101 protein-coding genes, 1 other RNA gene and 2 pseudogenes (2 of these 104 running past the window's edge) are annotated in these 112181 nt (G+C 64.2%); 53 read left to right on the top strand and 51 right to left on the bottom strand.

The genetic code is table 11. The features are described 5' to 3' along the window. The 8 genes from rodA to NJG22_RS01470 form a co-directional block, all read left to right on the top strand. Positions 1-691, top strand: partial view of a rod shape-determining protein RodA gene (gene rodA / locus NJG22_RS01505; RefSeq protein ID WP_253092071.1) — the 3' portion only. Its footprint begins 413 nt before the window's first position; the window shows 691 of its 1104 coding nt (coding positions 414-1104); its start codon lies off the left edge, out of view; it ends in the stop codon at positions 689-691. A gap of 17 nt (positions 692-708) precedes the next feature. After that, positions 709-1719 carry a lytic murein transglycosylase B gene (gene mltB / locus NJG22_RS01500; protein ID WP_253091964.1) on the top strand — a complete coding sequence of 337 codons (1011 nt, stop codon included), beginning with the start codon at positions 709-711 and terminating at the stop codon, positions 1717-1719. Next, positions 1720-2724: a septal ring lytic transglycosylase RlpA family protein gene (locus NJG22_RS01495; protein WP_253091962.1), complete on the top strand. Its 1005-nt coding sequence runs from the start codon at positions 1720-1722 to the stop codon at positions 2722-2724. Positions 2725-2994: 270 nt separating this feature from the next. Continuing rightward, a complete protein-coding gene (locus NJG22_RS01490; protein ID WP_217850486.1) occupies positions 2995-4155 on the top strand; it encodes a D-alanyl-D-alanine carboxypeptidase family protein in 1161 nt (386 codons plus the stop codon). Between the two features lie 73 nt (positions 4156-4228). Then, complete coding sequence (locus tag NJG22_RS01485) at positions 4229-4504, top strand: DUF493 domain-containing protein (RefSeq protein WP_023630272.1); 276 nt, start codon at positions 4229-4231, stop codon at positions 4502-4504. Next, positions 4504-5151, top strand: coding sequence for a lipoyl(octanoyl) transferase LipB (gene lipB, locus NJG22_RS01480; RefSeq protein WP_253091960.1), 648 nt, complete (start codon positions 4504-4506; stop codon positions 5149-5151). The genes NJG22_RS01485 and lipB overlap by 1 nt, the downstream gene beginning before the upstream one ends. Before the next feature lie 2 nt (positions 5152-5153). Beyond that, positions 5154-6170, top strand: coding sequence for a lipoyl synthase (gene lipA / locus NJG22_RS01475; protein WP_225935547.1), 1017 nt, complete (start codon positions 5154-5156; stop codon positions 6168-6170). Between the two features lie 99 nt (positions 6171-6269). Next, the gene (locus NJG22_RS01470) at positions 6270-7208 is read left to right on the top strand and encodes an LD-carboxypeptidase (protein ID WP_253091958.1); all 939 of its coding nucleotides are present in this window, start codon (positions 6270-6272) and stop codon (positions 7206-7208) included. A 134-nt stretch (positions 7209-7342) separates the two neighbouring features. On the opposite strand, the gene NJG22_RS01465 is transcribed toward NJG22_RS01470, so the two are convergent. The 5 genes from NJG22_RS01465 to leuS form a co-directional block, all read right to left on the bottom strand. Continuing rightward, positions 7343-8659: a lytic murein transglycosylase gene (locus NJG22_RS01465; protein WP_253091956.1), complete on the bottom strand. Its 1317-nt coding sequence runs from the start codon at positions 8657-8659 to the stop codon at positions 7343-7345. A 62-nt stretch (positions 8660-8721) separates the two neighbouring features. Continuing rightward, positions 8722-8886 carry an alternative ribosome rescue factor ArfA gene (gene arfA, locus NJG22_RS01460; RefSeq protein ID WP_134692271.1) on the bottom strand — a complete coding sequence of 55 codons (165 nt, stop codon included), beginning with the start codon at positions 8884-8886 and terminating at the stop codon, positions 8722-8724. Positions 8887-9082: 196 nt separating this feature from the next. Next, the gene (holA, locus tag NJG22_RS01455) at positions 9083-10120 is read right to left on the bottom strand and encodes a DNA polymerase III subunit delta (RefSeq protein ID WP_253091954.1); all 1038 of its coding nucleotides are present in this window, start codon (positions 10118-10120) and stop codon (positions 9083-9085) included. Positions 10121-10157: 37 nt separating this feature from the next. After that, positions 10158-10763 carry an LPS assembly lipoprotein LptE gene (lptE, locus tag NJG22_RS01450; RefSeq protein ID WP_253091952.1) on the bottom strand — a complete coding sequence of 202 codons (606 nt, stop codon included), beginning with the start codon at positions 10761-10763 and terminating at the stop codon, positions 10158-10160. Between the two features lie 61 nt (positions 10764-10824). Continuing rightward, positions 10825-13431, bottom strand: coding sequence for a leucine--tRNA ligase (gene leuS, locus NJG22_RS01445; RefSeq protein WP_253091950.1), 2607 nt, complete (start codon positions 13429-13431; stop codon positions 10825-10827). A gap of 238 nt (positions 13432-13669) precedes the next feature. Between leuS and NJG22_RS01440 the strand changes: the two genes are divergently transcribed. Next, complete coding sequence (locus NJG22_RS01440) at positions 13670-13984, top strand: hypothetical protein (protein ID WP_134692278.1); 315 nt, start codon at positions 13670-13672, stop codon at positions 13982-13984. 115 nt (positions 13985-14099) lie between these two features. After that, positions 14100-14861: a YdcF family protein gene (locus tag NJG22_RS01435; protein ID WP_253091948.1), complete on the top strand. Its 762-nt coding sequence runs from the start codon at positions 14100-14102 to the stop codon at positions 14859-14861. A 26-nt stretch (positions 14862-14887) separates the two neighbouring features. Here the strand turns inward: NJG22_RS01435 and lnt are convergent, their stop codons facing one another. The 8 genes from lnt to NJG22_RS01395 all read right to left on the bottom strand — a co-directional run bounded on the left by lnt (position 14888) and on the right by NJG22_RS01395 (position 22499). Continuing rightward, positions 14888-16405, bottom strand: a complete 1518-nt coding sequence (gene lnt / locus NJG22_RS01430) for an apolipoprotein N-acyltransferase (protein WP_253091946.1) — start codon at positions 16403-16405, stop codon at positions 14888-14890. An 8-nt stretch (positions 16406-16413) separates the two neighbouring features. Beyond that, on the bottom strand, positions 16414-17253 hold the full coding sequence (locus tag NJG22_RS01425; RefSeq protein WP_134692284.1) for an HlyC/CorC family transporter: 840 nt from the start codon (positions 17251-17253) through the stop codon (positions 16414-16416). A gap of 27 nt (positions 17254-17280) precedes the next feature. After that, entirely contained in the window at positions 17281-17754 is a 474-nt protein-coding gene (gene ybeY / locus NJG22_RS01420) for an rRNA maturation RNase YbeY (protein ID WP_217850452.1), read from the bottom strand. Further along, positions 17747-18745: a PhoH family protein gene (locus NJG22_RS01415; RefSeq protein ID WP_217850458.1), complete on the bottom strand. Its 999-nt coding sequence runs from the start codon at positions 18743-18745 to the stop codon at positions 17747-17749. The genes ybeY and NJG22_RS01415 overlap by 8 nt, the downstream gene beginning before the upstream one ends. Before the next feature lie 183 nt (positions 18746-18928). Beyond that, positions 18929-19474 (bottom strand): tetratricopeptide repeat protein, encoded by a 546-nt coding sequence (locus NJG22_RS01410; RefSeq protein ID WP_253091943.1) that lies wholly within the window; start codon positions 19472-19474, stop codon positions 18929-18931. A 288-nt stretch (positions 19475-19762) separates the two neighbouring features. After that, positions 19763-21046, bottom strand: a complete 1284-nt coding sequence (hemL, locus tag NJG22_RS01405; RefSeq protein WP_253091942.1) for a glutamate-1-semialdehyde 2,1-aminomutase — start codon at positions 21044-21046, stop codon at positions 19763-19765. 17 nt (positions 21047-21063) lie between these two features. Continuing rightward, positions 21064-21687, bottom strand: coding sequence for a thiamine phosphate synthase (gene thiE / locus NJG22_RS01400; RefSeq protein WP_253091941.1), 624 nt, complete (start codon positions 21685-21687; stop codon positions 21064-21066). A 14-nt stretch (positions 21688-21701) separates the two neighbouring features. After that, positions 21702-22499 carry a hydroxymethylpyrimidine/phosphomethylpyrimidine kinase gene (locus NJG22_RS01395; RefSeq protein WP_253091939.1) on the bottom strand — a complete coding sequence of 266 codons (798 nt, stop codon included), beginning with the start codon at positions 22497-22499 and terminating at the stop codon, positions 21702-21704. 265 nt (positions 22500-22764) lie between these two features. Here NJG22_RS01395 and NJG22_RS01390 point away from each other — a divergent pair, with 265 nt between their 5' ends. After that, positions 22765-24756, top strand: a complete 1992-nt coding sequence (locus NJG22_RS01390) for a hybrid sensor histidine kinase/response regulator (protein WP_253091937.1) — start codon at positions 22765-22767, stop codon at positions 24754-24756. A gap of 92 nt (positions 24757-24848) precedes the next feature. On the opposite strand, the gene NJG22_RS01385 is transcribed toward NJG22_RS01390, so the two are convergent. Together NJG22_RS01385 and NJG22_RS01380 are read right to left on the bottom strand one after the other, a co-directional pair. Continuing rightward, positions 24849-25226 carry a hypothetical protein gene (locus tag NJG22_RS01385; RefSeq protein ID WP_253091935.1) on the bottom strand — a complete coding sequence of 126 codons (378 nt, stop codon included), beginning with the start codon at positions 25224-25226 and terminating at the stop codon, positions 24849-24851. After that, positions 25219-26622 (bottom strand): PAAR domain-containing protein, encoded by a 1404-nt coding sequence (locus tag NJG22_RS01380; RefSeq protein ID WP_253091933.1) that lies wholly within the window; start codon positions 26620-26622, stop codon positions 25219-25221. The genes NJG22_RS01385 and NJG22_RS01380 overlap by 8 nt, the downstream gene beginning before the upstream one ends. Before the next feature lie 293 nt (positions 26623-26915). Here NJG22_RS01380 and ycaC point away from each other — a divergent pair. The 4 genes and pseudogenes from ycaC to NJG22_RS01360 all read left to right on the top strand — a co-directional run bounded on the left by ycaC (position 26916) and on the right by NJG22_RS01360 (position 31668). Then, positions 26916-27541, top strand: a pseudogene (gene ycaC / locus NJG22_RS01375) (isochorismate family cysteine hydrolase YcaC). A gap of 268 nt (positions 27542-27809) precedes the next feature. Next, positions 27810-29462 (top strand): acyl-CoA dehydrogenase family protein, encoded by a 1653-nt coding sequence (locus tag NJG22_RS01370; RefSeq protein WP_253091931.1) that lies wholly within the window; start codon positions 27810-27812, stop codon positions 29460-29462. 106 nt (positions 29463-29568) lie between these two features. Next, the gene (gene amn, locus NJG22_RS01365; protein ID WP_253091928.1) at positions 29569-31032 is read left to right on the top strand and encodes an AMP nucleosidase; all 1464 of its coding nucleotides are present in this window, start codon (positions 29569-29571) and stop codon (positions 31030-31032) included. 6 nt (positions 31033-31038) lie between these two features. Continuing rightward, entirely contained in the window at positions 31039-31668 is a 630-nt protein-coding gene (locus NJG22_RS01360; protein WP_253091926.1) for a pseudouridine synthase, read from the top strand. 169 nt (positions 31669-31837) lie between these two features. On the opposite strand, the gene NJG22_RS01355 is transcribed toward NJG22_RS01360, so the two are convergent. From NJG22_RS01355 to NJG22_RS01345, 3 genes are all read right to left on the bottom strand, one after another. Beyond that, the gene (locus tag NJG22_RS01355; RefSeq protein WP_023631482.1) at positions 31838-32041 is read right to left on the bottom strand and encodes a DUF2788 domain-containing protein; all 204 of its coding nucleotides are present in this window, start codon (positions 32039-32041) and stop codon (positions 31838-31840) included. A 53-nt stretch (positions 32042-32094) separates the two neighbouring features. Then, positions 32095-32571 (bottom strand): Lrp/AsnC family transcriptional regulator, encoded by a 477-nt coding sequence (locus NJG22_RS01350; protein WP_011535815.1) that lies wholly within the window; start codon positions 32569-32571, stop codon positions 32095-32097. Between the two features lie 312 nt (positions 32572-32883). After that, positions 32884-34077 carry an MFS transporter gene (locus NJG22_RS01345; protein ID WP_253091924.1) on the bottom strand — a complete coding sequence of 398 codons (1194 nt, stop codon included), beginning with the start codon at positions 34075-34077 and terminating at the stop codon, positions 32884-32886. Between the two features lie 164 nt (positions 34078-34241). Here NJG22_RS01345 and NJG22_RS01340 point away from each other — a divergent pair, with 164 nt between their 5' ends. Next, on the top strand, positions 34242-35045 hold the full coding sequence (locus NJG22_RS01340; RefSeq protein ID WP_253091922.1) for a DUF6515 family protein: 804 nt from the start codon (positions 34242-34244) through the stop codon (positions 35043-35045). A gap of 8 nt (positions 35046-35053) precedes the next feature. Here the strand turns inward: NJG22_RS01340 and NJG22_RS01335 are convergent, their stop codons facing one another. Together NJG22_RS01335 and NJG22_RS01330 are read right to left on the bottom strand one after the other, a co-directional pair. After that, complete coding sequence (locus NJG22_RS01335) at positions 35054-35923, bottom strand: cation diffusion facilitator family transporter (RefSeq protein WP_253091920.1); 870 nt, start codon at positions 35921-35923, stop codon at positions 35054-35056. A gap of 25 nt (positions 35924-35948) precedes the next feature. Continuing rightward, the gene (locus NJG22_RS01330; RefSeq protein ID WP_253091918.1) at positions 35949-36368 is read right to left on the bottom strand and encodes a polyribonucleotide nucleotidyltransferase; all 420 of its coding nucleotides are present in this window, start codon (positions 36366-36368) and stop codon (positions 35949-35951) included. Positions 36369-36486: 118 nt separating this feature from the next. Between NJG22_RS01330 and hrpB the strand changes: the two genes are divergently transcribed. Next, positions 36487-39015 (top strand): ATP-dependent helicase HrpB, encoded by a 2529-nt coding sequence (gene hrpB, locus NJG22_RS01325; RefSeq protein ID WP_253091916.1) that lies wholly within the window; start codon positions 36487-36489, stop codon positions 39013-39015. Between the two features lie 13 nt (positions 39016-39028). On the opposite strand, the gene NJG22_RS01320 is transcribed toward hrpB, so the two are convergent. Further along, positions 39029-39685 (bottom strand): YciC family protein, encoded by a 657-nt coding sequence (locus NJG22_RS01320; RefSeq protein ID WP_253091914.1) that lies wholly within the window; start codon positions 39683-39685, stop codon positions 39029-39031. Between the two features lie 156 nt (positions 39686-39841). Between NJG22_RS01320 and NJG22_RS01315 the strand changes: the two genes are divergently transcribed. Both NJG22_RS01315 and NJG22_RS01310 read left to right on the top strand, forming a co-directional pair. Then, a complete protein-coding gene (locus NJG22_RS01315) occupies positions 39842-40585 on the top strand; it encodes a DUF2076 domain-containing protein (RefSeq protein WP_253091912.1) in 744 nt (247 codons plus the stop codon). Positions 40586-40666: 81 nt separating this feature from the next. After that, entirely contained in the window at positions 40667-41143 is a 477-nt protein-coding gene (locus tag NJG22_RS01310) for an NYN domain-containing protein (protein ID WP_134692319.1), read from the top strand. Positions 41144-41304: 161 nt separating this feature from the next. Here the strand turns inward: NJG22_RS01310 and NJG22_RS01305 are convergent, their stop codons facing one another. After that, positions 41305-41760, bottom strand: a complete 456-nt coding sequence (locus tag NJG22_RS01305; protein WP_253091911.1) for an Lrp/AsnC family transcriptional regulator — start codon at positions 41758-41760, stop codon at positions 41305-41307. Positions 41761-41914: 154 nt separating this feature from the next. Here NJG22_RS01305 and yedA point away from each other — a divergent pair, with 154 nt between their 5' ends. Beyond that, positions 41915-42835: a drug/metabolite exporter YedA gene (yedA, locus tag NJG22_RS01300; RefSeq protein ID WP_253091909.1), complete on the top strand. Its 921-nt coding sequence runs from the start codon at positions 41915-41917 to the stop codon at positions 42833-42835. A gap of 55 nt (positions 42836-42890) precedes the next feature. After that, on the top strand, positions 42891-44222 hold the full coding sequence (locus tag NJG22_RS01295; protein WP_253091907.1) for a DEAD/DEAH box helicase: 1332 nt from the start codon (positions 42891-42893) through the stop codon (positions 44220-44222). A 69-nt stretch (positions 44223-44291) separates the two neighbouring features. On the opposite strand, the gene NJG22_RS01290 is transcribed toward NJG22_RS01295, so the two are convergent. The 3 genes from NJG22_RS01290 to NJG22_RS01280 form a co-directional block, all read right to left on the bottom strand. Next, complete coding sequence (locus NJG22_RS01290) at positions 44292-45533, bottom strand: TIGR03862 family flavoprotein (RefSeq protein ID WP_253091905.1); 1242 nt, start codon at positions 45531-45533, stop codon at positions 44292-44294. A 149-nt stretch (positions 45534-45682) separates the two neighbouring features. Beyond that, positions 45683-46597: a histone deacetylase gene (locus NJG22_RS01285; protein ID WP_253091903.1), complete on the bottom strand. Its 915-nt coding sequence runs from the start codon at positions 46595-46597 to the stop codon at positions 45683-45685. Positions 46598-46721: 124 nt separating this feature from the next. Then, positions 46722-47408, bottom strand: a complete 687-nt coding sequence (locus tag NJG22_RS01280) for a histidine phosphatase family protein (protein ID WP_253091901.1) — start codon at positions 47406-47408, stop codon at positions 46722-46724. Positions 47409-47581: 173 nt separating this feature from the next. Here NJG22_RS01280 and NJG22_RS01275 point away from each other — a divergent pair, with 173 nt between their 5' ends. The 4 genes from NJG22_RS01275 (at position 47582) to NJG22_RS01260 (ending at position 51047) form a co-directional block, all read left to right on the top strand. Continuing rightward, entirely contained in the window at positions 47582-48151 is a 570-nt protein-coding gene (locus NJG22_RS01275; protein ID WP_253091898.1) for a GNAT family N-acetyltransferase, read from the top strand. Positions 48152-48241: 90 nt separating this feature from the next. Beyond that, positions 48242-49111 carry an acyl-CoA thioesterase II gene (gene tesB / locus NJG22_RS01270; protein ID WP_253091896.1) on the top strand — a complete coding sequence of 290 codons (870 nt, stop codon included), beginning with the start codon at positions 48242-48244 and terminating at the stop codon, positions 49109-49111. Beyond that, entirely contained in the window at positions 49108-49707 is a 600-nt protein-coding gene (locus tag NJG22_RS01265) for an HAD family hydrolase (protein ID WP_253091894.1), read from the top strand. The genes tesB and NJG22_RS01265 overlap by 4 nt, the downstream gene beginning before the upstream one ends. Positions 49708-50036: 329 nt before the next feature. Continuing rightward, on the top strand, positions 50037-51047 hold the full coding sequence (locus tag NJG22_RS01260) for an NAD(P)-dependent alcohol dehydrogenase (RefSeq protein WP_253091892.1): 1011 nt from the start codon (positions 50037-50039) through the stop codon (positions 51045-51047). A gap of 138 nt (positions 51048-51185) precedes the next feature. Here the strand turns inward: NJG22_RS01260 and NJG22_RS01255 are convergent, their stop codons facing one another. Next, a complete protein-coding gene (locus tag NJG22_RS01255; protein ID WP_253091890.1) occupies positions 51186-52079 on the bottom strand; it encodes a GNAT family N-acetyltransferase in 894 nt (297 codons plus the stop codon). A 426-nt stretch (positions 52080-52505) separates the two neighbouring features. Here NJG22_RS01255 and gabP point away from each other — a divergent pair, with 426 nt between their 5' ends. Next, entirely contained in the window at positions 52506-53891 is a 1386-nt protein-coding gene (gabP, locus tag NJG22_RS01250) for a GABA permease (protein WP_253091888.1), read from the top strand. 264 nt (positions 53892-54155) lie between these two features. Here gabP and NJG22_RS01245 read toward each other — a convergent pair whose 3' ends face one another. Then, positions 54156-55151 (bottom strand): alpha/beta fold hydrolase, encoded by a 996-nt coding sequence (locus NJG22_RS01245; protein WP_253091886.1) that lies wholly within the window; start codon positions 55149-55151, stop codon positions 54156-54158. Positions 55152-55807: 656 nt separating this feature from the next. On the opposite strand from NJG22_RS01245, the gene NJG22_RS01240 reads away from it, so the two are divergent. The 8 genes from NJG22_RS01240 to NJG22_RS01205 all read left to right on the top strand — a co-directional run bounded on the left by NJG22_RS01240 (position 55808) and on the right by NJG22_RS01205 (position 66009). Beyond that, positions 55808-56857 (top strand): hypothetical protein, encoded by a 1050-nt coding sequence (locus NJG22_RS01240; RefSeq protein WP_253092070.1) that lies wholly within the window; start codon positions 55808-55810, stop codon positions 56855-56857. A gap of 112 nt (positions 56858-56969) precedes the next feature. Then, the gene (locus NJG22_RS01235) at positions 56970-59075 is read left to right on the top strand and encodes an iron-containing redox enzyme family protein (protein WP_253091885.1); all 2106 of its coding nucleotides are present in this window, start codon (positions 56970-56972) and stop codon (positions 59073-59075) included. Beyond that, positions 59072-60910, top strand: a complete 1839-nt coding sequence (locus NJG22_RS01230; protein ID WP_253091884.1) for a carbamoyltransferase — start codon at positions 59072-59074, stop codon at positions 60908-60910. The genes NJG22_RS01235 and NJG22_RS01230 overlap by 4 nt, the downstream gene beginning before the upstream one ends. Before the next feature lie 141 nt (positions 60911-61051). Then, positions 61052-62008, top strand: a complete 957-nt coding sequence (locus NJG22_RS01225) for a TauD/TfdA family dioxygenase (protein WP_253091882.1) — start codon at positions 61052-61054, stop codon at positions 62006-62008. Positions 62009-62047: 39 nt separating this feature from the next. Beyond that, entirely contained in the window at positions 62048-63304 is a 1257-nt protein-coding gene (locus tag NJG22_RS01220) for an ATP-grasp domain-containing protein (protein ID WP_134692352.1), read from the top strand. Then, entirely contained in the window at positions 63301-64500 is a 1200-nt protein-coding gene (locus NJG22_RS01215; protein ID WP_253091880.1) for a biotin carboxylase, read from the top strand. Before NJG22_RS01220 ends, NJG22_RS01215 begins: the two co-directional genes overlap by 4 nt. Before the next feature lie 99 nt (positions 64501-64599). Then, positions 64600-65226 (top strand): LysE family translocator, encoded by a 627-nt coding sequence (locus tag NJG22_RS01210; RefSeq protein ID WP_134692356.1) that lies wholly within the window; start codon positions 64600-64602, stop codon positions 65224-65226. Between the two features lie 348 nt (positions 65227-65574). Further along, the gene (locus NJG22_RS01205) at positions 65575-66009 is read left to right on the top strand and encodes a hypothetical protein (RefSeq protein ID WP_253091878.1); all 435 of its coding nucleotides are present in this window, start codon (positions 65575-65577) and stop codon (positions 66007-66009) included. A gap of 184 nt (positions 66010-66193) precedes the next feature. Here NJG22_RS01205 and NJG22_RS01200 read toward each other — a convergent pair whose 3' ends face one another. From NJG22_RS01200 to NJG22_RS01180, 5 genes are all read right to left on the bottom strand, one after another. After that, positions 66194-66631, bottom strand: coding sequence for an EcoRII N-terminal effector-binding domain-containing protein (locus NJG22_RS01200; protein WP_253091876.1), 438 nt, complete (start codon positions 66629-66631; stop codon positions 66194-66196). After that, entirely contained in the window at positions 66628-68448 is a 1821-nt protein-coding gene (locus NJG22_RS01195; RefSeq protein WP_253091874.1) for a DEAD/DEAH box helicase, read from the bottom strand. Before NJG22_RS01195 ends, NJG22_RS01200 begins: the two co-directional genes overlap by 4 nt. Then, positions 68441-69265, bottom strand: a complete 825-nt coding sequence (locus tag NJG22_RS01190) for an HNH endonuclease (RefSeq protein WP_253091872.1) — start codon at positions 69263-69265, stop codon at positions 68441-68443. The genes NJG22_RS01195 and NJG22_RS01190 overlap by 8 nt, the downstream gene beginning before the upstream one ends. Position 69266: 1 nt before the next feature. After that, positions 69267-70895 (bottom strand): ATP-binding protein, encoded by a 1629-nt coding sequence (locus tag NJG22_RS01185; RefSeq protein WP_253091870.1) that lies wholly within the window; start codon positions 70893-70895, stop codon positions 69267-69269. Positions 70896-71071: 176 nt separating this feature from the next. Next, positions 71072-71494 carry a very short patch repair endonuclease gene (locus NJG22_RS01180; protein WP_253091868.1) on the bottom strand — a complete coding sequence of 141 codons (423 nt, stop codon included), beginning with the start codon at positions 71492-71494 and terminating at the stop codon, positions 71072-71074. A 233-nt stretch (positions 71495-71727) separates the two neighbouring features. Here NJG22_RS01180 and dcm point away from each other — a divergent pair, with 233 nt between their 5' ends. After that, complete coding sequence (gene dcm, locus NJG22_RS01175) at positions 71728-73122, top strand: DNA (cytosine-5-)-methyltransferase (RefSeq protein ID WP_253091866.1); 1395 nt, start codon at positions 71728-71730, stop codon at positions 73120-73122. Between the two features lie 111 nt (positions 73123-73233). On the opposite strand, the pseudogene NJG22_RS01170 reads toward dcm, so the two are convergent. Next, positions 73234-73470, bottom strand: a pseudogene (locus NJG22_RS01170) (hypothetical protein); the annotation flags it as partial. Between the two features lie 557 nt (positions 73471-74027). Here NJG22_RS01170 and NJG22_RS01165 point away from each other — a divergent pair. After that, positions 74028-74249: a hypothetical protein gene (locus tag NJG22_RS01165; RefSeq protein ID WP_217850384.1), complete on the top strand. Its 222-nt coding sequence runs from the start codon at positions 74028-74030 to the stop codon at positions 74247-74249. 146 nt (positions 74250-74395) lie between these two features. Here the strand turns inward: NJG22_RS01165 and ssrA are convergent. The 7 genes from ssrA to NJG22_RS01130 all read right to left on the bottom strand — a co-directional run bounded on the left by ssrA (position 74396) and on the right by NJG22_RS01130 (position 82051). Further along, positions 74396-74787, bottom strand: a transfer-messenger RNA (tmRNA) gene (ssrA, locus tag NJG22_RS01160). 96 nt (positions 74788-74883) lie between these two features. Further along, positions 74884-75177 (bottom strand): hypothetical protein, encoded by a 294-nt coding sequence (locus NJG22_RS01155; protein ID WP_253091864.1) that lies wholly within the window; start codon positions 75175-75177, stop codon positions 74884-74886. 156 nt (positions 75178-75333) lie between these two features. After that, positions 75334-75582 carry a hypothetical protein gene (locus tag NJG22_RS01150; RefSeq protein ID WP_253091862.1) on the bottom strand — a complete coding sequence of 83 codons (249 nt, stop codon included), beginning with the start codon at positions 75580-75582 and terminating at the stop codon, positions 75334-75336. A gap of 7 nt (positions 75583-75589) precedes the next feature. Further along, a complete protein-coding gene (locus NJG22_RS01145) occupies positions 75590-76087 on the bottom strand; it encodes a hypothetical protein (protein ID WP_253091860.1) in 498 nt (165 codons plus the stop codon). Positions 76088-76285: 198 nt separating this feature from the next. Then, positions 76286-79096: an FAD-binding and (Fe-S)-binding domain-containing protein gene (locus NJG22_RS01140; protein ID WP_253091858.1), complete on the bottom strand. Its 2811-nt coding sequence runs from the start codon at positions 79094-79096 to the stop codon at positions 76286-76288. 75 nt (positions 79097-79171) lie between these two features. Next, a complete protein-coding gene (gene lldD / locus NJG22_RS01135) occupies positions 79172-80317 on the bottom strand; it encodes an FMN-dependent L-lactate dehydrogenase LldD (protein WP_253091855.1) in 1146 nt (381 codons plus the stop codon). A gap of 63 nt (positions 80318-80380) precedes the next feature. After that, on the bottom strand, positions 80381-82051 hold the full coding sequence (locus NJG22_RS01130; protein ID WP_253091853.1) for a lactate permease LctP family transporter: 1671 nt from the start codon (positions 82049-82051) through the stop codon (positions 80381-80383). A gap of 258 nt (positions 82052-82309) precedes the next feature. Here NJG22_RS01130 and NJG22_RS01125 point away from each other — a divergent pair, with 258 nt between their 5' ends. Further along, positions 82310-83077, top strand: a complete 768-nt coding sequence (locus tag NJG22_RS01125; protein WP_253091852.1) for an FCD domain-containing protein — start codon at positions 82310-82312, stop codon at positions 83075-83077. Positions 83078-83515: 438 nt separating this feature from the next. On the opposite strand, the gene smpB is transcribed toward NJG22_RS01125, so the two are convergent. Further along, entirely contained in the window at positions 83516-83998 is a 483-nt protein-coding gene (smpB, locus tag NJG22_RS01120; RefSeq protein ID WP_011532120.1) for an SsrA-binding protein SmpB, read from the bottom strand. Between the two features lie 162 nt (positions 83999-84160). On the opposite strand from smpB, the gene NJG22_RS01115 reads away from it, so the two are divergent. Both NJG22_RS01115 and NJG22_RS01110 read left to right on the top strand, forming a co-directional pair. Further along, the gene (locus NJG22_RS01115) at positions 84161-84595 is read left to right on the top strand and encodes a type II toxin-antitoxin system RatA family toxin (protein WP_253091850.1); all 435 of its coding nucleotides are present in this window, start codon (positions 84161-84163) and stop codon (positions 84593-84595) included. Beyond that, positions 84588-84896: an RnfH family protein gene (locus NJG22_RS01110; protein ID WP_253091848.1), complete on the top strand. Its 309-nt coding sequence runs from the start codon at positions 84588-84590 to the stop codon at positions 84894-84896. Before NJG22_RS01115 ends, NJG22_RS01110 begins: the two co-directional genes overlap by 8 nt. A 58-nt stretch (positions 84897-84954) precedes the next feature. Here the strand turns inward: NJG22_RS01110 and bamE are convergent, their stop codons facing one another. Beyond that, positions 84955-85470, bottom strand: coding sequence for an outer membrane protein assembly factor BamE (bamE, locus tag NJG22_RS01105; RefSeq protein WP_134692392.1), 516 nt, complete (start codon positions 85468-85470; stop codon positions 84955-84957). A gap of 97 nt (positions 85471-85567) precedes the next feature. Between bamE and fur the strand changes: the two genes are divergently transcribed. Continuing rightward, entirely contained in the window at positions 85568-85972 is a 405-nt protein-coding gene (gene fur, locus NJG22_RS01100; protein WP_134692394.1) for a ferric iron uptake transcriptional regulator, read from the top strand. A gap of 87 nt (positions 85973-86059) precedes the next feature. Here fur and mscL read toward each other — a convergent pair whose 3' ends face one another. Beyond that, positions 86060-86473, bottom strand: a complete 414-nt coding sequence (gene mscL / locus NJG22_RS01095) for a large-conductance mechanosensitive channel protein MscL (protein ID WP_217850368.1) — start codon at positions 86471-86473, stop codon at positions 86060-86062. A gap of 178 nt (positions 86474-86651) precedes the next feature. Between mscL and radA the strand changes: the two genes are divergently transcribed. Next, complete coding sequence (radA, locus tag NJG22_RS01090; RefSeq protein ID WP_217850366.1) at positions 86652-88019, top strand: DNA repair protein RadA; 1368 nt, start codon at positions 86652-86654, stop codon at positions 88017-88019. A gap of 169 nt (positions 88020-88188) precedes the next feature. Here radA and NJG22_RS01085 read toward each other — a convergent pair whose 3' ends face one another. Continuing rightward, positions 88189-89706: a nucleobase:cation symporter-2 family protein gene (locus NJG22_RS01085; protein WP_253091846.1), complete on the bottom strand. Its 1518-nt coding sequence runs from the start codon at positions 89704-89706 to the stop codon at positions 88189-88191. A gap of 260 nt (positions 89707-89966) precedes the next feature. Then, complete coding sequence (locus NJG22_RS01080; protein ID WP_253091844.1) at positions 89967-90335, bottom strand: PilZ domain-containing protein; 369 nt, start codon at positions 90333-90335, stop codon at positions 89967-89969. 164 nt (positions 90336-90499) lie between these two features. On the opposite strand from NJG22_RS01080, the gene NJG22_RS01075 reads away from it, so the two are divergent. The 5 genes from NJG22_RS01075 to NJG22_RS01055 all read left to right on the top strand — a co-directional run bounded on the left by NJG22_RS01075 (position 90500) and on the right by NJG22_RS01055 (position 94707). Next, positions 90500-92566 carry a carbon starvation CstA family protein gene (locus NJG22_RS01075; RefSeq protein WP_134693628.1) on the top strand — a complete coding sequence of 689 codons (2067 nt, stop codon included), beginning with the start codon at positions 90500-90502 and terminating at the stop codon, positions 92564-92566. 13 nt (positions 92567-92579) lie between these two features. Continuing rightward, a complete protein-coding gene (locus NJG22_RS01070; protein WP_145188604.1) occupies positions 92580-92777 on the top strand; it encodes a YbdD/YjiX family protein in 198 nt (65 codons plus the stop codon). A gap of 185 nt (positions 92778-92962) precedes the next feature. Continuing rightward, positions 92963-93940: a GTPase gene (gene yjiA, locus NJG22_RS01065; RefSeq protein WP_253091842.1), complete on the top strand. Its 978-nt coding sequence runs from the start codon at positions 92963-92965 to the stop codon at positions 93938-93940. Between the two features lie 135 nt (positions 93941-94075). After that, the gene (locus NJG22_RS01060; protein WP_253092068.1) at positions 94076-94411 is read left to right on the top strand and encodes a type II toxin-antitoxin system RelE/ParE family toxin; all 336 of its coding nucleotides are present in this window, start codon (positions 94076-94078) and stop codon (positions 94409-94411) included. Further along, a complete protein-coding gene (locus NJG22_RS01055) occupies positions 94408-94707 on the top strand; it encodes a helix-turn-helix transcriptional regulator (RefSeq protein WP_253091840.1) in 300 nt (99 codons plus the stop codon). Before NJG22_RS01060 ends, NJG22_RS01055 begins: the two co-directional genes overlap by 4 nt. Positions 94708-94767: 60 nt before the next feature. Here NJG22_RS01055 and glyA read toward each other — a convergent pair whose 3' ends face one another. Together glyA and NJG22_RS01045 are read right to left on the bottom strand one after the other, a co-directional pair. Next, positions 94768-96021, bottom strand: coding sequence for a serine hydroxymethyltransferase (gene glyA, locus NJG22_RS01050; protein WP_217850338.1), 1254 nt, complete (start codon positions 96019-96021; stop codon positions 94768-94770). A 307-nt stretch (positions 96022-96328) separates the two neighbouring features. Further along, on the bottom strand, positions 96329-100159 hold the full coding sequence (locus tag NJG22_RS01045) for an EAL domain-containing protein (protein ID WP_253091838.1): 3831 nt from the start codon (positions 100157-100159) through the stop codon (positions 96329-96331). A 251-nt stretch (positions 100160-100410) separates the two neighbouring features. Here NJG22_RS01045 and NJG22_RS01040 point away from each other — a divergent pair, with 251 nt between their 5' ends. The 3 genes from NJG22_RS01040 to gdhA all read left to right on the top strand — a co-directional run bounded on the left by NJG22_RS01040 (position 100411) and on the right by gdhA (position 104312). Continuing rightward, a complete protein-coding gene (locus tag NJG22_RS01040; protein WP_253091836.1) occupies positions 100411-100803 on the top strand; it encodes a hypothetical protein in 393 nt (130 codons plus the stop codon). Positions 100804-101016: 213 nt separating this feature from the next. After that, positions 101017-102684, top strand: coding sequence for an energy-dependent translational throttle protein EttA (gene ettA / locus NJG22_RS01035; protein WP_253091835.1), 1668 nt, complete (start codon positions 101017-101019; stop codon positions 102682-102684). A 287-nt stretch (positions 102685-102971) separates the two neighbouring features. Next, positions 102972-104312 carry an NADP-specific glutamate dehydrogenase gene (gdhA, locus tag NJG22_RS01030; protein WP_253091833.1) on the top strand — a complete coding sequence of 447 codons (1341 nt, stop codon included), beginning with the start codon at positions 102972-102974 and terminating at the stop codon, positions 104310-104312. Between the two features lie 40 nt (positions 104313-104352). On the opposite strand, the gene NJG22_RS01025 is transcribed toward gdhA, so the two are convergent. The 4 genes from NJG22_RS01025 to NJG22_RS01010 form a co-directional block, all read right to left on the bottom strand. After that, entirely contained in the window at positions 104353-104850 is a 498-nt protein-coding gene (locus tag NJG22_RS01025; protein ID WP_253091831.1) for a GreA/GreB family elongation factor, read from the bottom strand. A 68-nt stretch (positions 104851-104918) separates the two neighbouring features. After that, the gene (locus NJG22_RS01020) at positions 104919-105275 is read right to left on the bottom strand and encodes a hypothetical protein (protein WP_217850323.1); all 357 of its coding nucleotides are present in this window, start codon (positions 105273-105275) and stop codon (positions 104919-104921) included. 297 nt (positions 105276-105572) lie between these two features. Then, positions 105573-107426, bottom strand: a complete 1854-nt coding sequence (locus tag NJG22_RS01015; RefSeq protein WP_253091829.1) for a DUF4105 domain-containing protein — start codon at positions 107424-107426, stop codon at positions 105573-105575. 77 nt (positions 107427-107503) lie between these two features. After that, positions 107504-107992, bottom strand: coding sequence for a DUF3015 domain-containing protein (locus NJG22_RS01010; protein WP_253091827.1), 489 nt, complete (start codon positions 107990-107992; stop codon positions 107504-107506). A 254-nt stretch (positions 107993-108246) separates the two neighbouring features. Here NJG22_RS01010 and NJG22_RS01005 point away from each other — a divergent pair, with 254 nt between their 5' ends. From NJG22_RS01005 to NJG22_RS00990, 4 genes are all read left to right on the top strand, one after another. Then, complete coding sequence (locus NJG22_RS01005) at positions 108247-110685, top strand: AAA family ATPase (protein ID WP_253091825.1); 2439 nt, start codon at positions 108247-108249, stop codon at positions 110683-110685. A gap of 163 nt (positions 110686-110848) precedes the next feature. Further along, a complete protein-coding gene (locus NJG22_RS01000) occupies positions 110849-111187 on the top strand; it encodes a hypothetical protein (RefSeq protein WP_253091823.1) in 339 nt (112 codons plus the stop codon). Between the two features lie 176 nt (positions 111188-111363). Beyond that, positions 111364-111852, top strand: a complete 489-nt coding sequence (locus NJG22_RS00995) for a TIGR00645 family protein (RefSeq protein WP_253091822.1) — start codon at positions 111364-111366, stop codon at positions 111850-111852. A gap of 102 nt (positions 111853-111954) precedes the next feature. Further along, on the top strand, positions 111955-112181 hold the 5' portion of the coding sequence (locus NJG22_RS00990; protein WP_253091820.1) for a DUF6482 family protein. Its footprint extends 79 nt past the window's final position; 227 of the gene's 306 nt are visible here — the first part of the coding sequence; the start codon lies at positions 111955-111957; the stop codon falls past the right edge of the window.

The raw sequence follows: 112181 nt of genomic DNA, 5'->3' as shown, positions 1-112181 counted from the left end.
GGCGATCAGCCTGGTGTTGATCGGCGTGCCGTTCATCCTCATCGTGCGCCAGCCCGACCTGGGCACCGCGCTGCTGATCCTCGCCTCCGGCGCCTTCGTGCTGTTCATGGGCGGCCTGCGCTGGCGCTGGATCGTCAGCGTGGTGGCGGCCGCGGTGCCGGTGGCGGTGGCGATGTGGTTCTTCGTCATGCACGACTACCAGAAGCAGCGCGTGCTGACCTTCCTCGACCCCGAGAGCGACCCGCTGGGCACCGGCTGGAACATCATCCAGTCCAAGGCGGCGATCGGCTCCGGCGGGGTGTTCGGCAAGGGCTGGCTGCTGGGCACCCAGTCGCACCTGGACTTCCTGCCCGAGAGCCACACCGACTTCATCATCGCCGTGCTCGGCGAGGAGTTCGGCCTGGTCGGCATCTGCCTGCTGCTGCTGATCTACGTCCTGCTGATCGGCCGCGGGCTGATGATCACCGCTCAGGCCCAGACCCTGTTCGGCAAGCTGCTCGCCGGCAGCCTGACCATGACCTTCTTCGTTTATGTGTTCGTCAATATCGGTATGGTCAGCGGCCTACTGCCCGTGGTAGGCGTGCCGCTGCCCTTCATCAGCTATGGCGGAACTTCGTTGGTGACGCTGCTGTCAGCGTTTGGCGTTCTGATGTCGATCCATACGCACCGCAAATGGATTGCACAGGTTTGAAAAAGGTGAAGAATTTCATGCAAGCAGTACGTGGCTGGGCGGCCCGTTGGGTACCGTGGATCGGCGCGATGAGCCTGTGCGGCGCGATCCAGCAGGCCAGTGCCGGTGACTACGACGGCTCGCCCCAGGTGGCCGAGTTCGTCGGCGAGATGACCCGCGACTACGGTTTTGCCAGTGAGCAACTGCTGGGCGTGTTCGCCGAGGTGCAGCGCAAGCAGTCGATCCTCGATGCGATCTCGCGGCCGGCCGAGCGGGTCAAGCCGTGGAAGGAGTACCGGCCAATGTTCATCACCGACGCGCGCATCGCCCGCGGGGTGGACTTCTGGCGCCAGCACGAGGCGGTGCTGGCCCGCGCCGAGCAGGCATACGGGGTGCCGGCGCAGTACATCGTGGCGATCATCGGCGTGGAGACGTTCTTCGGGCGCAATACCGGCAACTACCGGGTCATCGATGCCCTGTCGACCCTGGGCTTCGACTACCCGCCGCGCGCCGAATTCTTCCGCAAGGAGCTGCGCGAGTTCCTCCTGCTGGCGCGTGAGGAGCAGCTCGACCCGCTGACCCTCAAGGGTTCGTACGCCGGCGCCATGGGCCTGCCGCAATTCATGCCGAGCAGCTTTCGCAGCTATGCGGTGGACTTCGACGGCGACGGCCACATCAATATCTGGAACAACCCGGACGACGCCATCGGCAGCGTTGCCAGCTATTTCAAGCGCCATGGCTGGGTTGCCGGGGAGCCTGTGGTCAGCCGCGCCCAGGTGCGCGGCGAGCGGGCCGACGAAGGCCTGACCACAGGTATCGAGCCGGTCAGGACAGTGGCGCAGTTGCGGGCGCTGGGCTGGTCGGGCGATGATGCGCTGCGCGATGATCAAGCGGTCACCGCCTTCCGTCTGGAGGGCGAGAACGGCCCGGAATACTGGATGGGCCTGAAGAATTTCTACGCGATCACTCGCTACAACCGCAGCGTGATGTATGCCATGGCGGTGCATCAGCTATCCGAACAGCTGGTTCTGGCACGGGGCGTCAAGTAAATGCGCGAACTCTTTACAGCCAATGGCTTCAAACTGCTTGCCTGCGTCGCCGCCGGCCTGGTCCTGGCCAGCTGCTCGTCGAGCCGGCCCAGCAGCCCCCAGGGCGGCACTACCAATACCGTGCGCGCGCAACCGGGCCTGGACATCAACCGGGCGCACAAGGACGGCGCGCCCTGGTGGGACGTCGACGTCAACAAGATCCCCGACGCCACCCCGACGGTGCACACCGGCAACTACAAGGCCAACCCCTACACCGTGCTGGGCAAGACCTACTACCCGATGCAGGACTCGCGCAGCTATCGCGCCGAGGGCACCGCGTCGTGGTACGGCACCAAGTTCCACGGGCAGAACACCGCCAACGGCGAGCTCTACGACCTCTATGGCATGAGCGCGGCGCACAAGACCCTGCCACTGCCGGCCTATGTGCGGGTGACCAACCTGGCCAACGGCCGCAGCGTGATCCTGCGGGTCAACGACCGCGGCCCGTTCTATTCCGACCGCATCATCGACCTGTCCTACGCGGCGGCGAAGAAGCTCGGCTATGCCGAGATCGGTACCGCCCATGTACGCGTCGAAGGCATCGACCCGCAGCAATGGTGGGCCCAGCGCGGCCAGCAGCCACCGATGGTGCTCAAGGAGCCGCAGGTGGCCCAGGCGCAGCCGATCGCGGCCAGCAGCGGCCGGGTCGAGCAGTGGACCCCGCCACCCCAGCAGCACGCGGCGCCGGTGGTGCCGGTGCAGGTGGCGGGCAACAACGTGCCGGCCGGCAACGGCGGCAGCTTCCTGCAGGTCGGCGCCTTCGCCAACCCGGACGCCGCCGAGCTGTTGCGCTCGAAGTTGAGCAGCATGGTCAGTGCGCCGGTGTTCATCAGCTCCATCGTGCGCAACCAGCAGACCCTGCACCGCGTGCGCCTGGGGCCGATCAACAGCCAGGGCGAGATCCAGCAGGCCCAGGACAGCATTCGCCTGGCCAACCTCGGCCAGGCGAAAGTCGTCACCGACTAGCAGTTGCAAGCTGCAAGCTGCAAGCTTCAAGAAAAAGCCATGGTGTACGCCTGCTTTTTCTTGCAGCTAGCAGCTTGTAGCTAGCCGCTCTAACTGTCGGTTTGTTCATGAATTGCCGGGCAATGATATGTACAATGCCGCTTTTGCCCGCAGCGGCATTACGCCGCACTTTTCGGGCCAGGCCACGGGCCATAAAACTAGACTGACGGGGCGTTGGGCGCACGATGTGGCCCACGGAACATCAGACCATTAGCGATTTACGAGAGACGGATGAACATCACCAACCTTGCCAAACGACTTTGCCTGCCCGTTCTGCTGATGATCACGCCTGCTGCCTTCGCAGCGGAGCAGATGATGCCGGCACCACCGCAACTGGCCGCCAAGTCCTATGTACTCATGGACGCGTCCAGCGGCAACGTGCTGGTCGAGAACAACGGTGACGAGCGCCTGCCGCCAGCCAGCCTGACCAAGCTGATGACCGCCTACATCGCCACCCTGGACATCCGTCGTGGCCAGATCGGCGAGAACGACCCGGTCACCGTCAGCGAAAACGCCTGGCGCACCGGCGGTTCGCGGATGTTCATCAAGGTCGGCAGCCAGGTCACCGTCAGCGACCTGCTGCACGGCATCATCATCCAGTCGGGCAACGATGCCTCGGTCGCCCTGTCCGAGCACATCGCCGGCAGCGAAGACGCCTTCGCCGACATGATGAACAAGACTGCCGCCGACCTTGGCATGTCCAACAGCCACTTCATGAACCCGACCGGCCTGCCGAACCCGGAGCACTACTCCTCGGCCCACGACATGGCCACCCTGGCACGGGCGATCATCAACGAAGACCCGGCGCACTACGCCATCTACTCGCAGAAAGAGTTCTTCTGGAACAACATCAAGCAGCCCAACCGCAACCTGCTGCTGTGGCGTGACAAGACCGTCGACGGCCTGAAGACCGGCCACACCGACGAAGCCGGCTACTGCATGGTCGCCTCGGCCGTGCGTGACGGCCAGCGCCTGATCGCCGTGGTGTTCGGCACCAACAGCGAGCAGTCCCGCGCCGCCGAGACGCAAAAGCTGCTGACCTACGGTTTCCGTTTCTTCGAAACCCAGACCTTCTACCAGAAGGGCACCGAGCTGACTCAAGCCCAGGTATGGAAAGGCGCGACCAACCAGGTCAAGGCGGGTCTGGCCAACGACCTGACCATGACCATGCCTAAAGGCCAGCTTAAACGTCTGATGGCTTCGATGACCATGAACCCGCAACTGACCGCGCCGATCGCCAAAGGTGACGTGATCGGCAAAGTGGAAGTCAAACTGGACGAGAAAGTGGTTCACAGCGCTGACCTCATCGCCCTCGACGGCGTCGAGGAAGCGGGTTTCTTCGGCCGCATGTGGGACAGCATCCGTCTGTTCTTCTACGGTTTGTTCAACTGATACGTGACCGGCACGCCCCTGTGAACCAGGCGGGGGCGCTGTTGCTGCCACGGCTTACGAGGCCGTTACCGCCATGAGCGAAGAAGACGTCAAGTCGCACAAGATCGAATTCCCCTGCGAGGATTACCCGATCAAGGTGATCGGCGATACCGTTGTCGGCTTCAAGGACACCGTGATCGAGATCCTCAGCAAGTATGCCAAGGTCGACCTGTCGACCCTGGCCGAACGCCAGAGCAAGGAAGGCAAGTACACCACGGTGCAGCTGCATATCGTTGCCACCGGTGAGGACCAGTTGCACGACATCAACAGTGCCCTGCGCGCTACCGGCATCGTGAAAATGGTGCTGTGATGCCTGGCGTGCTCGGTTTCCGCGACCTTGGCCTGCAGCCCTATGAACCGGTGCTGGAGGCCATGCGCCGCTTTACCGAGCAGCGTGGCCCGGACAGCCTGGACGAAGTCTGGCTGGTCGAGCATCCCCCCGTGTTCACCCAGGGCCAGGCCGGCAAGGCCGAGCACTTGTTGGTGCCTGGCGAGATCCCGGTGGTGCAGACCGACCGCGGCGGCCAGGTCACCTACCATGGCCCCGGCCAGCTGGTGGCCTACCTGCTGCTGGATGTGCGGCGCCTGAGCATCGGCGTGCGCGAGCTGGTCAGCCGCATCGAGCTGACCCTCATCGACCTGCTCGCCAGCTACGGCGTGCAGGCGCTGGCAAAACCCGACGCCCCTGGCGTCTATGTCGATGGCGCGAAGATCGCGTCACTTGGCCTTCGAATTCGCAACGGCCGTTCGTTCCACGGCCTTGCCTTGAACGTGGACATGGACCTTGCGCCATTCCGCCGAATCAACCCCTGTGGGTATGCGGGGCTGGCCATGACCCAGCTGCGCGACCTGGCAGGCCCGATCGAACTCGACGAGGTCAGGACAAGGCTGCGCGGACAGCTGGTCAGGCACCTCGACTATGCTGAGCAGACGACCCTGACGGGCGGAATCGACTGATTATGACAACTGTGCAAGAAGCCGTGCCGAACCTGATCCCGACGCAAGACGTCACCCCGCGCCCCGCGCCGAAGAAAGTCGAGGCGGGCGTGAAGCTGCGTGGCGCCGAGAAGGTCGCGCGCATCCCGGTGAAGATCATCCCCACCGAAGAACTGCCGAAGAAACCCGACTGGATTCGCGTGCGCATCCCGGTTTCGCCGGAGGTCGACCGCATCAAGCAACTGCTGCGCAAGCACAAGCTGCACAGCGTCTGCGAAGAGGCTTCCTGCCCGAACTTGGGCGAGTGCTTCTCTGGCGGTACCGCCACCTTCATGATCATGGGCGATATCTGCACCCGTCGCTGCCCGTTCTGCGACGTCGGCCACGGCCGGCCGAAGCCGCTGGACCTCGACGAGCCGAAGAACCTGGCCGTGGCCATCGCCGACCTGCGCCTGAAGTACGTGGTGATCACCTCGGTGGACCGCGACGACCTGCGTGACGGCGGCGCCCAGCACTTCGCCGACTGTATCCGCGAGATTCGCGCGCTGTCGCCGGGCGTGCAGCTGGAAACCCTGGTGCCGGACTACCGTGGGCGCATGGACGTGGCGCTGGAGATCACCGCGCAGACCCCGCCAGATGTGTTCAACCACAACCTCGAGACCGTGCCGCGCCTGTACAAGGCCGCGCGCCCGGGTTCGGACTACGACTGGTCGCTGGACCTGCTGCAGAAGTTCAAGCAGATGGTCCCGCACGTGCCGACCAAGTCCGGCCTGATGCTCGGCCTGGGCGAGACCGACGAAGAGGTGATCGAGGTGATGCAGCGCATGCGCGAGCACGACATCGACATGCTGACCCTGGGCCAGTACCTGCAACCGTCGCGCAACCACCTGCCGGTGCAGCGCTTCGTGCACCCGGACACCTTCGCCTGGTTCGCCGAGGAAGGCTACAAGATGGGCTTCAAGAACGTCGCGTCCGGCCCGTTGGTGCGTTCGTCGTACCACGCCGACCAGCAGGCCCACGAAGCCAAGATCAAGCTCTGAAGCGAGCTTGAGCGAGACATGCCGATGCGCGCTGGAAGGCGGCATCGGCATTTTTTTTGAGCTAGAAGCTTGAAGCGACAAGCTGCAAGGAGTGGCGTGATGAATTGCCTGGAAACTGCCGAGTACCTGTTGCCCAAGGCCCTGCCTGACAACGCCCGCTTCGCCATCATCGCCCCGGCCGGGCCGGCGCGGCTGGATACTGACAAGGCGCGCCTGTGGTTCGAAAACCGTGGCCTGCGATGCCGTATCTACCCCGGCGTACTGCAAGCGGACGGGTACCTCGCCGGCAGCGACGAGCAGCGCCTGCGTGACCTGCACGATGCGTTCAGTGCCCCGGACATCGACGCCATCCTGTGCATGCGCGGCGGTTACGGCAGCATGCGCCTGCTGGACCGGGTCGACTTCGAACTGATCCGTCGCCATCCCAAGCCGCTGGTGGGCTACAGCGATATCACCGCCCTGCATTCGGCGCTCAACCGGCATGCCGGGCTGGTCACCTTCCATGGCGCCATGCTCAATGCCGACCTGCTGGGCGGCAAGCAGGAACCGACCGTTCGCTCACTGTTCGAGCAGCTTGGCGGGCAGTTGGCGGCGGGGGGCGAGATCGTTCATCCATCGGCTTATCCACTGACCTGCGTGGTGCCGGGCATGGCCAGTGGCAGGCTGGTCGGCGGCAATCTGTCGTTGCTTGGGGCGACGCTGGGGACGCTGGCGGAAATCGACACCCAGGACAGTATCCTGTTCATCGAGGACGTCAACGAGCCGCTGTACCGGGTCGACCGCCTGCTGACGCAGCTGCGCCTGGCCGGCAAGCTGGAGGGGGTGCGTGGCGTGCTGCTGGGGGATTTTGCCGGCATCACCGTGGCGGCGATGACGCCGCTGCTGCTGGATACCTTCGGCCCGCTTGGGGTGCCGGTGCTGGCCGGGTGGCGCAGCGGGCATTGTGATCCGAATGTGTGCCTGCCGCTGGGGGCTCGGGTAAGGTTGGAGAGTGTCGGGCAGGCACTGGTGCTGGAGCAGGATCTGTTCAGGGCTTGAGATGGCCGGGGCTGCTTTGCAGCCCGTCGCGACACAAGGCCGCTCCTACAGGGGATCGCGTTACCTCGAAATTCGCGATTGCTTGTAGGAGCGGCCTTGTGTCGCGAAAGGGCCGCGCAGCGGCCCCAAAATGCTCAGCGCTGACGCAGGCTGTCGAGCAGCTTGTGCGTCGGATAACCATCGGCCGGCCAGCCCTGGGCCTGCTGCGCATTGCGGATGGCCTTGCGGGTATTGGCGCCGATGATCCCATCGGGGTTGCCCGCCTCGTGGCCGCTGGCGTTGAGCAGGGTCTGCAGTTCGATCCGCTCGCTGCGGCTCAGCGGCAGGTCTTCCTTCGGCCAGCTGCCGGCGATGAAGCCCCAGCCCGAGAAGCGATCGCCCAGCAGGCTCACCGCCAGCGCATAGGACGACGAGTTGTTGTACTTGAGGATCGCGCGGAAGTTGTCCAGCACCAGGAACGCCGGGCCACGGGCACCGGCTGGCAGCAGCAGGGCGGCGGACAGCTGGTTGCTGCCGGCCGGCAGTTGCGTGCCTGCCGGCAGCTTCACGCCCAGTTGCAGCCATTCGCTGACGCTCTTGCGTTGGCTGCCGTCGGCCAGCCACCAGTCGAACCCGGCTGGCACCTGCACCTCGAAGCCCCACGGCTGGCCACGCTTCCAGCCGGACGCCTGCAGGTAGTGCGCGGTCGACGCCAGGGCGTCGGCGGTGCTGTTCCAGATATCGCGGCGCCCGTCGCCGTCGAAATCCACGGCGTGGGTGAGGTAGGTGGTGGGGATGAACTGGGTCTGGCCCATGGCACCGGCCCACGAGCCGCGCATGGCCTCGGGCTGGATGTCGCCGTTCTGCAGGATTTGCAGGGCGGCGATCAGCTGGTCCTGGGCGAACTGCGGGCGACGGCCCTCATAGGCCAGGGTGGCCAGCGAGCGGATCACCGACTTGCTGCCCTGGAACTGGCCAAAGTTGCTCTCCATGCCCCACACCGACACCAGCACCTGGCGATCGACCCCATAGCGCTGCTCGATGCGGCTGAGCAACTCGGCATTTTGCGCCAGCAGCTTCTTGCCGTTGCGCACGCGCAGAGGCGACAGGGCGCCGTCGAGGTATTCCCAGACCGGGCGAGTGAATTCGGGTTGGCTGCGGTCGGCCTTGATCACGTCCATGTCCGGGGTGACGCCGAGGAAGGCGCGATCGAACAGGCTGGGGCTGATGCCGGCTTGCAGGGCTTGCTGGCGGAAATTCGCCTGCCATTGGGCGAAGGTCTGCAAGGGCTGGATTTCGTTACTGGTATCGACGCTGGCGGACGGCAGCGTGACGACCGGGGCGGGCTGGGCGGGGGCCAGCGGCAAGGCGTCGGCGGCGGTGGGTTTCTCGGCGCAGGCGACGAGCAGGATGAAGCTGGTGGCCGCGATCAGCTGGCGAGGTTGCCAGCGTAGAGTGGGACGAGAGGGCATGCACAGATCCAGAATTGCAGGTCAGGTGCCGACCATACCATGCTTGCGCCTTTCATGCCTTTTCAGGCCGCCATAAAGCAGGAAGCCTCCCAATCTCTCGATTGGAAGGCTTCGCGGCGGTAGCTGCCCTTGCCTTTTTCGGCCCGTTCCTGGCGGCAGCGGAACAGGGGTTGGGCGATGATCGACTTGGCCTTGTTGGGGCCATGCTTTTTCGGCTTTTTGCTCATGGTGGGGTTCCCGGTTGGGTGGGTTTCGGGGCGGACTTTAGGCCGTGGGGCAATGTAGGGCCAATTGATTGTGTTTATGGCTGAGATCCTGGGGCCGCTTCGCGCCCCTTTCGCAACACAAGGCCGCTCCCACAGGGACGCACGCACTCCTGTGGGAGCGGCCTTGTGTCGCGAAAGGGGCGCGAAGCAGCCCCAGCTATTGCGAAGGAAGCACCAATCGCTGGCCAGCCATCAACAGCGACAGCCGCGCCAGGCTGGTCCAGGGCGAGCCTTCGGCCTGGCCCTTGATCTGGGCATCGATGCGCTGGGCATCCTGCAGCAGCATGGCCCAGCGCTGCGCCGAGAGGCGTTGCAGGGCCTTGCTGACCAGCGGCCGGCGTTTGTCCCACACCGGCGGCCGGGCCTGGCTGAACGCCTTGTCCAGCGGCACGCCCTGGCTGAACTGTTGCGCCAGCCCGGCCAGCAGGCGTAGTTCGCGGGCCAGCGCCCAGAGGATCACCGGCGGTTCGACCCCCTCGCCACGCAGCCCTTCGAGCATGCGCAAGGCATGCGCGGCCTCGCCGTTGAGGATGGCATCGACCAGGCCGAAGACATCGAAGCGGGCGCTATCGGCCACGGCTGCCTGCACCGTCTCGACGGTGATCTGGTTGCCTTCGGCGAGCAGCTTGAGCTTCTCGATCTCCTGGGCCGCCGCCAGTAGGTTGCCCTCGACCCGCGCGGCGATCAGGTCCACGGCGTCGCGCTGGGCCGACAGGCCAGCCTGGGACAGGCGCTGGTTGATCCATTGCGGCAACTGCTGGGCGTCCACTGGCCAGATCTGGATGAACTGGCACTGGCCACCCTCGATCAACGCCTTGCCCCACTTGGTCTTCTGCGCGCTGCCGTCGAGCTTGGGCAGGCTGATCAGCAGTAAGGTGTCTTCGGCGGGCTTGGCGCAGTATTCGATCAGCGCCGCTGCGCCCTTGTCACCGGGCTTGCCGGAGGGCAGGCGCAGTTCCAGCAGGCGGCGCTGGGCGAACAGCGAAAGGCTGGCGCCGGCCAGCAGCAGGTTGCCCCAGTCGAAGTTGGCGTCGGCGCTGAACACCTGGCGTTCATTGTAGCCTTGCAGGCGCGCCGCGGCGCGAATGGCGTCGGCGGCTTCCTGGCACAGCAGCGGGTCGTCGCCGCTGACGACATAGACAGGCGCAAGCGTGCCTTGCAGGTGCTTGTTGAGTTGGGCGGGGGCGAGCTTCATGGCGAAGGGCGGGGCACCTCAGGTGCCCCGTTCGGGCTCAGGGAGCCGGGATTTCCAGGGGCGATTGCTGCGGCGTCTCGTCCTGGATGCGCTGGGCCTCGCGCAGGGCGCGGGCTTCGGCTTCGGCACGCTCGTTGGCCTTGCGTTGCAAGTGCTCCAGGTGCTGCGGAGTCAGTTGTTGCAGGCGGGCCATCATGCTTTGCACCAGGTCGCGGCGGATCTCTTCGCGAACCTGGTTGGCTTCCTGGCCGGAGCCGTTGATGTTGTTGCCGTCGTAGACGTAGTACTTCTGCACTTGCAGCTTGTCTTCGAGCAGCAGGGTGTCGTTCTGGCCTTGCAGCGCGTAGTTCAGCACGGTGGTCAGCTCGTACTCCGCCGAGCGGCTACCACCGGTGTAGGTGGCGGCGCGCTGGGTTTCCTGCTCGTTGGTCAGCACCAGCTTGTAGGGGGCCGAGGCGTACACCTTGACGCCGCTGCTTTCCAGGGCGCGACGCAGTTGCATCACGGTGGCGCCGTACTGGTTGCGGGCGCTGAGGTCCAGCTCCTTGATGCTCAGTTCGTTGGTGCCGGTGCCGCGCAGCTGGAAACCGCAGGCGCTGAGCATGACGGCCAGGCCCATTACCAGCAGATTGCGTTTGATCATGTTGTTGCTCCCTCGTGGACCGATTACGCCCGCCTGCGCTTTGCGCCGACGGGCGTTGCCATCAGTTGGCGACGATATTGACCAGTTTGCCCGGTACGACGATGACCTTGCGGATGGTCAGGCCATCGATGAAGCGCAGGACATTCTCGTTGTTGCGGGCAGCGGCCTCGACTTCCTCACGGCTGGCGGCGGCGGGCATTTCCACCTGGCCGCGCAGCTTGCCGTTGACCTGGACCACCAGGGTGACGGTGTCCTGCACCAGCGCAGCGTCATCCACGGTCGGCCAGCCGGCGTCGATGACGGCCTGGTCGTGGCCCAGCTGCTTCCACAGCTCGTGGGAGATGTGCGGGGTGATCGGCGCCAGCAGCAGGGTCACGGCCTCGAGACCTTCCTGCAGCAGGGCGCGGTCCTGGGCGGTGGCCTGCGGGGCTTTTTCCAGCACGTTCATCACGGTCATCACCTGGGCGATGGCGGTGTTGAACTTGTGGAACTGGCCCACATCGGTGCTGGCCTGCTTGATCGCGGCGTGAATGGCGCGGCGGATGACTTTCTGCGCGTCGTCCAGCGCGGCGACGTCCAGCTGGCCTGGCAGGCCTTGGGCCACGTGGGCCTGGGCCAGGCGCCAGACACGGCGCAGGAAGCGGCTGGCGCCCTCGACGCCGGAGTCGGACCATTCCAGGCTCATGTCGGGCGGCGAGGCGAACATCATGAACAGGCGGCAGGTGTCGGCGCCGTACTGGTCGATCATCGATTGCGGGTCAACGCCGTTGTTCTTCGACTTCGACATTTTCTCGGTGCCGCCGATTTCCACCGGCAGGCCGTCGGTCTTCAGGCGCGCGCCGATGATCTTGGCCTTGGCGTCGCGCTCGACTTCGACATCGGCCGGGTTGAACCAGTCCTTGCCACCATTGCTGGCGACACGGTAGTAGGTTTCGGCGACGACCATGCCCTGGGTCAGCAGGTTCTTGAACGGCTCGTTGGAGGTCACCAGGCCTTCGTCGCGCATCAGCTTGTGGAAGAAGCGCGCGTACAGCAGGTGCAGGATCGCGTGTTCGATACCGCCGATGTACTGGTCCACCGGCAGCCAGTGGTTGGCCGCTTTCGGGTCGACCATGCCGCCTTCGTAGTTGGGCGAGGCGTAGCGGGCGAAGTACCAGGACGACTCGACGAAGGTGTCCATGGTGTCGGTTTCGCGCTTGGCCGCAGCGCCGCATTTCGGGCAGCTGCAGGCGTAGAACTCAGGCATGCGCGCCAGGGGCGAGCCGGCGCCGTCCGGCACCACGTTCTCTGGCAGCACGACCGGCAACTGGTCTTCGGGCACCGGCACGTCGCCGCAGGCTGGGCAGTGGATGATCGGGATCGGGCAGCCCCAGTAGCGCTGGCGGCTGATGCCCCAGTCGCGCAGGCGGAACTGGGTGCGCGACTTGCCGAGGTCCTTGCGGATCAGCGCAGCCTCGATGGCGTCGAAGGCGCCCTGGAAGTCCAGGCCGTCGAACTCGCCGGAGTTGATCAGCTGGCCGTGCTCGCCATAGGCGGCCTGCCATTCGCTGCCGACCTGGTCGCCGGCGCTGGTGCGCACCACGGCCTTGACCGGCAGGTTGTACTTGTGGGCGAACTCGAAGTCGCGCTCGTCGTGGGCCGGCACGGCCATTACGGCGCCATCGCCGTAGTGCATCAGCACGTAGTTGGCGACCCACACCGGGAGTTTCTCGCCGGTCAGCGGGTGCTCGACGTACAGGGAAGTGGGCATGCCCTTCTTCTCCTGGGTGGCCATGTCGGCCTCGGCGACGCTGCCGCCTTTGCATTCTTCGATGAACGCCTGCAGCGCCGGGTTGCCCTGGGCCGCCTGGGTGGCCAGCGGGTGCTCGGCGGCAACCGCGACGTAGGTGGCGCCCATCAGGGTGTCCGGACGGGTGGTGAAGACCTTGAGGGTGCCTTCATGGCCGATGCTGGCCTGGTCGAACGGGAACTGCACTTCCATGCCGCGCGACTTGCCGATCCAGTTGCGCTGCATGGTCTTGACCTGCTCAGGCCAGCCCGGCAACTCGTCGAGGCTTTCCAGCAGCTCGTCGGCGTAGTCGGTGATGCGGAAGTAGTACATCGGGATTTCGCGCTTCTCGATCAGCGCGCCCGAACGCCAGCCACGGCCGTCGATGACCTGTTCGTTGGCCAGGACCGTCTGGTCGGCCGGGTCCCAGTTGACGGTACCGTTCTTGCGGTAGATCACGCCTTTTTCGAACAGGCGGGTGAACAGCCACTGCTCCCAGCGGTAGTAGTCCGGCTTGCAGGTGGTGACTTCACGCGCCCAGTCGATGGCCAGGCCCAGGCTCTTGAGCTGGGTCTTCATGTAGTCGATGTTTTCGTACGTCCACTTGGCCGGTGCGACGTTGTTCTTCATCGCGGCGTTTTCCGCCGGCATGCCGAAGGCATCCCAGCCCATCGGCTGCAGCACGTTCTTGCCCAGCATGCGCTGGTAGCGGGCGATCACGTCACCGATGGTGTAGTTGCGCACGTGCCCCATGTGTAGCTTGCCGCTCGGGTACGGGAACATCGACAGGCAGTAGTAGGTGTCCTTGCCTGGCTGTTCGGTAACAGCGAACGATTGTTGCTCGTCCCAGTAGGTCTGGGCGGCGGCTTCGATATCACGGGGTGTGTATTGTTCGTGCATGGCTACTTTGCATTTAGGGATAAGAGACATGTTCCAGGCAGCGCAACCTCGCTGCGTCCGGCACTCCGGTGTCGTGTAAGAGTGAACGCCGTAGCATACATGAGCGTCGCGCGTCGTGGGAAACCCAGTTTGCATTGGCGCTCGCGCGGGCCGTTGGTCGCGGCGCCCGGTCGCTTTTGCGAGTGACGCTAAGCTCAGGTGTGGGGGGAGATATTCTTACCTTCAATGAGGTGAACGGATGGGAGAGTCGCAGCTAACCACGAGCAAACCGGAGCTTTACGAACGCCTGATCGACCGCCTGGGCCTGGCGCTGGAAGTGGCCAGGACCTCGGTCAGATTGCGCGACGAGATGCCCGCCGAACTGGAGTTGCGTGGCCTGAGCCATGCCGAGTTCGAAGTGATCAAGGCCTACCTGGAATCCCTCCCGGAGGGCCGTTTTGCCAGCGCCGGTGCTTATCCGCAGCCGCAACCGTCCTCGGCCAGAATCGTCTGGCTCAAGGACCGCAAGCGTTCCGCCGCCCCAGCAAGCGCGCGGACACTGCCGTCCCGATAGTCGATCAGGGTTGTAGCCGCTGGTACTTCACATTTGTCGCTATCGATCGGCGCCGGTTGCCCTTGAGGGCCGGTGCCGATCCTCTTAGGCTGCACGCCTTCCATGGAGGTGTGTGATGCCGTTTCGCTTTTTTCTCAAACAATGGCTGATGCCGCCCGGCGTCCTGTTGCTGTTGCTGCTGGCCGCCTGGTGGTGGCGCCGGCGTCGACCACGGCTGGCGGCGGCTTGCTTCGCCCTGGGCCTGGGCGGCTTGTGGCTGATGAGCTTGCCGTGGGTGGTGGAGCATGCCGCCCGCGCGCTCGAGACAGAACCGGCGTTGCGCGTCGATGACTGGGCGCAGCTGGCGTCCAGGGCCGATGCCATCGTGGTGCTCGGCGCCGGGCGTGATCGCGGTGACCCGGCCTGGGCCGATGCCGACCAGCCGAGCTACATGGCGCTGGAACGCCTGCGCTATGCGGCCCAACTGGCCAAGGCCTCGGGCTTGCCGGTGCTGACCAGCGGCGGCCTGCACTACGGCACGCCGCCTAGCGAAGCGCAGTTGATGGCCGAGCGCCTGCAGGCTGATTTCGGCGTGCAGGCTGCCTGGAAAGAGCAGGCCAGCCGGACCACCTGGGAAAATGCCGCGTTCAGCGCCAAGCTGCTGCAGCCCCTGGGCATCCGCCGCGTGGTGGTGGTGACCCAGGCCTGGCACATGCAGCGCTCGCGCTGGAGCTTCGAGCGGGCGGGGTTGGAAGTGGTGCCCGCGCCTGTCGGCTTCCTCGGCCGCGACCACGCCCGCCCATTCGCCGGCTTGCTTCCGGAAAGCCGGGCGATGTGGCAGAGCGGGCAGTTGCTCAACGAGGCGGTGGGGTTGCTGGGGTACCGGTTGTTCTATTGAGGTCCAGCGTACAGGGGCATCTTCGCTTAGACGGTCCTGGCGATTCGTCCGGCCAGCAGCGCCCAGCCCAGCAGCAGCGCGCAGACGATCGCCAGCGGCCACGAGCGCCATTGCAGGTAGGGCGTCAGCTGCTGCATCGGTACCACTTCGCCGTACAGCACCGCGCGCTGGAACTGCGGGACCTGCGTGGTGATCCTGCCGAACGGGTCGATCAATGCGGTCACGCCGTTGTTGGTGGCGCGGATCATCCAGCGTCCGGCCTCCAGGGCGCGCATCTGGGCCATCTGCAGGTGCTGCAGCGGGCCGATCGAGGTGCCGAACCAGGTGTCGTTGCTGATGGTCAGCAGCAGGTCGCTGCGTGCGGCAAGGCCGGCGGCGAACTCCGGGTAGACCACTTCGTAGCAAATGTACGGGGCAACCTGGTAACCCTTGGCCTGCAACAGTGGCTGGTCCTCGGGGCCGCGGGCGAAGTCCGACATCGGCAGGTTGAAGAACTCGATCAGCCCGCGCAGCATGTCCTGCAGCGGTACGTATTCGCCGAACGGCACCAGCTTCTGCTTGAGGTAGGTGCCGTCGCCTTCACCGCTGACGGTGACGCCGTTGTAGTAGCGGCGCTGCTGATGCACCACCTGGCGTACCGGCACCCCGGTGATCAGCGCCGAATGTCGTTCGGCGGCAAAGGCGCCCATCATGTCGATGTAGCCTTGGGCCTGGTCCTTGAGCACGGGCACGGCGGTTTCCGGCCATACCAGCAGGTCGACCGGTTTCGAGCTGAAGCTCATGTCGCGGTACAACGCCAGTTGCGCGTTGATGTGCGCCGGGTCCCATTTCAAATCCTGCTCGACGTTGCCTTGCAAGGCGGCGACCTTCAGCGGGTCACCGGCGGGGACGGTCCAGGCATGGTCCTTCAGGGCCAGGCCGACAGTCCAGGGCGTCAGCAACAGCAGCACGCCCACGGCCAGGAATGCGCGACGCTCGCGCAGGCGGTACAGGTTGCACAGCAGGGCGGCGCTCAGGGCCAGGGCGAACGACACCAGCCACACGCCGCCCAGCGGGGCAAGCCCGGCGAGCGGGCCATCGAGCTGGCTGTAGCCGGCGTAGAGCCACGGGAAACCGGTGAGGAACCAGCCGCGGAACGCCTCCTGCAGCAGCCACAGGGCGGCGAAACACAGGGCGTCGGCCAGCGGCGCTTCGTCGCGGCGCAGCCAGCGCGCCCAGAGCCAGGCGGGCAGGGCGAAGAACAGCGCCAGGCAGGCGAAGAACGCCAGCAGCAGCAGGATCGCCAACAGCGGCGAGGCGCCGCCGTAGGTGTTCATGCTGACGTAGATCCACCAGGTGCCGGCGCCATACAGGCCGAAACCGAAGCACCAGCCACGGCCCAGGGCCTGGCGTGGGGTCAGTGTGCGCAGGCCGGCGTAGAACAGGGCGATGGACAGCAGCGCCAGCGGCCAGATGTCGAACGGCGCCAGGGCCAGGAGGGTGGAGGCGCCGGCCGCCATGGCCAGCAGGTTACCGGGCCAGCCGGGGCGGGTGATCCAGCGCATGATGTTCCTTAACGGTTGATCGGGGTCAGACGCAGCAAGTGTATCCGCCGGCTGTCGGCGTTGAGAATACGGAAGCGATAGCCGCCGATCTCGGTGGTCTCGTTGCGCTTGGGCAGGTGGCCGAAGGCGCTCATCACCAGGCCGCCGACAGTGTCGAACTCGTCATCGGAGAACTCGCTGTCGAAGAACTCGTTGAAGTTCTCGATCGGGGTCAGCGCCTTGACCAGGAAGTCGCCACTGGGCAGCGGCTTGATGTAGCTGTCTTCCTCGACGTCGTGCTCGTCCTCGATGTCGCCGACGATCTGCTCGAGCACGTCTTCGATGGTCACCAGGCCCGCCACGCCGCCGTATTCGTCGATGACCACGGCCATGTGGTTGTGGTTGGCGCGAAACTCGCGCAGCAGCACGTTCAGGCGCTTGGACTCGGGCACGAAGGTGGCCGGGCGCAGCAGGTCCTTGATGTTGAAGCTGTCGCCGTTTTCCTTGAGGATCAGCGGCAGCAGGTCCTTGGCGAGCAGGATACCGAGCACATCGTCATGGCTCTCGCCGATCACCGGGTAGCGCGAGTGCGCGGCGTCGATCACCGCCGGCAGGAACTCGCGTGGCGACTGGCTGGCCTTGATGCTGATCATCTGCGAACGCGGCACCATGATGTCGCGCACCTGCAGGTCGGCGACCTGGATGGCGCCTTCGACGATGGTCAGCGCTTCGCTGTCGAGCAGCTTGTTCTGATGGGCTTCGCGCAGCAGCTCGAGGAGCTCCTGGCGGTTTTTCGGCTCATGGGCAAAAGCCTGGGTCAGTTTACCCAGCCAGGACTTTTGCCCGTTGCTCGATCGATCTTCGCTCATGGCGGTTACTCGTGATCCTTGCAATGTTCAGTGTGTGATTGAATCGGTTTCGTCGTCGGCGTACGGGTCCGGGTGACCCAGTTCCGCTAGCAATTGCCGTTCCAGCGCTTCCATTTCCTCGGCTTCCTCATCGTCGATGTGGTCGTAGCCGAGCAGGTGCAGGCAGCCATGGATGACCAGGTGCGCCCAGTGTGCCTCCAGGGTTTTTCCCTGTTCGGCGGCTTCGCGCTCGACTACCGGCACGCAGATGACCAGGTCGCCCAGCAGCGGGATGTCGAGCAGGTCGTCGGGTACATCGGCGGGGAAGGACAACACGTTGGTGGCGTAGTCCTTGTGCCGGTAGGTGTGGTTCAGCTCGCGGCCTTCGGCTTCGTCCACCAGGCGGATAGTCATTTCCGAGTCGGCGCTGCGCTGGCGCAGGGCCAGCTCGCACCAGCGGCGGAAGGCGGCGTCATCGGGGGCAGCGGCGTCGGTGGCCCGTTGCAGGTCGAGTTCAAGCATCTTTGCCGGGCGCCTCGGGCTTGGCCTGACGGGCGTCGAAGCGGTCGTAGGCTTCGACGATGCGCTGTACCAGCGGGTGGCGCACCACGTCCTTGGGCTGGAAATGGGTGAAGCTGATGCCCGGCACGTCCTTGAGCACCTCGATCACATGGGCCAGGCCCGACTTGGTGCCGCGTGGCAGGTCGACCTGGGTGATGTCGCCGGTGATCACTGCGGTCGAGCCGAAGCCGATGCGGGTGAGGAACATCTTCATCTGTTCCAGCGTGGTGTTCTGGCTTTCGTCGAGGATGATGAAACTGTTGTTCAGCGTGCGGCCACGCATGTAGGCCAGCGGGGCGATCTCGATCACCTGGCGCTCGATGAGCTTGGCCACGTGCTCGAAACCGAGCATTTCGTACAGTGCGTCATACAGCGGGCGCAGGTACGGGTCGATCTTCTGCGCCAGGTCGCCCGGCAAGAAGCCCAGTTTCTCGCCCGCCTCGACCGCCGGGCGCACCAGCAGGATGCGCCGCACCTGTTCGCGCTCCAGCGCGTCGACGGCGCAGGCCACGGCCAGGTAGGTCTTGCCGGTACCGGCCGGGCCGATGCCGAAGTTGATGTCGTTGGCCAGGATTTCCTTGACGTAGCGCTGCTGGTTGACGCCGCGCGGGCGGATATTGCCCTTGCGCGTGCGCAGCGAGACGCTGACTTCGTTGACGGCGGGGTTCTCGAGGGTCTCGACCGTCGATTCCTGGAGATACAGGTGCACGGTTTCCGGCGACAGGTCGGTGGCCTTGGTCTCGCGATAGAGGCGGCGCAGCAGCTGCTCGGCGGCGGAGGTGGTTTTCGGTTCGCCAATCAGTTCGAACTGATTGCCGCGGTTGCGGATTTCGATGGCCAGGCGTTGTTCGATCAGGCGCAGGTGCTCGTCGAACTGGCCGCACAAGTTGGCGAAACGGTGGGCCTCGAAGGGTTCGAGGATGAAACGATGGGGTTGTATGGGTGCGTTCAAGGTCGTTTTTAGCCGCTCGACGGCAATGAATGTGAACTCAAGAATAACCCTTGCGTGGCAGTGGCGAAAGCACTGAAACGATCAAGGGTTGCTGCGTGCCTGTCGCCGGCAAGCCGGCGACAGGGCCGCAACTGCCAGCATGCATGGTTTGCTTTACACGGATGTGTCGGTCGCTGAGGCAGGTCAGGGCAGGGGCGAGAACGGCGTGCGGCCTTCGGCGTTCTGCAGTTCCAGCAGGTATTTGCGGAAGATCTGGCCGAGCACCTGGGTGGCGTGCTCGAGCTCGTCGCGAGGCATCTGCTCGGTGACCTCGTCGGCCATGTCCAGGGCATCCTCGGCGCCGTTGACCGCGGCGATCTTCAGCAGGATATAGGCCTGCACATTGTTGGCCTTGACCCCTTCGCCATGGAAGAACATCGAGCCGAGTCGGTACTGGGCCTGGGCCTGGCCTTGCAGCGAGGCTTTTTCGAACCACTTGAGGGCGTTGTCCAGCTGCCGTGGCGTGGCGCTGTAGTAGAACTCGCCGAGTTCGTACTGGGCTTGGGCATCCCCGCTTTGCGCCGCTTGCTCACAGGCTTGCAGCGCGCTCTGCCGGTCCTCGGGCGCAGCGTCGAGGGTGCAGCGGCCCGCCGCCGGAATCAGCAACGAGTTACCGCCCTCCGCCAGGGCCAGCAGGGGCTGAAGAAGCAACAGGCAGCCCAGGGTCAGGGCGCGGCCGGTGCGGTTCATGGGGATCGACTTACCTCTGCAAAGCTGCGGCCAATGTCTCTGGTGGCACATTATGGGATAAGCAGCGCCAACCTTACAAAGTTTTACTCAGATTTCTACCTGGCTGGGGACATCAGCGGGTTGTGCATGGGTACTTATTGCCTGTACTGGCCCCTGTGGGCGCGGCCTTGCGCCGCGAAAGGGCGGCACAGCAGCCCCAGCAATCTCTGCGTTTTTGCTGAAATCCTGGGGCCGCTCTGCGGCCCTTTCGCGACGCAAGGCTGCTCCCACAAAGCGCGGTGCAGCGACTTACTTCAGGGCAGCAAAAGCCTTTTCGGCCGCCTCCAGGGTGATCTGCAGCTCCTTGTCGCCGTGGGCGATGGAGGTGAAACCGGCCTCGAACGCGCTTGGCGCCAGGTACACGCCACCGTCGAGCATCAGGTGGAAGAAGCGCTTGAAGCGCTCGGCATCGCTGGCCATCACGTCGTCGAAGGTGACGATGTCGTCGGCACCGCTGAAGTACAGGCCGAACATGGCGCCGGCTTGGGTGGTGACGAACGGCACGCCGGCGGCATCGGCACGCTGTTGCAGGCCGTCGAGCATGCGGCTGGTGAAGGCGCTCAGCTCGTCATGGAAGCCCGGGCGGCTGATCAGCTTCAGGGTGGTCAGGCCGGCGGCCATGGCCAGCGGGTTGCCCGACAGGGTTCCGGCCTGGTAGACCGGGCCGAGCGGGGCGATGCAGCCCATGATCTCGCGCTTGCCACCGAAGCAGCCGACGGGCATGCCGCCGCCGACGATCTTGCCGAAGGTCGACAGGTCCGGGGTGATGCCGTAGTGGCCCTGGGCGCCGCCCAGCGACACGCGGAAACCGGTCATCACCTCGTCGAAGATCAGCACCACGCCATGCTTGTCGCACAGGCTGCGCAGGCCTTCGAGGAAGCCCGGCGCCGGCGGCACGCAGTTCATGTTGCCGGCCACCGGCTCGACGATGATGCAGGCCACGGTCTGGCCAACCTCGGCCAAGGTCTTCTCGACCGCGGCGATGTCGTTGAACGGCAGGGTCAGGGTGTGCTTGGCGAAGTCCGCCGGCACCCCGGCCGAGCTCGGCACGCCCTGGGTCAGCAGGCCGGAGCCGGCCTTGACCAGCAGGCTGTCGGAGTGACCGTGATAGCAGCCTTCGAACTTGATGATCGCGTCACGGCCGGTGTAGCCACGGGCCAGGCGGATGGCGCTCATGGTGGCTTCGGTGCCGGAGCTGACCATGCGCACCATTTCCATCGACGGCACGATCGAGCAGACCAGGTTGGCCATCTCGGTTTCCATGGCGGTCGGCGCGCCGTAGGACAGGCCGTGCTCCAGCTGCTTGCGCACCGAATCCAGGACCTGTGGATGGGCATGGCCGAGGATCATCGGGCCCCAGGAGCCGACATAGTCGACATAGCGCTTGTCGTCTTCGTCGATGACATAGGCGCCTTCGGCGTGCTTGAAGAACAGCGGCGTGCCGCCGACGCTCTTGAAGGCGCGGACCGGCGAGTTGACGCCGCCGGGGATGTGTTTCTGGGCTTGGGCGAACAGGGCTTCGGAACGGGACATGGGATTTTCTCTCGAAATCAGCAAGCGAACAGGGCGTTGAAGGCGCGGGCGCGGCGGGTGACTTCCTGCGCGCTGTCGGCACCGAACAGGCCGTGGATCACCGCCAGCAGGTCAGCGCCATGGGCGACCAGCGGGGCGGCGTTGTCGAGGGTGATGCCGCCGATCACGGCGATCGGCAGCTTGACCTGGGCGCGGGCTTGCTCCAGCAAGTCGACGCTGGCAGCCGGGGCGCCCGGTTTGGTCACGGAATTGAAGAAGCGGCCGAAGGCAACGTAGCTGGCGCCTTCGCTGGCGGCCTGCTGCGCAAGCTCCAGGCTGGCATGGCAGGTGGCGCCGATGATCGCCTGGCGGCCGAGCAGGGTGCGGGCCGGCGTCAGCGGACCGTCGGTCTGGCCCAGGTGCACGCCGACGCCCAGGCGCGCGGCCAGCTCGGCGTCGTCGTTGATCAGCAGCTGGGTGCCGTAGCGCTCGCAGAGCTTGCGCAGCGCTTCGCCCTCACGCAGGCGGCGGGCCGCGTCGTCGCTCTTGTCGCGGTACTGCAGCAGGCAGACGCCGCCCTCCAGCGCCGCTTCGACATGGGAGAGGAAGCGGCCGGCAAGCAGCTGGCTGTCGGTGATCGCATACAGACCGCGGAGCGTCATGGGGTGGCCTCGTGTCAGGAGCAGAAATCCAGGGGCAGGCGGCGCGGCACGTACTGGCCCTTGCCCAACTGCTCGGCGTCACGCAGGGTGCGCCAGGTGTAGTCCAGGGCGCTGCGCACCGCGCTGCTCAGCGCTTCGCCCAGGGCCAGGCGGCCGGCCAGGGCGCTGGCCAGGGTGCAACCTGAGCCGTGGTAGCTGCCCGGCAGGCGCTGGCAGGTCCAGGTGTGCTGCTGGCCGTCGCGGCTGTACAGGCGGTTGTGGATTTCCACTTCGTCGCCGTGACCGCCGGTGATCAGCAGGTGTCTACAGAACGGCAGGAGCTTCTCGGCGCACTGGTCCGCGGTGCCTTCGGGCAAATCGGCGAGGATGCGCGCTTCCGGCAGGTTCGGCGTGGCAATGGTGGCCAGCGGCAACAGGCGTTCGCGCAGGGCGTAGCCAACCTCGTCCTTGCCCAGTCGACCACCGCCGCCGGCACGCAGCACAGGGTCGCAGACCAACGGCAGGTGCGGATGGGCGGCCAGCAGTTCGGCGACGGTGTCGACCATCTCGATCGAGCCGAGCATGCCCAGCTTGACCGCGGCCACCTTGGAGTCGGCCAGCACGGCGTTGGCCTGGGCCAGCACCCACTCGCGGTCGAGCACGCGGAAGTCGGAAACGTTGACGGTATCCTGCACGGTCAGGGCGGTCACGGCGGGAGCGGCGTGGCAACCTTGGGCGATCAGGGCTTCGATATCTGCCTGCAGCCCGGCGCCACCACTGGGGTCGTGGCCGGAGAGACAGAGGACAACGGGGCGGGAGCTGTAGGTATTCATGGTCGGCGAGCTTATCACCAAACCTTTTTGCGCGGATCAGCCGCGCGGGGTTAATTCCTGATCGAGTGGTCAAAAGGCGTTGGTTTTATGCTCTGTAATGCCTGTTCTAGAGCCTTTTAAGGCAAGAATGATGTGGCCTCTGGTCGGGCTGAAAAGCTATGCTAGAGTGCTCGGATAACTCGATGAACGGCACTGCCGGATCACGTCGTCTCAAATGGACAGGAGGCAACCGCGACGCGACCGTGACAGGCCATGCTGGGGCTGTATGCGCTATTTGCTGATTGTGCTGCTGGGCTGTGTGCCCCTGTTCGCTGGGGCGGTCGCTTTCGACGACAGCACCGGGCGTCTGCCGTTGGGCCGGTTCATGCAGGTCTATGAAGACCACGATGGTAGCGCCAGTATTGCCCAGGTCAGTTCGGCGGCGTTCGCCAACCGCTTTCAGGCCCATGAGCACGAGGTGCTCAATGCCGGCTATTCGACCTCGGTGTTCTGGCTGAAGGTCGACCTTGCCTACGCCGCGTCCCCCTCCGCCGCGCCGCGCCAATGGTTGCTGGAACTGGCCTACCCGCCGCTGGACCACCTCGAACTCTACCTGGCGGACGCCCAGGGTGTGTACCGCCTGGCCGGGCGCACCGGCGACGCGCTGCCCTATGCCAGCCGGCAGATCCAGCAGAACAACTACCTGTTCGAACTGCCCCTGCACCCAGGCCAGGCCACCACCGCCTACCTGCGCCTGCACAGCCAGGGCTCGATCCAGGCGCCGCTGACCCTGTGGTCGACCGAGGCCTACCTGCAAGACCAGCCCACCCGCCTGTACGTACTGGGCATGATCTACGGCGTGCTGCTGGTGATGCTGGTGTACAACCTGTTCATCTACCTCAGCGTGCGCGACACCAGCTACCTCTACTACATCCTCTATATCGGCGCGTTCGGGCTCTACCAGGTGTCGGTCAACGGCGCCGGCATCGCCTATTTCTGGCCCAACAGCCCCTGGTGGGCCAATGCCGCGACGCCGCTGTTCATCGGCGCCGCCGGCGTGTTCGGCTGCCAGTTCGCCCGCCATTTCCTGCAACTGGGGCGCCTGAGCCGCGGCTTCGATCGCCTGCTGATGCTGCTGATGGCGGCGGGCGCGCTGGTGATGCTGATGGCGCTGACCCTGCGCTACGGCGTGGCCTTGCGCATGGCCACGCTGCTGGCGCTGCTGTTCACCGTGAGCATCTTCAGCGCCGGGTTGTACGCCTGGTGGCGCGGGGTGCGGGTGGCGCGCTGGTTCATCATCGCCTGGACGGCGTTTTTGCTCGGCGGCCTGGTCAACACCTTGATGGTGTTGGGCTACCTGCCCAATGTGTTCATCACCATGTATGCCAGCCAACTGGGTTCGGCGCTGGAGGTGGCGCTGTTGTCGCTGGCCCTGGCCGACCGCATCAACAGCCTGCGCGAGCAACAGGCGCAGACCCTGCGCGACACTGGCCGCACCCTGGAGCAACTGAACCTGCAACTGGCCCGCAGCAATCGGCTCAAGGACGAGTTCCTCGCCACCGTGACCCACGAACTGCGCACGCCGATGAACGGCGTGATCGGTTCGCTGGAGCTGCTGCATACCCTGCCGATGAGCGCCGAGCAGGCGCAATACCATCGCACCGCCACCGGCTCAGCCCAGGACATGATGGCGATGGTCGACGATATTCTCGTGCTCACCGAACTGCAGGCCGGGCGGTTGCGTAGCCATGGGGGGCCGTTCAGCCTGCGCCGGTTGCTCCAGGAACTGCGCGCCGGCTATGCCGGGCAGGCCCTGGCCAAGGGCCTGTACCTGAGCCTGGACATCCCCGCTGACCTGCCCGACAGCCTGGTCGGCGATGCGCAGAAAGTCGCCCGCTGCCTGGGTTGCCTGGTGGACAATGGCCTGAAGTTCACTCACCACGGTGGGGTGATGATTCAGGTTCGTGGTCGCCGCCTTGGCCCTCACAGCCTGGCGTTGACGTTCACCATCAGTGACAGCGGCATTGGTTTCGATGACCTGGACCAGGCGATTCTCTATCAGCGTTTCTTCCAGGTGGATGGCTCGATGACCCGGCGTTATAGCGGGCTCGGTATTGGCTTGTCGATCTGTCGGCAATTGGCCGAACTACTCGACGCCAAGCTGTCCCATGAGTCGACGCGTGGGTTGGGGAGCCGCTTCGAGCTGGCCTTGAATGTGGCGGTTGCCCAGGTGCAGATGCCGCCTGGGCGAGCGGTTTCTGGCGCGACGCGACTCTGATTTGCACTCAGCTGCTGGCAAGTTCGCGGGCCGACTGAAGGATGGTTAGTGCAGTCCTTGTGAGGCGCTGCACTTTAGTTTCTGTGTGTTCTTCAAAACGCTAGTGCACCTATTATCAACCAGGCGAAGGATATCCAGCCCAGCCATGCAGATAAGGCCATGATTTGTCTGATGTTTTTCGGGAATTCGGCCACGTCTTTCTCATTGAGTAATCCTTTCCTTATAGATATTTTTGAGATCGCCATGGCCCCGCATAGCTGAAAGATAATTAATAGCTTGGTTGTTCTGCTGTGCTCACTCCATGTATGTCTGGCAGTGTCAAGGCACTGGCTTCTTTTTAGTGATGATGTTATTTCGTGAAAATTTTTCGATTTCGTTAGGTAGAGGTCTAATGCAAGCCCAGTTGCAATTAAAATTATGGGTGGGGTCAGTAGGGTCAGTGTAACGATTGGCCCTAATTTTTCATTCATTGTCGAATACCTCGTAAATCGCTTCCCCTATTATCTCCCCGAGCTTCGTGCCCCCAACGCTGCCAGCCAGCGCACCGATACCTGTTACAACCAATGAGCATACAGGAGTACCCGGTCCGGTTACCCAGCAGGCTGTAACAGCGATTGCGCCACCCGCTTTCGCTCCAGCTATCCCCCCGGCGAACCCGACCGAAAAATTTCCTATTTCAGTAAACTGCGTTTTTCTGCAAGTACCACTGCTGCCCGCTTGGCAGGCTTCGTAGATTTTAAGCGCTGAACCAGTGCCACCAACGGCAATTCCGACATTGCCGCCAGCCTTGAGGAATTTGGAGAGTCGTGCAAGCTTATTCAAATGTGTCGAGTAACCGGGTATCTGACCTGGTGCTCCCGCCTTACTCCAGTGGTGCATTAGGCTTTTCGAGGATATGCCTAAGTCACGCCGTAGCTTTTCATAATTGCCCAAGTTCATCCGCTTGTTGAGGAAAGTCGCTTTCAAATGTGTATCCAGTTGCTTGAACAATTTTTTTCGTTCAGCAAACAACTCAGGGCTGCGCAAATGCCTGTACTTGGCAAATTGCGTTTGATGCAAATCTTCGATCTTTCGCAGTATTGAGCTCAGCTCATCCAGTGATTTTGCCATCATCGCCTGGCTCACACCCATCGCCAGGCTCGCATCACTGAGCAACCCGGCGATCTCAGCTTGATGGCGCATCATGAAGTCGGCTTCTTCCTCCGTCAGATCTGCCAATGCTTCCCGAGCCTGTTGCGCCGCGCTCATTGCGATCAGCTCTTCACGGGTGCAGACCGGCCGGCTCAGGCCGTCGCCGATGACGAAGATCTCCCCCGCCTTGAACCCCTGCTGATAGGTCGGGTTCAGGCGCTCCAGGATAGATCTGGGGAGGTTGGCTTGCGGTGCACCAAGTTCAATCAGCACCTCCTGATACGTCATGCACCGCGGCACGATGTAGAAGCCAGGTTCCTGGCTTTGCTGTGTCACCGATGGCTGGACTGTCTGAGGCTGGTAGCCAGTCCTTTTCGGCGTGTCTGCGTAAGCCTGTACTGGCGCCTCTCTAGCCGCCGCTGCAGGTGCAAGGCGCGGGGCTGGGAGTCGATCCAGCGGTGCAACCACGCGATTGTCGCCCAAGGGGCAGCCACATTTGACCAGCGTGCCATCCACCGCTGTGGATACGCCGTTCTGCGTCCAGCACGGCTCTCCTTCGATGATGGTTCCGGCCTCACCACAGCGCGGGCAAGCAGTGGTCTTGTCCCCTTCAAATAGCCAGGCGATGCCGCTCGAAAAGCCCATGGACTGGTTGGCGATGCAGATGGCACCTGTGGTGGTTTCGTCTCCGTCCAGGCCCTGACCCCGGCCGAAGATGTTGATGCGCAAGCCCATGGCTCACCTCATGTTGAACATGGAAGCCTGGAACCTAGCAGTCTTGAGGCGCGCATTTTCAGGGCTAGAGCGGTTTGGGAAATGCCCTACAAGCAATAAAGATTTGAATGTCATTCACCTCAACGGCGTGGGTGTGGGCGATCGAATTGCCTGCTCAAGCATCGTTCATAAAACAGAACGATAGAACCAAATGCCACTATCTACCGCTCAAAAGGTGGTGGTTTTAATCTTCTTCCATCAACGCGAAACACCCAACTTACTGAAAATCAAAACCCTTAGGAGCTACCGCCATGATCAACTTCAAATACAACCGCCTGAACAAAGACGACGCCGCTGTCCTGCTGGTCGACCACCAGGCAGGCCTGCTGTCCCTGGTTCGCGACATCGAACCGGACGCGTTCAAGAACAACGTCCTGGCCCTGGCCGACCTGGCCAAGTTCCTCAACCTGCCGACCATCCTCACCACCAGCTTCGAGCAAGGCCCTAACGGCCCGCTGGTACTGAGCGGAAGGAACTGTTCCCGGGTGCGCCGTACATCGCCCGCCCAGGCCAGATCAACGCCTGGTACAACGAAGACTTCGTCAAGGCGGTGAAGGCCTCTGGCAAGAAGCAACTGATCATTGCCGGCGTGGTGACTGAAGTTTGCGTAGCCTTCCCGGCGCTGGCCGCCTTGGAAGAAGAGTTTGAAGTGTTCGTGGTGACCGATGCTTCCGGCACCTTCAACGAAATGACCCGTGATGCTGCTCATGACCGCATGAGCTGTGCCGGTGCCCAGCTGATGACCTCGTTCGGCGTGGCCTGTGAGCTGCACCGCGACTGGCGCAACGACATCGAAGGCCTGGCCGCGCTGTGCTCCAACCATATTCCGGATTATCGCAACCTGATGACCAGCAATAACGCGTTGACTGCAGGTAAGTAATAGCAGCAGATTTCTGGTTCAAGAGGCCGACCGCCGATGACGGGGTCGGCCTTTTTCGTTTGGCTGTGTGATGGCTGCGATGTGCCCGTCTTGAGGTCGTGTCAGGGCAGACAGGTGCATGCCTTGATGCTTGTGCTGTCTGCGAGACCTGTTGTGGTGAACCCTTGGCAGTCCTGAGCCACATGTTTAGTCATTATTGTCACTTTGACTGACCCGCTGGGAGTGCTTCACTGGGCCTTTCAGGCATGCCCGGATCCAGGAGCTCCCGATGAACCTGCACCAGTTCGCCGAAACCCACGAAGTCACCAACCAGCCGCCGCCCCTCGACGGCGCCAACCTGTATCGCCTCGACCTGCCGCTACAGGCGTGGTCGCGGCGTTTCGGCGCCGGTTGGGCCGAGGCGCGGATCGACGCCTATGGCGCGCTGGCTGGTGGCCCTTTGATGGCGGCGGGCTTCCTGGCCAATGCCCACAAGCCCGAGTTCAGCAGCCATGACCGCTATGGCCGGCGCATCGACCTGGTGGAGTTCCACCCCGCCTACCACCAGCTGATGCGCACCGCCGTCGAGCATGGCCTGCCGTCGCTGCCCTGGGCCGAGCCGCGGGCCGGCGCCCATGTCGCCCGGGCCGCGATGACCTACCTGCACAGCCAAGCCGAAGCCGGCACCGGCTGCCCGTTGACCATGACCTTCGCCGCCGTGCCGGCCCTGCGCCTGCAACCGGAGCTGGCGGGCTACTGGCTGCCGAAGATCCTGTCCCGCGAGTACGACCCGCGCAATGTCGGCGACCGGCACAAGGCCGGGGTGACGATCGGCATGGCGATGACCGAGAAGCAGGGCGGCACCGACGTGCGCGCCAACACCACCCGCGCCTACCCGGTGGGTACGCCGGGACCGGGCCAACCCTACGAGCTGGTGGGGCACAAGTGGTTCTGCTCGGCGCCGATGTGCGATGCCTTCCTCACCCTGGCGCAGACCGACAAGGGGCTGAGCTGCTTCCTGCTGCCGCGTCATCGGCCGGACGACCAGCGCAACCAGTTCTACATCCAGCGCCTGAAGAACAAGCTCGGCAACTGCTCCAATGCCTCCAGCGAGGTGGAGTTCCGGGGTGCCCTGGCCTGGATGGTGGGCGAGGAGGGCCGTGGCGTGCCGACCATCATCGAGATGGTCGCCATGACCCGTTTCGACTGCATGGTCGGCTCCAGCGCCCTGATGCGCCAGGCCCTGACCCAGGCCGCGCACCATTGCGCGCATCGCAAGGTCGGCGGGCGGGTGCTGGCCGAGCAGCCGCTGATGCAGAACGTGCTCGCCGACCTGGCGCTGGAAAGCGAGGCCGCCCTGGCCCTGAGCCTGCGCATGGGCCAGGCGCTGGACCAACTGGACGATCCGCAGCAGGCGCACTTCGCCCGGCTGGTGACGGCCGTGGGCAAGTACTGGATCTGCAAGCGCGCCCCGGGAATGATCAACGAGGCCGCCGAGTGCCTGGGCGGCGCCGGCTATGTCGAGGACAGCATCCTGCCCCGGCTGTACCGCGAGGCCCCGGTCAACTCGACCTGGGAAGGCTCGGGCAACGTGCAGTGCCTGGACGTGCTGCGGGCCCTGTCGAAGGAGCCCGGGGTGCTCGAGGCGTTGTTCGTCGAACTGGGCGATGGCCATGGCGACCCACGCCTGGCGGCGTTCATCGGCAACCTCAAGGGCGCGTTCGCCGATACCGACGACATCCAGTACCGCGCACGGCAACTGACCGAGGACATCGCCGTGGCGCTACAGGCCAAATTGTTGCTGGAGGCGGGCAACGCCACGGTGAGCGATGCGTTCATCGGCAGTCGCCTGGGCGCCGGCGGGCGCGTGTATGGCGCCTTGCCGCGCGGGGTGGATGCCGTGGCGCTGGTGGCCAGGGCCACGCCTGTCTGGGCGGGTTGAAAACCGCTCGGGCAAGCAATTGCATGGCACCGACACTGGGGGTGTATTTGCCTGGCAACGCAGGCAAGATGGCTGGCATGCATGTTCCCAAGACAGGAAGCCCAGCGTGAGCCAAGCGTTTGAAGTCGTAGCTACCCCCGAACAGGCCGTCGACCGACTGGCGGCCTTGCATGCACAGGCCACCGGGGCCCTGAGCCAGGCCCTCAAGCGTTACCTCAAGGACCGCACCGAGCCGGGCGACGACGCGCGGGCATTGTTCCGCTACCCGGCGCTGCGCCTGACCTACTTCAGCCAGGGCGAAGTCGCCGCTACCACCCGCGCCTATGCCAAGGTCCAGGTGGCCGGCACCTACAGCGTCACCGTGACCCAGCCCGCGGCGTTTCGCAGCTACCTGCTGGAGCAGCTGCGCCCGCTGATGCACGACTACACCGTGACCGTCGAAGTCGGTGTCAGCGAACAGAACATTCCCTACCCCTACGTGGTCGACCAGGGCGACGAACTGGCCGGCAGCGGCATCACCGCCGCGCAACTGGCGCGGGTGTTCCCCAGCACCGACCTGTCGGCGGCCACCGACAACATCGCCGACGGCCTGTACGACTGGGAAAGCGCCCAGACCCTGCCGCTGGCGTTGTTCGATGCCGCCCGCGTCGACTTCTCGCTGCGCCGCCTGGTGCACTACACCGGCAGCGACTGGCGGCATGTGCAGCCGTGGATCCTGCTGACCAACTACCACCGCTATGTCGACCAGTTCATCGCCCATGGCCTGGAGCAACTGCGCGACGACCCGCGCTTCGTGCGCATGGTGTTGCCGGGCAACGTGATCATCGACAAGGGCATGGACAATGGCGAGGCCCAGGCCCTGGTGGCCGGGGTGGTCTGGCACCGCTACCAGATGCCGGCCTACCACCTGATCGCCGCCGACGGCGATGGCGTGACCCTGGTCAATATCGGTGTCGGCCCGTCCAACGCCAAGAACATCACCGACCACCTGGCCGTGCTGCGCCCGCACTGCTGGTTGATGATCGGCCACTGTGGCGGCCTGCGCCAATCGCAGACCATCGGCGACTACGTGCTGGCCCACGCCTACATGCGCCGCGACGGTATTCTCGACCGCGTGGTGCCGCCGAACATCCCGATCCCGGCCCTGGCCGAAGTACAGCTGGCCTTGCAGGAGGCCGCGGCCCAGGTTACCGGCGAGCGTGGCGACCAGCTGAAGAAGCGCCTGCGCACCGGCACCGTGCTCACCTACGACGACCGCAACTGGGAACTGCGCTGGGCCCAGGAACGGCCGTTGATCAACCTGTCCCGCGCGGTGGCGGTAGACATGGAAAGCGGCACCATCGCGGCCCAGGGCTATCGCCTGCGGGTGCCGTACGGCACCTTGCTGTGTGTTTCGGACAAGCCGCTGCACAGCGAGATCAAGCTGCCTGGCTCGGCCAACGCCTTCTACAACCGCGCGGTCAGCCAGCACCTGAAGATCGGCATTGCCGCCCTCGACCTGCTGCGCACCGAGCTCAACTCGCTGCACTCGCGTAAACTGCGCAGCTTCGATGAGCCGCCGTTCCGCTGAGGATCCATGTCCCTGCCCCCCCGCAACACACCGCGCCGCCCGGCGGCGCGTCCTGCCGGCCCGCGTCGCCAGCCCAAGGCGCCGCCGGCCGAGCCGCGCCTGATCCTGTTCAACAAGCCGTTCGATGTGCTCACCCAGTTCAGCGACGGCGAGGGGCGCGCCACGCTCAAGGACTATATCGACGTCCCCGGCATCTACCCGGCCGGGCGCCTGGACCGTGACAGCGAAGGGCTGTTGCTGCTGACCAACGACGGCCGCCTGCAGGCGCGCATCGCCGACCCCAGGCACAAATTGGCCAAGACCTACTGGGTACAGGTGGAGGGCGAGCCGAGCGCCGAGCAGTTGCAGCGCCTGCGCGAGGGCGTCGAGCTCAACGACGGGCCGACCTTGCCGGCCGAGGCGCGCCTGCTCGACGAGCCGACGCTATGGCCGCGCAATCCGCCGGTGCGCTTTCGCAAGAGCGTGCCGACTGCCTGGCTGGAGCTGGTGATTCGCGAAGGGCGCAACCGCCAGGTGCGGCGCATGACCGCGGCGGTGGGCTTGCCGACCTTGCGCCTGGTGCGGGTGAGGATTGGCGACTGGACCCTCGAAGGGCTGGACCAGGGCTGCTGGCGCGAAGTGCCGGCCAAGCTCTGAATCGCACGCGCGCCCTGTGTAGGAGCGGCCTTGTGTCGCGAAAGGGCCGCGCAGCGGCCCCGGCGATCTTTGCATCAACGCTGAAACCCTGGGGCCGCTGCGCGCCCCTTTCGCGACACAAGGCCGCGCCTACAAGATGAGTGTTTGCCAGGGCGCGCGAGGCAGGTACCTAAACTCCCTCCAGAAACCCCACCACCACGCTCTTGATGATGAACGCCAGCACGCCAAGGCCCAGCACGAAGAACAGGATCAGCGTGCCGAAGCGTCCAGCCTTGGACTTCTTCGCCAGGTCCCAGACGATGAAGCCCATGAAGGCGATCAGCACGGTGACGAGGATGATCATCATCCATTCTTCGAATACTGCGGGATCCATCGGTTCACTCCAGGCAGATTGAGCCCACGATCATACGCCGGGCGCGCAGGGATTCAACGCAGGTGGGTCAAGGGCAGCTCGGTGCTGGCCAGCACCTGGTTGAGCACGAAGCTCGAACGCACGCTGGTCACCCCCTCGATACGGGTCAGGCTGCCGAGCAGCAGTTTCTGGTAGTGGTCCATGTCTGGCACCACCACTTTGAGCTGGTAGTCGGCGTCCATCCCGGTGACCAGGCTGCACTCGAGCACCTGGGGCAGGCTGCGGATCGCCGCCTCGAAGGTCTCGAAGCGCTCGGGGGTGTGGCGGTCCATGCCGATCAGCACGTAGGCGGTCAGGCTCAGGCCGAGCTTCTTGCGGTCCAGCAGCGCCACCTGGCGCGAGATGTAGCCATCGTCCTCGAGCTGCTTGACCCGGCGCGAGCAGGGCGACGGCGACAGGCCAATACGTTCGGCCAGCTCCTGGTTGGAGATGCGCGCATCGCGCTGCAATTCGGCGAGGATGCTCAGGTCGTAGCGGTCGAGCTTGCTCATGGAAAAGGCCTTTTCTGTTCGGATTGCGGCGAATTATCGATCCTGAGTGAAAAATTGCGCAAGCGCTATTTATCAGAGCAATCTTCGCAATCCTCTGCCCCGGCGCCTGGCCTATCTTTATCAACAGAATCACTGCCCGGACATCAGTCCACGGCGACGCGCCCTAGGCGGGCGGTCGCGGCCAGCCATCCAACAGGATCCGCCAGGCCCCCGGGCTACGCACCGTCCAGAAGACGGCGCGAGGTGAGCCGGTGTCACAAGCGCCGAGCACGGACGACAATTGCAGAAGGGAGACCATCAGGTCTCCCTTTTTTATTGCGCCAGATTCACCGCCAGTACAGGCCTGCGTGCCCATGCGGCGACCAGTAGCACCAGCAGCCCGCCGACCAGCGCAATGCAGAACGCACTGCGCGGCGAGGCGAGGTCCAGCCACTGCCCGGCGCTGGCCGCCCCGATCGCCACGCCGACGTTCAGCCCGGCCAGCAGCCAGGTCAGGCTTTCGGTCAATTGCCGGGCCGGCACGCTGCGCTCGACCAGGGCCATGGCCACGATCATGGTCGGGGCGAAGCACACCCCGGCCAGCAATACGCTAGCGCCAAGCCAGGCGAGATTGCTCGCCAGCAGCAACGGCAAGGTGCTCAGGGCAGTGGCCAGGGCGCCCAGCAACAGTTGCCGCGGCAAGGGCAATGGCCAGCGCCGGGCGCCGAACAACAACCCGGCGCTACACGAGCCCGCGGCATAGGCCGACAGCACCAGGCTGGCGGCAGCCGGCTGGCCCTGCTCGCTGGCGAAGGCCACGCTGACGATATCCACCGTACCGACGATCAGCCCCATCGCCGCCATCAGCAGGCTCAGCCGGCGCACGCTGGCCAGGCGCCAAGCTGCGGGTAGCGGGGTCGAGGGGGCGCTGGCCGCAGGCGTTGGTTCGCTGGCGGTCTGCAGCACCAGCGCGGTGGTGCCCACGGCGAGCAATGTGGCGGCGGCCAGCAGGCCGGCCTGGGGCCAGAGCATGACACTGAGCCCGACCGCCAGGGGCGGCCCGGTGATGAAGCTGACTTCGTCGAGCACGGTCTCCAGCGAATAGGCGCTCTGCAGCTGCGGCTGGCCGCGATACAGCTGGGTCCAGCGCGCCCGGACCATGGCCGACATGCTCGGCATGCAGCCGCTGAGCAGGGCCGCCACGAACAGCATCCAGCTGGCACTGCCCAACCCGGCGCAGGCGGCCATCAGCAGCAGGCCCAGCACGCTCAGCAAGGCGGCCGGCGGCAGCACCCGGCGCTGGCCCAGGCGATCCACCAGGCGCGAGACCTGGGGCGAGAGCAGGGCGTAGGCCAGCACGAAGGTCGCCGCCACCGACCCGGCCAGGGCATAGCTGCCACGCGCCTGGGCCAGCAGGGTGATGATGCCGATTCCGCTCATGGGCAGCGGCAGGCGCGCCAGCAATCCGGCGGCGGTGAAGGCACGGGTGCCGGCGGGGGCAAACAACGCGCGATAGGGGTTGGGCATGGTCAGGATTCCTTTACATTCATTTCGTATGATTAAATATTCATACGCCATGTATGTAAAAGCTGCAAGCCAGCCGTTGCTGTCGTCACTTTCATCTGGTGGTATGGGCGCTCGCGGTAGACTGTGGGCGTGCAAGGGCAAGTGTTTTCATCGAGAGGAAGATCATGAGGTTGCGCATCTGGCAGTGGGCCGGCGTTGGTTTGCTGGGCATGGGCATCAGCCTGGGCACCTTGGCCCAGGAGCCTGGGGCAGGGCAGGACGGCCAGGGGGCGCAACGCGGCTCGCCGCTTACCTCCCGCGACGAAGTGCGCCAGACCCAGCCGCCGCGCCAGGGTTACTACCAGGACATCCCCCGCCGCCATGGCGACAACCGTTACTGGCAGGCCGGCGGCCCAGGGCAGCGTCCGGGCGGTGACTGGTCGGGCCGGCCGGACGGCCACGGCAATGGCTGGGGGCCGGGGCCGCAATACCAGCCGGGGCACCGGGTCGAAGACTTCCCGGATCGCCATTGGAAGGTGCCCTATCGGGGGCAGGACTATTACTATTCCGGCGGCTACTGGTATCGCCCGCACAGCGGCGGCTATGTGGTGGTCACCCCGCCCTATGGGGTGAGGATCGGCTACTTGCCGCCTTATGCCCGCGAGGTGTGGCTGGGTGGGGCGCTGTTCTTCCTGGTGGCGGACACCTACTACCAGTACCAGGCCGACAGCCGCGACTATGTGGTGGTCAACCCCCCCTCGCTGGCGCCTGCGCAGCAGCCCCAGGGTTATGACGTGGTGGCCTACCCGATGTACGGGCAGGGGCCGGAGCAGCAGGAGCAGGACCGTTTCCAGTGCCACCGCTGGGCGGTCAGCCAGTCGGGGTTCGACCCGGCCACGGCCAGCTATGCGCCGGCGGCGAATGTGGCGGGCAACTACCGGCGGGCACTGGCGGCGTGCTTGAGCGGGCGGGGGTACAGCACTCACTGACGCCGTCGTTACACGGGGTCGGCATGCACCATCACATCGGCCCGTGGGTAGCGCGCCCGAATCGCCTGCGACGCTTGCACGCACAGGGCATGGGCCTCGTGCAGCGGCAACTGCGCCGGCAACTCCAGGTGCAACTGCACGAACCAGTGGCTGCCCGATACCCGCGTGCGCAGGTCGTGCGCGCCCTGCACCCCGGGGATCGCCAGCACCAGTTCGCGCATGCGCTCGCTGACATCCGTCGGCAGCTCCTGGTCCATGAGAATCGCCGTGCTTTCCCGGGCAATCTGCACCGCGCTCCAGAGGATGTACAAGGCGATCCCCAGCCCGAACAGCGCATCCAGCTGCGGCCAGCCAAACCGTGCCAGCAGCAGCGCCAGCAGGATGCTGCCATTGAGCAGCAGGTCGGAGCGGTAATGCAGGGAATCGGCCCGTACCGCGGTGGAGCCGGTCAGGCGCACGACCTTGCGCTGGAACGCCAGCAGCGCCAGGGTCAGCACCAGCGACAGCAGCATCACCGCGATGCCCGCGGCGGTATCGCCCAACGGCTCTGGCGCTTGCAGGCGCTGCACCGCCTGCACCCCGATCAGCACCGCGCTGACGCCGATGAACAGGGCCTGGGCGATGCCGGCCAGGGCCTCGGCCTTGCCATGGCCGAAGCGGTGGTCGTCGTCGGCCGGGCGCAGCGCGTAGTGCACCGCCAGCAGGTTGAGCAACGAGGCGACCGCATCGAGCGCCGAGTCGGTGAGCCCCGCCAGCAGGCTGACCGAGCCGCTGAGCCACCAGGCCACCGCCTTGCTCAGGACCAGGATGCTGGCCACCGTCAGCGAGGCGCGGGTGGCCAGACGCAGCAGGCGTTGGTGTTCGGCCGAGGTGGTCATGCCTTGGGTGTCTTCCTTGAGGGGATCAGGCCGCCGGCACCAGGCCGAGGCTGGCCAGTTGCTCGACGCTGCCGCGCTGCTGGATCAGGCGTGGGTCGTTCAGCGGCAGGCGCTGGCCCAGTTCGGTTTCCAGGATCGCCTGCAGCTTGAGCTTGTCGACCTGGCCGTTGGCGTCGACCGCAGGGGCAAGCTTGGCCGGGTCGACCTGGGCGCTCCTGCCGCCGGGGTAGTAGATGGCGCCGGTGGCGAAGTCGATGCCGAAGGCGATCAGGCCGGGGATGACGTAGAACAGGATGCCGATGGCGTCCATGGCCGCGACGACCGGGTCGATCTTGCCTGAAATCTGGCCGCGACGCTCAGGGTAGAACAGGGTGCCGCAGGCCGTCAGTTGGGTCAGCAGGGTGGCGATCAGGACGCCACCGATGACGCGGGAAGGGATGCGCATGTAAATCTCCGGGAAGGTAGCACTGCAAGGGCACGGCAAACGTCCGCGCCTGAGCTTAAGACCATGTTAGGCCAGCCTCGGTTCGCCGTTATACTCGGACGACTGTTCGAGGACCACCATGATTTCATTACCGATCGATGCCGTACTGTCCGACCTGCGCCTGGCCCTGGGCGCCCGTGACGAAGCGGTGCTCGAGGCGCCGCCCGGCGCCGGCAAGACCACCCGCGTGCCGCTGGCGCTGCTCGACGAGCCGTGGCTGGCCGGGCAGACCATCCTCATGCTCGAGCCCCGGCGCCTGGCCGCCCGCGCCGCCGCCGAGCGGCTGGCCAGCGAGCTGGGCGAAAAAGTCGGCCAGACCGTGGGCTATCGCATCCGCCTGGACAGCAAGGTCGGCCCGAACACGCGCATCGAGGTGGTCACCGAGGGCATCCTCACCCGTCGCCTGCAAGCCGATCCGGCGCTGGAAGGGGTGGGCTTGCTGATTTTCGATGAGTTCCACGAGCGCAGCCTGGATGCCGACCTGGCCCTGGCCCTGAGCCTCAATGGCCGGGCCCTGCTGCGTGACGAGCCGCCGCTGAAGATCCTGCTGATGTCGGCGACGCTGGAGGGCGAACGGCTGTCGCGCTTGCTCGACGACGCGCCGATCGTCAGCAGCCAGGGGCGCATGCACCCGGTGGATATCCGTTGGGGACGGCCGTTCCAGCCCGGTGAGTTCGTCGAGCCGCGGGTGGTCGATGGCGTGCTCCAGGCCCTGGCCGACGAAAGCGGCAGCCTGCTGGTGTTCCTGCCGGGCCAGGCCGAGATTCGCCGCGTGCACCAAGCCTTGCAGGAAGCGCTCGGCGAGCGTCCCGGCATCCTGCTGTGCCCGCTGCATGGCGAGCTTGACCTCAACGCCCAGCGTGCCGCCATCGAGCCGGCGCCCAAGGGCCAGCGCAAGGTGGTGCTGGCGACCAATATCGCCGAGACCAGCCTGACCATCGATGGCGTGCGAGTGGTCATCGACGCCGGGCTGGCGCGGGTGCCGCGCTTCGACCCCGGCAGCGGCATGACCCGCCTGGACACCCAGCGTATCTCCCGCGCCAGCGCCACCCAGCGTGCCGGCCGGGCCGGGCGCCTGGAGCCGGGGGTGTGCTACCGGCTGTGGTCCGAGGCCCAGCACGAGCAGTTGGCGGCCCACGGCAGCGCCGAGATTCTCCAGGCCGACCTGGCCGGGCTGGCCTTGCAACTGGCGCGCTGGGGCGTGCCGCCGGAGCAGTTGAGCTGGCTCGACCAGCCGCCGGCCGCCGCCTACGCCCAAGCCCAGGACCTGCTGGCCCGGCTTGGCGCGTTCAAGCCCGGCAGCCGCGACAACCTCAGCGCTCACGGCCAGGCCATGGCCGAACTGCCGGCACACCCGCGCATCGCCCACCTGCTGTTGCGCGGGCAAGACCTGGGCCTGGCCGACATGGTCTGCGACCTCGCCGCGCTGCTCGGTGAGCGCGACATCCTGCGCGGTGGCGGCGCCGACCTGCACAGCCGGCTGGCCCTGCTCAGCGGTGAAGCCCGCGCTTCGCGGGGCGGCCAGGGCGGCGTGCAGCGCGCCCGGCAACTGGCCCGGCAGTATCGCGGGCAACTGCGCGGTCAACCGCGCAGTCCGGTGGCCGACCCTGACCATCCACGCTGGCTGGGGGCCTTGCTGGCGCTGGCCTATCCCGACCGGGTGGCGCAACAGCGTCGCCCGGGCGGTGCCGAGTACCGCCTGGCCAATGGCCGTGCGGCACTGTTCGGTGAAGTCGACGCCTTGATGAAAAGCCCATGGCTGGTGATCGCCGACCTGGGCAGCCGGCAGGGCCAGCGCGAGGAGCGTATCTACCTGGCCGCCGAGTTCGACCCGGCGCTGCTCGACGATGTGCTGGCCGAGCAAGTCGAACAGCTCGACCTGCTCGACTGGGACGACCGTGAACAAGTGCTGCGCGCCGAGCGCCAGCGCAAGGTCGGCGAACTGGTGCTCAGCCGCGAACCCCTGCCAGGGCTGGATGACCAGGCGCGGGCCAAGGCATTGCTTGGCCTGGTGCGGCGCAAGGGCCTGAACCTGCTGACCTGGACCCCCGAACTGCGCCAGTGGCAGGCCCGGGTAGCGCTGTTGCGCCAGCTCGACCTGGAAAAGGGCAGCGACAGCCCCTGGCCAGACCTGAGCGACCAGGCCTTGCTGGCCAACCTGGAAGACTGGTTGCAGCCTTACCTGGGCAAGGTTTCGCGCCTGAGCCACTTCGCCGCCCTGGACCTGCCCGCGCTGCTGCGCAACCTGTTGCCCTGGCCGCTACCCCAGCGCCTGGACGAACTGGCCCCCGCGCACCTGAGCGTGCCGTCGGGCTCGAGCATTCGCCTGGACTACAGCGAGCAGCCGCCGATCCTGGCGGTGCGCCTGCAGGAGCTGTTCGGCCTGGCCGACACCCCGCGCATCGCCAATGGCCGCCAGCAGGTCAAGCTGCACCTGTTGTCACCGGCGCGCCGCCCGGTGCAGGTGACCCAGGACCTGGCCAACTTCTGGCGCACCACCTATGCCGAGGTGAAGAAAGACCTCAAGGGGCGCTATCCCAAGCACTACTGGCCGGATGACCCGCTGGTGGCCGAGGCCACTGCCCGGGCCAAGCCGCGGGGGACTTGACCCTGCATGGGGCTCAGGCGCCCGCTTCGCTCTCCAGCAACATGAACAGGCGATACAGCACCACGGTGCTGAACAACTGCAGGAAGCCATTGAGGCTGTCCAGCGCCAGTTGCACGCCCGGCTGCGGGTCGGGGAACAGGCCCAGCAGCAGGCCTTCGAGCAGCCACAGCGGCGCCAGCACCGACAGCATGCAGACCATGATGCGCAGGAAGTGCCCGGTGGTCATGCGTGCGCTGGTGCGCATCGCCTCGATCACCGGCAGGCCGCGCAGTATCAGCAGGTACTCGGCGAACACCAGGTTCACCATGATCCACACGCCGGGGAAGATGAACAGCGCCAGGCCCGCCATGATCAGCAGCGAACTGATCACCACCAGCAGCGCCAGCGCCGGCCACAACTGCAAGGCGCGGGCGAACAGGTCGCGCTTGGCGATGTCCTGGCCGTTGCTGCGGGTATCGAGGTAAAGGATCAGCGCGGCGCTGTACAGCGGGTAGAACAGCAGGCTGACCAGCATGCCGTAGGCCGGCGAGGCCTGTTCGCCCAGTTGCCGGTAGAGCAGTTGGCTGGCCAGGGCCTCGAGCACCACCAGCGGCAGGCACAGCTGGAGGATGCTCGCCAGGTGGCGGCGGAAGAAGTACAGGGAGTCGCGCAGAACGCTCAGCGGATTCATCGGTCAACATCGCATGGCAGAAAAAGCAGGGCGTAACTGTAGCCCAGTCGGCCCTCTTGCTGAAAAAAGTTTCATGGCCCAGGCAATTGCAACGCCGACTCCCGGCCCCCATCTTTGACGCTGTCCGATGTCCTGTTCAGCCCACGAGGTGCCCCGATGAACACTGAAGAACAAACCCTGATCGATGGCCTGTTCGGCCGTCTCAAGCACGCCGAGGATCCGGCCCAGCCGCGCGATGCCCAGGCCCAGGCGCGGATCGAGGAGCATCTGCGCGAGCAGCCGGCCGCGCCTTACTACATGGCCCAGGCGATCCTGGTGCAGGAAGCGGCGATCAAGCGCCTGGACGAACAGAACAAGCAGCTCGAGGCCGAGCTCAAGCAGGCCCGTGCCCAGCTCGAGGCGACCCGCGCCAGCAGCCCCAGTGGCGGTGGCGGTTTCCTTTCGAGCATCTTCGGTGCCGGCGCCCGCAGCCCGGCGCCAGAGCCGCAGCGCGCGGTGGCGCCGACCTCATCCGCCGGCGGTGGCTGGCGCGAGCCGGCGCCCCAGGCCTATGCCCCGCCACCTGCGCCACAAGGGTTCGGTGCGGCGCCCGCGCCAGCGCGCGGCGGCGCCAGCAGCTTCCTCGGCGGCGCCATGCAGACCGCCGCGGGGGTGGCCGGTGGTGTGCTGCTGGCCCAGGGCATCAGCAGCCTGTTCAACCATCACTCGCAGCCTGAAGAGGTGGTCGAGGTGATCAAGCAAGAGCCGGCACCGGCCAGCGAGCCAAGCGCCTGGAACGACCAGGACAGCCAGCGCCAGGTGGCCGACAACGGTGGCTGGGGCAGTGACCAGGGCGGCTTCGCCGACAGCGACTACAGTGGCGACGGCGGCGGCTTCTTCTCGGACGACGACTACGTCTGAGGGCTCTGGCATACTGCCGGTCCAGATCGCGGGGCAGTGGCTTGCCCGGCGATACTGCTCCACTGCCAGAGAGAGCCCCAGGTGAAGAAAATCGCGCTGTTCGCCGACGTGCAGAACCTCTACTACACGGTTCGCCAGGGCCATGGCTGCCACTTCAACTATGCCGCGCTGTGGGCCGAGGTCAGCCGCGAAGGGCAGATCGTCGAGGCGCTGGCCTATGCCATCGACCGCGGCGACAGCAAGCAGCAACAGTTCCAGCAGATCTTGCGCAACCTCGGCTTCGAGGTGCGCCTCAAGCCCTATATCCAGCGTGCCGACGGTTCGGCCAAGGGCGACTGGGACGTCGGCATCACCCTGGATGTGATCGAGGCAGCGGCGCGGGTCGACCAGGTGGTACTGGCTTCCGGCGACGGTGACTTCGACCTGTTGCTGGAGCGGGCGATGCAGCGCCACGGCGTGGAAACCGTGGTGTACGGCGTGCCGGGGCTGACCGCGCTGTCGGTGATTCGCGCGGCCAGCCGCTACGTGCCGATCGAGGGCAAGCTGCTGCTGCGCTGACCCCCTGCCTTGCTGACGAACCAGGCGCCGCGGAGGCTGGCACCGGCGATGCCGGTGTTCGCCGGCAAGCCGGCTCCTACAACGGTTACGGCCTGCAATACCTGTAGGAGCCAGCCTTGCTGGCGAACCAGGCGCCGCGGTATCACCCTCGACGGCACCGGCTATCGGCTCGATTTGTTGTCCAGATGCCCCAGCGGCACCCGCCGCTGCACCGCGCTCGAGAGGATGATCGAGGTCTTGCTGAAGCCCAGTTGCGACACCCGGTTGATCAAGGCTTCCAGCTCACCCATCGACGCCACCGCCGCCTGCATGATCACGCAGGGGTCGCCCGTTACCCGGTGGCACTCAGTCAGCTCGGGGATCTTCTCCAATGCCTCGTAGGCCTGCTGGTTGCCATGGCTGGCCAGGCGCAGTTCGATCACGCACTGGATCGGCAGGCCGATCTTCTCCAGGTCGACCTTGGCGGTGTAGCCGCTGATCACCCCGCTGGCCTCAAGCTTGGCCACCCGCTCGGCCACCGCCGGGGCCGACAGGTTGACCTGGCGCGCCAGCTGCGCGTAGGTGGCCCGGCCGTTTTCCAGCAAGGCGGCGAGGAGCATGCGGTCGTATTTGTCCATGACGATTCCTGGTGGCTTTGCAATCGATGGTAAAGCGCGTGCACAACCATTCATTAGAAAGTGTTTTGGTGTTTTAAAGCCGTTTTGTAACTTAAGTTTGCCGGTGACCCTTTCTAAACTAAGTCACCCGTAAACGGATTTCGAGCCCTTCGTCATGCCTGCCTCTCGTCGCTTCCCGCTGTTGCTTGTCGGTGCCTTCCTTGCCCTGTACCTGGTCTGGGGCTCGACCTACCTGTTCATTCGCATCGGCGTGGAGTCCTGGCCGCCGATGCTGATGGCCGGGGTGCGCTTCGTCATCGCCGGCAGCCTGCTCTATGGCTTCTTGCGCTGGCGCGGGGCGCCGGCGCCGACCTGGCCGCAATGGCGCGCGGCCGGGGCCATTGGCTTCTTGCTGCTCAGTTGCGGCAACGGCGGTGTGACCCTGGCCGAGCACGCAGGGGTGGCCTCGGGCGTGGCCGCCCTGGCGGTGGCTACCGTGCCGCTGTTCACCCTGGTGTTCGGGTTGTTGTTCGGCCATCGCAACTCACGCCTGGAGTGGGCTGGGATCGTCCTCGGCCTGCTTGGCATCGGCCTGCTCAACCTGGGCTCCAACCTGCAGGCCAGCCCCATGGGCGCGGCGCTGATCCTGTTCGCCGCGGCGGCCTGGGCCTTTGGTTCGGTGTGGAGCAAGAGCCTGCCGCTGCCCCAGGGCGCCATGGCCAGCGCCGCAGAAATGCTGGTGGGCGGCGCCGCGTTACTGATCGGCAGCGCGGTGAGCGGCGAGCGCCTGACCCAGATGCCCACCGCCGCCGGTTGGGGCGCGCTGGCCTACCTGGTGTTCTTCGGCTCGATCCTGGCGTTCAGCTCGTACATGTACCTGCTCAAGCACGTGCGCCCGGCGGCGGCCACCAGCTATGCCTACGTCAACCCGGCGGTGGCGGTGCTGCTGGGGATTCTGTTCGCCGGCGAGCAGATCGGCGCCGAAGAGTGCGTGGCCATGGCGGTGATCATCGGCGCGGTGGTGCTGATCGGCCTGCCGCAATGGCGCAAGGCGCCACAGCCGCCAGCAGCGTTGAAAGGCGAAATGTGCAAGTAGGCAGGGACGTTGCGGTAAACTTGCCGCCTTCGCTGAACCCCCTGACGGTATTGCCATGAACTTCGCCCAACTCGGCCTGATCGAACCGCTGCTGCGTACCCTGCAGACGCTGGACTACACCACTCCCACCCCGGTCCAGGCCAAGGCCATTCCCGCCGTGCTCGCCGGCCGCGACCTGATGGCCGCGGCCCAGACCGGTACCGGCAAGACCGCCGGCTTCGCCCTGCCGGTGTTGCAGCGCCTGGCCCTGGAAGGGGAGAAGGTGGCCAGCAATTCGATCCGCGCGCTGGTGCTGGTGCCGACCCGCGAGCTGGCCGAGCAGGTGCACGCCAATGTGCGCGAGTATGCCGAGAACCTGCCGCTGTCCACCTATGCGGTATACGGCGGGGTCAGCATCAACCCGCAGATGATGCGCCTGCGTCGTGGCGTCGACCTGCTGGTGGCCACCCCAGGGCGGTTGCTGGACCTGTTCCGTCAGAACGCCATCAAGTTCGGCCAGGTGCAGACCCTGGTGCTCGACGAAGCCGACCGCATGCTCGACCTGGGCTTCGCCGAAGAGTTGCAGGCGGTGTACGCCGCGCTGCCGCGCAAGCGCCAGACGCTGCTGTTCTCCGCCACCTTCTCCGAGCAGATCCGCATGCTCGCCGGCCTTGCGCTGAACGATCCGCTGAGCATCGAAGTGAGCCCCCGCAACGCCGCCGCGACCACGGTCAAGCAATGGCTGGTGCCTGTGGATAAAAAGCGCAAGGCCGACCTGTTTATCCACCTGATGCGCAAGCAGCGCTGGAAGCAGGTGCTGGTGTTCGCCAAGACCCGCAATGGCGTGGACCAACTGGTCGAGCGCCTGCTGGCCGAGGGCGTGAATGCCGACGGCATCCACGGCGACCGCCCGCAAGCGACCCGCCAGCGGGCGCTGGACAGCTTCAAGGCCCGTGAGATCCAGGTGCTGGTGGCCACCGATGTCGCTGCCCGCGGCCTGGACATCGACGACCTGCCGCTGGTGGTCAACCTCGACCTGCCGATTGTCGCCGAGGACTATGTGCACCGTATCGGCCGCACTGGCCGTGCCGGCAACAAGGGCGAGGCGATTTCGCTGGTGTGCGCCGATGAGGTGAACCTGCTGGCCTCGATCGAGACGCTGATTCGCCAGCAGTTGCCGCGCCATGAAGAACCGGACTTCATCCCCGACCACCGGGTGCCGCAGATCGACGCCAGCGGCCAGGTGGTGAAAAAACCGAAGAAGCCGAAAAAGCCCAAGGAGAACAGCGCCAAGCGCGGCCTGGGGCGCTGGATGGACAGCGCCGAGGGCGGCGCTGCGCAGCCGCCGGTGAAAGCGGTGCGCAAGGTCCCGAGCTTCGGTGCCAAGCCGGGCAAGCGCAAGCCCTGAAGCGCTTCGCCGGCAAGGCCGGCTCCTGCAGGTGACTGCGTAGGAGCCGACCTTGCTGGCAACAGGGCCTTACGCCGGGCGCATCAGCCAATCCGCCGCAGCATTTCCCGCGCGCAAACCACTGGCGAAACACGCCGTCAGCAGGTACCCGCCGGTCGGCGCCTCCCAGTCCAGCATCTCGCCGGCGCAGAACACCCCGGGCAAGCCCGTCAGCATCAAGCCTGGGTCCAATCCTTCGAAACGCACGCCACCTGCGCTGCTGATCGCTTCGTCCAGCGGCCGCGCGCGCACCAGGGTGATCGGCAATGCCTTGATCGCCACCGCCAGCCGCTGGGGCTCGGCGAAGGTCGCCGGGTCGGTAAGCTCGCGCAACAGCGCAGCCTTCACCCCGTCGATACCCAGCTGGCCTTGCAGGTGCTTGGCCATCGACCGCGAACCCCGGGGCTTGGCCAGGGCCTGGGCAATCTTGTCCACAGGCCGGTCCGGCAGCAGGTCGAGCAGCAAGCTCGCCTGGCCGTCGCGGTTGATCGCCTCGCGCAACCGCGCCGACCAGGCATACACCAGGCTGCCTTCCACGCCCTGGGCGGTGAGGATGAACTCACCCTTGCGCGGCGCGCTGCCCGGCACGGCCAGGGCAATGTTCTTCAGCGGCGCGCCGGCGAACTTGCGCTGGAGCAGGTCGCTCCAGCCCGCCACCTCGAAGCCGCAGTTGCTCGCCTGCAACGGCGAGATATCCACACCGCGCTCGGCCAGCAGCGCCGTCCAGGCGCCGTCCGACCCCAGGCGCGCCCAGCTGCCACCGCCCATGGCCAACACCACGGCGTCGGCGCGCAGCTGCAATTCACCCTGTGGATAAGCGATCTGCAAGGTGCCGTCGGCGTTCCAGCCGAGCCAGCGGTGACGGGTGTGGATAACTACCCCGGCCTCGCGCAGCCGCTTGAGCCAGGCGCGCAGCAGCGGCGCGGCCTTCATGTCGCGGGGGAACACCCGGCCCGAGGTGCCGACGAAGGTTTCGATGCCCAGGCCGTGAATCCACTGGCGCAGGGCCTGGGCGTCGAAGCCGCGCAGCAGCGCGTCGATGTCGCCCTGGCGTTCGGCGTAGCGGCCGACGAAGGCGGGGTAGGGCTCGGAATGGGTGATGTTCATGCCGCCGACCCCGGCCAGCAGGAACTTGCGACCCACCGAGGGCATGGCGTCGAACACCTCGACCGCCACCCCGCGTCGGGCCAGGGCCTCGGCGGCCATCAGGCCGGCAGGGCCGCCACCGATCACGGCGACAAGGGGACGGGAACTGGGGCGGGGATCGTTCATGGTGGGCGACAGGCTGTGGAAAAGAACGCGCATTCTACCCCAGCGCGCCCTGCCCAGGTACTGCTCAAAAAATGATCAACTCTTTGCAGCTCAGGCAGTTAAAGGGCTGGCGCGGCTTTCCCGCAGGTTATCCACAGGCGGTTCCACAGTCATTGTGAACAACCCATGACCCGCGCGGCGCTGTGATGGAGGATGCCGTGGCGCCGGGCCAGGGCCAGGCGGTCCTTGCTGTAGCCACCGCCGATCACCCCCACCACCGGGATGTCACGGCCCAGGCACTGGCGCAGCACGTGCTCGTCGCGGGCGGCCAGGCCCGCGTCGGTCAACTGCAGGTAACCCAGGGCATCGTCCTGGTGCACGTCGACCCCGGCGTCGTACAGCACCAGGTCGGGCTGGTACAGCGGCAGCAGGTAGTTCAGCGCGTCTTCCACCACCTTGAGGTAGGCCTGGTCGTTCATGCCGCGCGGCAGGGGGATGTCCCAGTCGCTGTGGGCCTTGCGCGCCGGGAAGTTCTGCTCGCAGTGCAGCGACACGGTCACCGCCTCGGGGGTGTCATGGAGGATGCGCGCGGTGCCGTCGCCCTGGTGCACGTCGCAATCGAAGATCAGCACCCGCTGCACCCGCCCGGCCTGCAGCAGGTACTGGCTGATCACCGCCAGGTCGTTGAAGATGCAAAAACCTGCGGGGTGATCGTAATGGGCATGGTGGGTGCCGCCGGCCAGGTGGCAGGCGATGCCATGCTGCAGCGCCTGCTCGGCGGCCAGCAGCGAGCCGCCGACCGCGCGCACGGTGCGCCGGGCCAGGGCTTCGCTCCAGGGCAGGCCCAGGCGGCGCTGGTCCTCGCGGGACAGCTCGCCATTCATGTAGCGCTCGATGTAGCCGCGGTCGTGGGCCAGGGCGAGGATGTCATTGGGGCAGACCTGCGGGCGCAGCAAGGCCTCATCGGTGGTCAGGCCACTGTCCACCAGGTGATCGCGCAGCAGGCGGAACTTGTCCATCGGGAAGCGATGGTCGGGGGGAAATTCAGGGCTGTAGTCGTCGTGGTAGATCAGCGGCAGGAGCATGGTGTCGGCGCGGTGAGGGCGAGTGCCGATCTTGCCAGCATTGCTGGCGCCGATGCCAATGCAATCGAGCGGGGCAGGCGCCGGCTTGCCGCCTGGTTCGCCAGCAAGGCTGGCTACGGGGAGCTCAGCGGCCGCTGGAGGCCAGCACCCGCTGCCAGTCCGGCTCGTTCAGGCGCCCGAGAATACGCGCCTTGCCGCTGCCATCCAGCGAGACGAACAGCGCGCTGGCATAGCCGCTTGCACGCTCGCCACCGGGGACATGCTGCTGGCGGGCGAAATGGTCGATGCAGCCGTTGTGGGTCACCAGCACCAAATTGTGCCCCGGCCGCTTGTGGGCCATGGCTTCGGCGGGGAACTGCGGGTCGCAGGTGCCCAGCCAGTCTGCGCTGGCCACCGCCTGGCCGAGAATGAAATGCGCGGTCTGGCGGGTGCGCAGCTTGGGGCTGCTGAGCAGGTCGGCGCCGTTGAGCCCCAGTTCGTGCAGCCCCTGGCCGACCCGCTGCGCCGCCTGGCTGCCGGCCACGGTGATCCCGGCATGCGCCTCCAGGCACGGCCCGGGGGCCGCGTCGCAACGCTCGGCGTGGCGGATCATCACGATCACCGCGCCGTCCTTCCAGGCTTGCAGCAGGCCGCTGTCGTTCAATTGTTGCTCGTTGCCAAGGTTCACGATGGGTGTCCTCGTCGCTAGCCACGCCCCGCCGCCGACCAGGGCCAGAACCAGGCCGAAGGCGGCGCCGAGGGTCATGGGCGAACGGCGGCGCCGAGGGTGGGCCAGGATGGCCGGGTTGGGCAAGGTGTTGCTGGGAAGCATGCGTCACTCCGATGGCAGTGCGGCGTCGACGGTGGCCGCGGTGTCTGCCGGCATTCTGCGCAGCCGGCTGTCGGAGGGCGGTGAAGCCGATGTGAAAAAAGCATCGCTCTGGGTACGAGCGCGCGGATCGGCCTACGCTGTACACTGGCGCACTGCGATTCTGGAGCCCTGCGATGCCCCCCATCCTCGAACTGGAAAGCCCGCGCCTGGTGTTGCGCCAATGGCAGGACGACGACCTGCGCGAATTCGCCGCGCTGTGCGCCGACCCACAGGTGATGCGTTACTTCCCGGCACCGATGACGCGGGTCGAGGCCGCCGCGCTGATCGGCCGGATCCGCGGCCACTTCAACGAGTACGGCTTCGGCCTGTGGGCCCTGGAGCGCAAGGACAGCGGTGCCTTCATCGGCATGACCGGGCTGCTCAACGTCAACTTCGACGCCGCCTTTGCCCCGGCCGTGGAGATCGGCTGGCGCCTGGCCCGTCGCCATTGGGGCCTGGGCTTTGCCAGCGAGGCGGCGTGGGCCTGCCTGCGCTGCGCCTTCGCCCAGTTGCAGCTTGACGAGGTGGTGTCGTTCACCACCGCCAGCAACGTGCCCTCGCAGAAAGTCATGCAAGCCATCGGCATGCGCCAGGACCCGGCCGGCAGCTTCGAACACCCACGCCTGCCGGCGGGGGACCCGTTGCGCCCGCATGTGCTGTACCGCATTGACCGCGCCTGCTGGCAAGAGAACCAGCGCGGTTGAGTGCAGGGCCATCCAATCGACGGGTTGTATGACAAACCTTGTATCATTTGCCGACATAACAGCACCGTGACGCCTTGCCAGGAGATGCCCATGAGCCATGTACTCGACGATCTGGTCGATTTGCTGAGCCTCGAGTCCATCGAGGAGAACCTGTTCCGCGGACGCAGCCAGGACCTTGGCTTTCGCCAGCTGTACGGTGGCCAGGTGCTCGGCCAGTCGTTGTCGGCGGCCAGCCAGACGGTCGAGGACGCGCGCCATGTACATTCGCTGCATGGTTATTTCCTGCGCCCAGGCGATGCCAGCATGCCAGTGGTCTACTCGGTGGACCGCGTGCGCGATGGCGGCAGCTTCAGCACCCGGCGGGTGACGGCGATCCAGAAGGGCCAGCCGATCTTCACCTGCAGCGCGTCGTTCCAGTACGACGAAGCGGGTTTCGAGCACCAGGCGCAGATGCCTGATGTGGTCGGCCCGGAGAACCTGCCCAGCGAGGTCGAGCTGGCCCGCAAGCTGGCCGACAAGCTGCCCGAACGCATCCGCGAGAAGGTGTTGTGCGCCAAGCCCATCGAGATCCGCCCGGTGACCGAGCGCGACCCGTTCGACCCCAAGCCGGGCGACCCGGTCAAGTACGCCTGGTTCCGTGCCGACGGCACGCTCCCGGACATCCCCGCGCTGCACAAATACCTGCTGGCCTACGCCTCGGACTTCGGCCTGCTGACCACCTCGCTGCTGCCCCATGGCCGCTCGGTGTGGCAGAAGGACATGCAGATCGCCAGCCTCGACCACTCGCTGTGGTTCCACCGCGACCTGCGCGCCGACGAATGGCTGCTGTACGCCACCGACAGCCCCTGGGCCGGCAATGCCCGTGGTTTCTGCCGCGGCAGCATCTTCAACCGCGCCGGGCAGCTGGTGGCCTCGTCGACCCAGGAAGGGCTGATCCGCCATCGCCAGGACTGGGCATGAGCCTGGGCGATATCCGTCACTGGGTGTTCGACATGGACGGCACCCTGACCGTGGCCGTGCATGATTTCGCGGCCATTCGCCAAGCCCTGGGCATCCCGGCCGCGCACGACATCCTCAGCCACCTGGCCGCGTTGCCGGCGGACGAGGCGGCGGCCAAGCACGCCTGGCTGCTGGAGCACGAGCGCGACCTGGCGTTGGCCTCGCAGGCCGCGGTCGGGGCGGTGGAGCTGGTGCGTGAGTTGGCCGCGCGCGATTGCCGGCTGGCGATCCTCACCCGTAACGCCCGCGAGCTGGCCCACGTGACCCTGCAAGCCATCGGCCTGGCCGAGTGCTTCCCGGTCGAGCAGATTCTTGGCCGTGACGAGGCCGCGCCCAAGCCCAGCCCGGATGGGCTGCTGCAGATTGCCCGGGCCTGGGGCGTGGCGCCTGGCGAGATGGTGATGGTTGGCGACTACCGCTTCGACCTCGATTGCGGCCGCGCCGCTGGCACCCGCACCGTGCTGGTGAACCTGCCGGACAATCCCTGGCCGCATTTGACCGATTGGCATGCGGCGGACTGCCGGGCGCTGAAGGGGTTGCTGCTGGACGCTCAGTGACACTGGATTTTTCCTGGCGTCGGTGTTCGCCTACAACGCTTTCGGCCTGCAATACCCGTAGGAGCCAGCCTTGCTGGCGAACCAGGCGACGCGGTGGATGGCACCGGCTATGCCGGTGTTCGCAACGATTACGGCCTGCAACACCCGTAGGAGCCAGCCTTGCTGGCGAACCAGACAACGCGCAGGAGGGCACCGGCTACGCCGGTGTTCGCGGCTAAAGCCGCTCCTATACAGGGACCGTGTCGGTTCGCCATTGGCGATGCCCGCACACCAGGCTGAAGACCTGTCTAAGCTGCACTGCACCTTTCCCCCCGATGGAGACGCCTCTCATGAGCAGCAAAGCCATCTACATCCAGCCCGGCGGCGGCTACGACAAGGTCCAGGTCGGCACCAGTGAGGCCGCCGCGCCCAAGGCCGGTGAGATCACCGTGCGCCTGCACGCCAGCTCCCTCAACTACCACGACTTCGCCGTGGTCAGCGGCATGTGGGGCCCCAGCGAGCGACGCATCCCCATGGCCGACGGTGCCGGCGAGGTCATCGCGGTGGGCGCGGGTGTCAGCGAGTTCCAGGTCGGCGACGCGGTGGTCAGCACCTTCTTCCCCGACTGGCTCGACGGCCAGGCCCAGGTCGAAGGCTTCGCCAGCGTGCCGGGCGATGGCATCGACGGCTACGCCCGCGAGCAGGTGACCGCCCGCGCCACCTCCTTCACCCATGCCCCCCAAGGCTACAGCCATGCCGAGTCGGCGACCCTGACCACTGCCGGGCTGACCGCCTGGCGCGCGCTGATGAGCGATGACCACCTCAAGCCGGGTGACAGCGTGCTGGTGCAGGGCACCGGTGGCGTGTCGATCTTCGCCTTGCAGTTCGCCAAGCTGGCCGGTGCCACGGTGATCGCCACCTCGTCCAGCGATGCCAAGCTCGAGCGCCTCAAGGCGCTGGGCGCGGACCACCTGATCAATTACCAATCCACCCCGGCCTGGGGCGACAAAGTGCGTGAGCTCACCGCCGGCCGTGGCGTGGACCATGTGATCGAAGTCGGCGGCCCGGCCACTCTGGAGCAATCGATGATCGCCGCGCGCATCGGTGGGCATGTGTCGTTGATCGGCATCCTCACCGGGGTCGCCGGGCAGTTGCCGCTGGTCCAGGCGCTGGTGCGGCAGATCCGCCTGCAAGGGGTACTGGTGGGCAGCCGGGCGCAGCAGCAGGCGATGGTCCGCGCCATCGACGCCAATGGCCTGCGGCCGGTGGTGGACAAGCATTTCGAGCTGGAGCAGATCGTCGAGGCGTTCCGCTACCAGGAGAGCAACCGGCATTTCGGCAAGATCTGCCTGACCTGGTGATGCCGCAGATGGCTTGCGGGTCGTGGGCGTTGCTGGCGTAACCCCCGGAGGAGCGGGCCGCGAACACCGGCGCGGCGGGTGGCAGACACCGCGGCGCCTGGTTCGCCAGCAAGGCTGGCTCCTACAAAAAGGAGCGCTTCAGGTATGTGAGAGCAGTGGGAACATCAGCGGCTGCGCGTCCAGGGCGGTGGCGGTCGCACCCCAGACGAACAACGCATCGTCGTTATCCACAACCCGGGTGGCGAACCCGTCGACCTGCAACGGGGTGAAGCCCAGCACCACCTCGCGGGTCGTGTCGCGCACCAGTTCCCCGATCAGCGCCAGCAACACCACCGGTCGCGTGCCGTACACCTCGGCCAGCAGCATCCGCCCCTGCTCGTGCTCCACCACCACATAGGCGTCATGCGCCGTCGAATAGAGCAACGCTTCGCGGTAGGGGCCTAGGCAATAGAACATGGTCTGCGACACATGGGGCTGCAGGCTCAAGCGTGCCTGTGGACAACTGCTGGCGACCGTGGCCATGAAATGGCGGCGTTGATCGCTGTCATCGAGGTCGACCGGTTTGAAGCTGCTGGCACGCGGGGAGGCCGACCACGGCAGGTAGTGCTCATGCTCGAGTACCCGGCGAAAACCGAACTTGGGGTACAGCTCCAGCACCGTGCCATTGGCAAACAGGTACAAAAGGTCGCAGCGCTCGGCCCAGCGCGATACCAGGCGCTCCATCAGGTAGCGGCTGTAGCCATTGCCTTGGGCCTCGGGCGCGGTCATCACCGTGCCGATCTGCACCGTGCGCAGGTGCTGGCCGTCGAGGCTGAAGTCGAGCCGGTTGCTCGAGGCGTTGGCCAGCATCTGGCACTGGCGCACCAGCGAGCAAGGCTGGTGGTCGTCCGGCCAGAAGCCGGCCTGATACCAGGCTTCGAAATCGAAGCCGTAGGTCTGCCGGGTGAGGGCGTTGAGTGCGCCGCGCAGGTGCGGGTCGTCGCGGTAGTGCTCGACCAGTCGCAGGCTGGGGTCATCGAGAATGACGGTCATGGCATCCCTTGCTGTCGGTGAAGTGGGATGAACGTTACCTGCCGCGCGTTTGTAAAACTGTAAGGCTTTGTGCGGCGGGCTTGCCCCGAGACAGTGCCGGCAGCGTGCTCATCGCCAGCCATTCTTGACGAGGGAACCCCTGGCGCGACCCGGATTGACGCAAACGGACAAGCCGAACGCGACATCTGCCGCGATCAAGCATGGGGTGTCGTGATCGCGCACCTATGGGACGTTCTCGAACAATTTTCCTACCGCCCGGGGGGCTTAAATGAACCCGAAATCGCCGGTGCGTTGCTCTGTGAAAGCGTGAACAAGGTCAACAACAGAGCGTGAGCGACGTGTCATTCTTATTGTTTTTCAAGGAGATACTGTTTCGCCTACGCCTGCCCATCCCGTCCTTGTGTCCGCAAAAAGAGAACAATATCAATGAACACCGTGGGAACTGATGGCAACCTTGCACAAGGTTTCAAGCCACGTCATGTAACGATGCTGTCGATCGCCGGCATCATCGGTGCCGGACTTTTCGTAGGCTCCGGCCACGCTATCGCGGCCGCCGGGCCCGCCACCATTCTTTCCTATTTCGTGGCCGGCACCCTGGTGGTGCTGGTGATGCGCATGCTCGGCGAAATGGCCGTGGCTCACCCCGACACCGGTTCGTTTTCCACCTATGCCGACCAGGCCATCGGCCGCTGGGCCGGCTACACCATCGGCTGGTTGTACTGGTGGTTCTGGGTGCTGGTGATCCCCATCGAGGCGCTGGCCGCCGGGCATGTGCTCAATGCCTGGTTCCCCCAGGTGGACAGCTGGATCTTCGCCCTGGGCTCGGTGCTGCTGTTGGCCTGCACCAACTTGTTCAGCGTGGCCAAGTACGGCGAGTTCGAGTTCTGGTTCGCCATTCTCAAGGTCACCGCGATCCTCGGCTTCATCGGCTTGGGCTTCGCCGCGCTGATGGGCTGGCTGCCCGCGCGCGAGGTCAGCGGCCTGAGCAGCTTGATGGACGAGCACGGCGGCTTCGCGCCCAAGGGCTGGTCGGCGGTGGTGGGGGCATTCATCACCGTGATGTTCAGCTTCATCGGCACCGAGGCGGTGACCATCGCGGCGTCCGAGTCCAGCGACCCGGCGCGCAACATCGCCAAGGCCACCCGCTCGGTGATCTGGCGCATCAGCACCTTCTACATCCTGTCGATCTTCGTGATCATTTCGGTGGTGCCGTGGAACGATCCGCAGTTGGCCGTGGTGGGTTCGTACCAGCGGGCACTGGAAATCATGAACATCCCCAACGCTGCGTTGATGGTCGACTTCGTGGTGCTGATCGCGGTGACCAGTTGCATGAACTCATCGATCTACATCGCCTCGCGAATGATGTATTCGCTGGCCAAGCGTGGTGACGCCCCGGCCATGCTCAAGCACACCTCCAAGGTTGGCGTGCCGCGCGCGGCGGTGTTCGGCAGCACGCTGATCGGCGCGGCCATCGCCATCCTCAACTACTTCGCGCCCAAGGGCGTGTTCGAGTTCCTGCTGGCCAGTTCCGGCGCCATCGCCTTGCTGGTGTACCTGGTGATCGCCGTTTCGCAGCTGCGCATGCGTGGGCGCCTGGAGCGCGAGAACGCCAACCTGAAGTTTCGCATGTGGCTGTTCCCCTACCTGACCTGGGCGGTGATCCTGTTCATCAGCGGCGCCTTGGCGGTGATGATGTTCACCGAGGAGCACCGCGCCGAGGTGACCGCGACCTTGAGCCTGGCGATCGTGATTTCCTTCCTCGGCATCGTCACCAGCCGTGGCCACGGCCGTAGCGTGGCAGCCCAAGCATGACCCTGTAGGCGCCGGTGCCATCCACCGTGTTGCCTGGTTCGCCAGCAAAGCTGGCTCCTACAGGGCACGGGCAGTTGCTCTGCGTACCGCGTTGCCTGGTTCGCCAGCAAGGCTGGCTCCTACAGGGCAAGGGCAGTTGCTCTGCGTAGGAGCCGGCTTTGCCGGCGAACACCGGCGCAGCCGGTGCCAGGCACCGCGTCGCCTGCTTCGCCAGCAGCTGGCTCCTACGGACCGAGGCCGCAGGTGGGGCCTTCTATCTGGCCCCTAATGCTCGCCGGGAAACAGCCAGCGAGCTACCTGCGGGCTGGCCAGCAGGTGCGTGGCATTGTGCCCGACCCCGGGCACCACGAACTGCCGATGAGCGATGTCGACAGCCCAGGCGCGCGAAAGAAACCCCTCGTAACGCAGGTAGCCGAGCTGGCGCTCGACGCGGTTGCGCCCCTGTGCCTGCGCCCCACAGCTGTGGTCCATGATGCGGCTGGCAGCATGGGTATCGCGTTCGCCCACCAGGTAGGTCACGTTGCGCGCCGCATAGCGGCGAAACAACTGCTTGGCATCCAGGCCTTGGCTGACCAGGTAGGCGGGAGGCTGCTCCAGGCCATAGCGATACTGGTTGTAGCCCGGGCACTGCTTGCCCGGTAGCGCTGCGAAGCCCGTGGGCGTTGGCCGATTGGCGTCCAGGTACAGGTACGAGGACGGGCTGGAGATCACATAGCGCACCGGCAGGCCCGCGACCGCCTTGCCCAGCACGGCGTAGCGCTGCATGAGCTGGGCACCGGCCGAGTGGCCGATCAGCACGACCTCCTTGAGACGCGGGAAGCGCCTGCTGTCGGCCAGGTAGGCCAGCAGGTCGTCGAGCACGCTGAAGGTGGCGATGCCGCGGCGACCGGCGCTCGATTCGCTGCCTTGCATCCACTGGTCCTTGGGCCATAGCGGCATGGCCTCGGTGGCAGGCGAATCGTCGACGCTGAGGAAGTTGGGCGCGATCAGCAACACGGCCGAGCCGCCGAGCCCGGCGTTGGCCAGCAGCTGCTGCGCGCCAGCGTAGTAGTCCTGGGCATTGCGGCGCACGCCGTGGACGATCACCACGGCACGTTCGGCCAGCTCGGGGCGGAGCGGGTCGGCATTGCTGTAGGCAAGCAAATCGTAGGGCTGGGCCCGGCCAAGCTGCAGCACTTGCGCCGCCGCCAAGGTGGCGCTGCTGAACAGGCTCAGCAGCAGGGCCATGCCCCAGGTCTTCATGGTGCAGCTGACGCGCATCCTGGTGGGCTCCTTCGCAAGGGCGGGTCAGGCGGTGGCCAAGCATCGAGGCCAGGCGTATTTAATAGTGGCGAACTGATGCTTTTGCCGCAGGCGTGATGTCATCTGAATGTTACATGAGCGCTTTAGCTAATCAATGGTGTGTTTCGCAAGCGCAATGTTATTCATTTGAGTGGTTGCACCTGTGCACTGAACGTGAACTTTTCATTTAATCGATGAAATGCGACTTTGCACGTATTGACAGCTGCCGCAGGCTCCTCAAAAATCGGTGGCCTGAGCGTCGCTTCGGTTGGAACCGAAGAAAATATAACAAGGGATAATGATAATGCTTGGATGTCTTTGGCAGCACCTGAAAATAAAAACAACTGCTTCCAGTATGGATTTCCTTGCACGGATAGCCGCTCACCACGCCTCCTTTTCGCCACACCCTGCCTTTTAGTTAATCCTGCCCATTTATCGCGTGACCACTGACTTTTCACAAAAAGACGTGGGGCCGCCTCGTGCCTGAAACTTAGTCTGCCGTGCCCGCTGGGGCAGGGTTGGTAAGTGCTGGGTGCTCGAAAAAAGTAGATCGATACTTTGACGGCTATTGTTTGCCCGCAATAAAAGCAGCGCCGTTAATGGAATGAATTGTAATCCAATGGAGTGGCTTGACCATGTTCAAGAGTCGCAAACCCGTTGCGCTTGATGATCCCTCGCTCGAGCGCGTAAAACTTACGCCGCAAATGCTCGATTACGACCGTTTCGCCAATCGCGGCCGTTCGCAATACCTGCCCTATGTCATGAGCTTCAATGCCGCGGGCTATCAATCGGCGTCGATCAACACCGACCGCCTGGGCTTTCGCTTCGCCCACGACAAGCAAGGCCGGGCGATCAGTGCCGGCCAGCTCCAATACTGTGCCGATGGCCCGGTAAACATTCTTGTCGGCGCGTCGCCGGCCTTGGGCTACGGGGCTTCCAGCGATGCCACCTCGGTGGTGAGCCGGCTGGCGGCGCATGACCCGCAAGGCACCCCCTGGCTGAATTTTGCCGGCCACTGCTTCAACGCCACCCAAGAGCTGACGCTGTTCATGCTGCATATGCACCGGCTGCCGAAGATCCGCCGGATCGTGGTCATGGGGGGCTTCAACACCCTGGTGATGGCGCGCCTGCCAGAGTTCGTCCGCGGTGAACTGCCAGCGTTTTATTTCTGCGGCGACTATTACGAGAAGTTCGACGAGATCGCCGAGGAGCACGGGGCGAAACTGCCACCGGCAAAACTTCCCAAGTGGCCCAATGAAACCACCGCGGTGCCACCTGTGGCGCAGACCCTGGCGCGGGCCACGGCCGATACGCTGAACTGCCTGAAAACCTGGAAGTGCCTGGCGCAGTCGCTGGGTGCGGAACTTTCCTTCGTCATGCAACCCTTGGCGACCTGGGTGCGTTCACCCTGCGCCGAAGAACAGAAGTTGTTTGACGAACTGGACCGTATTTCCCGGCTGGGGACATGGCAACACTTGTACGGTGATATTTCCGACCCGGCGGTGGCTGCCCAGTATGCGGACAAACTCGCCAGCGGCTGCCATGCCCTGGGCATCCCGTTCAGCAACTTGGTCGACGCGCTGCAAGCGCGCCCGGCGGATGAATGGTTCTTTGTCGACCGCGCGCACTTTACCGACCTTGGAAACGATGTAGTGGCGCAGGCCATTCATCACCATCTGCAATGACATGTGAGGAAAAAACCATGTTCAAACGTATTCGCCAGGCCCTCGGATCGCTCTTCAAGCGCAAGAAGAAGTCCAAGAAAAAGAACAATTCCTCTATTTATCCAATGCACTGATGAACAGCCATCGGCAGTTATTTTCCAGCCTGCTCGGCGCCGAGTCGGGTGACCAGGCCCGGCGCATGTGTTCATCCGCCAGCCTGCGCGCCTGCCTCGCCGCCGCGCCCGGCGCCGCGCAGGTCGAGGCCGATTTTGCCTGCCCGCAGCAGCTGGCCGGCCTGGCCACGGACGCCGCCCAGCGCTTGCAGGCCGTCGGCCAGGGCTGGCGGCGGCTGCAGCAGCGTCTTGGCGAGCACGAGGGCCAGCTGCTGCGCGCCAAGGCCGTGCGTGAGGCCGCGCCGCTGTTGCTTGGCAGCCAGCACCTGATCCACGCCGTCTGCGCCAGTTGGAACAACGAAGCGCGCTATGCCATGGCCATGTTGCAGCTCCATGCGCTGGATGTTGGCGGTGGCCGGCCCGGCGCCAGTCGTATCCAGCGTTATCGCGAGCTGATGCGTGAGCTGGCGCCGGCGGATGCCGGCGAGGATCCCCAGGCCATCGGTGACGATTCCAGTGTGTGCGACGGCGCGTTCAACCTGGCGGCGATGCTGGTGCTGCTCGGGCATTTTCCCGAGTCGCTGTTGCCGCAGATCCTCGGGGCCAACCTCTACCTGCGCCACTGTGGCGTGTTGCCGATGTTCGCCTTCATCGCCGACGGGCAGCCTGAGCGCGAGCGCCTGCTCGACCTGCGCCGCGACCCGTCCGGTTCGGCGCAGGACCTGGCGGCGCTGGCCGAGGTCGCGGTACGCGAGTACCTCGCCCAGGCCGGGCCCGGGGCCCAGCAAGGCATGCGCCAGGGGTATTGCTGGGCGCGCTGGCAGGTCGAGTCGGCGAACACCGCGCTGCTCGCCGTGCTGGAGCGCTGGCTCGACCCCCGCGAGGCCGCCCGCGACCTGATCAGCCGGCGACGCCCGGATGCCTGCCAGTACCACGAGAAAACCCGCTTGAACAAAGTGCCGATGCGCTCGCTGCTGGAGGAGGATGACTCGCTGCGGTTTCTCGAGCATCTGGCCGCCAGTGCCTTTGTCCGCGCCGGCAACCCGCAAGGCAGCCCGTTGCTGACCACCCTGGTATCGCCGCGAGGCAAGATGTTCCGCATATTCAGCCGCGACGATCTGGCCATCCTCGAGCGCTGGATCGCCGGGCTGCCTTACGCCGAACAGCCTCAGCCACAGCCGGCACGCGCGCTGTGGAAGGATGATGGCCTGCTGGCCGGGCTGCTGGGCGAGGAGGTCGAGGCGCCGATCCTGGCGACTCGCCTGGCACCGCGCCAAGCCTACCCGCGCTTGCTGCACGTCGAGCTGACCCCGGCCGAGCAGAACCATGCCCGGCACTACGTCAACCGCTGGCTGGTCAAGGCCGCCCGCGGGGTGGCCAAGGGCCGCTGCCCGTTACCCGAACACTGGGCCCCGGGCGTGCTGCGCGAGTGGCTGCAACAGCAGCACGCGTTGTCCAACCAGGCGCTGGAGCAGCCCCAGGACTTGCCCAGCCGCGAAGAGGTGATTGCCGACATCGTCGCCCTGGCGCCGCTGACCATGATCGACGGCGCCTGGCTGGCCGGTTTCGCCCATCCGTCTTTGGCGGCCTCGGCTTTTGGCAGCCGCCTGTTCGAGACCCTGTACGACGAGCTGGGCAACGGCCTCGAGGCACAGAACCACCCAGTGATCTACCGCCAGTTGCTGCGGGCGGTGCATGGCGAGCTACCGGCCACCGCCGCGCCAGGCTACGCCGCTGCCGAGTGTTTCGCCGACGAGGACTTCGAGCTGCCGGTGTTCTGGCTGGCCATCGGCCGCTATCCCCAGAGCTACTGCCCGGAAATCCTCGGGCTCAACCTGGCGATGGAGTTGTCCGGCGTGGGCGGTGGCTACCGGCGCACCCACAAGGCGTTGGTCGCCTATGGCTACCCGACCCTGTTCGTCGACCTGCACAACGCCATCGACAACATTTCCACCGGCCACAGCGCCTGGGCTGCCGCCAGCCTGGACGCTTACCTCAGCGCATTTTCCACACGCGACCGCGACGAACTATGGGCGCGTATCCGTACCGGATACGTCGCGCTCAATCCACCCAGGGAGGACACCATGCTGGACAAGTTCAAGGAAACCATGAGGTCGCTGCTATGACCTGCACACTCGGCATCTCCGCCTTCTACCACGACAGCGCGGCCACGCTGGTGATCGATGGCCGCATCGTCGCCGCAGCCCAGGAAGAACGCTTCAGCCGCATCCGCCACGACCCAGGGTTCCCGCGCCAGGCCATTGCCTACGTGCTGGCCGAGGCCGGCTTGCGCCTGGACCAGGTCGACCACGTGGCCTACTACGAGGACCCGGCCCTGAAGTTTCGCCGGGTGCTGTCCACCGCGGCGGTCGCAGGCCTGTCGGCGGTGCGCACCTACGCCCCGGTACTGGCCGACTGGCTCACCACCAAGCGGCGCATGGACCGTGAAGTGCTGCGCCACCTCAAGGAGATGGGCGACCGCGCCGACCGACGCATCGAGGTGCATGGCCACCATGCCTCCCACGCCGCCTCGGCCTTCTTCCCCAGCCCCTTCGAACGGGCGGCGATCCTGTGCATCGACAGCGTCGGCGAATGGGCCACCACCACGCTCTGGCACGGCAAGCCCGAGGGCCTGGAGAAAGTCGCGGAGCTTTCGTTCCCGCATTCGCTTGGCCTGCTCTATTCGGCGTTCACCTACTTCTGCGGCTTCAAGGTCGACTCCGGCGAGTACAAGCTCATGGGCCTGGCGCCCTATGGCAAGCCGGTGTACGCCGAGCGCATCCTCGCCGAGCTGATCGATGTGAAGCCCGACGGCAGCTTCCGCCTGGACTGGACCAAGTTCGAGTTCATCCGCGGTGAAGTGATGACCGGCGAAGCCTTCGTGCGCTTGTTCGGCGGCCCGCGGCGTCTGCCCGAGGCGCCGCTGACCGAGCGTGAGTTCGACCTCGCGGCCTCGGTGCAGAAAGTCACCGAGCTGATCGTTTCGCGCCTGGCCAAGACCGCCCGCGCGCTTACCGGCGAGCGCAACCTGTGCATGGCCGGTGGCGTGGCCCTGAACTGCGTGGCCAACGGCGTGGTGTCCCGCGAGCGGACCTTCGAGCGCCTGTGGATTCAACCGGCTGCCGGTGATGCCGGCGGCTCGCTGGGGGCGGCGTTGCTCACCGATCGCCGGCAGCGCCAGGTCAGCCAGCGCGAACTGTCCGAGGCGGTCGATGGCATGAGCGGCTCGCTGCTCGGGCCACAGTACAGCGCCGAGCAGATCCGCGCCGAACTGGATGAATGCGGCGCCGTGTACCAGCAGCTGAGCCAGGAGGAATTCGACCACCGGGTGATCCTGAGCATGGAGGAAGGCGGCGTGGTGGGCTGGTTCCAGGGGCGCATGGAGTTTGGTCCGCGCTCGCTGGGCAACCGCTCGATCCTCGGTGACCCCCGACGCTCCGACACCCAGTCGACGATGAATCTGCGCATCAAGTTCCGCGAGTCGTTCCGCCCGTTCGCCCCGGTGGTGCTGGCCGAGCGCGCGGCCGACTGCTTCGACATCGTCGAGGAGAGCCCCTACATGCTGGTGGTGTCGCCGGTGGCCCAGGCGATTCGCAAGAGCGTGCCCGGGCACCAGGCGCAGTTGACCGGCATCGACCTGCTCAAGGTGGTGCGCAGCGACCTGCCGGCGATCACCCATGTCGACTTCTCGGCGCGGGTGCAGACCGTCGACCGCGAGCGCAACCCTCGTTTTCGCGCCTTGCTCGAACGCTTCCACCAGCGCACCGGGTGCCCGGCGCTGGTCAACACCTCGTTCAACGTGCGTGGCGAGCCCATCGTCAACACACCGTTCGAGGCCTACCGCTGCTTCATGCGCACCAACATGGACGTATTGGCCATCGGCGATTTCTACCTCGAGAAAGCCCAGCAGCCACAGTTCGAGGAAGCGGTCGACTGGCGCGAGACCGTGCCGCTGGACTGAACATTTCATCTACTAGGGAAGGTGCAACATGGAATACGTTCTGCTCTACCTGATCTTGCCTCTCGGTGTGTTGTTCCGGCGCAGCGCGCGGTTTGCCCATCGTCCGGATCCCAAGGTCACGTCCTACCTGAAGCGCCAATCATGAGCCTCATGGCGCTGGATGTGCACCAGGCCTCGGTGGTCCAGGTGCTGACCGTGAGCGATGCCGACCTGTCCGGGCTGGCCGCCTGTCGCGAACGCCTGGCCAGCATGCCGCACCGCGCCGATAACGTCGGCGCGGTGGGCGCCGACTGGCTGCGCTCGCTGCTTGGCCCGACCCTGGTCGAGAGCATCCGCGGGTTTGCCGGGTGCAGCCACAAGGCCCTGCTGTTGCGCGGCATTGGGCTGTCTACCGCGGTGCCGTCGCCGAGCAACGGGTTCTTGCCCGATGCCCAGTGCGTGCTGGATTTCGACCTGCTGCATTTCGGCATGCTCAACCTGCTGGGGGTGCGCTCCCACGCCGTGGAGTACGAGAACCACGGCAAGCTGGTGCGCAATGTGGTGCCGGTGGCGCAAGCGGCGGGCACCACCAGCTCCTGGGGCGCGGATGTGGATTTCTCGTGGCATACCGACAACCCCAACTGGCCATTCGACGACCAGGCCAGCGATGTCGCCCGCAGCGTGCCCAACTACCTGGCGTTCATCGCCGTGCGTAACCACGAGCAGGCTTCCACCGACATCGTCTGTGTCGACCATGTGCTGTCATGCCTGCCGGCCTGGGCCATCGAGGAACTCAGCCAGCCGGCCTTCGCCTTCGGCGCGCCGGCCTCCAACGAAGGCCATGACGGCGAGCAACGGGTGATGCCGATTCTCGAGCGTGGCGCCAACGGCTATCGGCTGCGCTTCGACGACGGCATCGTCAGCGCCAGCGCCGCGCCCGCCCAGGCCGCGCTCAGCCTGCTGCGCCAGGTGCTCAAGGACATCCAGGGCATAGAGCTGGTGCTGCAGCCCGGTGACTTCTTCATTTTCAAGAACGCCCGCGTGCTGCATCGGCGCAAGGCGTTCAAACCCCTGCCCGATGGCCAGGCGCGCTGGTTGCGCCGGGTCTACGGCAGCTGATGCTTTGCTGACAAATCTCACGACGAACAAGGAGTTTGCATGAACAAGCGTATTGCAGTTATCGGTGGCCGTCCGGCGCCTATCCACGGTGCCAAGGAAATGGGCATCGATGTCGTGCTGGTGCACCAGGAAGGTGACTACGAGCAGGAGATCGTCAGCCATTGCGAGCGCGTGGTGCATGCCCGCATCGACGATGCCGAGGCGATCATCAAGGTGCTCGAGCCGCTGCACCGCGAGCGCCCGTTCGAGCGCATCATCACCACCACCGAGGTGGCGGGCGAGTCCACCGGCAAGGTGGTCGACCACTTCAAGCTGACCGGTGTTTCCTACAAGACCGCGCACCTGCTCAAGGACAAGGTGGCCATGCGCGAGCTGCTGGCCAAGCACGACCTGAGCCCGGTGGCCTTCCGTCACGTCACCTGCGCCGAGGACGCCATCGCGTTCGTCGCCGAGCATGGCCGCTCGGTGCTCAAGCCGGCCGAAGGCGTCGCCAGCCTGCACATCCACCCCTGCGAGGATGCCGCCAGCGCCACCCGTGCCTGGCAGGCGCTCAAGGACGCCGAGGTGCGCCACATCATCATCGAAGAGTACCTGGACGGCCCGGTGGTCAGCGTCGACTCGTTCTCCTTCAAGCGCCGCCACCTGCCGATCGGCTACTCGCAGTACCGCATGAACGACAAGTACGTCGAGTGGGAAGTCAGCACCCCCAGCACCGACGCCAAGCAGTGGCTCACCGAGCTCAAGGACATGACCTGCCGCCTGCTCGACGCGGTGGAGCTGGAAGAGGGCCCGTCGCACAGCGAGTTCGTCCTCACCGCCAAGGGCCCGCGCGTGCTCGAGTCCCATGCCCGCCTGGCCGGCTCCGGCGCCCCGGAACTGGTGCGCCGCGCCTTCGGCCTGGACCTGAACCGCATGTTCCTCACCGTGCCGCTGGGCATCGACGAACTGCCGCTGGAGTCGCCAGAGCCCAAGGCCGGCGCCGCGATCCAGTTCTTCGTGCCGACCCCGGGCAAGGTGCGCAAGGTCGAGCTCGACCTCAAGCCTGACGTCGACGTGCGCCACACCCGCCCAGGCGAGACGCCGCTGGTGTTCCTGCCGTTCCTGTTCGAGCTGGGCGAGGCCGAGCGCGCGGTGGTCATCCAGAAGCACGAAGGCGATGTGATCCCGCCGCTGGACACCGTGGCCGACTGCGTTTCCGGTTATGTGCTGGCCACCGGCACCTCGCGCGAGGACGCGGTGCGCATCGGCGATGAACTGGTCGCCGCCGTGCACTTCATCCAGGAGCCCCAGGCATGAGCTACGTGCTCTGCCTGCATCGCTGGGTAGGGCGCCAGGCACTCTACGACGAGTATGAGCTGCCCGTTGGCAGGGTGATTCGGGCGATCTGCACGCCCGAGTCACTCGGCTCGCTGCCGGCCGCGCGGCTGGCGTCGAGCTCGACGCTGGCCTCGCTGGACGATGCCGACGCGGTCATGGCCGAGGCTGGGCGAGTGATCGCCCAGTACGGCGTGCCCGAGCGCGTGGTGGCGTTGAACGAAGGCGACCTGCTCAATGCCGCCGCGATCCGCGAGCGCTGGGCCATCCAGGGTGACGCGCCGGCCTGGGTCGAGCGCTTTCGCGACAAGCTCAGCATGCTCGCGGTGGCCAACCGGCAGACGGCCATCGCCGTGCTGCCGGCGGTGGCCGCCGACGACGCGCAGGGGGTGCGCCAGTTGCTGCAACGCCACGGCTACCCCCTGGTGCTCAAGCCCCGCTTCGGCACCGCCAGCCGCGGCGTCAGGATCCTGCGCCAGGCGCAGGACCTGGCGCTGCTGCAGGACGCGCAGCCAGAGCCGATGATGGTCCAGGTGTTCTGCGCCGCGCCGATTCTGCATGTGGATGGCTGGTGGGATGGCGAGCAGGTGGTGGTGCTGACCGCATCGCGCTACGTGAACAGCTGCGCCGACTTCGGCCCGGACAGCCCGCTGGGCAGCATCGAGCTTGCCGAAGGCGATGACGAGCGCCGCATCGCCAGCCGCGTCGCCGAGCTGCTGGCGGCGTTCGCGCCAGGGCGCGAGATTGTCTTTCACCTGGAGCTGTTCGCTGACGGCGACACCTTGCGCTTTCTCGAGATCGGCGCCCGCGTCGGCGGCGCGGAAATCCCCTTCCTTTGGCGCGAGGTGCGCGACATCGACCTGGTGGGCATTGCCTGGGAGTTGCAGACCGAGGCCTCCAGCCGCTACCGCGAGCAGGCGCGCAGCCGCAGCCGCGACGGCCGCCCGCTGCATGGCGAGCGCGGCGCCTGGGTGATTGGCCGGCGTGCCAGCACGCCCGACGCAGGCCTGGGCACGCTGTATTGGTCGCAGCCCCAGGAGCTGCAGCGCAGTGCCAGCGGTGTTTATGAAGGGGCGAAGACCCGGCTGCGCCTGCGCAGCTTCGACCGCCAGGCGCTGGAGCGCGATGTCGAGTCGATCTTCGCGCAGTTGTCCCACGCCTGGAGCCTGCAAGCATGAGGGCCGCGCCGCGCGCCCCGGCTACATTGAACGATGCCGGCCGCGGCGCTGCCTTGCAGCGCCGTTGGGCCACCCAGCCATGCGAAGGAGCATGTTGAGATGCCGTTGGAGAATTTGATAGGTGTGGCGATCATCGCCCTGGGCATGGTCTTGACCCCCGGCCCGAACATGGTCTACCTGACATCCCGGGCGATTTCCCAGGGCCGCCTGGCCGGGATGATCTCCCTGGCCGGCGTGGCGCTGGGGTTCATCTGCTACCTGGTGGCCTCGGGGCTTGGCCTGTCGGCGCTGTTCAAGGCCGTGCCGGTGGCGTATGACGTGGTGCGCATTGCCGGCGCCTTCTACCTGGGTTACCTGGCCTGGAACATGGTCCGCGGCGCCTCGCCTTTCGAGGCACGGGAACTGCCGCCGCATTCGCCGCGCAAATTGTTCACCATGGGGCTGGTGACCAACCTGCTGAACCCGAAGATCGCGTTGATGTATTCGGCGTTGATTCCGCAGTTCATCGACCCGACGGTGGGGTCGACCTTGCAGCAGTACATGCAGCTGGGGTTGGTGCAGATTGTCATTGCGGTGACGGTGAACGGGTTGATTGTGTTGGCGGCGGCGCGGGTGAGCCGCTTCCTGACTGCCCGGCCTGCGGCGATGCGGACACAGCGGTGGGTGTCTGGGGCGGTGTTGGGGGTGTTTGCGGTGGATATTTTGTTGAGGAAGCCGCTGGATTGAGGGGGTGGGGGGAGTTAGGAAGACGCCATTTGGCGTCTTTTTTATTGGGCCGGGGTAATCTGAATTTTATCGGTAGGTTATTGATATATAGAGAAAATTTATATGGATTTCAGCTTGGAATACCAATATGAATGCTGTTCGCTGTTCGGCCATCCGTTTGCAATCGATCCGAACGCCTTTGCCGCGCAGGTGGCCACCAGCTCTCGGCGAGAGCCCTCTGACCGATACAAAAAGCTAACGAAAATCCTCCGTCAGCAACGTTTTACGGCAAGCCCTTGAAATGAGGTCAGGTTGCCATCATATAATTGAGGAAAAGTCACCAAGCTGCCAGTTGAGAAGGCTTGGGTGATGAACCCCCTGTTCGAGTTTCAGAAGGATTGGAATGCAATGTCGAGTCGGCCAGTAGTGCTCAACCCCGCTTGTATCAAGACCTTGTCTGCGGTGGAGGCTCGCCCTGAGCGTTCAAACCAGCATGAGTTTAATGGTGTGTCCGCGCTCAAAAACGTGTTTGGGCCTGATCGGGCGGAATTCAGTGCCCAGTTCTCGGTCCGAGGTGAAAGCATTTCCGATCGGGCTAAAATGACTTGGTACGATGCCCGCGAGGAACATCCTACTCGCTCCGAGTATCGGCTCTACTTCCAAAACAACCAAGTTATGGAGCATGCCCAAGAGGGTGATAATGTCATCATCGGCTACGATGGGCAGGGCCTGCTTCATTGCATCCTAATTCGCACTGGCAGTGCGGAGCACCGCCCTGGCATTTCTCAGTGGGAGCGGTGCTGAGATTGGGTTGATGCAGAGAGCGAGGGTTCTCCCCCCCCCCCCCGCATCTGTTGTCGAACAGCGTAAGCCAGAAGGGGCGCAGCTTGAGCTTACTTAGGAAACTAATGCTGGCCCCCAAAGGTATTCGATCGTGTACGACGCCATCAGACTTATGGAATATCCAAGTATTACGATAGTGATGTCTTTAGTGGACGCGCCGCCATGCTGACTTGATTTTGATTCTGACACCGCTCTCTTGGTCAAGAGCTTCGAGTGCCGTTGCCGAGCGTACGATCCGAATTCTGTAATGACTGGAATTTTCAGGCTTAGATATTTCCAATGATTCGCCTTCGCGGGCTCCTGTCTCGTTAAAGTACTTCGTCATGTGAGTGATTCGGTACTCATTTCTAGTGCCGGATTTATGGATTTTGTTGTTGTAATATACAAAGCGAAACTTCCTTATGGTTCCATCTTCATCTTCACATTCAATCCATGCATCTGGGTTTTTTATCGCTGGGTCAAGCGAAGGGAGTATTGAAAGAAGATCCGACTCTGATTTTGGTATGAGGATGCCGGCTTGATGAGCGCCTGTGGCGCCAACGTCATTAGCGCTCAAAATTTTTCGGAATATGGGTGTTTTCATGTCTTCACCGGAGTAATTTCAAGGGCGCGTCTGATGTCGGTTGCATCTCTGGAGGAAACTGGGATGCTTTCATTTGCCAGCTCGCTCTTCCAAAGAGAACGTTCTAACATAACTTCTTCCACTGTGTTTTTGTAAAAAAGACGGTAAATGGTGACTGGCTGAGTTTGGCCTCGTCGGTGGGCCCGAGCACTCGCCTGTGCTTCTAGTGCCGGGTTCCATACTGGAGTGAAATGTATCACCACGGTTGCTGCGGTAATATTTAAACCGGCACCGGCCGCTTTAGGGTTGAGTATCAAGCATCCGGGGCCGTCGTGATTTGTAAAGTCATCGATAATTGATTGGCGATCTGGTTGGGCGGTAGAACCATTAATAGAGCCCCAGTACGTATTGCGCGAACTCGAGAACGCCTCCCTTACTAATTCGCCGATTCGGTTGAATAGTGCGAAAATTATGACTTTTCGTTTGTTTGCGAATGACTCTTTTAAGAGGGAGATTGTTCTCTCCATTTTTGAGGTCATCAGGGGGAGTTTGGTTGTGCGAGTGATTGTCGACTCCTCACCATCAACGTCCCCTTCGGAAACTTGGCGTAGCCAAGGGTGAGCACATACGAGTTGCAGTTGAAGCGTAGCCACTAGCGCCCCTGCTGTAGGGTACTTGGCTAGTGTTTCAGATCGTACATTTAAATAATGCTCAGTCAGAAGATCGTCCAGCTCGAGCGGCAAATCGATATTTATTCGCTGGGGTAAATCGCCAGCTACATCTGCTACCCGGCGTTTGAGTATCATAGGATCAGTGAGTTGCCCCACTGCCTGAGCCGATTCAATACAGTCCGGATATTGAGCTTCGAAGTCAAGCTGAGAGCCAAGTAGGCCGGGTATGGCGAAGTCGGCAAGAGACCATAGATCAACCAGACTGTTTTCAACGGGCGTACCAGTCATGGGAACAGTACGTCGGCGTGGGATCGAAGCGATAGCCCTTCTGCGATTTGATTGCGGGTTCTTGATTGCTTGTGCTTCGTCGCAAATTAGCCAAGACCATTCGACGGATGAAAAAATTGAGATGTCGTTGACCATGGTGTCATATGTTGTGATTACAACACTGGTCCGTTGCAGTTCTCGATATATTCCTGCCCGACTTTGACCACGATGTATCATCACGGTCAATCCAGCTGCAAACCGTTCAAACTCTCGCGCCCAATTGGCAATAAGGCTAGTCGGACAGATTATCAATGCAGGCGAGTCGGACTTTGGTGGGGCCATTAGCAGCAATGCGATAATCTGAAGGGTTTTGCCCAGCCCCATTTCATCGGCGAGAATCAGTCCGCCCGTATGTTTAACGGTTTCCCACATCCAGAGAACACCGCGCGACTGATAAGGAAATAGCGTTGCGTTCAGCCCCTGGATTGTAAACTCCCCCTCAAGTTTATGCGCAGCAACTCTTCCCGATTGTAGAAATATCTCATCAGCAAGCACCTCTAAACTTGCGTTAGGTGTTCGAATTAGCTCAATAGCCTTACTGTAAGAAAGATTCTCGGGCGATGAGTCATTCAGTGCTTCGTTAAAAAGAGTGACTGCGTCGCTCGGAAGTGGTCGGATTGTGTTTCCATCCAGTATCCAAGAATGTCGATTGCTTGGAGCGTAGTAAACAGACCGCTTGCCTCGAAGCGATCGAATCCCTCCTAGGCGCGCGACTATACGATCCTCCGTCTTACAGATGATCATGACAGGATCAACAAGCCGCTCTGAGAGTGTCAGGTTTTCAGGGAGACTGCTTAAGAGGGCTGCGAAGGTCTCAGGAAGTTTGATAATATCAGTCACGGCAATTTTCCCTCAGCGCTTTTAACTCTTCGAGGGTGAACGGTATGGGTCGCCTCGTATGTAGAGCTCTGTGGCAGTTAGGGCAGAGTGGTACTAGATCCGTGCGCGGGTCATACGGGCGAGGCTCTGAAAGAAGTCCTACAGGCTCTAGGTGATGAACTTCAATTATTGATCCTGCCTTGCCATAGGATACCTTTGGCTCCAAGCCGCAAACCAGGCAACGTTCTCCATGAATGCGAATGCACAAAAGTCTATTGCGAGGATTTCTTTCCCGTCGTTTAATAACCGAGTGCGAGATAGCGCCTTCGAAAACCGGATGCACCTCACCTAAATCGTCCTCGATTGCATCGTAGCCAATAAGCTCCGCCATCGCAGCCATCATTGGGACGATCACTTCACGACATGTCGCAATGATATTGGCATCGCTATGTGGATCATCTTGGTCACGAATTTTTGCGGAAATTTGAAAATCCCCAGATGTTATTTTCCAGTCCGTGAGCGTTTGGCCCGATATCTCCAAGTCGATGTCAGTTCGGATTGATGCCACTAGAGCGCGTGCTAATTGGACGTCTTCAACGGACGCCTTTTTGATCTGGCCGATGACTTCTCCGGAGAAGCGTCCAAAGAAGAGACTTACACTATGTCCCTTGAGTCCAAATGGGCGAAGCTCTGCAACCGGCCCGTGTTTTTCATCTAAGTCACCAAACCAAATACGAAGTCCTGACCTAAGTCCACTAAGATCGACTGCGGCCGATATGAGAGCTCCAGTCCCTTCCTCAAGCTCTCTGAGGATCAGATCTTTCTTTCCGCCGATCATCTCAGCCTTCTTCTTCAGCCATCAGGTCGCCCGGCTCAGGGTCGGGAACATTTCGTAGAAGTTTACGAAGGTTGTTGGATATTTCGTTACGAATATCCTCAAATATCGGCTCAAGCTCGTCGTTGGTATTGTTTTGCTCAGCTACAGCAAAAGCCCACAATAGAAGATCCATACCTTCGACGGCGAAACCGTTAGCGGCCGCGCGTTTATAGATTTTCTGATAGAAGTCATGATGCTTGTTGAGCAAAACTGCAGGGACGTGGTCACTATTTCCAGCACTGCGGAGAGCTGGTTGCCAGAGCTCTCCAGTATTGATGTTCTCTACAGCGTCTACATAAACTGTTTCGGGACTTACATGATTCTGAACTGGTACCTTAAGCTTGATCTTGTTGCCTTGATTATTTGAAATGATCGCAGACTGGGTTGCGGGATCGACAGAGTTCACCTGTGGTTTGCTAGCACTGCCGGTTTCCGCAATGTTCTTGTTTGCGCTGGTGTGGTCGATATTTTTGAGATTGGTTTGCTCTCGGTTTTGTCTACGAGCCCGCTGTCCTGCTTCACGATAGACTGGCTGAAGCAACTCCCGCAGCCCGTCCTCTAGATCTGGGTGGAAAAGGATTCTGGACTTTTTGACATCGATCCGAAATGCGTCGTCAAGCTTATGTCCGAAGTCAAACTCCACACGCAGCAAGGAGGTATGAGGCTCTGGTGCACCAAAGACTTCTAGCCAGCTTCCATCTTGGATCAAGCGACCTTCACGATAGACGTAAAAACCCTGCGCACGGTTTGAGATGCGTGCATGGGTCTTTTCCTCATCTTTTGTCATGTCGCTGCGGTGCGGCAGAATCCACGCTCGTATAGTCGCCGTCTCCTCGGCGCCGTCAGCCAGTTCTACTACTAACTTTTGCTTTTTTTCTGAAAGAACCTGCTCGGAGCGTGCAGGGTAAAACGGATTCCACGGCTCTACCGGCATTTGATTGATGAAAATATCGATATTGCGTTCGCGCTCGTCAGTGTGGTCAAGGAATCGGTGATAAACGAGGGATAGGTGTTTAATCAGGCTTTCCGCGAGGCGCTTAATTGCGCTCTGTTCTTTGCTCGAGCCTGCTTCGTATTCTCTGGTCAGAATCCTATCGCATTTTTCCCATATTAAGAGCGTGCCCCGTTCCCCACATAGCTCCTCGAACATCTCCTGTTCGTCTGGGGTGACGGGCTCGCGGAGCATCTCCCACTTTTCGCTCTGAGCGACGTGGTCGAGATCCCAAGCGAGCTTTGCGAATTCATCGGTGGGACTTTTGCGAGAAATCAGCGTGTATTTGAGGCAAACAGAGCTGGATGCAGTCTTAAGCCCAAGCCCGAACTTCCCGAGACTCTCAGGGTTGTCGCGTTCCGGTGCCCCATAACGCATCGCCTTGTAGACACCATCAGCATCCATCCCTTCGCCATTGTCTCCGAAGTAGACCAGCTTACGGCCGTCGCTACGTAGGGTGATCTCGACGTTGATTTGGTCTGCTTTGGCGGCGATGGAGTTGTCTATGATGTCTGCGGCAGCAGTCCTGACGTTGTAGCCTGTATCTCTAAGCCCGAAGATCAGGCGGGGTGCATCTGGCTCGTTTATCAAATCACTCACATTGGGGTCCTTTGCATTTATGGGGCTCTAGGCTTCCCTAGCCCCAGTGCCATGAGCTCTGCGAGACTCTCGGAAGTGGTCAGTATAATTGCACTCCGCCACCACAAGGCAACCTTGTCGGTACCGCCTGGTGCAAACTGCGGCAGGAAGATGACCTCTGTGGAGTGGTCGCGTCCTTAGATAGCATGGGCAATCATTTGGAGCCGGTGTTCCAGCCTAGACAACGTCTCGGGATCTTTTTTCAACTGGCATTCCCAGACGATCAAGACGGTCCAATCGCGAGCCTCCAATGCTTGCGTGTTGGCAGCATCCCTAGCTATGTTTTTCTGGAATTTGTCACCCCAGAACTCAGGTCGGGTTTTGGGAGTGGTCGCATATCGGCAACCGGGGTGACGATGCCAGAAGCAGCCATGGACAAAAATGCATACCTTGAGGCGTGGAATCACAATGTCCGGATTCCCGGGAAGGTCCTTTCGATGCAAGCGATATCGGTACCCTCGATTGTGCAGGAATCGTCTGACCAGCATTTCGGGAGCGGTATCCTTCCCTCGGATGCCAGACATCATCCTGGAGCGAGTTGCTGAATCGACCGTGTCCATATCGTTACCATTGGCAGAGCGGAGCTTGTTTATTTTACGTTCGGTTCCATCTATGACACCAGGTTCACCTCCTTTTCAGGCCTCCCTGAAAGGGGGATTGGCGATTTGGCTGCTTCTGCGGCGCCGCCTACGATGTAGCGTCCTTAGGATATCTCGGTAAAAAACGCTTCACATTGCTGGTCTAAGGGATAGAATAGTGACGTGTCGTCACAGATTTGACCCAGAGAGCGCTTATGAGTTTTTTTGAAGATGTGCAAGGCGCAAACCCGCGCGCTGCTGCTACCGATCAATCCGGTGACTATGCAGGAAGCGATCGAGCGTTACTGCAGGAGCTGCTCGAGATCTATGATCAGGGTTTTCTAGCTGCTGTGCTTAACGAAGCAAGCCCGGGACATTGGTGTCGCGAGACGATTAATCGTTGGCATAAGGGCAAGGCGTCTCCCAAGCTGTCATACATTGACTACAAACGCCTGAGTGAGCTGCTGCCACGGAAGGTGGAAGGGGAGAGAACTTTCACTTTTATCGACTTGTTTGCCGGTATCGGTGGAATTCGCAAGGGGTTCGAGGCAGTAGGGGGCGAATGTCTCTTTACTTCTGAATGGAACAAATATGCGGTCAGGACCTATAAGGCTAACCACTATTGCGATCCTGCTCGTCATCGTTTTAATTTAGACATTCGATCAGTAACGCTCTCGGATAAACCGGAGGTTAGTGAGGAAGAGGCTTACCGAAATATCGATCGGGAAATCCCAGATCATGATGTGCTGCTTGCTGGTTTCCCTTGCCAGCCGTTTTCTCTTGCAGGTGTGTCGAAAAAGAATTCTTTAGGGCGCAAGCATGGGTTCGAGTGTGAAACTCAGGGCACTTTATTTTTTGATGTTGCCCGAATCATTGCGGCAAAGCGTCCTGCTGCTTTCCTGCTCGAGAACGTTAAGAACCTCAAAAGTCATGACAAAGGAAATACTTTTCGGATTATTTGTGAAACGCTAGATGAGCTGGGCTATGAAGTAGCAGATGTTAATGCTCCCAAAGGCGCTGATCCGAAGGTCATCGATGCAGTCAAGTTCTTGCCTCAGCATCGAGAACGGATCGTCTTGGTAGGCTTCAGGCGAGACCTGAATGTCCATCAGGGCTTCACACTGAAGGATATTTCGAAGTTTGAGCCGGTTCAGCGACCTTCCTTCGGTGATCTGCTTGATAAAAATGTTGATAGCAAGTACGTACTGACTCCTAAACTTTGGGAGTATTTGTACAAATATGCTCAAAAGCACAAGGCAAAGGGTAATGGCTTTGGCTTCGGCCTTACTCGTCCTAATGATGTGGCTCGTACGCTTTCCGCACGGTATCATAAGGATGGTTCGGAAATTTTGGTCGATCGCGGATTCTCAGATAACTTAGACTTTTATAGCGAAGTTAACAGTCTGAGCCGCCCCCGTCGGCTGACACCTCAAGAATGTGCCAGGCTTATGGGCTTTGACAAACCAGGCGAAAGCACCTTCGTTATACCTGTTTCGGACACTCAGGCATACCGTCAGTTTGGTAATTCAGTGGCGGTGCCTGTTTTCGAGGCTGTGGCAAAAATGATGAAGTCAAGAATTTTGAAAGCAAAGGAAAAAATTGGAAGGTGAGGCGGCAAGCGTTTGAGGTCGTCTGAAGTCTATGTATCCCATCGCAGCGTTTCGCATCTAATAAGGTGCGCTCGCTGAGATGGACGGGCGAGAAAGAGAGTGGCGGGGCTATCATTTCTTGGTGTTCAGCCAATCGATGAACATCTGATCATTCTTACCTAGCCGTTTATAGATAATCAAGGTTGTTAGTCTGTAGTAATAGCGTGTGCTGTAGGAGCGATTTCTTAGATTTTGTGCGAAAAACCATCGCAAGTGTTTAAGCTGCCAAACCCAAGGATTGTCTCGCTGCCATCGAAGCTGAATGGCTGCTTGCATGATCTTAGCTTGCCGTAGGTGGCGCTGCTGGGTGAGCTATGGCTCAGGAATTCACTAGGCTTAGCCATGAGGTCACCCATCACCTCTGAGGTGGCCGGATGCAAGTCGCCCTTGGGAGAACCACCGCATCAAGCGGCTCAACCTTTTTCCTTCTCGGTTACAGGAATTTTCCTTCCACACCAGCTGTTGCGAATCGATCCTGCCCAAGGCTACATTACCTAGGTCGTAGCAAAATCTGCGACCAGGTGTAGGAACCTGCTGGTAAACTTGGCGCACGCACTAAGCGCCCCATCACCACGGCTGGCGCTTTTTTTGTGCCTGCTGTGATGTCATGGCGGCTGTGTGTGGGCAGGCTTCGGCCTGGCCGGGTTCCAAGTTTCCCGGTATTCCTACCCCATGCACAGCTGCCACCCAATCCCGTAGGAAGGATCGTGGTAGCTCCAATCGCAAACTTGGAGTCTCATGCATGCTTATTCGCATTCTGAGCAGGATCCGCGCATCCGCTCCCCGCCGCCGAACTTCTGCGGCCACACGATCCCTGATCTTTTTCCCAATCGAAAGCCAGTCTCGCGCAAACCGAGAGGTGGCACATGACTGACCGTGAACGCTTGTCTTCCATCCAGAGCTACGTCTGGACCCTCGAACTGCTCGGCGAGGCGCTGGTTCAGCATGATGAGGTATTGGAGTGCGAGCACAATCCGCAACTGAGCTTCCGCAACACGGCAGGTATTCATCAGGCAATCCGGATCATCAGCCGGCTGGCCAGCGAGCAGTTCGGCAAGCTGGAGGCGGCGAAGGAGGGGGAGGGATGAAGGCGGCACCGTTGAGCTGGTTGATGGCCCTAGTGCTCTTCGCTTGTCGATACGATTGGCGAGACAAAAATGCGCGGCCTGCAAGCCTGCGGCCTTAAATGACAGGCACAAAAAAAGACGCCCAAGGGCGTCTTCTTTTTAGGATTTGGTGGAGCCGGGGGGATTTGAACCCCCGTCCGCCAGTACTCCGCTGTCGGTACTACATGCTTAGCCGTGTCTACTGAGTTAATCCGCAGCCGCCCGACGGGCAGGGTGCTTTGGACGAGTTGGGTAAGTTTTAGTCGCTTCGCCCCCAACGTGCTGCACGACGATCCTGTTCTGTATGACAATCATTTCGGGTTTACAGGCATCCCCTGATGATTGCTGGAGCCGAAGCTACCAGGAGAGCGGGCTCAGCTGCTTACGCAGCGAGAGCGTAGCCCTCGTAGTTTTCGTCATTGGCAACTATAGAAAGTTGCAACAGTGGATTTACGAGTTCTGTTACCAACTCGGCATGCACCTAGAGTTTCGCTACCGGCGTCGAATCCTAATCGGCCCCACACTCAGCTCTAGCTGGCGTCCCTTTTACAGGATGCGAGGTGGAGTATACGCCTTTGCGCGGGCGGCGTCGACAGGCGGGCCGCCCGGCGCTGCATCAGCTGCCGCTGCCACCGGCCGAGCCGCTGCCTTTCTCGGTTTTTTCCAGGCGTTCGAGCACCTTGCTGGTGATGGCGATGCACTCCTTGTTGTCACCGGCGGCCTGGGCGGCCTTGGCTTTGTCGACGTGTTCGGTGATGGCCTTGTCCAGGCCTTCGGAGGTGGCGCCGACGGTGGCCATGCTGTCGTCGATCTTCTGCAGGTTGATGGCGCACAGGTTATCGGCGGCGAACACAGGCGAGGCCAGCAGGGTCGCGGCCGCGAACAGGGCGGATAGCGCAGTGCCTTTCATGGGAGTCTCCTTGTGCAGGCCTCTGGAGGGTGGGCCTGAACGGTGGACGGTCGACAGTGGGTGAGGGTTCAATCGGCGTGAGGGGGCGCCGGTGTGGGGCGATGCGAGGGCTGTATCGCGCGGGGCAAGCCCGCTCCGTTTGTGCCTTGGACGTTGTTACTCATCATCTTCGCCAAAATAGCGCGATCGTTTGAAAAGCAGCCGTTGACCTACGAGCAAGCATAGGCTTGCCCACTGCCCGCCATGCAGATACAGCACTTGCTGTTGGCCAAGCTGTGTACAGGCGGTGATACCTGTGGCCATGAGCGCGAAGCAGAGTACGCATCTGATGGTGCTCGATTTGAAGGCCCAGTCGAGAAAGACGCCCACGATCATCAAGCAAGCGAGGAAATAGAGGTCGTTCATGGTGGCGTCAGAGTATGAGGAGTACGGAGGATGTTTGTGGGCCTATGCCACCGTTCACCCGGGCAAAGAGGAAAACCAGTACATCACCTGCATGAAACGTGGGTAGCCGGCTTCTGGCCAATTGGTTTGCCGCAGTTTTTGTCACGCCGCCGGCAATCAACCCGGCGGTGAGCCCCATAGGTCCGCCCACGAGTGTGCTCACCGCTTGTCCCATTGCTGTGCTGAACAGGTCCGAGATGTCGTGGCGCTGCTCATTCAACCGATCCCCCTGCAAACGGCTGAGTGGCCGCGACACGGCGACCTGCATATGGCACGGCAGTTTGCCGGGCAGCATCCTGTCGTACAGCTGCGCCACCTTCTCGACGACCTGATAATGCCCCTTGTGCACGAACGGCAAGCTAAGGGTACGCAGGTGACAGCATTGCTCGGGCGCAATCACCAACGCGTTCACGTCGAAGACAACGCCGTGCGGGGTAATGACTTGATAGGCCTTGTCGACTTGCATGCGTGCTTCCCTTGCCGGGCCCCATGGAGCCAGGAGCCGAGGCATCGAACGATGCCACTGGGGGGAACGCGCGGCTATTCAGCTGGGGCTGAATGACCGGTACGAAACGTCTGCAGGCGGTTCGCCGGCAAGCCGGCTCCTACAGTCTGCCGTGAGCAGGTAGGAGCCAGATTCGCTGGCGAAGCGGTTGGCGCAAGGTCAGGCCTTGCGCGCTCGGGTCACCCGGTCCACCAGGTACACCAGCCCGTGGTAGTCGATGCCGCTGTGGCTCGACAGCCCGATCTCGCAGGTGCGGCTGGTGGAGATCCCTTCCTCGCAATACTGCACCGCGTCCTTGAGCGTGCGCAGCGAGTGGGCGTTGAGCTCGGGCGTGGTGAAGCCCTTGTCGCCGGCAAAACCGCAGCAGTGGATGCCTTCGGGGATCACCACCTGCTTGCTGCAGCGCCGCGCCAGGTCGATCAGCGCCTGGCTTTCGCCCAGGTGCTGGGTGCTGCAGGTCACGTGCACGGCCACCGGGGCGTCCTGGGGGGTGAACTCCAGCTTGTCCAGCAGATGGGTGCGGATGAAACGCACCGGGTCGTATAGGTCCAGCCGGGTTTCGCCCAGGTCCTGCACCAGGCGCAGGGTGCAGGGGCTGGTGTCGCAGTAGATCGGGTCGAGGCCGCCGCGGCTGGCTTGCAGCAGCGCGGTGATCAGCTCCTGGCGCTTGTGCTCGGCTTGCTCGGGGTAGCCCTTGGAGGCGAACGGCTGGCCGCAGCACAGGCTGTCGGCGTTGTCGGGGAACACCACCTGGTAGCCGGCCTTTTCCAGCAGGGCGCGGGTCTTGTCGAGCAGCGAGCTTTGCTCGCGGTCGGCGTAGGCGGGGCCCATCACGCGGGAAACACAGGCGGCGAGGTAGACCACGCGGGGCCGGGCGTCGTTGCTCGCCGGGCCTAAGTCCAGCGTGCGCAACGGCTGGGGCATGGCCGGGGTCCACTGGGGCAGGCGGCCTTTGCTGGCCTTGCTCAGTGTGGTACTGAGGCGCCCGAGGCGTGGCGCGCCGAGCAGCTTGCGGGCGGTGTTGGCGGCGCTGAGGGTGAAGCGCGCGCCGCGCAGGGTGGTGTGGAAATGCTCGGCCAGCCAGTCGGCGGCCTTGGCGTGGTCGGCGGCCTGGGCGCGCAGCTTCTTCACCAACTCGCCGGTGTTGATGCCCACCGGGCAGCGCTGGGCGCACAGGCCGGTGGCGGCGCAGGTGTCGATGCCTTGGTACTGGTAGGTTTGCAGCAGTTCGCGGGTGTCCAGGCCGGCGCGTTGCTTGGCCTGGATGTCGCGCCACATGACGATGCGCTGGCGTGGGCTGAGGGTCAGGCCCTTGGATGGGCACACCGGTTCGCAGAAACCGCACTCGATGCACTTGTCGACGATCTCGTCGGCGGCGGGCAGCGGCTTGAGGTTTTTCAGGTGGATGTCGGGATCTTCGCTCAGCACCACGTCGGGGTTGAGGATGCCGTTGGGGTCGAGCAGGCGCTTGAGCTGCCACATCAGCTGGTAGGCATCGTGGCCCCACTCCAGCTCCACGAACGGCGCCATGTTGCGCCCGGTGCCGTGCTCGGCCTTGAGCGAGCCGCCGAACTCCACCGCCACCAGTTGCGCGACGTCGTCCATGAAGGCCTGGTAGCGGGCCACTTCCTCGGCACTGTTGAAGCCCTGGGTGAAGACGAAGTGCAGGTTGCCTTCCAGCGCGTGGCCGAAAATGATCGCCTCGTCGTAGCGGTGCTTGTCGAACAGCTGGATCAGGCGGTTGACGCCTTCGGCCAGTTGCTCGATGGGGAAGGTGACGTCCTCGATGATCACCGTGGTGCCGGTCTGGCGCACGGCGCCGACGGCGGGGAAGGTGTCCTTGCGGATTTTCCACAGCTGGTTGTACACCGCCGGGTCTTCGCTGAACGCGACCTGCTGCTCCAGCGGGTAGTCGCCGATCGCGGCCATCACCTGCGCGAGCTGTTCGTGCAGCAGGCTCTGGCTGGCCGCGCGGCACTCGATCAGCAGGGCGCAGGCGTTGGCCGACAGGTCCTTGACCCAGCCGGGCATGCCCGGCATGGCCTGCACCGAGCGCAGGCTGCGGCGGTCGAGCAGTTCCACCGCCGACACCGGCTGGCGCTTGAGCACGGTCACGGCGCGGCAGCAGCTCTCGACGCTGGGGAACACCAGCAGCGCGCTGGCCTTGTGCGGGTGGTCGGGCACGGTGTCGTAGGTGACCGCGCTGATGAAGCCCAGGGTGCCTTCGGAGCCGACCAGCAGGTGCTGGAGGATATCCAGCGGCTGGTCGTAGTCCACCAGGGCGTTGAGCGACAGGCCGGTGGTGTTCTTCAGTCGGTACTTGTGCCGGATGCGCTCGGCAAGGTCGCTGTTGGCGCGGGTTTCCCGGCCCAGGCGGGCGAGGGACTCGAGCAGCTCGGCGTGGGAGGTTTCGAAGGCGGCGACGCTGGCCGGGTCTTCGCTGTCCAGGCGGGTGCCGTCGGCCAGCACCAGGCGCAGGCCGGCCAGGGTGTGGTAGGTGTTCTGCGCGGTGCCGCAGCACATGCCGCTGGCGTTGTTGGCGACGATGCCGCCGATCTTGCAGGCGTTGATCGAGGCCGGGTCGGGGCCGATCTTGCGCCCGTACGGGGCCAGCCAGGCGTTGGCCTGGGCGCCGATCACGCCGGGCTGCAGGCGGATCTGCTGGCCCTGGCGGCGGATTTCCTTGCCGCCCCAGTTATCGCCGAGCACGATCAGCACCGAGTCGCTGATGGCCTGGCCGGACAGGCTGGTGCCGGCGGCGCGGAAGGTCACCGGCACGCGATCGCGCTGGGCCAGCTTGAGCAGTTCGACCACTTCGTCCTCGGACTCGACACGCACCACCAGCTTGGGAATCAGCCGGTAGAAGCTGGCGTCGGTGCCGAAGGCCAGGGTCGAGGTGGGGTCGTCGAAGCGGCGTTCGGCGGGGATCAGGCGCTCGGCATCACGCAGGAACGCGGCGGGCAGGCTCATGCAGTCTCCTCGTGGGGCCGCGGCGTCTGGCGCGCGGCGTGCCCCGGGCAATCAGGCGGTATCGGGGGCGGGCGCTCAGGCGCCCAGTTCGCGGACCAGCGAGTCGCGGCTGATCTCGCTGATCGACTTGGCGCCGGTCAGCACCATGGCCACGCGCATTTCTTTCTCGAACAGCTCCAGCAGGTTCTTCACCCCGGCCTCGCCATGGGTGGCCAGGGCATAGAGGAAGGCGCGGCCGATCAGCACCGTGTCGGCGCCCAGGGCGACCATGCGCACCACGTCGAGGCCGTTGCGGATGCCGGAGTCGGCGAGGATCTTGATATCACCCTTGACCGCATCGGCAATCGCCGGCAGCGCGCGGGCGCTGGACAGCACGCCGTCGAGCTGGCGGCCGCCGTGGTTGGAGACGACGATGCCGTCGGCGCCGAACTTGACCGCGTCGCGGGCGTCCTCGGGGTCGAGGATGCCCTTGATGATCATCGGTCCGTCCCAGAATTCGCGAATCCACTCCAGGTCCTTCCAGGAGATGGACGGGTCGAAGTTGTTGCCCAGCCAGCCGATGTAGTCGGCCAGGCCGGTGGGGTTGCCGCGGTACTTGGAGATGTTGCCCAGGTCATGGGGGCGGCCGAGCAGGCCGACGTCCAGGGCCCATTGCGGGTGGGTCATGGCTTGCCACACGCGGCGCAGCGGCGCGTTCGGGCCGCTCATGCCCGAGTGGGCGTCGCGGTAGCGCGCGCCGGGCACCGGCATGTCGACGGTGAACACCAGGGTCTTCACCCCGGCGGCCTTGGCCCGCTCCAGGGCGTTGCGCATGAAGCCGCGGTCCTTGAGCACGTACAGCTGGAACCACATCGGCCGGTCGATGGCCGGGGCCACTTCTTCGATCGGGCAGACCGACACGGTGGACATGGTGAAGGGGATGCCGTGGGTGGCGGCGGCGCGGGCGGCCTGCACCTCGCCGCGGCGGGCGTACATGCCGGTGAGGCCGACCGGGGCCAGGGCCACGGGCATGCTCAGGGTCTCGTCGAACAGCTGGGTCTGGAGGCTGAGCTCGGACATGTTCTTCAGCACCCGCTGGCGCAGGGCGATGCTGGCCAGGTCCGAGACGTTGTGGCGCAGGGTGTGCTCGGCGTAGGCGCCGCCGTCGGCGTAGTGGAACAGGAACGGAGGCAGCTTGCGTTGGGCCGCGGCGCGATAGTCGGTGGAGGCGGAAATGATCATGGATTCTCGCAGCGTGGGTTGAAGGACGATCCCGGGCGCTGCTCGCGCCCGGGCCCTTTCACTTTAGTGATGAACCAGCATGCCGGTCAGCCAGTAGGCCTGAACCAGGGTGATCAGGCCAACGATGGTGGCGAAGAACAGGCTGTGCTTGACGGTGAAACGGAACAGGTCGGATTCCTTGCCCACCAGGCCGGTGGCGGCGCAGGCCACGGCGATCGACTGCGGCGAGATCATCTTGCCGGTCACGCCGCCGCTGGTGTTGGCCGCCACCAGCAGGGTGTCGTTGACCCCGATCTGGTGCGCGGTGGTGGCCTGCAGCGAGCTGAACAGGGCGTTGGAAGAGGTGTCCGAGCCGGTCAGGAACACGCCCAGCCAGCCCAGGAACGGCGAGAAGAACGGGAACGCCGCACCGGTGCCGGCCAGCACCAGGGCCATGGTCGAGGACATGCCCGAGTAGTTGGTGACGAAGGCGAAGGCCAGCACCATGCCGATCGACAGGATCGGCCAGCGCAGTTCCCAGAAGGTCTCTTTCAAAGTGGTCAGACCAGTTTTGAAATTGATCTTGAGCACTGCCATGGAGACCAGCGCCGAGAGGAAGATCGCGGTGCCGGTGGCGGAGATCGGGTCGAGCTTGAACACCGCCGGCATGGCGGTTGGCGCGGTGACGATCGGCGCGGTCTTGATCACCAGTTGGTCGAGGTGCGGGATGGCGAAGTTGAACACCAAGTTGTACATCGCCCCGCCTGGGGCGAAGGCCGCCTTGAATGGCTTGAGGGTCCAGATGGTCACCAGCACGGTGAGGATCAGGAACGGCGACCAGGCCTTGAAGATCTCGCCGAAGCTGTACGGGCTCGGTTGGCTGCCGCTCGATTGCACGACGGCGGCGCCGACGCTGCCCTGGGCCTGGCTGAACGCGCGCTTGGGCTGCCAGACTTTCAGGAACAGGGTCAGGGCGATCAGGCTGGCCAGGGCCGAGGTGATGTCCGGCAGTTCCGGCCCGATGAAGTTGGAGGTGAAGTACTGGGTGACGGCGAAGCTCAGGCCGGCCACCAGGGCGGCGGGCCAGGTTTCTTTCACGCCGCGCAGGCCATCCATCATGAACACCAGCCAGAACGGCACGAACAGCGACAGCAGCGGCAGCTGGCGGCCGGTCATGGCGCCGATGTGGAAGGCGTCGATGCCGGTGACTTGCCCGGCGACGATGATCGGGATGCCCAGGGCGCCGAAGGCCACCGGCGCGGTGTTGGCGATCAGGCACAGGCCGGCGGCGTACAGCGGGTTGAAGCCCAGGCCCACCAGCAGCGCGGCGGTGATGGCCACTGGGGCGCCGAAGCCGGCCGCGCCTTCGAGGAAGGCACCGAAGCAGAAGCCGATCAGCAGCACTTGCAGGCGCTGGTCGTCGGTGATCGACAGCACCGAGCTGCGGATCACTTCGAACTGGCCGCTCTTGACCGTGAGTTTGTAGAGGAACACCGCGGCGACGATGATCCAGGCGATCGGCCACAGGCCGTAGAGGAAGCCGTAGCCGGCGGCGGCCAGGGCCATGTCGACCGGCATCTGGAAGGCGAAGATGGCCACCAGGATCGACAGCGCCAGGGTGATGCTGCCGGCGACGTGGCCTTTGAGGCGGAACACGGCGAGGGCGAGGAAGAAGAACACGATGGGGATGACCGCCGCCAGTGCGGACAGGCCAAGACTACCAAGCGGGCTATAGAATTGTTGCCAGGTTTGCATATGGGGTGGCCCCTAATTGTTGTTGGTCAGGCACTGGCATTGGATAATTGGTAAGACCAATTTACAATGGCTGGTCGCTAGGTTAAGAGCGTCATTGCGGGTGTGTCAATTTGTCCTGGGGAAAACTTTGCGCGGATACCGATGAGCGGGCCTCTGCGCGGTGCTGAAAATCGCCATCTGATGGGTGTCGGCCTGGGCGCGATAGGCGCAGAATAGGCGGCCCCCGGATCTGCACCCCGGGTTCGTGGAGAGCATGTGATGGTTTTTGATCAGGTCCGCCAGCGGCGCCTGTCCGACGACATCGTCGATCGGTTGGAAGGGATGATTCTCGAGGGCACCCTCACCTCAGGCCAGCGCCTGCCGGCCGAGCGTGCCCTGGCCGAGCAGTTCGGCGTGTCCCGCCCGTCGCTGCGCGAGGCGATCCAGAAGCTGGTGGCCAAGGGGTTGCTGGTCAGCCGCCAGGGCGGTGGCAACTATGTGGCCGAGTCGCTGGGCTCGACCTTCAGCGACCCGCTGCTCAAGCTGCTCGAAGGCAGCCCCGAGGCGCAGCGCGACCTGCTGGAGTTTCGTCATACCCTGGAGGCGTCCTGCGCCTATTACGCCGCGCAGCGCGCCACCGAGCCCGATCGCCAGCGTTTGAAGGCCGCGTTCGACGCGCTGCAGGATTGCTACAACCGGGTCGACGAAGTCAGCCGGGCAGAGGAGGGCGCGGCCGATGCGCGCTTCCACCTGGCCATTGCCGAGGCCAGCCACAACGCGGTGTTGCTGCACACCATCCGCGGGTTGTTCGACCTGCTCAAGCGCAACGTGGTGACCAATATCGGCGGCATGTACCAGCAGCGCAGCGAGACCCGCGACATGCTGATCAGCCAGCATCGCGAGTTGTACCTGGCGATTGTCGAGGGGCGGGCGGACGATGCGCGGGAGGTGTCGAGCCGACATATCCTTTACGTGCAGGAGGTGTTGCAGGAGGCGCAGCAAGAGGCCCAGCGGGTGGCACGGGCGGAGCGGCGCAGCGGGCGCTGACGCTCGCTTGCGGCGGCCTGCGCCGCTTTGTGTAGGAGCGGCCTTGTGTCGCGAAAGGGCTGCGCAGCAGCCCCGGCGATCCGGCATGATGCAAAGACCCCGAGGCCGCTGCGCGCCCTTTTCGCGACACAAGGCCGCTCCTACAAGGGGATGCGTGGGGCTTCAGGCCGGCGGCATGCACTGCAGGAAGTTCAGCGGGTGGTACGGGCGGAACGGCGCAGCGGGCGCTGACGCTCGCTTGTTGCGACCTTGTGTCGCGAAAGGGCTGCGCAGCAGCCCCGGCGATCCTGCATGATGCAAAGACCCCGAGGCCGCTGCGCGCCCTTTTCGCGACACAAGGCCGCTCCCACAAGGGGGCGCGTGGGGCTTCAGGCCGGCGGCATGCACTGCAAGAGGCCCCGCGGGTGGCACGGGCGAAGCGACCGGGCAAGCTGGGCGTTACTCTTCCTTGCCCTTGTTGCGCATGGTGCGCTGCAGCTCGCGGTTGGAGTCGCGCTCGCGCACGGTGTCGCGCTTGTCGAACTCCTTCTTGCCCTTGCCCAGCGCGATTTCGCACTTGATCAGGTGCTTGCTCCAGTACAGCGACATCGCCACGCAGGTGTAGCCCTTCTGCGCCACGGCCGCTTCCAGGCGCTCGAGCTCGCGCTTGTTCAGCAGCAGCTTGCGGGTGCGGATCGGGTCGGCGATGACGTGAGTGCTGGCGGTGGTCAGCGGGGTGATGTGGCTGCCGAACAGCCAGGCTTCGCCATCCTTGAGCAGCACGTAGCTGTCGGTCAGGTGCGCCTTGCCGGCCCGCAGGCTCTTTACTTCCCAGCCGGACAGGACCAGCCCGGCCTCGAACTTGTGTTCGATGAAGTAATCGTGTCGCGCCTTCTTGTTCTGCGCGATGGTCCCGGTCGGATGTTTCTTTTGCTTAGCCATAGGGGCGGCATTATAGGCAGTCAGTGCGTGCTCGGCTATGGGGTTTAGGTGCGCTTGAGCCTGTTCGGTGAATCCCGGACAATACAGGCCTCGTTCCGCCGCGCGGAACGGTTTTTCACGGCGCTGTCGTGCGCCGCCGCCCCGTTTGGAAGTGACGCCTGGATGACTACCCATATTCAACGCTCCGCCCTGCTGCCATACCCTGCCCAGGCGCTCTACGACCTGGTCAACGATGTGGCCGGCTACCCGGACTTCCTGCCCTGGTGTTCGGCCTCGACGGTGATCGAGGCCAGCGACACCCACATGCGCGCGAAGCTCGAGGTGGCCAAGGGTGGCATGAGCCAGCAGTTCGTCACGCGCAACGTGCTGGTGCGGGGGCAGTCGATCGAGATGAACCTCGAAGAGGGGCCTTTCACCCAGCTGCACGGGCTGTGGGTGTTCAAGCCATTGGGCGAGAAAGCCTGCAAGATCAGCCTGGACCTGTCGTTCGACTACGCCGGCGCGCTGGTGCGCGCGACCCTGGGGCCGCTGTTCAACCAGGCGGCCAACACCATGGTCGATGCCTTCTGCCAGCGCGCCAAGCAGCTCTATGGCTGAGGCGGCCATCGCCATCGAGGTGGTCTATGCCACGGCCGAGCGCCAGTGGCTGCTGGCCTGCGAAGTGCCGGCGGGGACCTCGGTGAGCGCAGCGCTGCGTCTGTCGGGCCTGGCCGAACAGGTGCCGGGGCTGGACCTGACGCATTGCCCGGTGGGGATCTTTGGCAAGCAGGTCAGTGATCCGGCGGCACGCCAGGTACAGGCGGGGGAGCGGCTGGAGGTTTATCGGCCCTTGCTGGTCGACCCGCTGGAGGCGCGCAAGCGGCGCGCGGCCAAGGCCAGGGGCGCGCGCGAAGGCTGACGCTTGTTGCAGGCAATAAAAAGCCCGGACCTGGTCCGGGCTTTTTCGTCGGCCGCCTTTACTGCGGGGCGGTTTCCAGCGGTGCTGGGGTCGGCACCGGGGTGGTCTCGACGTTGTCGATTTCTTTTTGCAGGGTATCTTCCAGCGAACCTGCCTTGGCCGGTTTTTCCTGGCTCGGCTGCTGGTTCGGGCTGACGGTGGTGTCGCTGCTGCCACCGAGGATTTCCTGGTCGCGGCTGACGCCCGGCATGAAGTCGCCGGACAGGTTGACCAGTTGGTCGCTGTCGTTGAAGAACACGCTCATGCGTTCCTGCTGACGCTCGCCGCCGCCTGGCTGCAGGCTGTACAGGTAGTCCCAGCGATTGGTGTGGAAGGTGTCCTGCAGCAGCGGATTGCCCATGATAAACCTTACTTGCCGGCGGGTCATTCCCGGGCGCAATTGGTCTATCATGTCCTGCGTGACGACATTGCCCTGCTGGATGTCGATTTTGTAAACCCCGGGAAACGAGCAACCGGCGAGTGCGAGCAGTCCCACGAGGGTGAGGCTGGTTAGCAAGAGCTTGGTGTTTTGCATCGGTGGGCGACTTCCACTATCTTGGCTGGACAACGTAAACCCCGATCATACCCGTATTAAGAGAAGCTGCGAAGCAGCATCGGCGAGAAAGCTGACCATGGTTGAAAATAGCGAATTGCGCAAAGCGGGCCTGAAGGTAACCCTGCCTCGGGTCAAGATTCTTCAGATGCTCGACTCCACCGAGCAGCGTCACATGAGTGCCGAGGATGTCTACAAGGCACTGATGGAGGCTGGCGAAGACGTCGGTCTGGCAACCGTGTATCGCGTCCTGACCCAGTTCGAAGCGGCGGGTCTGGTGGTTCGCCACAACTTCGACGGCGGCCACGCGGTATTCGAATTGGCGGACGGTGGCCACCACGACCACATGGTCAACGTGGATACCAGCGAAGTCATCGAATTCATGGATGCCGAGATCGAGCGGCGCCAGAAGGAGATCGTGGCCGAACACGGCTTCGAGCTGGTGGACCACAATCTGGTCCTGTATGTGCGTAAAAAGAAGTAACGATTTCGCTCGTGCTTGACGACAAAGGCGACCCTCGGGTCGCCTTTGTGCTATGTGGCCGCTGCCTACGCCTACCCGGCCTGCGCCTCAGGGCTGGCGATTCTGCGCCTTGAGCAGGTCGCGAATTTCCGTCAGCAGGGTTTCTTCGGCGCTCGGCACCGGCGGCGCGCTCGGGGCCACGGCCTCTTCGCGCTTGAGGCGGTTGATCGCCTTCACGCCCATGAAGATGGCAAAGGCGACGATGATGAAGTCGAGGATGGTCTGGATGAACTTGCCATAGGCCAGGACCACCGCCGGCACATCGCCCTCGGCGGCCTTGAGGGTGATGGCCAGGTCGCTGAAGTCGACCCCGCCGATGAGCATGCCGATCGGCGGCATGATCACGTCGCCGACGAACGACGAGACGATCTTGCCGAAGGCCGCGCCGATGATGATACCCACCGCCATGTCGACGACATTTCCCTTGACCGCGAAGGCCTTGAATTCACTGAGCATGCCCATGCTGTATTCCTTTGTTACGAATGGAGAGGTAAACGCAGTGTAAGCCACTAAAACGCTTCATGCGTGACGTTCGCAGCTACAGACTTCACTTAGAACGAATAGTTTTGTCGCTCGCTAACGGCTCCGGGACACGTCCGCGTTCGGCTATCATGGCGGTTTTTTCCAGGAGACCCCGCCCATGGCCAAGGCCAAGCGTTTGTATGGCTGCACCGAGTGTGGCGCGACCTTCCCCAAATGGGCAGGCCAGTGCGGCGAGTGCGGGGCCTGGAACACCCTGGTCGAGACCATGATCGAAAGCGGCGGCGCCGCGGCACCCAGCGGGCGGGCCGGCTGGACCGGGCAGCAGGCGCAGATCAAGACCCTGGCCGAGGTCAGCGTCGAGGAGATCCCGCGCTTCACCACCAGCAGCACCGAGCTCGACCGCGTGCTCGGCGGCGGCCTGGTGGATGGCTCGGTGGTGCTGATCGGCGGCGACCCCGGCATCGGCAAGTCGACCATCCTGCTGCAGACCCTGTGCAACATCGCCGTGCACATGCCGGCGCTGTACGTCACCGGCGAAGAGTCGCAGCAGCAGGTGGCCATGCGCTCGCGCCGCCTGGGCCTGCCCCAGGACCAGCTCAAGGTCATGACCGAAACCTGCATCGAGACCATCATCGCCACCGCCCGCCAGGAAAAACCGCGGGTGATGGTGATCGACTCGATCCAGACCATCTTCACCGAGCAACTGCAATCGGCGCCGGGCGGGGTGGCCCAGGTGCGCGAGAGCACCGCGCTGCTGGTGCGCTACGCCAAGCAGAGCGGCACGGCGATCTTCCTGGTCGGCCATGTCACCAAGGAAGGCTCGCTGGCCGGCCCGCGGGTGCTCGAGCACATGGTCGACACCGTGCTGTATTTCGAGGGCGAGTCCGATGGCCGCCTGCGCCTGTTGCGGGCGGTGAAGAACCGCTTCGGCGCGGTCAACGAACTGGGCGTGTTCGGCATGACCGACCGAGGCCTGAAGGAGGTGTCCAACCCCTCGGCGATCTTCCTCAACCGCACCCAGGAAGAAGTGCCCGGCAGCGTGGTCATGGCCACCTGGGAAGGCACCCGGCCGATGCTGGTGGAGGTCCAGGCGCTGGTCGACGACAGCCACCTGGCCAACCCGCGACGGGTCACCCTGGGCCTGGACCAGAACCGCCTGGCCATGTTGCTGGCGGTGCTGCACCGCCACGGCGGCATCCCGACCCACGACCAGGACGTGTTCCTCAACGTGGTCGGCGGGGTCAAGGTGCTGGAGACCGCCTCAGACCTGGCGCTGCTGGCGGCGGTGATGTCGAGCCTGCGCAACCGCCCGCTGGCCCACGGCCTGCTGGTGTTCGGCGAGATCGGCCTGTCGGGCGAGGTGCGCCCGGTGCCCAGCGGCCAGGAGCGCCTGAAGGAAGCCGCCAAGCATGGCTTCAAGCGCGCCATCGTGCCCAAGGGCAACGCGCCCAAGGAGTCGCCCGCCGGCTTGCAGGTGATCGCCGTGACCCGCCTGGAGCAGGCGCTGGATGCCTTGTTCGAGTAGTTCGTCCAGCACACCTTTGTCGTAGGCGCCTGAAGCAGGCGACGCAATGGATCGCCCCGGCTGCGCTGGTGTTCGCCGCCAGGGCCGGCTCCTGCGGCGGACAATGCCATGAAAAAAGGGAGCCGACGATGCGCGTGCGGCTCCCCTCGATGACCGTCCTGGTCAGCGATCAGTGTTCGGCGACCGCCTTGCGTCGGGGCGCCTCGTTGCCATGCTCGTCCAGCTCCATCACTGGCACCTCGTTGCCGTCCGCGTCGAACAGCTTGCCATCCTTGAAGTAGTCGCCATCACGCAGGGCGGAGATGTCCGAGTACTGGATGGTGCGCTCGTAGGCCGCGGCGAACACCGACTGGTTTTCCGAGTTGCCGGTGGTGAAGTGGTTGAACATCAGGTTCAGCACGATCGCCATGATCGCCGCCGAGCTGATGCCGGAGTGGAAGATGGTTTCGAACCAGCTCGGGAAGCTGTGGTAGAAGTTCGGCGCCGCGATCGGGATCATGCCGAAACCCAGCGAGGCGGCGACGATGATCAGGTTGACGTTGTTCTTGTAGCTGACTTTCGACAGGGTACGGATGCCGCTGGCGGCCACGGTGCCAAACAGCACGATACCGGCGCCGCCGAGTACCGGGGTAGGCACGGCCGCGATCACCCGGCCCATGATCGGCAACAGCCCGAGCACCACCAGGATCACGCCGCCGGTGGCCACCACGTAGCGGCTCTTGACCCCGGTCACGGCCACCAGGCCGACGTTCTGGGCGAAGGCGCTCTGGGTGAACGAGCCGAAGATCGGCGCCAGGATGCTCGATGCCATGTCGGCGCGCAGGCCGTTGCCCAGGCGCTTGGAGTCGACCTTGGTGTCGATGATCTCGCCGACCGCGAGGATATCGGCCGAGGTTTCGACCAGGGTCACCATGATCACGATGCACATCGACAGGATCGCGGCGATGTGGAAGGTCGGCATGCCGAAGTGGAACGGGGTGGGGAAGGCGAAGATCGGGCCTTCGCTGACCTTGCTGAAGTCGGCCATGCCCAGCGACCAGGCGATCAAGGTACCGGCGACCATCGCCAGCAAGATCGACAGGCGCGAAATGCTCGCGCTGCCCAGCTTGCTCAGCAGCAGGACGATGGCGAAGGTCAGCGCCGCCAGGCCGATGTTGGCCATGCTGCCGAACTCCGGCGAGGCGCTGTTGCCGCCCATCACCCAGCGCGCGGCAACGGGCATCAGGGTGAGGCCGATGGTGGTGATGACGATACCGGTCACCAAGGGCGGGAAGAACTTGGTGATACGCGAGAACACCGGGGTGATCAGGAACCCGATCAACGAGGCTGCCATCACCGCACCCAGCACCGCCGGCAGGCCGCCGCCCCCCTGGCTGCCGAGAATCGCCCCCATGGTCGCCACGCCGGCGAACGAGACGCCCTGGACCAGTGGCAACTGGCAACCGAAGAACGGCAGCCCAAGGGTCTGCAGCAACGTCGCGAGCCCGCCGGCGAACAGCGAGGCCGCGATCAGCAGGCCGATTTCCGCCGGGGCCAGGCCGGCGGCCTGGCCGAGGATCAGCGGTACCGCGACGATCCCTCCATACATGGTCAGGACATGCTGCAGCCCGTAGGCCAGGTTGGCGCCAAGGCCGAGGTTCTCGTCCTCGGGGCGCGGGGCGGGAGACGTGCTGGGGGACGTGGTCATGGAGCAGGCTCTCTGTTTATTGTTGTGGCGCTACTGTAGACAATACTGACAAAACAATGCCACAAAAATTGTATACAAAGTTTTGATCGTAGCGCCGTCAGGGGTGCCTTCAGGGTGCGCGAAACCCTGATGCACGTTGCGTTCCAACGTGTCGAAGGCTGTCCTAGAGGGATGTGTGCAAGAGGGCCGGAAATCGAGGGAAAGCTGTCTGGCCGGACAAGAAAGCCGTCACGGCCAGATTGTTAGTAGGCTAAGAGATATCAATCTTCGATGAGTTCGCGCAGCTCGCGCATCATTTCGGTGCTGTCGCCCACGTTCAGTTCCACAAGACGGTGCAAATGAGTCATTGAATCGATGTCGATGTGCAGGCAAATGAAACCCAGGCGGTCAGGTTCCTCATGGCGCAGTTCGACCTGCATCAGCACCTGGGTTTTCTTGTCGTTCAGATGGATGATCGCGTCGAAATCCTGGGTCAGGTCCGCGTCCCAAGGTTCGGGGCGCTTGATCAGCAGCCCCTTCAACGAAAGGTCGAGCAGGGTGACCGGCCAGCGCCGCTCGCCTTGGCGCAGCTCGGTGGGGGCATCGAAGGCGATGCGCTGAAAACGGCGGCGTTCGTCGTGGTCGCTCATGGCAGTTCTCCGGGTGACACCCTGACTATAGTGAGTTGGCGAGGTGCATCAGGTACCGCAATCTGGCCGCAGAGGCTCTAGACCAAAGCAAGTGTGGCAATGCGTCTTGACTGGCCCTAGACTCGATGGGCGGTCTTTTCCAATCCACCAGCTGGAAGTAAACCATGAACAACAATAATAGCCTGCTACGCCACATCCCGTGGCTGGCGCTGGCAGTCATAGGGGCCTGCGCGCTGGGTGTGGTTGCCCTGCGTCGCGGTGAGGCGATCAACGCCTTGTGGATCGTGGTCGCGGCAGTGGCCATCTACCTGGTCGCCTACCGTTACTACAGCCTGTTCATCGCCACCAAGGTGATGCAGCTCGACCCCCGCCGGGCCACGCCCGCGGTCCTCAACAACGATGGCCTGGACTACGTCCCGACCAACAAGCACATTCTTTTTGGCCACCACTTCGCCGCCATCGCCGGCGCCGGCCCCCTCGTGGGCCCGGTGCTCGCCGCGCAAATGGGCTACCTGCCCGGCACGCTGTGGCTGATCGCCGGCGTGGTGCTGGCGGGCGCGGTGCAGGACTTCATGGTCCTGTTCCTGTCCACCCGCCGCAACGGCCGTTCGCTGGGCGACATGGTCCGCGAGGAAATGGGCCGCATCCCGGGCACCATCGCCTTGTTCGGCTGCTTCCTGATCATGATCATCATCCTCGCGGTGCTGGCGCTGATCGTGGTCAAGGCCCTGGCCGAGAGCCCATGGGGCATGTTCACGGTGATGGCGACCATCCCGATCGCGATGTTCATGGGCGTGTACATGCGCTACATCCGCCCGGGCCGCATCGGCGAGATCTCGATCATCGGCGTGGTGCTTTTGCTGCTGTCGATCTGGCTGGGGGGCCAGATCGCCGCGGATCCGGTGTGGGGCCCGGCATTCACCTTCACCGGCGTGCAGATCACCTGGATGCTGGTGGGCTACGGCTTCGTCGCCGCCGTGCTGCCGGTGTGGCTGGTGCTGGCGCCGCGTGACTACCTGTCGACCTTCCTCAAGATCGGCACCATCGTCGGCCTGGCCATCGGCATCCTGATCATCGCCCCCGAGCTGAAAATGCCGGCGCTGACCCAGTTCACCGACGGCACCGGCCCGGTGTGGAAGGGCACCCTGTTCCCGTTCCTGTTCATCACCATCGCCTGCGGCGCGGTGTCCGGCTTCCACGCGCTGATCTCCTCGGGGACCACGCCCAAGCTGCTGGACAACGAAACCAACGCCCGCTACATCGGCTACGGCGGCATGCTGATGGAGTCGTTCGTCGCCATCATGGCCATGGTCGCCGCCTCGGTGATCGAGCCGGGCGTGTACTTCGCCATGAACAGCCCGGCCGCGGTGGTCGGTGCCGACGTTGCCTCGGTGGCGCAAACCGTCAGCAGCTGGGGCTTCCTGATTACCCCCGAGCAGCTCGAGGCGGTGGCCCGCGACATCGGCGAGCACACCATCCTGGCCCGTGCCGGCGGTGCGCCGACCCTGGCGGTCGGTATCGCGCAGATCCTCCACCAGGTGCTGCCGGGCGAGAACACCATGGCGTTCTGGTACCACTTCGCCATTCTGTTCGAAGCGCTGTTCATCCTCACCGCCGTGGACGCCGGTACCCGTGCCGGGCGCTTCATGCTCCAGGACCTGCTGGGCAGCTTCGTGCCGGCCCTCAAGCGCACCGAGTCGTGGACCGCCAACCTGGTCGGTACCGCCGGCTGCGTGGCGCTGTGGGGCTACTTGCTGTACCAGGGCGTGATCGACCCGCTGGGCGGCATCAACACCCTGTGGCCGCTGTTCGGCATCTCCAACCAGATGCTGGCCGGTATTGCCCTGATGCTCGGCACCGTGGTGCTGATCAAGATGAAGCGCGAGCGCTATATCTGGGTCACCCTGGTGCCGGCCGTGTGGCTGCTGATCTGCACCACGGCGGCGGGCCTGATCAAGCTGTTCGACCCGAACCCGGCGGTTGGCTTCCTGGCCCTGGCCAAGAAGTACAGCACCGCGCTGGACGCCGGCCAGGTCCTGGCCCCGGCCAAGGACATCGGGCAGATGCAGCACGTGATCTTCAACGCCTACACCAACGCTGGCCTGACCATCCTGTTCCTGGTGGTGGTGTTCAGCGTGCTGTTCTTCGCCATCAAGGTCGGCTACGCCGCCCTGGGTCGCAAGGAGCGCAGCGACAAGGAAACCCCGTTCCAGGCCCTGCCTGACGCTTGAGAGGACTGCCGTGATGTTCAACGACCTGGGTCGACTGGGTAAATACCTGGGGCAGGCAGCCCGCCTGATGGTCGGCATGCCCGACTACGACAACTATGTCGAGCACATGAGCAACAAGCACCCGGACAAGCCGGTCATGACGTATGAGGAGTTCTTCCGCGAGCGTCAGGAAGCACGATACGGTGGCAAGTCCGGGCCCAAGTGCTGTTGAACCCGCTGCCGGCGCGGCCCCTGTAGGAGCGGCCTGGTGTCGCGAAAGGGCCGCAAGGCGGCCCCGGGTTTGAGCTTCGCAGCATATATTGCCGGGGCCGCTACGCGGCCCATTCGCGACACGAGGCCGCTCCTACAAGGACCGCGCCCACCGTCCAAACTCCCACTGCACAGGAGATGTTCTGCGTGCAGACACCTATTCCCGTTACCGTGCTGACCGGCTTTCTTGGCGCCGGCAAGACCACATTGCTCAAGTACATGCTCAAGGCCGAGCATGGCCTGAAGCTGGCCGTGATCGAGAACGAATTCAGCGAGGCCGGCATCGACAGCCAGCTGCTGGGCGATGAACCGGTGCAGGTCATGACCCTGGCCAATGGCTGCGTGTGCTGCAGCATCCATGGCGACCTGACCCGTGCCTTGTACTTGCTGCTCGAACGCCTGGATGCCGGTGAAATCGCCTTCGATCGCCTGGTCATCGAATGCACCGGCCTGGCCGACCCGGCGCCGGTGGCGCAGACCTTCTTCATCGATGAAGAACTGCGCGAGCGCTATATCCTCGACGGCATCATCACCCTGGTCGATGCCGTGCACGCCGAGCTGCACCTGACCCAGGCCATCGCCCAGGCCCAGGTCGGTTTCGCCGACCGCCTGCTGTTGAGCAAGACCGACCTGGTCGAGCCGCAGCTGGTCGACGCCCTGCGCGAGCGCCTGTCGCGCATCAATGGCCGGGCGGCGCTCCGCGTGGTCGAGCATGGCCGCATCGACCTGGCCGAGCTACTCGATGTGCGCGGCTTCAACCTCAACCCAGACCTGGGCATCAGCCCAAAGCCCACCTTGCGCCCGCTGCTCAAGCCGGCCACCCCTGACCGCATCTCGACGTTGGTGCTGCGCAGCGAAACACCGTTGGACATCGATAGGCTCAGCGACTTCATGAACGAGCTGCTGGAAGAGCACGGCAAGCAATTGCTGCGCTACAAGGGGGTGCTGAACATTGCCGGCGAGGGCCGCCGCCTGGTGTTCCAAGGGGTGCTGAAGCTGTATGGCTTCGACTGGGACGCCGAGTGGAAGGACGGCGAGGTGCGAGAAAGCGTGATGGTGTTCATCGCCGATGAGCTGCCGGAGGAGAAGATTCGGGCGGGATTCGAGGCTTTGAGCCACGCCTGAGTGAGATGCTGCCGACTGTTCGATGCCGCCGTAAGGCGGCATTTTTTTTGGCCTCGTTTCAGCAATCAGGCCAGTCGAGGTGGCCGCTTGCAGGGGGTACTTTTTTTGGTACACTTGGCCGCGTCGGATCGAAAAATAACTGTGCGGTTCTTCCGTAGTGCGTTGGGCAATGAGCCCGTGAGGGAGTGGCTAAAGGGCCTGGCACGCGAAGAGCGCTATCTGGTTGGCATGGAAATCAAGACCGTTCAGTTGGGATGGCCACTTGGCATGCCCTTGGTCAGAAAGTTGGAGCACGGGCTTTGGGAAATCCGTATCGACATGGGGCATGTCATTGCCCGTGTGCTGTTCACGATCATGGATGACGTGATGTTCATGCTCCATGGATTCATCAAGAAAAGCCAGAAAACGCCTTCGGCAGATCTGGCACTCGCCAGGCATCGCAAGGCCTGCTTACGGAGGTCAACAACATGAACCCGCATATCGGTTCGGACTTCGATGATTTTCTCGCCGAAGAGGGCGTCTTCGAAGAGGTCACGGCGGCAGCGCTCAAACGGGTGATCGCCTGGCAACTGACCCAGGCGATGAAGCAGCAAAAGATCAGCAAGAAGGCCCTGGCCGAGCGGATGCACACCAGTCGAGCGGCGCTTGATCGAGCCTTGGATCAAACTGACGCTGGCATGACCTTGGCAACGTTGGCTAGCGCTGCCAGGGCCTTGGGGCAGCGTGTGGAAATACGTCTGGTACCGGACGTCGCCCCCGCCCGATGAAACACAAACACAAAAAAGCCCGGCATCAAGCCGGGCTTTTTCACATCAGGCGTCTGCCAATCAGTTGCCGTACACCGGCAGCTTCTTGCAGATGGCCTTGACCTTCTCACGCACGGCGTCGATCACCGCTTCGTTGTTCAGGTCGGCCAGGATGTCGCAGATCCAGCCTGCCAGCTCGCGGCACTCGGCTTCCTTGAAACCACGGGTGGTGACGGCTGGGGTGCCGAAACGCAGGCCCGAGGTGACGAACGGCGAACGTGGATCGTTCGGGACCGAGTTCTTGTTGACGGTGATGAAGGCCTTGCCCAGGGCGGCGTCGGCGTCCTTACCGGAGATTTCCTGCTTGATCAGCGACAGCAGGAACAGGTGGTTCTCGGTGCCGCCGGAAACGACGTCGAAGCCACGCTCGATGAAGACGCTGGCCATGGCCTGGGCGTTTTTCACTACCTGCTGCTGGTAGGCCTTGAACTCAGGCTGCAGCGCTTCCTTGAAGCAGATCGCCTTGGCGGCGATGACGTGCTCCAGCGGGCCGCCCTGGGCGCCTGGGAAGACCGCGGAGTTGAGCTTCTTCTCGATGTCGGCGTTGGCACGGGCCAGGATCAGGCCGCCACGTGGACCGCGCAGGGTCTTGTGGGTGGTGGTGGTGACCACGTCGGCGAACGGCACCGGGTTCGGGTACACGCCAGCGGCGACCAGGCCAGCCACGTGGGCCATGTCGACGAACAGGTAGGCACCGACCTTGTCGGCGATGGCGCGGAAGCGGGCGAAGTCCAGGACCTGCGAGTAGGCCGAGAAGCCGGCGACGATCATCTTCGGCTTGTGCTCGACCGCCAGGCGCTCGACTTCGTCGTAGTCGATCAGGCCGTTGGCGTCGATGCCGTACTGGATGGCGTTGTACAGCTTGCCCGAGGAGGACACGCTGGCGCCGTGGGTCAGGTGGCCGCCGTGGGCCAGGCTCATGCCCAGGATGGTGTCACCGGCCGACAGCAGGGCCAGGTAGACGGCGGCGTTGGCCTGGGAACCGGCGTGCGGCTGGACGTTGGCGTAGTCGGCGCCGAACAGTTGCTTGGCGCGGTCGATGGCCAGTTGCTCGACGACGTCGACGTACTCGCAACCACCGTAGTAGCGCTTGCCTGGGTAGCCTTCGGCGTACTTGTTGGTCAGTACCGAACCCTGGGCTTCCATGACAGCGGGGCTAGTGTAGTTTTCCGAAGCGATCAGCTCGATATGCTCTTCCTGGCGCAGAGCTTCTTGCTGCATGGCTTCGAAGAGCTCGGCGTCGTACTTGGCAATGGTCAAATCACGGCTGAACATGGCGGTCCTCAAGGATCGGGCTGAATTGGGTGGGCATTCTAACCGATTGATTCGCCGCTGGCATATGAAGTGGCATCAAGTCGCGGACCAATGGGGCTCATGTTGCAGGCCGCGCCGTGTCTGGGCTGGAGTTGACTTTGGGGTCCGTTTTTAACGCGCTGCGCCTGCCCCTGTAGGAGCGGCCTTGTGTCGCGAAAGGGCCGTGCAACGGCCCCAGGATGTCAGCATTTACGCCACGATCGCCGGGACCGCTGCGCGGTCCTTTCGCGACACAAGGCCGCTCCTACAGGGGCCGTATGGCACCCGCTCACTGGAACATGAACAACGTCTCGTTGCTGAACTGCGCCTCGAACTGGTTGGCCGGCATCGGCCGGCCGAACAGGTAGCCCTGCACTTCGTCGCAACCATGCTCGCGCAGGAACTCCAGCTGCTCGTGGGTCTCGACGCCCTCGGCGATCACCGCCAGGTTCAGGCTGTGGGCCATGGCGATGATCGCCCGGGCGATCTGCGCGTCCTGCTCGCCCTCGGGCAGGCCGTCGACGAAGGTGCGGTCGATCTTCAGCACGTCGATGGGGAACTGCTTGAGGTAGTTGAGCGACGAGTAGCCGGTGCCGAAGTCGTCGACCGCGATGCTCAGGCCGAGGTTCTTCAGGCTGTCGAGGATCTGCATGGCTTCGTTGACCTCGCGCATCAGGATGCTCTCGGTCAGCTCCAGTTCCAGGCACGCCGGCGGCAGGCCGGTCTCTTCCAGGATGGTGGCGATGCGCGTACCCAGCTGGCCGTCGGAGAACTGCCGGGCGGAAATGTTCACCGACACCTTCGGCACCCGCACCTTCTCCTTGTGCCAGGCCTTGAGCTGGCGGCAGGCCTCGCGCAGCACCCAGTCGCCGACATCCACCACCAGGCCCAGCTCCTCGATCACCGGGATGAAGTCGCCCGGCGGCACCAGGCCGCGGGTCGGATGGCGCCAGCGCAGCAGTGCCTCGGCGCCGGTCAGGCGCTTGCCGTCGCCGCTGAACTGCGGCTGGTAGTAGAGGGTGAACTCGTTCTGCTCCAGGGCATGGCGCAGGTCGCTTTCCAGCTCCAGGCGCTCCAGGGCGCTGGCGTTCATGTCCGCCTGGTAGAACTGGAAGTTGTTCTTGCCACGCTCCTTGGCGTGGTACATCGCCGTGTCGGCGTTCTTCATCAGCTGGCTGAGTTCGCTGCCATCCTGCGGGCTCAGGGCGATGCCGATACTGGCGGTGACGAAGAACTCGCGGTTCTCCAGCACGAACGGGGTCACCAGCCCGCCGAGGATGCTCTCGGCCACGTGGATGGCGCGGTTCAGCGCCTGTTCACGGGTGGCCCGCGGCTGCAGCAGCAGGGTGAATTCGTCGCCGCCCATGCGCGCCACGGTGTCGTCGTCGTCGACGCAGGCCAGCAGGCGTTCGGCCATGTCCTTGAGCATGCGATCGCCGGCGGCATGGCCGAGGGAGTCGTTGATCGGCTTGAAGCGGTCGAGGTCGAGGAACATCAGCACCACCCAGGCCTTGTGCCGCTCGGCCTGTTGCAGGGCGGTGTACAGGCGGTCCTGGAACAGCGTGCGGTTGGGCAGGTGGGTCAGGGCGTCGTAGTAGGCCAGGCGGTGGATGCGCTGCTCGCTGGCCTTGCGTTCGCTGATGTCGGTGAAGAAGCACACGTAGCTGGCCAGGTCGCCTTCGTCGTCGAGCACCGCGGTAATGCCGACCCAGGCCGGGTAGTGCTCGCCGTTGCGCCGCTTGAGCCACACCTCGCCCTCCCAGCTGCCGCGCTGGTTGAGCTGCTTGAGGACATAGCCCAGGTGGGCGTTCTGCTGTTGCTCGACGGTGAGCATGCCCGGCAGTTGGTCGAGCACCTCGGCCACCGCGTAGCCGCTGACCCGGCTGAACGCCTCGTTGGCCTGGACGATGTAGCCGGCCGGGTCGGTGATCAGGATGGCCGAGGTGGAGTGCTCGAATACCGTGGCGGCCATGCGCAGGTCTTTTTCCGCGCGGCGCTGCTGGCTGATGTCGCGGCCCACGCCGAGCACGCCTTCGAAGCTGCCGTGTTCGTCCCACACCAGCACCAGGCGCAGCTCGATGGGAATCTTGCGACCGTCGGCGCGCAGGCAGTCGAACAGGAACAACTGGGTGGGCAGGGTATCGCGCAGCTGCGCCAGTTGCGCGGGATCGCCCACGGCCTTGCTGACCCGCTCGAGCAGGCTGTACACGCCGGTGAGCTGGCCGGGGTTGGCAATGATCGACTGCCAGCCGTTGCTGAAGATCCAGTCGGCCTGGTAGCCCAGCACCGCTTGCACCGAGGGGCTGACATAGTTCAGTTGCAACTGGTTGTCGGTGGAGAAGATCACGTCGCTGATGCTTTCGGCGAGCATGCGGTAGCGCTGTTCGCTGTCGCGCAGCGATTCGCTGGCCTCGATCTGCACGGTGACGTCCTTGCCCACGCCGATGATGCGGCTGACCTGGCCCTCGGCATCGCGGGTCAGCACCTGCTCGCGGATCTCGTAGCAGCGCCAGCCGCCGTCGCGGTGACGGAAGCGCAGCTGGCAGTGCAGCGACGCACCGTAGCTGGTGTCGCGCTGCTGCTGGCGCAGGGCGCGGTAGTGCTCGGCGTCGCCGGGGTGCAGGAGCATTTCCCAGAAACGCTCGCCCATCTGCGCCAGCTCGGCGCGGTCGTAGCCCAGGGTCTGGCCCAGGTGGCGGTTGCTGAAGATCATCCGCTGGCTGTTCACGTCCTGCACGTAGAGCTGGTCGGGCACGGTGCGCACCACGTCCGACCAGAAACCCTCGCGCTCGAGCAGCGACAGCTCCACCTGCTTGCGGCTGGTGATGTCGCTGATGCTCAGGATCACTGCCTGGAAATCGCGGCGCTGCTGGGGCAGGCGCGCCATCAGCCACAGGTGCAGCTCGCCGCCCTGGGAGGCGGGCAGGCGTACTTCCAGTTCCAGCTGCTGGCGCTGTTCGATCAGCGCGTCGATCAGTTGCATGCCGACGCTGTCGCGGCCATCGCCGCTGCCATCGATCAGGCGCTGCCAGGCGCCCTCGTGGCACTCGACATTGAGCAGCTGGCGAGCCACCTGGTTGATCTCGGTGATCTTCAGCTCTTGCAGCAAGGTGCGGCGCAGGTTGCTGTCCAGCGCCAGGCTCTGCTTGAGCGCGGCGCGGTTGCGCAGGTGGTAGCGGTCGAGCTGGCCGGGCAGGCTGGAGAGGTCGAGCACGCACAGGGCGACGCCGGTGCCTTCGAAGATTTCCTGGTAGCGCCGGCGGTCTTCCTGAAGGGCACGCTGGCGCCGGCGCATGTTGATCAGCGCCAGCACCGGCAGCAGGGCGCAGAACAGCACCAGCAGGCACTTGCCAATCAGTGCCGGGAGCAAGCGGTCGCGGGCAAGACCTGCGTCGAACAAGCCGCGCAACTGCCAGGTGCTGTTGTCGATGAACGCCAGCATCACGCTTTGCAGCGGCTCGCCGCTGCTGGGCTTGTGGCCATGGCGTTCGAGCACCTGGCCATTGCGGCTGTTCTCCAGCAGCCACAGCGGGTGGGTCGGGCTGTCCAGGTGCACGGTCAGTTCCCGGTAGTATGCCGGGCTCAGGCGCAGCAGCCAGTAGCCGCGATCCTGCTCGGCGGCCTGGCGCAGCAGCAGGTAGACCTGCTGGTTGTCGGGGGCATTGCCATAAAAGAAGGCGCGCCCCTGGTTCAGCAACAGGAGCTCGTCAATCTGCTGACGGTCCGGGGTGCCGGCCAGCGAGTCGCTGCGCAGCTGCCCGTCGCCATCGAGCCAGGCCAGGCCGCGCAGGGCCGGGAGGCGCGACTGCAAGGTGGCGAGCAGGGACGGCAAGGCGGCAGGCGTCGGAGGATTGACGTAGGGCTGGACCAGGTTCAGCGCCTGCTGCGACTTCAGCGCCATGTTCAGGCTCAGGTGATCGGCCAGTTCGGCGCTGGTCGCCAGGCTCTGCTCGCGCAGGTCGGCCTGGGTGTGGCGAAACTGCGCGAACAATTGCCATAGCAGCAACCCCAGCAAAACTAGGGCGAGCAGGGCCAAGGCCCCCTTGAGCGAGCCACGCAGGTGGCTGCCGGCCGAGGTTGCGGCAGGACGCGGAAGGGGCGATGGCGTGAGATTGGTCAAGCGTTGGTCCTGCGATAGGGCTGGCGATGGCAGGGGGGCTAAGGTCGTGGCATATGCACGGTGCGTGCCGTGCTTGGGCGCACTATAAGGTGGCACATGCCAGCCGACTAGCATGCCTTCAAATATGGCAAAGTGCCAGTCCGCGTGTCCGTTGGCCGACCTGCAGCCGGTCATGCCGGTTCGGCAAGTCCCTGCCAGCTGTGCGAGAATGCCGCCCGCTTCAATAGTCAACGCAACGGAGATGTACGGTTTTGGTTACCCACTATTCCACCAATGGCCTCGATTCCGCCTGTGGGCGCAGCAGTCAGACCCTGGTCAGCACTGCCGTGACCGAGGACGTATCCTGCAAGACCTGCCAGCGCTCGCTGGCCAAGCCGGACGCGGCCGCCGCCAGCGCCACCAAGGCGCCGTCGCTGGCCGAGCTGCGCAAGTCGGCCAAGGCTGCCGCCGCGCCGCTTGCCCAGGTTGCCGCGCAACCGGCCGCCAAGCCCGCTGCCGCCCCGGTCAAGGCCGTGAGCAAGCCGGCCGCCAAGCCCGCCCGCAGCGGCGGCTTCAGCGTCAAGGCAGCCTGGGCCGCGCGCCTGGCCGAGCAATCGGACCGCTGCCGCCTGCCGCGTGGCAAGGCCCGGCAAGCGCACGTCTGAATCCGCGCCAAGCCCGCCCCACGCCCGCCGGCGTGGGCGCGGGCTCGCCCCGCTTGGGTTTCGCCGCGGTCCTGCCATCTACCCCATCTGTGCAACGCCGCGACTTGGCGTAGAATGGCCCACTTTGTTCAACGACACCCCGTAAACACATCCCCCGGGCCTGTGCCTGGGCGTGCGTCGATGTCTTTACCTATTTAATTAGAGGGCTTGGTTTTGGCTCAATACGTCTACACCATGCATCGGCTGAGCAAGGTCGTGCCGCCGAAGCGGGAAATTCTCAAGAATATTTCCCTGTCGTTCTTCCCCGGCGCCAAGATCGGCGTGCTGGGCCTGAACGGCGCGGGTAAATCGACCCTGCTGCGGATCATGGCGGGCGTCGACAAGGAATTCGACGGCGAAGCCCGTCCGATGCCCGACATCAACGTCGGCTACCTGCCCCAGGAGCCGCAGCTGGACCCGAGCAAGACCGTGCGTGAAGTGGTCGAGGAAGCGGTCAGCGTGATCAAGGACGCCCAGGCCCGCCTGGACGAGGTCTACGCCGCCTACGCCGATCCCGATGCCGACTTCGACAAGCTGGCCGCCGAGCAGGCCAAGCTCGAGGCGATCCTGCAGGCCGCCGACGGCCACAACCTCGAGCGCCAGCTGGACGTCGCCGCCGACGCCCTGCGCCTGCCGGCCTGGGAGGCGAAGATCGAGCACCTGTCCGGTGGCGAGAAGCGCCGCGTGGCGCTGTGCCGCCTGCTGCTGTCGGCCCCCGACATGCTGCTGCTGGACGAACCGACCAACCACCTGGACGCCGACTCGGTGGCCTGGCTGGAGCGCTTCCTGCACGACTTCCCGGGCACCGTGGTGGCGATCACCCACGACCGTTATTTCCTCGACAACGTCGCCGGCTGGATCCTCGAGCTGGACCGCGGCGCGGGCATCCCGTACGAAGGCAACTACTCGGGCTGGCTGGAGGCCAAGTCGGAGCGTCTGGCGCAGGAGTCCAAGCAGCAGAGCGCCCACGAGAAGGCCATGAAGGAGGAACTGGAGTGGGTGCGCAAAGGCGCCAAGGCCCGCCAGTCCAAATCCAAGGCCCGTCTGCAGCGTTTCGAAGAAATGCAGTCGCAGGAATTCCAGAAGCGCAGCGAGACCAACGAGATCTACATCCCGGCAGGTCCGCGCCTGGGCGACAAGGTCATCGAGTTCAAGAACGTCACCAAGGGCTACGGCGATCGCGTGCTGATCGACAACCTGTCGTTCGCCATGCCCAAGGGCGCCATCGTCGGTGTGATCGGCGGTAACGGTGCCGGTAAGTCGACCCTGTTCCGCATGCTGATGGGCAAGGAGCAACCGGACTCGGGCAGCATCGAGATCGGCGAAACCGTGCAACTGGCCTGCGTCGACCAGAGCCGCGAGGACCTGGACGGCAGCAAGACCGTGTTCCAGCAGATTTCCGATGGCTCCGACCAGATTCGCATCGGCAGCTACGAGATCCCGTCGCGCACCTACGTCGGGCGCTTCAACTTCAAGGGCGGGGACCAGCAGAAGTTCGTCAAGGACCTCTCCGGTGGTGAGCGTGGCCGCCTGCACCTGGCCCTGACCCTGAAAGAGGGCGGCAACGTCCTGCTGCTCGACGAACCGTCCAACGACCTTGACGTCGAAACCCTGCGTTCGCTGGAAGAAGCCCTGCTGGACTTCCCCGGCGCCGCCATCGTGATTTCCCACGACCGTTGGTTCCTGGACCGTGTGGCCACGCATATCCTGGCCTACGAGGACGATTCGAGCGTGGTGTTCTTCGAGGGCAACTACACCGAGTACGAAGCCGACCGCAAGAAGCGCCTGGGCGATGCCGCTGCCCAGCCGCACCGTGTGCGTCACAAGAAACTGGCCCAGTAACCGGTTTTCGCTGCACAAGGATGGGGCCCTCAGGGGCCCCATTTTTGTGCCTGGAATAAGCTGTTTGTTTTTGTTTGCGTGGTAGCGGGCTTGCCCCGCGCTGGTTCGCGTTCAGGCAATCGCGGGGCAAGCCCGCTACCACGGTCCCGGCATTGATCCTGTATACACTTATATAAATTGCACCAAATAATTTCATAAAAACGACATTTCGCCCTGTTCCAGTGCGATTGGTTCTTGGTACATTCCTGAAAAAACCAAAAACAATCCCTCTTGGTGAGATGTCTACCATGATCGAATCTGTCGACGCCTTCCTGGCCCGCCTGCAACAGCGCGACCCGGCCCAGCCCGAATTCCACCAGGCCGTGGAAGAAGTGCTGCGCAGCCTGTGGCCGTTCCTCGAGCAAAACCCCCACTACCTTCAAGCCGGCATCCTCGAACGCATGGTCGAGCCCGAGCGCGCGGTGCTGTTCCGTGTGTCGTGGGTCGATGACCAGGGCAAGGTCCAGGTCAACCGCGGCTACCGCATCCAGATGAGCAGCGCCATTGGCCCGTACAAGGGCGGCCTGCGCTTCCACCCGTCGGTGAACCTGGGCGTGCTCAAGTTCCTGGCCTTCGAGCAGGTGTTCAAGAACTCCCTGACCTCGCTGCCCATGGGCGGCGGCAAGGGCGGTTCGGACTTCGATCCGAAGGGCAAGAGCGATGCCGAGGTGATGCGTTTCTGCCAGGCGTTCATGAGCGAGCTGTACCGCCACATTGGCGCCGACCTCGACGTGCCGGCCGGTGACATCGGCGTCGGTGCCCGCGAGATCGGCTTCCTGTTCGGCCAGTACAAGCGCCTGGCCAACCAGTTCACCTCGGTCCTGACCGGCAAGGGCATGAGCTACGGCGGCAGCCTGATCCGTCCGGAAGCCACCGGCTACGGCTGCGTGTACTTCGCCGAGGAGATGCTCAAGCGCCAGGGGCAACGCATCGATGGTCGGCGCGTGGCCATCTCTGGCTCCGGCAACGTGGCCCAGTACGCCGCGCGCAAGGTCATGGACCTGGGCGGCAAGGTGATTTCGCTGTCCGACTCCGAGGGTACGCTGTTCTGCGAAGCCGGGCTCAACGATGCCCAGTGGGAGGCGCTGATGGCGCTGAAGAACGTCAAGCGTGGCCGCATCAGCGAGTTGGCCGGGCAGTTCGGCCTGGAGTTCCGCCCGGGCCAGACGCCGTGGTCGCTGCCTTGCGACATCGCCCTGCCATGCGCCACCCAGAACGAGCTGAACGCCGAGGACGCCCGCACCCTGCTGCGCAATGGCTGCATCTGCGTGGCCGAAGGCGCCAACATGCCGACCACCCTGGAGGCTGTGGATATCTTCCTCGAGGCCGGCATTCTCTACGCGCCGGGCAAGGCGTCCAACGCCGGCGGCGTGGCCGTGTCGGGCCTGGAGATGTCGCAGAACGCCATGCGCCTGCTGTGGACGGCCGGTGAAGTGGACAGCAAGCTGCACAACATCATGCAGTCGATCCACCATGCCTGCGTGCATTACGGCGAAGAGGCCGATGGGCGCGTCAACTATGTGAAAGGCGCCAACATTGCGGGCTTTGTGAAAGTCGCCGATGCCATGCTGGCCCAGGGCGTGGTCTGACGCTGGACCGCCATGGGGCTGCAAAGCAGCCCCATGGCCTTCAACCCTCAACCTCGATTGCAACAATCTCGATCAGTTGATCCCCCGCCGGCCGTCGCCACAGCACTTCATCCCCAGGCCCGGCACCCAGCAGCGCCCGCCCCAGCGGCGAGCCCCAGTTGATCAGCCCCTGCGCGGCATCGGCCTGGTCCTCGCCCACCAGTTGCACCAGGTGTTGCTGGTCATCCTCATCGACAAAGCGCACCCGGCTGCCAATCTGCACCTGGGTGGTGGACGTGGCCGTGGGCACCACCTGGGCGCTCTGCACCCGGGCGGTGAAATAGCGCAGGTCGCGCTCGGTATCGGCCAGGCGCTGCAGGTCGCCGTGTTCGCCCTCGGCCTGCAACTGGCGGCGCAAACCATTGAGCGTGGTCAGCCGCTGCTGCAACTGGGCCAGGCCGCTGGCGGTGACGTAGTTGGGCTGGTCGCTGACTCGCCGTTCCACCGGTTGGTCGGCCTGGGCGGCGGCCTGGTCTTCGTTGACGAATGCTCGGCTCATGGCGGGCCTCCTTGTGCTGGAGACCATGGTGGCAGGTAGCGGGTTTCAACGGTTGTCTGTTTGCGACGTCAATTCGGCCGGTAGGCGCGGGCGGCGCCCTGGTCTTTCTCGCGTTGCCAGTCGCGGTCGCGCTCGTCCCAGTAACGCTCGCGGTACTGGCGGGTGTCCTGGTTGCTCTGCATGGCGTGGCACTGGCGAAAGCCGTCGTCCCAGCCGGTTTCGTACTGAGCCTCGTGCAGGTAGCGCGGCACGTTCTTGCGAAACTCGCCGACCATCAGCCCGGCGGCCTGGCGGCCGCTGCTGCAGCCGTCGTCGAAGCCGTCGGCGTAGGCGGGTGGGTAGCCCTGCTGGACCATCTGTTGGTGGGTGGTTTCACACCCGGCCAGCAACAACGTGAAGCACAAGCCCAGCCAATACCGCGACATGACCACAAGACCTCGAGAGTAATGCAGCAAAGTCTAGGTGGCGGTTTGTCGGGGAGGTGTCAAAACAGTGTCAAAGAGTCGGTTGGGTCACAGATGCAGCTTGTGAAGCTGACGCTATCCCTGTGGGAGCGGCCTTGTGTCGCGATGGGGCGCGCAGCGGCCCCAGGATCTCGGCATCATGCAAAATCGTGGGGGCTGCTGCGCAGCCCATCGCGACACCAGGCCGCTCCCACAGGTAGCGCATTTGCTTCTGGCCTGTGCTGTACCTGTAGGAGCCGGCTTGCCGGCGATGGGCCCTCAGTAGTGATACCACTTCAACTCCAGCGTCACCTCGTTCTGCGCCGTGGCCAGATGACTGAACTGTCGCGATGCGCTCAAGCGCAGCCCCAGGTCCCGGCTGATTTCCCACTGCTGGTTCAGGCTCAGGCTGCGGCGTACCTCGCCATTGCTGAAGTAGTCGCCCTTGGCCTCCAGCGTCAGGTTGCCCAGTGGGTTGCGCCACAGCAGTCCGCCGTTGAACCCGGCAGCGGGCGCGACGAACTCGGCGAAGTCGTTGTGGTGCTCGATGCGCAGCGTGCCCAGGGCGAAGCCCAGCAGCTCGTCGCCCAGTTGCCAGGTGCCGCCGGCGCCGCCGTTGACCTGGCTGACCAGCACCTCGTCGTCATGCTTGCCCGGTACCCGTTCCAGGCCCCCGGCGACCTGCCACGACCAGGGCTTGAGCAGGGCGTTGCGTGGCGTCAGCGAGCGGATGGTGGCCAGGTCCAGGCGCTGCACCTGCCAGTCGTTGCCTTCGTACTGGCGCAGCTTGAGCTGGAGGATCTCGATCTGCGCGCCCAAGGGGAAACCGTACAGGTTGTCGTTGAGGTCGTGATAGGCCATGCGCAGGCCGTATTCGGCGTAGGCGCGGTCTTCGCGGCTGCCTACCCCCAGTTGCCAGGTGCGCGACTGGTGGCCGTCCTCGGGCAGGCCGGGGCGCTCGATCTGCAACGGTGGCGGCGGGTTGCGGTTGATCGCCCTGAGCAGGTCATAGCTGCGCCCGGCCTGGGCCGGGTCGCGTTCCTGGCCATTGGCGCGGTAACGCTCCAGGCGGTAGGCGGCGTCCTGCACCAGGGCCTGGCGTTCGCGCGGCAGGGCGGTGAAGGCGGGGTCTTGCAGGTAGGCGGTGTCGCGGCCGATGGCCAGCACCTGCTGTTTTTCGCCAGGCGCAAGCGGCTCGGCGCGGGCCAGCAGTTCGCGCTCGCGCGATGGCCGGTAGCGCACGTCGGCGACCAGGCCAGACTGTTTCACCGCCTTGACCGTGTCGGTGGGGATGGCGGTCAGCGGGAACTGCGAGGTCAGGTCCAGGCTCGGGCGTGCCACCTGCAGCAGCTCCAGCAGGCGGTAGGAGCAGTTCTCGTCGAAGAAGAAATAATCGAACTTGATCTGCTTGAGCTCCCACACGTGCTCGACCATGCGCCCGGTCTCCTCCGGGGTCAGGTCCAGCTGGTACTCCCACAGGTCGCGGTTTTCCAGGCTGCGGTACTCGGACAGTTTTTCCTGGTAGGGCATCATCGCGAACAGCCCGGGGTAGCCGCCCATCAGGCCTTTCCAGGCGTAGAGAATGCTGTTGTCGCTGCCTTCGATGTAGGCGCCGAAGTTGATCGCGTAGCTCAGCAGCGTGGTGTCGTTGCGCTGGGTGCTGGACTGGTCGATGCGCAGCAGGGTGTGGCCGAACATCGACGAGGGGCTGTTGAGGTAGGCGGCCGGGAAGATCAACGCCGCGCTGTGCGGGTCGATCGAGTGGTACCAGGTGTTGAACTCCTGGCAGGCCGGGCGCGGCAGGTCGCTGAGCGCCAGCTGCTCGCGCAGCCAGCGGGTGCGCGCCGGGAACACGCACTGGGCATGCTGGTCGCCCAGGCTCGCCGGGGCGTACAGCGCGGCGACCGTGGCTTGCAATTCCTGCGCGGGATGATGGGCGCCGTCCTCGGCAAGGAAGAAGCGCGGGTCATCGACGTAACTGCGCCAGCCGCCCAGCTTGGCGGTCTCGTAGTGGCCCAGGGCGATCCAGTAGGGCGTGGCCGCCAGTTGCTGGACACGGGCCGAATCGATCTGGGGTGCGGCGTGCAGCGCGGCGCTGAACAGGAGCGCCAGGGGAGCGAGGCGTTTGAGCATGTCGGGCAACTACATCCTGATGATGCCGGAAGGTAAGCGCCAAACCCGCCCCGAGGCCGGGGCGGGAGGCGTGAGACTCAAGCCTCGGTGGCGTACTTGGCCAGTTGCGGGTCGCCCTTGAGCACGGCCAGGGTGTTGCTGTGGACAGTTTCGGCAGTCACGTCGGCGCTGCTGAAGATCTGCTGGAAGTGCTCGTGGGTGACGGCGGCGAAGTGCGCGCGGTCTTCAGGGGCCACGCCGAGGACCACGGCATAGGTGGTCAGGGCTTCGCCCTGGCCCTGGGCCATGTCTTCGGAGAGCTCGTTCATCATGCCGTTCATGGCGAACCAGGACTTGCCGCCATAAGTGAGTGCGGCCTTGGTCGAGCAGCCGTTGGTGCCCGAGGTCATGCCGAAGGTTGCGTTGCCGGAGGTGCCGTTGGTGGTGGAAGCCAGGAAGTGGGCCGGGGTGCCGCGCTGGCCCTCGAACAGCAGGTTGCCCCAGCCGCAGTTCGGGCCGCCTGGCGATTCGGCCATGGCGTTGATCGAGACAGCGGCGAACAGAGTACCCAGAAGAATCCGTTTCATAGCGTCGTTCTCTTTCTCAAGTGTCATACCAATGGTCAGGGTTCTGGCAACGCGGTTGCCAGGACAGGGGGATTTGCATCCCCCCGCGCAGCTTGGAGTTTAGGCACGATCCAAAGGTTGCGTTGTTTATTGCGAAAAATTGCATGGCCACGGCGCGCTGCCGGCCTGCGACATAAAGTCTCGCGCAGCCTTGCCGCTAGGCGCTGGCAGCGCCAGAATGCCTTTCATCCGCCCCGCCGAAGTAAGGAAACCCAATGCCCGATCCTGTCGCCTCGCGCCTGCGTCTCGCGCCCGAAGCCCTGACCCGGCGTTTCTCCCCCGAGCAGTTCGCTTTTTCCAATACCGACGATCTGGAGCCGTTTCGTGGTGTCCTGGGCCAGGAGCGTGCGGTCGAGGCCCTGCAGTTCGGCGTGGCCATGCCGCGCCCCGGTTACAACGTGTACGTCATGGGCGAGCCCGGCACGGGGCGCTTCTCGTTCGTCAAGCGCTACCTGAAGGCCGAGGGCAAGCGTCAGCAGACCCCGGCCGACTGGCTGTACGTCAACAATTTCGAGGATTCCCGCGAGCCGCGTGCCCTGGAGCTGCCGGCCGGCAGCGCGCACGCCTTCATCAGCGACATGGGCGGGCTGATCGACAACCTGCTGGCGACCTTCCCGGCGGTGTTCGAACACCCCTCGTACCAGCAGAAGAAAAGCGCCATCGACCGTGCCTTCAACCAGCGCTACGACCGCGCCCTGGATGTGATCGAGCGTGCCTCGCTGGAAAAGGACGTGGCCCTGTACCGCGACAGCAGCAACGTCGCCTTCACCCCCATGGCCGACGGCAAGGCCCTGGACGAGGCCGAGTTCGCCCAACTGCCCGAGGACGTGCGCGAGCGCTTCCATGAGGACATCGCCGAACTCGAGGAGCGCCTCAACGAGGAGCTGTCGAGCCTGCCGCAGTGGAAACGCGAGTCGAACAACCAACTGCGTCAGCTCAACGAAGAGACCATCACCCTGGCCTTGCAGCCGCTGCTGGCGCCGTTGTCGGAAAAGTACGCGGAAAACGCCGCGGTATGCGCCTACCTGCAATCGGTGCAGCTGAACCTGCTGCGCACCGTGGTCGAGCAACTGGTCGACGACGCCAAGACCGACGCCGTGGCGCGCAAGATGCTCGAGGAGCAGTACGCCCCCAGCCTTGTGGTCGGCCACTGCGGCAATGGCGGCGCGCCGGTGGTGTTCGAGCCGCACCCGACCTACGACAACTTGTTCGGGCGCATCGAATACAGCACCGACCAGGGCGCGCTGTACACCTCCTACCGCCAGTTGCGCCCGGGCGCGCTGCACCGTGCCAACGGCGGCTTCCTGATCCTGGAAGCCGAGAAGATGCTCGGCGAGCCGTTCGTCTGGGACGCGCTCAAGCGCGCCCTGCAGTCGCGCAAGCTGAAAATGGAGTCGCCGCTCGGCGAGCTGGGCCGGGTCGCCAGCGTGAGCCTGACGCCGCAGATGATCCCGCTCAGCGTCAAGCTGATCATCATCGGTTCGCGCCAGCTGTACTACGCGCTGCAAGACCACGATTCGGACTTCCAGGAAATGTTCCGGGTGCTGGTCGACTTCGACGAAGACATGCCCATGGTCGACGAGAACCTAGAGCAGTTCGCCCAGTTGCTGCGCACCCGTACCAACGAGGAAGGCATGGCGCCGCTGACCAGCGACGCGGTGGCGCGCCTGGCCACCTACAGCGCGCGCCTGGCCGAGAACCAGTCGCGGCTGTCGGCGCGCATCGGCGACTTGTTCCAACTGGTCAGCGAGGCCGACTTCATCCGCCAGCTGGCCAACGAGGCGATGACCGACGCCGGGCACATCGAGCGCGCGCTCAAGGCCAAGGCCACGCGCACCGGGCGGGTCTCGCAGCGGGTGCTCGACGACATGCTTGCCGGGATCATCCTGATCGACACCGAGGGCGCGGCGATCGGCAAGTGCAACGGCCTGACCGTGCTGGAGGTCGGCGACTCGGCGTTCGGCATGCCGGCGCGCATCTCGGCCACCGTCTACCCCGGCGGCAGCGGTATCGTCGACATCGAGCGCGAGGTCAACCTGGGCCAGCCGATTCACTCCAAGGGGGTGATGATCCTCACCGGCTACCTGGGCAGCCGCTATGCCCAGGAATTCCCCCTGGCGATTTCGGCGAGCATCGCCCTGGAGCAATCCTACGGTTATGTCGATGGCGACAGCGCCTCGCTGGGTGAGGCCTGCACGCTGATCTCGGCCTTGTCGCGCACGCCGCTCAAGCAGTGCTTTGCCATCACCGGCTCGATCAACCAGTTCGGTGAAGTACAGGCGGTGGGTGGGGTCAACGAGAAGATCGAGGGCTTCTTCCGCCTGTGCGACGCCCGTGGCCTGACTGGCGAGCAGGGGGTGATCATCCCGCGCGCCAACGTCGCCACGCTGATGCTCGACGAGCGCGTGCTGCAAGCGGTCGAGGCTGGGCAGTTCCATGTGTATGCGGTCAGCCAGGCCGACGAGGCCTTGAGCCTGCTGGTGGGCGAGGAGGCCGGCGCGCTGGACGACAAGGGCCAGTTCGCCGAGGGCAGCGTCAATGCGCGGGTGGTCGAGCGCTTGCGCGAGATCGCCGAGATGATCAGCGAGGAAGAGATCAAGGAGGCCGAAAAGGAACGGCTGGAAGAGATGGTGGCCCAGGCCAAGCCGGCTTGAGTCAATAAACCGGCGCTGGCGGCGAAGTGCTACCGTTCAGCGCCGGTTTTCTAACTTTTTCCGCAGGTCGGCTACAGTGGAACTTAAGGACGTTGTCAGGGTTCAGGATGGAAACAGCCTGATGGTTTCAGGCTGAACAAGGCTTTACAGAGGGGACGCCGCCATGCGCAACCTCAGCCTCACCCGCCAGTGCCTGGGCCTGGTGACCCGCATCGAATGCTCCATTCGTCCGCTGGCTGGCGACACTGGCCTGTGGACCTTGCTGTTCGCCGCCGGCATGGCCGGCGAACAACCCTCGGCCATCAAGGCCCAGGGCCCGTTCCATGGGCCGATGGTGGCCGAGTCGGTGATGAACGCCATTGTCGACAGCCTCACCCTGCATGGTTACCAGGTTGCCGAAGATCCGCAGATCTGGTGCCTGCACCTGCAGGCGCAACTGCGCCGGATCAACGGCGAGCGTTGCCGCAATCTGGGGGATTACCAGTTCCATCCGGAAACCTGATCATGTTGCTTGCTTTGCAGGAGCCAGCCTTGCTGGCGAACCTCTGCGGCCCCGGTTCGCCAGCAAGGCTGGCTCCTGCAGGTGTATCGCGAAACGACCCTAGGCTTTTGCTGACACAGGTGGCTGGCTATACTCGCCCTCGCTTTTCCAGTCACCTCATGAGTCCCTCACTGTCCATGGAACGTATCCTCGAAAACGCGATGTATGCCTCGCGCTGGCTGCTCGCCCCCATCTATTTCGGCCTCTCGCTGGGGCTGCTGGCATTGGCCCTGAAGTTCTTCCAGGAAATCATCCATGTCCTGCCCAACGTCTTCAACCTCGCCGAAGCCGACCTGATCCTGGTGATCCTGTCGCTGATCGACATGTCGCTGGTTGGCGGCCTGCTGGTGATGGTGATGATCTCCGGCTACGAGAACTTCGTCTCGCAGCTGGACATCGACGAGAGCAAGGAAAAGCTCAACTGGCTGGGCAAGATGGATTCCTCGTCGCTGAAGATGAAGGTCGCCGCCTCGATCGTGGCCATTTCCTCGATCCACCTGCTGCGGGTGTTCATGGATGCGCAGAACATTTCCACCGAGTACCTGATGTGGTACGTGATCATCCACATGACCTTCGTCATCTCGGCGTTCGTCATGGGTTACCTGGATCGCATCACCAAGCACTGATCCGTTTGCCCGGCGATCTTTCTGACCGGCGGCAGCTTGTGCTTTCGCCGTTGTCGTACAAAAAATGAGCACTCATGCGTGGTTTCCGCAGCGAGGTGCGCCATGAACCTGCATCAGCTCAACACCGAGGCCAGGGCTGGCCATGTCGACGAACTGAACCTGATCGCCATCGAAGGCGGCGATTACCTGCTCGAGGCCCGGGTCAAGGGCCGCGCCCAGCCCCTGGACGACACCCGTGGCCAGCGCCTGCGGGTGCATTCGGTGGAGGATGCGCGGCAGCTTCTGCAATCGCTTCCCTTGCTATCGATGAACCTGGTGCACTGGTCCGT

It is taken from the genome of Pseudomonas sp. VA159-2 (genome assembly GCF_024126635.1).
GTDB lineage: Bacteria > Pseudomonadota > Gammaproteobacteria > Pseudomonadales > Pseudomonadaceae > Aquipseudomonas > Aquipseudomonas muyukensis.
The sequence above is the reverse complement of the archived record's forward strand: the minus strand, read 5'-3'. Positions and strand labels throughout refer to the sequence as shown.

Excerpts from the sequence above, each read along its gene's own strand:
- NJG22_RS01235 (WP_253091885.1), top strand. The coding sequence starts at position 56,970 with ATGAACAGCCATCGGCAGTTATTTTCCAGCCTGCTCGGCGCCGAGTCG.
- NJG22_RS01260 (WP_253091892.1), top strand. The coding sequence starts at position 50,037 with ATGAGCAGCAAAGCCATCTACATCCAGCCCGGCGGCGGCTACGACAAG.
- NJG22_RS01055 (WP_253091840.1), top strand. The coding sequence starts at position 94,408 with ATGAACCCGCATATCGGTTCGGACTTCGATGATTTTCTCGCCGAAGAG.
- tesB (WP_253091896.1), top strand. The coding sequence starts at position 48,242 with ATGAGCCATGTACTCGACGATCTGGTCGATTTGCTGAGCCTCGAGTCC.
- NJG22_RS01115 (WP_253091850.1), top strand. The coding sequence starts at position 84,161 with ATGACTACCCATATTCAACGCTCCGCCCTGCTGCCATACCCTGCCCAG.
- lldD (WP_253091855.1), bottom strand. The coding sequence starts at position 80,317 with ATGATCATTTCCGCCTCCACCGACTATCGCGCCGCGGCCCAACGCAAG.
- lptE (WP_253091952.1), bottom strand. The coding sequence starts at position 10,763 with ATGATCAAACGCAATCTGCTGGTAATGGGCCTGGCCGTCATGCTCAGC.
- NJG22_RS01075 (WP_134693628.1), top strand. The coding sequence starts at position 90,500 with ATGAACAACAATAATAGCCTGCTACGCCACATCCCGTGGCTGGCGCTG.
- NJG22_RS01000 (WP_253091823.1), top strand. The coding sequence starts at position 110,849 with ATGCGCAACCTCAGCCTCACCCGCCAGTGCCTGGGCCTGGTGACCCGC.
- ybeY (WP_217850452.1), bottom strand. The coding sequence starts at position 17,754 with ATGCTTGAACTCGACCTGCAACGGGCCACCGACGCCGCTGCCCCCGAT.
- NJG22_RS01110 (WP_253091848.1), top strand. The coding sequence starts at position 84,588 with ATGGCTGAGGCGGCCATCGCCATCGAGGTGGTCTATGCCACGGCCGAG.
- NJG22_RS01440 (WP_134692278.1), top strand. The coding sequence starts at position 13,670 with ATGGGAGAGTCGCAGCTAACCACGAGCAAACCGGAGCTTTACGAACGC.
- NJG22_RS01380 (WP_253091933.1), bottom strand. The coding sequence starts at position 26,622 with ATGGGCTTGCGCATCAACATCTTCGGCCGGGGTCAGGGCCTGGACGGA.
- lipA (WP_225935547.1), top strand. The coding sequence starts at position 5,154 with ATGACAACTGTGCAAGAAGCCGTGCCGAACCTGATCCCGACGCAAGAC.
- NJG22_RS01130 (WP_253091853.1), bottom strand. The coding sequence starts at position 82,051 with ATGCAAACCTGGCAACAATTCTATAGCCCGCTTGGTAGTCTTGGCCTG.
- NJG22_RS01230 (WP_253091884.1), top strand. The coding sequence starts at position 59,072 with ATGACCTGCACACTCGGCATCTCCGCCTTCTACCACGACAGCGCGGCC.
- NJG22_RS01180 (WP_253091868.1), bottom strand. The coding sequence starts at position 71,494 with ATGGACACGGTCGATTCAGCAACTCGCTCCAGGATGATGTCTGGCATC.
- NJG22_RS01335 (WP_253091920.1), bottom strand. The coding sequence starts at position 35,923 with ATGACCACCTCGGCCGAACACCAACGCCTGCTGCGTCTGGCCACCCGC.
- holA (WP_253091954.1), bottom strand. The coding sequence starts at position 10,120 with ATGAAGCTCGCCCCCGCCCAACTCAACAAGCACCTGCAAGGCACGCTT.
- NJG22_RS01245 (WP_253091886.1), bottom strand. The coding sequence starts at position 55,151 with ATGCGCGTCAGCTGCACCATGAAGACCTGGGGCATGGCCCTGCTGCTG.
- NJG22_RS01330 (WP_253091918.1), bottom strand. The coding sequence starts at position 36,368 with ATGCGCATCCCTTCCCGCGTCATCGGTGGCGTCCTGATCGCCACCCTG.
- NJG22_RS01190 (WP_253091872.1), bottom strand. The coding sequence starts at position 69,265 with ATGATCGGCGGAAAGAAAGATCTGATCCTCAGAGAGCTTGAGGAAGGG.
- NJG22_RS01070 (WP_145188604.1), top strand. The coding sequence starts at position 92,580 with ATGTTCAACGACCTGGGTCGACTGGGTAAATACCTGGGGCAGGCAGCC.
- NJG22_RS01490 (WP_217850486.1), top strand. The coding sequence starts at position 2,995 with ATGAACATCACCAACCTTGCCAAACGACTTTGCCTGCCCGTTCTGCTG.
- NJG22_RS01435 (WP_253091948.1), top strand. The coding sequence starts at position 14,100 with ATGCCGTTTCGCTTTTTTCTCAAACAATGGCTGATGCCGCCCGGCGTC.
- NJG22_RS01265 (WP_253091894.1), top strand. The coding sequence starts at position 49,108 with ATGAGCCTGGGCGATATCCGTCACTGGGTGTTCGACATGGACGGCACC.
- NJG22_RS01150 (WP_253091862.1), bottom strand. The coding sequence starts at position 75,582 with ATGAACGACCTCTATTTCCTCGCTTGCTTGATGATCGTGGGCGTCTTT.
- gabP (WP_253091888.1), top strand. The coding sequence starts at position 52,506 with ATGAACACCGTGGGAACTGATGGCAACCTTGCACAAGGTTTCAAGCCA.
- NJG22_RS01085 (WP_253091846.1), bottom strand. The coding sequence starts at position 89,706 with ATGACCACGTCCCCCAGCACGTCTCCCGCCCCGCGCCCCGAGGACGAG.
- NJG22_RS01205 (WP_253091878.1), top strand. The coding sequence starts at position 65,575 with ATGAACCCCCTGTTCGAGTTTCAGAAGGATTGGAATGCAATGTCGAGT.
- fur (WP_134692394.1), top strand. The coding sequence starts at position 85,568 with ATGGTTGAAAATAGCGAATTGCGCAAAGCGGGCCTGAAGGTAACCCTG.
- thiE (WP_253091941.1), bottom strand. The coding sequence starts at position 21,687 with ATGACGCTCCGCGGTCTGTATGCGATCACCGACAGCCAGCTGCTTGCC.
- NJG22_RS01240 (WP_253092070.1), top strand. The coding sequence starts at position 55,808 with ATGTTCAAGAGTCGCAAACCCGTTGCGCTTGATGATCCCTCGCTCGAG.
- NJG22_RS01345 (WP_253091924.1), bottom strand. The coding sequence starts at position 34,077 with ATGCCCAACCCCTATCGCGCGTTGTTTGCCCCCGCCGGCACCCGTGCC.
- NJG22_RS01225 (WP_253091882.1), top strand. The coding sequence starts at position 61,052 with ATGAGCCTCATGGCGCTGGATGTGCACCAGGCCTCGGTGGTCCAGGTG.
- NJG22_RS01370 (WP_253091931.1), top strand. The coding sequence starts at position 27,810 with ATGAACCTGCACCAGTTCGCCGAAACCCACGAAGTCACCAACCAGCCG.
- NJG22_RS00995 (WP_253091822.1), top strand. The coding sequence starts at position 111,364 with ATGGAACGTATCCTCGAAAACGCGATGTATGCCTCGCGCTGGCTGCTC.
- lipB (WP_253091960.1), top strand. The coding sequence starts at position 4,504 with ATGCCTGGCGTGCTCGGTTTCCGCGACCTTGGCCTGCAGCCCTATGAA.
- NJG22_RS01015 (WP_253091829.1), bottom strand. The coding sequence starts at position 107,426 with ATGCTCAAACGCCTCGCTCCCCTGGCGCTCCTGTTCAGCGCCGCGCTG.
- NJG22_RS01020 (WP_217850323.1), bottom strand. The coding sequence starts at position 105,275 with ATGTCGCGGTATTGGCTGGGCTTGTGCTTCACGTTGTTGCTGGCCGGG.
- NJG22_RS01145 (WP_253091860.1), bottom strand. The coding sequence starts at position 76,087 with ATGCAAGTCGACAAGGCCTATCAAGTCATTACCCCGCACGGCGTTGTC.
- hemL (WP_253091942.1), bottom strand. The coding sequence starts at position 21,046 with ATGTCCCGTTCCGAAGCCCTGTTCGCCCAAGCCCAGAAACACATCCCC.
- hrpB (WP_253091916.1), top strand. The coding sequence starts at position 36,487 with ATGATTTCATTACCGATCGATGCCGTACTGTCCGACCTGCGCCTGGCC.
- NJG22_RS01165 (WP_217850384.1), top strand. The coding sequence starts at position 74,028 with ATGACTGACCGTGAACGCTTGTCTTCCATCCAGAGCTACGTCTGGACC.
- glyA (WP_217850338.1), bottom strand. The coding sequence starts at position 96,021 with ATGTTCAGCCGTGATTTGACCATTGCCAAGTACGACGCCGAGCTCTTC.
- NJG22_RS01295 (WP_253091907.1), top strand. The coding sequence starts at position 42,891 with ATGAACTTCGCCCAACTCGGCCTGATCGAACCGCTGCTGCGTACCCTG.
- NJG22_RS01350 (WP_011535815.1), bottom strand. The coding sequence starts at position 32,571 with ATGAGCAAGCTCGACCGCTACGACCTGAGCATCCTCGCCGAATTGCAG.
- NJG22_RS01305 (WP_253091911.1), bottom strand. The coding sequence starts at position 41,760 with ATGGACAAATACGACCGCATGCTCCTCGCCGCCTTGCTGGAAAACGGC.
- arfA (WP_134692271.1), bottom strand. The coding sequence starts at position 8,886 with ATGAGCAAAAAGCCGAAAAAGCATGGCCCCAACAAGGCCAAGTCGATC.
- NJG22_RS01210 (WP_134692356.1), top strand. The coding sequence starts at position 64,600 with ATGCCGTTGGAGAATTTGATAGGTGTGGCGATCATCGCCCTGGGCATG.
- NJG22_RS01470 (WP_253091958.1), top strand. The coding sequence starts at position 6,270 with ATGAATTGCCTGGAAACTGCCGAGTACCTGTTGCCCAAGGCCCTGCCT.
- NJG22_RS01390 (WP_253091937.1), top strand. The coding sequence starts at position 22,765 with ATGCGCTATTTGCTGATTGTGCTGCTGGGCTGTGTGCCCCTGTTCGCT.
- smpB (WP_011532120.1), bottom strand. The coding sequence starts at position 83,998 with ATGGCTAAGCAAAAGAAACATCCGACCGGGACCATCGCGCAGAACAAG.
- NJG22_RS01315 (WP_253091912.1), top strand. The coding sequence starts at position 39,842 with ATGAACACTGAAGAACAAACCCTGATCGATGGCCTGTTCGGCCGTCTC.
- NJG22_RS01495 (WP_253091962.1), top strand. The coding sequence starts at position 1,720 with ATGCGCGAACTCTTTACAGCCAATGGCTTCAAACTGCTTGCCTGCGTC.
- mscL (WP_217850368.1), bottom strand. The coding sequence starts at position 86,473 with ATGGGCATGCTCAGTGAATTCAAGGCCTTCGCGGTCAAGGGAAATGTC.
- NJG22_RS01200 (WP_253091876.1), bottom strand. The coding sequence starts at position 66,631 with ATGAAAACACCCATATTCCGAAAAATTTTGAGCGCTAATGACGTTGGC.
- radA (WP_217850366.1), top strand. The coding sequence starts at position 86,652 with ATGGCCAAGGCCAAGCGTTTGTATGGCTGCACCGAGTGTGGCGCGACC.
- NJG22_RS01005 (WP_253091825.1), top strand. The coding sequence starts at position 108,247 with ATGCCCGATCCTGTCGCCTCGCGCCTGCGTCTCGCGCCCGAAGCCCTG.
- NJG22_RS01280 (WP_253091901.1), bottom strand. The coding sequence starts at position 47,408 with ATGCTTCCCAGCAACACCTTGCCCAACCCGGCCATCCTGGCCCACCCT.
- NJG22_RS01465 (WP_253091956.1), bottom strand. The coding sequence starts at position 8,659 with ATGCCCTCTCGTCCCACTCTACGCTGGCAACCTCGCCAGCTGATCGCG.
- yedA (WP_253091909.1), top strand. The coding sequence starts at position 41,915 with ATGCCTGCCTCTCGTCGCTTCCCGCTGTTGCTTGTCGGTGCCTTCCTT.
- NJG22_RS01340 (WP_253091922.1), top strand. The coding sequence starts at position 34,242 with ATGAGGTTGCGCATCTGGCAGTGGGCCGGCGTTGGTTTGCTGGGCATG.
- NJG22_RS01485 (WP_023630272.1), top strand. The coding sequence starts at position 4,229 with ATGAGCGAAGAAGACGTCAAGTCGCACAAGATCGAATTCCCCTGCGAG.
- NJG22_RS01320 (WP_253091914.1), bottom strand. The coding sequence starts at position 39,685 with ATGAATCCGCTGAGCGTTCTGCGCGACTCCCTGTACTTCTTCCGCCGC.
- NJG22_RS01140 (WP_253091858.1), bottom strand. The coding sequence starts at position 79,096 with ATGAGCCTGCCCGCCGCGTTCCTGCGTGATGCCGAGCGCCTGATCCCC.
- NJG22_RS01215 (WP_253091880.1), top strand. The coding sequence starts at position 63,301 with ATGAGCTACGTGCTCTGCCTGCATCGCTGGGTAGGGCGCCAGGCACTC.
- NJG22_RS01285 (WP_253091903.1), bottom strand. The coding sequence starts at position 46,597 with ATGCTCCTGCCGCTGATCTACCACGACGACTACAGCCCTGAATTTCCC.
- NJG22_RS01025 (WP_253091831.1), bottom strand. The coding sequence starts at position 104,850 with ATGAGCCGAGCATTCGTCAACGAAGACCAGGCCGCCGCCCAGGCCGAC.
- leuS (WP_253091950.1), bottom strand. The coding sequence starts at position 13,431 with ATGCACGAACAATACACACCCCGTGATATCGAAGCCGCCGCCCAGACC.
- NJG22_RS01220 (WP_134692352.1), top strand. The coding sequence starts at position 62,048 with ATGAACAAGCGTATTGCAGTTATCGGTGGCCGTCCGGCGCCTATCCAC.
- NJG22_RS01385 (WP_253091935.1), bottom strand. The coding sequence starts at position 25,226 with ATGAATGAAAAATTAGGGCCAATCGTTACACTGACCCTACTGACCCCA.
- NJG22_RS01395 (WP_253091939.1), bottom strand. The coding sequence starts at position 22,499 with ATGAATACCTACAGCTCCCGCCCCGTTGTCCTCTGTCTCTCCGGCCAC.
- NJG22_RS01290 (WP_253091905.1), bottom strand. The coding sequence starts at position 45,533 with ATGAACGATCCCCGCCCCAGTTCCCGTCCCCTTGTCGCCGTGATCGGT.
- mltB (WP_253091964.1), top strand. The coding sequence starts at position 709 with ATGCAAGCAGTACGTGGCTGGGCGGCCCGTTGGGTACCGTGGATCGGC.
- bamE (WP_134692392.1), bottom strand. The coding sequence starts at position 85,470 with ATGCAAAACACCAAGCTCTTGCTAACCAGCCTCACCCTCGTGGGACTG.
- NJG22_RS01080 (WP_253091844.1), bottom strand. The coding sequence starts at position 90,335 with ATGAGCGACCACGACGAACGCCGCCGTTTTCAGCGCATCGCCTTCGAT.
- NJG22_RS01425 (WP_134692284.1), bottom strand. The coding sequence starts at position 17,253 with ATGAGCGAAGATCGATCGAGCAACGGGCAAAAGTCCTGGCTGGGTAAA.
- NJG22_RS01155 (WP_253091864.1), bottom strand. The coding sequence starts at position 75,177 with ATGAAAGGCACTGCGCTATCCGCCCTGTTCGCGGCCGCGACCCTGCTG.
- NJG22_RS01410 (WP_253091943.1), bottom strand. The coding sequence starts at position 19,474 with ATGAACCGCACCGGCCGCGCCCTGACCCTGGGCTGCCTGTTGCTTCTT.
- NJG22_RS01275 (WP_253091898.1), top strand. The coding sequence starts at position 47,582 with ATGCCCCCCATCCTCGAACTGGAAAGCCCGCGCCTGGTGTTGCGCCAA.
- NJG22_RS01255 (WP_253091890.1), bottom strand. The coding sequence starts at position 52,079 with ATGACCGTCATTCTCGATGACCCCAGCCTGCGACTGGTCGAGCACTAC.
- dcm (WP_253091866.1), top strand. The coding sequence starts at position 71,728 with ATGAGTTTTTTTGAAGATGTGCAAGGCGCAAACCCGCGCGCTGCTGCT.
- NJG22_RS01360 (WP_253091926.1), top strand. The coding sequence starts at position 31,039 with ATGTCCCTGCCCCCCCGCAACACACCGCGCCGCCCGGCGGCGCGTCCT.
- lnt (WP_253091946.1), bottom strand. The coding sequence starts at position 16,405 with ATGCGCTGGATCACCCGCCCCGGCTGGCCCGGTAACCTGCTGGCCATG.
- NJG22_RS01010 (WP_253091827.1), bottom strand. The coding sequence starts at position 107,992 with ATGAAACGGATTCTTCTGGGTACTCTGTTCGCCGCTGTCTCGATCAAC.
- NJG22_RS01355 (WP_023631482.1), bottom strand. The coding sequence starts at position 32,041 with ATGGATCCCGCAGTATTCGAAGAATGGATGATGATCATCCTCGTCACC.
- gdhA (WP_253091833.1), top strand. The coding sequence starts at position 102,972 with ATGATCGAATCTGTCGACGCCTTCCTGGCCCGCCTGCAACAGCGCGAC.
- NJG22_RS01125 (WP_253091852.1), top strand. The coding sequence starts at position 82,310 with ATGGTTTTTGATCAGGTCCGCCAGCGGCGCCTGTCCGACGACATCGTC.